Genomic DNA, 115026 nt, shown 5'->3' with positions numbered 1-115026 from the left:
TCGTTCGCGAACTGGGCGGCCAGCGTCTTGTTCGGTTGCAGGATCAGCATCGGCCGCTGGATCTTCTCGGCCAGCCACGCGATCGTCGCCGTCTTACCGGTACCGGTGGCACCGAGCAGCACGACGTCCTGCTCGCCGGCGTTGATCCGCCGCTCGAGCTCCGCGATCGCGGCCGGCTGGTCGCCGGCCGGTTCGAAGTCGGACACGACCTTAAGAGGCGCGACCATACGCTGGAGATCGGTGACCTGTCTCATGCCACCCACCGTACGACCCCCCGCCGACAATTTTCTTTCCCCGCCCCTCCGCCCCGGTCCGGCACTTTCCGAACCTCACCCAGCGCAGCCGTCCGATCACGCCGATTTGGCCCTCGGAGCTGGATTCAGAAGCTGCGCACCAGCGTCCCGTTCATGGTCAGGACCTCCTGCTTGTGCTTGGCCCAGACCTCCCGCTGCAGCGCCGAGTCGGTCGCCGTGGTCTGCCCGTTGTGGTCCTCGAAAGCCTGAATGAAGCCCGAGAACACCACCGGCGGCTTACCCTTCACCGGCACCACCGCGGAGTAGTTGGTCGCGTAGCACAGCTTCAGCGCCTTGTTCGTGCACTTGCGATAGCTGCCCTTGCCGATCACCACGTGCTCGAGGTTGTTCGACTCGACGTCGACCAGGTGGTCAGCGAACGCCTTGGCACCCATCAGCTGCGTCTGCCGGACCCAGAACCAGCCGTCGATCGCGCCGGGCCGTCCGGGCTCGGGTAGCAGGTAGTTGAACCCGGAGCGCTTCTTGTCCGGATCCTTGATCCACCCCTTCGCCGGCGTGAACCACACCCCACCACCGACCTCCACGCCCACGTCGTACGGGCCCTTGGTGATCACGGGCTCAGTGGGCTCCGGCGTCGGCGGTGTGTACAGCGTGCCGACCGGCTCAGGCGTCAGCGAGTCACTGGCGACCGGCGGATTCACCGGGTCCTTCTTGTCCCCGCCGCCGGTCACCAGGATGACCAGGCCCGCGGCGATCAGTACGACGGCCAGCACCGCGCCCGCCATCACGATCCAGAGCGTCTTCTTGGACTTCCTCGGCGGCTGGTACCCCGGCCCGGGCCCCCACCCGCTCGGCGCCGGCGGACCGGGAAGCGGCGCGGGCGGACCGCCCTGGTACTGCGGTGCGCCCTGGTACTGCGGTGCGCTCGGGTACTGCGGTCCTGCCTGGTACTGGGGACCGGGCTGTCCGTACTGCTGACTCATGTGGTCTCTCGCGGTGTGTGAACGGGCGGGGTAGGTGCACTTCTCAGATGCTGGCGACGACCGAGGCCTTCATCTTCGCCGCGTCGGCCTCGGCCTTCGGTGCATAGTCGACCCGGGTCCGGAAGTCGATCGCGGTGGTGACCCCGTCCTTGCGGCGGTACGCCTCGACGAACCCCTGGACCTTCACGCCCTTGGAGACCGAGGTGTAGTTGATCGCGATGCACTCCACCAAGACGTCGCCCGGGCAGACGAGGTTCCGCGGGTTGCCCATCTGGCTGACCTCGTTCTGGGTCTCACCTTCGACGATCGACAGCATGTAGTTCTTCGCCGAAACGTTCTGCTTCTGCCGGACCCAGAAGAACGCGCGCGGCTCACCGTTCGGGGCATAGGTCACCAACTGCTTGCCCTGGGTCTCGCGGACGAGCACGCTCCAGCCGGCAACCGGTACGACGGAGACGCCGAAGGCGACCGGTAAAGCGTTGGCCGGTGGCGTGTACGCCGAGGCCGGCGGCGTCGTGACGGCGCCCGACGAGGACGGTCCCGGTTTGGGCCCCGCCGAGTCGTCGCCCCCGGTCAGCACGATCAGGCCCACCGCGACCAGCGCCACGACGGCGATCCCCGCGACGACCGGAATCAGCCACGGCGGAACCTGCGGCCCCTTCTTGACCGGCTCCGGTCGCCGCAACGAAGGCGGCCCGACCTTGTCCCCCCACGCCGAACTGGTCTCCCGAGCAGGCCCCCCCGATACACCCGCAGTCCCGGCACCCGGCCCGCCGCTACCCGCCGCACCCGGTGCACCCGCACCCGCCGTACCCGGTACGCCGGCACTCCCCGCACCCGGTACGCCAGTACTCCCCGTGCCCGCTGCGTCAGGCCGGCGGCCCCAGCCGGAGTTCTCGCGGGGTGGGACCTCGAGGGACCACGGCGAGGGGGGCAGCTCCGGTTCGGGAGCCGCGCCCTCGCCCTCCTCGGGCTCGACCTTGCGGACCCACGGGTTGTCCGGGCCCTTGTCGCGCTTTCCGTTCACTGGCTCTTGAGCACCGACTGCAGCATCGCGGTCGAGTCCGGCTGGATGGTGTCCTTCTTGTCCTTGCGCCCGTACACCTTGACGATCGTGATCACGCCGTCGTTGCGTTCGATCACTCCGACGTAGCCGATCACCGGGACGCTGCCGTTCTGGCTGCTCGACATCGCCTCGTAGCTCTGCGTGGTGAGCAGTTTGACGTCGGTCTTGTCGTCCGGGCCGGGCTTGAGCTCCTTGGGCGCGTTCGGCTTGAAGGTGCTCGACGTGACGGCCTTCTTCTCCGCTTCCATCAACTGCGGCAGCAGCGTCGCGGTGTTGTCGTTCGGGCCGGCCTTGAACGCCTCGACCATGAAGTACGCCTCGCTCTGCTTGAGCAGGTAGACGCCCTTGTAGCCGGTCAGGGTCTTGCGGATGTAGCCGGTCTGCGGCTTGACGAAGACGCCCTCGCCGACCTCGATGCCCTCGTCCACGTTCGTGGTCGGCTTGTCGGTCGGCTGACTGGTCGGCGTCGGGTCCGGCTGGACCTTGTTGTCGTCACCGCCGCCCAGCACCAGCGCCAGGACGACACCGATCACCGCTACCGCGGCCAGCCCACCACCGGCGAGTAGCAGGATCTTCTTGCTGCCCTGACCGCCACGGCGCGGACCGTACGGTTGACCGGGCCCAGGACCCCACTGCTGCTGCGCCGGGTACTGCTGCGGGTAGCCCTGCTGAGGCGGGTACCCCGGCTGCTGCCCCGGATAAGCCTGCTGCCCGGGGTACTGCTGCGGCGGTGGCCCCTGCTGGTACGGCGGCTGCTGCGGAGGCTGCCCCTGATACGGCGGCTGCTGCGGCGGCCGCCCTTGGTACGGCGGTTGCCCCTGCGGAGGCGGACCCTGGTACGGCGGCTGGCCGTACCCGGGCGGCGGCTGCTGCCCATAGCCCGGCTGCCCCTGCGGGGGCTGGCCCTGCGGGGGCTGGCCCTGCGGCTGGCCGTAGCCGGGCTGTCCTCCGTACGGCGGCTGCCCGGGCTGACCTGGCTGACCGTACGGCGGTTGCTGGTTGCTCATGCCTGCGTCTCCCCAGTCGATCCTTCGTAGCCTGCTGCCGGTCCACTCCCTTGCACAGCCACTCCCCGCTCCGACTTCGGCACCGAACGGACCGAGTTGCCACAGGCCGAGCAGAAGTCGGAGTGCGGAAGCAACGGCATCTCGCAGCGCGAGCAGAACGCCAGCTCACCGGAGGCATGGTTGGAGCCACCACGAGCAGCAGACTCCAGTGCCGCTTCCAGCAGACCCTTGTGCAGCACAGTGCGGACCAGGATGATCAGCGCGCCGAGCAGCAACAGACCCCAGACCACACCGAGGATCGCGCCCACAGTGGAGCCGTGTCCGCCGACGAAGCCGAGCAGGTAGACGCCACCCTGGAACAGGGCGTTCACCACCATCGCCTGGACCAGACCGGCCACCCAGCGCGGAGTGAAGCCGTCGTACTTCTCACCGAGACCGGAGAACTCCGCGGCCGCGAGACCGGTCGCCGAACCGTAGATCAGCGGCTTCACGAAGCCCTGCAGTACGACGATGGAGATCCACGTGCCCGCGCTGCTGCCCGGACCGGCGAAGCCGCCGCTGATCCAGCTCCAGTGCAGGACGAGGGTCTCGAAGCAGGCGTAGCCGACACCGGCCACCACTCCGAAGGTGAAGCCGTCCATCAGGTCGTCGTACCGGGGCCGGGAGGCCAGGTAGAGCGGGCCGATCTGGCGGATCAGTTCGGACACGACCGGCACCAGCAGCACCAGGATGAGCAGGTCGCGGCCGGTCGGTCCGCCGCTGTTCGAGCCGATCGTGTTCGCCGACAGGCCGACCTTGTCGGACCACAACCAGGTGAAGACCGCCGCCAGTACGCCGGTCAGCAGGAACGCCGCGGCGACCACCGGAACCGGCTCGTCCTCCCAGAGGTTCACGTCGTACAGGTAGAGGATGTACACGATCGGGATGGCGAAGGCGGCAACCATGATCGCCACCGGCAGAGCACCCAGCGCGGCCAGTACGACGGTCAGCAGTAGCGCTACGCCGAGCGCGACCTTGTACGTGTACGGCTGCCGGCCGGCACCTTGCGGCATGATCGTCGAAACCAGCTTGAACGACGCGACCGGCTCGTCCGGCCTGGCGGCGTACGCCTTCGTGCGCCCGGCGTCCTGGGACTGCAGATCGTTGCCACAGTGATGGCAGAAATGCGAGACCTCGGGAACGGCAGAGCTACAGCGCGGACACTCCACGCCATCCTCCCAACCTTGGACTTGCGGACCGACGCGCGGGCGCGCCGAGGGATGGTCAGGCCGACCGGCAGACGCCGGGCGAACCAGCAGAGATTCTCGTACAGGTCGGCCGGGATTCATCATTTCCCGCGCAAGGGTCACCCTTTCGTGTCCGTACCGTGGCCTCCATCGCCCGCTCCGGTACGCCGGGAAAGCTCCGTCCAGACCTCGTCGACCCGGCGCTCGAGGTCCGCCAGGCTGCCCGAGTTGTCGACCACGACATCGGCCGCCGCGAGCCTGTCCTCCCGGCGGGCCTGGCTGGCGATTCGCTGCCCGGCCTCCTCGGCGCTCATGCCCCGCAGCTCGGTCAGCCGCTTCAGCTGCAGCTCGGGCGGGACGTCGACCACCAGCACGAGGTCGAACCTGTCCGCCTGTCCGGTCTCGACCAGCAACGGGATGTCGTGGACCACGACCGCTTCGGCCGGGGCCGCCGCCTCGATCTCCGCGGCCCGCGCCCGGACTCGCGGATGGATGATCGCCTCCAGCTTCCGCCGGGCCTCGGCATCGCCGAACACCAGCCGGCCAACGGCCGGCCGGTCCAGCTCGCCTTCCGGCGTCAGCACGTCGCCGAACGTCTCGACCACCGCGGCCAGCCCGTCGGTCCCTCTGGCGACGACTTCCCTCGCCAGCACGTCGGAGTCGATCACCACCGCGCCGCGCTCTGCGAGCAGCCGCGACACGGCACTCTTGCCCGCTCCGATACCCCCGGTCAGCCCGACTCTCAGCACCCCCGAACCCTAGCGAAGGTCAGGCAGCGTCCATCGTCAGGCCGGGCCGCTCGTCGTCCCAGGCCGCCGCGGTGATCCGCCAGCCTTCCGGCGTACGGATGAACTGCATCGTCTTCATACCGCGCCCGGTGAAAGGAGTGCCGTCCTGCACACCCTCCTTCGCGTAACTGCCGAACCAGTGGGCGATGTCGCCGAACGTCTCCACCCGCCCAGCAACGGCCCACTCCTTGAAGTCGACCAGTTTGCCGCTCGTCAGCAGAGCCGCACGAGGAGCGATGAACTCGTCGACGCTGTAGACAGCGGGATCCAAGCCGCACGTCCGGGCAATCACCGCAGTCGGTACGAAGAGCGCCCGGAGCGCGTCCAGTCGCTCGGCACAGCCGGGGCCGGAGGTGAAGGCGGCGAAGAACGTCCGTACGACGTCCTCGATCGCCTCGGTGTCGGTACGAGTGCCGGTGATGTCGGATCCTCTCAAGACCGGTCCGCGATCTGCTGACGCAACGTCTTCAACGTCGCGACGTAGATCTCGGAGAACGTCGGGAACGGCTGGATCGTGTCGGCCACGACGTCCACCGGTACGTGAGCGCGGATGGCGAGAGTGGCCTGCTGCAACCACTCGCCCGCCTCCGGCCCGAGCGCGTACGCGCCTGTCAGCCGTTCACCATCGCTCAACAGCGTCAGGAAGCCGTTGGACTCGGCATAGGCGCGCGTGTAGGTAGCAGTCTTCGCAACGTCCTTCAGTGCCGTCGTAGCACTGAAGGCTCCCTCGGTCTCCCCCACCGACGCCGCCTGCGGGTCGGTGTAGACGACGTTCGGCACAGCCTCGTAGTTGGCCTTCCGCAGGTCACCGGCGATGTTGGCTGCCGCCACGTCACCCTGGTACTTCCCCACGTGCGTCAGCAGCTTGATCCCGGTCACGTCGCCTACAGCCCACAGCCGCTCACTGACCCGCAGGTACTCATCGACCTGTACGCCGTGCGCGTCCACCTCGAGCCCGACGGTCTCCAGGCCGATCCCGTCCACTCGCGGCCGCCGACCAGTGGCGACCAAGAGTCGATCGCCTCGCAACTCCCGCTCATCGGCCAGCGTGACGACGTAGTCCTCACCGTCACGCCGTACCGCGGTCGCCCGGGCGCCCAGTACGAGTTCGACCCCGTCGCGCCGGAGTACCTCACCGAGCGCTTCACCCAACGCCGCGGGCTCCTTGGCGAGGATGTGCTCGCCACTGTTGATCAACGCGACCTCGCCGCCGAGCCGGCGTACGGCTTGGGCCATCTCCACGCCGACCGGTCCACCACCGAGCACGATGAGGCGACGCGGGACAGCCTTCATCGCGGTGGCCTCGCGGTTCGTCCACACCCCGTCGAGCTCGCGCAGCCCTGGGATCGGCGGGATGACCGGATCCGAACCGGTAGCCAGTACGACGTTCTCTGCCGTGTACTGCTTGCCGTCCACCTCGACGACTCCAGTGCCGGCGAGTCGGCCGCTCCCGCGCAGCAAGTCGATCCCCTTGCTTGCCAGCCACTGCTCCTGACCCTTGTCGGAGTAGTCGGAAACCATGAAGTCGCGCCAGGCCAGTGCCGCCTCGGGGTCGAGCTCTGCGGTAGAAACCGCCTCCTGCGCCTGGTGCACGGCCTCACCCGGGCGCAGGAGCGTCTTGGAGGGGATGCACGCGTAGTACGAGCATTCACCGCCGACCAGTTCGCGCTCGACCAGTGCGACCCGCAGTCCACGGTCGACCAGTTCTCCCGCGCAGTGCTCTCCTGGCGAGCCGCCGCCAATCACGATGACGTCATAGTCAGTCATTTGCCGGTCCTTCGATGTCGTCGTAGCTACGAACCGCGGCCAGTACTGCCGTCAGTCTCTTGTAGCCGCGCCACACTGACAACACCGGTACCGAACCGCCCGTACGCCGAATTGTCCCCGGCCGTGGTTAGCCTTCGGGGATGGGTATCCGCCGGTTGACTCGGGAGCAGGCGCGGCGCATCGCCGTACGGGCGCAGTTGCTGGACGCGGAGCGGCCGGACGACCTGGTCGCGACGGTCCGGCAGTTGACGCTGCTGCAGATCGATCCGACCTCGGCGATCGCCCCGAGCGCCGATCTGGTCGCCTGGAGCCGCCTCGGTTCGGCGTACCGGCCGGAGCAGTTGAAGCAGGCCGTCGAGGTCGACCGGACGTTGTTCGAGCGGAACGCGTTGATCAGGCCGATGAGTGATGCCGGGCTGTATCTCGCCGAGGTGCCCGAGTGGCCGAGGATGCTCGACTGGCTGGAGGCCAACCGGTCGTTCCAGCAAGACGTCCTGGCGCTCCTGGCCGAGCGTGGGCCACTGACGTCCCGCGACATCCCGGACACCTGTTCGGTGCCTTGGGCATCGACCGGGTGGACGAACAACCGCAACGTCACCCAGCTGCTCGAGTTCCTGGCCAGGCGTGGTCAGGTGGCGATCTCGGGACGCGTCGGGCGGGAGCGGATCTGGGACCTGGCGGAACGGGTCTACCCGGCCGACGTCGTCGTACCGACGGCAGCCGAGGCGCTGCAGATCAAGAACGAGCGTCGGCTCCGGTCGCTCGGCATCGCGCGCGCCAAGGGCACGGAGGTCCCGGTGGAGCCGGCGATCGTCGGGGACACCGGGGAGCCGGTCGAGGTCGAGGACACGCCCGGCGTCTGGCGCGTCGACCCGGCGGCACTCGCGACGGTCGACGACTTCGAAGGGCGGACGGCGCTGCTGTCGCCGTTCGACCGGTTGATCCACAATCGCGTCCGCGCGCTGGAACTGTTCGACTTCGAGTACACGCTGGAGATGTACAAGCCGGCCGCCAAGCGCAGGTGGGGCTACTTCGCGCTGCCGATCCTGCACGGCGATCGGCTGGTCGGAAAGCTCGACGCGATCGCCGACCGGAAAGCCTCCGTACTGCGGGTGCACGCGATCCACCAAGACGTCCGCTTCACCCGGGCCATCAGCAAAGCGGTCCTCGCCGAGGTGGACGACCTGGCCGGCTGGCTGGACCTCGCCAAGGTCGAACTGCCGTCCAGCTGATCTGCAACCAACGGTTGCGCTAAAGCAGCGCCATGGTCTACGTTATGTGCAACCATACGTTGCAGAGAACGGGGAGATCATGGAATTCGGAACCATCGAGCGCGAGATCCACATCGACGCCACGCCGGAGATCGTCTTCGAGGTGGTCAGCAGCCCCGAGCACCTGCAGGAGTGGTGGGCCGATGAGGCGGAGCTGAGGTCCGCGACTCCCGGGTCGGTCGGTGAGCTCGCCTGGGGCGACAAGGAGAACCCGCGGAGCCACGTCGAGACGTTCACCGTCGTCGAGGCGGACCGGCCGCGCAGGTTCGCGTTCCGCTGGGTCTACGAACAGGCCCCGACAGGCGGCACCTCGTTGCTGGTCACGTTCGACCTCCTCCCAGCCGGCACCGGCACGAAGCTCCGGATGACCGAATCCGGTTTCCGCGAGAAGGGCTGGGAGATCGCCGTACTGGAGGAGGCCTACCGCGAGCACAGCGAGGGCTGGGACATGTTCGTCCCGCGCCTGGCCGAGTACGCCGCCCGGCTGGCGGCGACGCGATGAGTACCGCGATCGACGACGACCTGTGGTCCGCGATCGGCGACCCGACCCGGCGCCGGATGCTCGACCTGCTGCTCGCGAACGGCGAAGGCACCGCCACGAGTCTCAGCGAGCACCTGCCGGTGACGCGGCAGGCGGTCGCCAAGCACCTCGGCGTACTGGATCGGGTCGGACTGGTCCACGTCACGCCGGCCGGCCGGGAGATGCGTTACCGGGTCGACGACGCCCAACTGGCTCGCGCTGTGGCACAGCTGTCCACAGTCGGGGCCGCCTGGGATGCCCGACTGCGGCGCATCAAGCGGATCGCTGAGGCGATCCAGCGCAGTCAAGAGCAATGACCACAGTCCAGAAAGAGGTACCGCAATGTCCGACATCCTGCACCGCATCGCCACCAAGACCACCTCCCCCGACGGGATCTACGAGGCGCTGACCACGATCGACGGGCTGGCCGGCTGGTGGACCACCGACACCACGGGCAAGACCGGCGTCGGCGACGTGGTCGAGTTCCGGTTCCCGCCCGGCGGCTTTTCCATGAAGGTCCTCGAACTCAGCCCGGGCGAACTCGTCCGCTGGGAAGTGGTCGAGGGACCCGAGGAATGGGTCGGCACGACGGTCAACTGGAAGCTCAAGCAGAGCGGCGACTACACGGTCGTCTGGTTCGAACACCTCGGCTGGAAGGAGCCGGTGGAGTTCATGTACCACTGCAGTACGAAGTGGGCGTCGTACCTGCTGAGCTTGAAGGCGCTCGTCGAAACCGGCACCGGCGCCCCGTCGCCGCACGATGTGATGATCAGCGACTGGCACTGAAGCTCTTGCGGGTTTCGGAAGTGGATCGTCTGGAACACGTTTTACGGTGGCGTCATGACGACCAATGAAACCCCCTGGGAACCCCCGCTCGCCGGGACCGAGGCAGAACACCTGATCGGGGCGCTGGAACGGCTGCGGACGACGTTCCGGTTCAAGGCGGACGGCCTCGACCCGGCTGGGCTGCAGACGCGGATCGGCGCCTCCACGGTGACGCTCGGCGGGCTGCTCAAGCATCTCGCGGTCCAGGAGGACTACGCATTCACCACCAAGCTCCACGGCAAGCCGCTCGGAGCGCCCTGGGACGCGAACGGGTGGGACGGCGACAACGACTGGGAGTTCACCTCCGCCGCCGACGACTCACCGGAACAGCTCTATGCGCTGTGGGACGACGCCGTCGAGCGCTCCCGGGCCGCGCTCGCGGCGGCGTTGACCGATGGCGGACTCGACCAGTCGATTCACGCGTCCTGGCCCGACGGCCGGCACGCCAACCTGCGCCGGCTCGTGTACGACATGGTCGAGGAGTACGGCCGGCACACCGGGCACGCCGATCTCCTCCGGGAGGCCGTCGACGGCCGCGTCGGTGAGGACCCGCCCGCCGGCTGGCAGCCGGAATCCGGCCACTTCAGGCTGCCGGGCTGAACGCAGTACCAGCGGCTTTCAGGCGTCCGGCTTGGTGGTGAAGTCGATGTCGGCAGTGCTGACCGTGCCCGCGGTTCGCCCGGGGGCACGGTGGTACTGCCAGTACAGGTTGGTGTGCGCGATCACCTTGTCGGGCGGCGGCGCGCCGTACTCGGTCAGGTCCTCGGTCGTGTGGGCGTCGGCGACCAGCGTCGCGTCGTACCCGCGAACCAGCGCACCGTGCAACGTCGAGCGGATGCACTCGTCGGTCTGCGCCCCGGACACGAACAGCCGCCCGATCCCGCGCTCCGCCAGCACCGCCTCGAGCTCGGTGTCCTCGAACGAGTCCGGGTAGGTCTTGTGCACCAGCGGCTCGGGCTCACGCCGTACCAACTCCGGCACGTACTCCCAGCCCTCGCTCCCCTGCGTCAGCTCCCCACCACTGTGCTGGACCCAGACGACGTCGACGCCATCCGCCCGGGCCTTGTCGACCAACTGCCGGATGTTCCCAACCACCCGGTCGCGCTCGTACGCCTCCCCCACAACCCCTTTCTGCACGTCGATCACCAGCAACGCAGCATTGGGCCGCCCCTCGAACCTACTCACAACACCCTCCCAACATTCGCCCTCCAGCCACCGTACGACTCCCCACCGACAAGTCCCACCGGAAACGCGAGACCCCCGCACCCAGAAGGGTGCGGGGGTCTCGGTTGGTGCTACGGAACTACTCAGCCCTGGCCGGTGAGCTTCTCGCGGAGGGCCTGCAGTGCCTCGTCGGAAGCGAGTGCGCCCTCGACGGGCGCGTCGTCCTTCGGGGCGGCCGCGGAGGAGTACGTCGACGCCTCGCCGGCCTCGACGTCCGCCGTCTTGGCGTCCTCGATCTGCTTCTTGTGGGCCTCCCAGCGCGCGTGGGCCTCGGCGTACTGCCGCTCCCACTCCTCACGCTGCTTGTCGAAGCCCTCGAGCCACTCGCCGGTCTCCGGGTCGAAGCCGTCCGGGTAGACGTAGTTGCCCTGGTCGTCGTACGTCGCCGCCATGCCGTACAGCGTGGGGTCGAAGTCGTCCGAGACCGGGTCGACGCCCTCGTTGGCCTGCTTCAGCGACAGCGAGATCCGGCGACGCTCGAGGTCGATGTCGATGATCTTGACCATCACGTCGTCGTTCACCTGAACGACCTGCTCCGGGATCTCGACGTGACGCTCGGCCAGCTCGGAGATGTGCACCAGACCCTCGATGCCCTCCTCCACGCGGACGAACGCACCGAACGGAACCAGCTTGGTGACCTTGCCGGGCACGATCTGGCCCATCTGGTGGGTCCGGGCGAACTGCTGCCACGGGTCTTCCTGGGTCGCCTTCAGCGACAGCGAGACGCGCTCGCGGTCCATGTCGACGTCCAGCACCTCGACGGTGACCTCCTGGCCGACCTCGACGACCTCGGTCGGGTGGTCGATGTGCTTCCAGGACAGCTCCGAGACGTGCACCAGACCGTCGACGCCGCCGAGGTCCACGAACGCACCGAAGTTGACGATCGAGGAGACGACACCCTTGCGGATCTGGCCCTTCTGCAGCTGGGTGAGGAAGTTCATCCGCACCTCGGACTGCGTCTGCTCCAGCCACGCCCGGCGCGACAGAACCACGTTGTTGCGGTTCTTGTCGAGCTCGATGATCTTGGCCTCGATCTCCTGGCCGACGTACGGCTGGAGGTCGCGGACCCGGCGCATCTCGACCAGCGAGGCAGGCAGGAAGCCACGCAGGCCGATGTCCAGGATGAGTCCACCCTTGACGACCTCGATGACGGTGCCGGTGACGACGCCGTCCTCTTCCTTGATCTTCTCGATCGTGCCCCACGCCTTCTCGTACTGAGCGCGCTTCTTGGACAGGATCAGACGGCCTTCCTTGTCCTCCTTCTGGAGAACAAGGGCCTCGACGTGGTCGCCCACGTTGACGACCTCGTTGGGGTCGACGTCGTGCTTGATCGACAGCTCACGGGAGGGGATGACGCCTTCGGTCTTGTAACCGATGTCGAGGAGAACCTCGTCCCGGTCGACCTTGACGATGGTCCCTTCAACGATGTCGCCGTCGTTGAAGTACTTGATGGTCTGATCGATCGCCGCGAGGAAGTCTTCCTCCGACCCGATGTCATTGACCGCTACCTGCGGGGTGGTGCGTACTGCGGGGTCGAGAGGTGCCTCGATGCTGGCCGTCATGTGGTGGGTTGCTCCGTGGGCTGATGGTGTCGTACGGGTGCGCTGGGACCGTTGGATCGCACCCAACCGCTGGATTGCCTGAACAGGACAGAGTCACCACCGACTGCTGCGAGCACGAGCCTGCTCCGTCCGAGGTCGCGCGGGCCCATAGCGCATCTCACAGAATACGGCTATTGACTCGGGCAGGGCAACCCGGGGCACCCGGCCGTACCGGCTGCCCGCCGAGGTCTCCCGACGTGCCACTCATCAACACCTGAACTCAATGTACGACGTCAGGCCAGCCCCGGCCGCCCGCGAGGTCGCCCGTGTCGGCGATCCGGGTGATCAGCGTGTGGGCCGCAGCGGCGACCGGGTTGGCCGCCGGCCGGCTCGCGAGATCGATCAGCGCCCACAGATCCGCCACCCGCCCCCGCTCCACCACCCGGTCGCCGAGATCGAGACCGGAAGCCTGTACGACGCCCAGCACCGCCTCGCCGAGCACCGGATCGTCGCAGAACCGCAGCAGATTCCCCAGATCCGTATACGGCGAACCAGCGTGCGCGAGCTCCCAGTCGATCAGCCCGGTGATCCGTGCCGTCGCCGGGTCCACCAGCAGGTTCTTCGGGTTGAAGTCGCTGTGCACGAGGCAGACCCGGTCGACTCCGCTGTCGGCGAGCTCGTCGGCCCGGTCGATCACGGCCTCCATCGACGCCACCTGATCCCGGGTCAATCCCAGATCCGAGACGTGCTGGTTGAACCACTGCAGGAGCCCGCCGTCACCGAAGGACTCGATCACCAACTCCCGCCCCACGAACTGCCCGAAGTTTAGGAACGGCATGCCACTGAGCCGCACCAGCAGGTCCCCGAGCTGCTCCCCCACCCGCTGCCGCTCCGCCTCTCCGGCGCTCTCCAGGTACTTCTCCAGGTTCATCCCAGGCAGCCGCTCGGTCAGTACATAAGGAGGCCCCTCGTCCGACACCTCCGGTTTCGCGTCCAGCACGCGCGGTACCGGAAGCAGCCCACGCACGAGCCGCATCAACGAGACGTCCACAGCCGCCCGAGCGGGCCGGCGCACATACAACCGCAGTACGGCGTCCTCGCCGGCGGCGCTCACGGCGTACGTCTCACCGCCGTAGCCACCGGTCAACGGAACAGCACTGGCCGCGATCGCTTCGAAACCGTCCACCCCCGCGATCCTGCCACCGATCCCCGGCGAGTTTTTCCGCTACCGAAGTAGCGATAATCCTGCTACGGTCTTTTACGACACCGGAGTAGCGGAAAGGAACGAACGATGGCGGCACGCGGCAGACCGCGCGACGGCGGGATCGACGGGCGGGTGCTGGCAGCCGCCGCGGCGGAGATGCGGCGTACCGGGTACGACGGTCTCTCGATCGACCGGGTCGCCGAGCAGGCCGGGGTCGCGAAGACGACGCTGTACCGGCGCTGGGCCACCAAGGCTGAACTGGTCGTCGCACTGATCGTCAATCTCCGTGATGACGTGCCGTTCGAGCCCACTGACGATCCGCGGCGCGACCTCACCGAGCTGGTCACCGCCATCGCTGCCGGCCTCACCGCCACCCCGACCACGCTGATCGCCGATCTCGCCGCCGCGGCAGCTCGCGAGCCCCGAGTCGGCGAAAGCGTGCGCGCACTCTGGGCCGATCGCCATCGAGCTGTGACTGCTGTAGTCGCCAGCGCTCAGGAAGCCGGGCTGGTGCTGGGCCACGTCTCCCCCGCGGTCCTGGTCGACCAACTCGTCGGCCCGCTGTATTACCGGCTGCTCGTCACGGGCGAGCCGCTCACCCCCGACTACGCGAGGACGCTCGTGAGCAGCGTCCTCGGTGAGGAACCGACATGACCAAGAAGCGCAAAGTACTGATCGGGTTCGGAACCGTAGCTGTCGTCCTGATCGCGTACTGCGTGTTCTCGATCGCCAGGCCGACCGTGCTCCGGACCGCGATCGAGCTGGATGCCACGCCGGACCAGGTCTGGAAGGTGCTGACCGACCGCACGAGCTACCCCGAGTGGAACCCGTTCATCGTCTCCTCGACCGGGGACCTGGCGGCCGGCGCCACGATCACCAACGTCCTCAAGGACGCGGCCGGCAAGGAGACGACCTTCACCCCGAAACTGCTGGCCGTCGAACCTGGCCGCGAGCTGCGCTGGATCGGCAAGGTCGGCTTCGGCGGGATCTTCGACGGCGAGCACTCGTTCCGGATCGAGGCGCTGCCCGGCGGCCGGTCACGGCTGATCCAGCAGGAGACCTTCCGCGGCGTCGCCGTACCGGTGATGTCCGGCTGGCTGGACAGCAAGATCAAGCCGCAGTTCACCGCGATGAACGAGGCACTCGCGGCCCGGATCGCCGCAACGCCCTAGGGTGAACGGCGTGGACTACGAGGTGACCGCGCCGCAGCGGATCGGGTTGAGTGAGACCGAGACGTCGCGCGCGAGCCGGACCTACTGGGACAGCGCGGCCGACGAGTATCTCGCCGAGCACGGCGAGTTCCTCGGCGACGACCGGTTCATCTGGTGTCCGGAGGGTGTCGACGAGGAGCAGGCCCAGTTGCTCGGCCCGGTCACCGGCCGCCGGATCCTCGAGGTGGGGTGCGGAGCGGCCCAGTGCTCACGCTGGCTGGCGAAGCAGCGCGCCGACGTCTACGCCTTCGACATCTCGGTCGAGCAGTTGCGGATCGCCAGGAACCTGGACCGCCGAACCGGTACCGCCGTACGGACGGTCGCCGCGGACGCAGTACGAATTCCCTTTGCCAGCAGCGTTTTCGACCTCGTCTGCTCGGCCTTCGGTGCGCTGCCGTTCGTGGCCGACGCCGAAGCCGCGTTGACCGAGATCGCCCGCGTCCTCAAGCCCGGCGGCCTGCTCGTGTACTCCGTGACGCACCCGATCCGCTGGAGCATGCCCGACGACCCGACCCCGGCCGGCCTGCGGATCACCCAGTCGTACTTCGACCGCACGCCGTACGTCGAAACCGACGCAGCCGGTACGCCGGTCTACGCCGAGCACCATCGCACCACCGGCGACTGGATCCGGGCACTGACCGGAGCCGGCCTGATCGTCGACGACCTGCTCGAACCCGAATGGCCCGCCGGCCACGACCAGGTCTGGGGCGGCTGGGGACCAGAACGCGGCCGGTTGATTCCCGGTACCGCGATCTGGTCCGCCCACAAGCCTGCCTAGACCTCTTCGGCCCTGCGAGCACCCCGCGGCCGCAGCTGCAGGTAGACGACCAGGGCGAGCAACAGCAGTCCGATGATGAGCGAGATCAGCGGGACCCAGAAGCCGATCAGATGCAACTGGGCGGCCTTCGCCTTGTAGCCGCCCTCTTTCTTCTCGTCGCCCTTGCCGCCTTCGACGTTCTTCTTCACGGTGTCGTCGTCGTAGTAGATCTTCACCTTGGTCGCAGTGACCTTGTCCTCACCGTTGTAGGCGAAGGTCGCGAGCTGCTCCTCCTGGCCCTTGATGATCGCGCCGGTGACCGGCTCGATCCACAGGGTCCGGGTGTTCTGGTACGTGCGCTGCACGACGACCGAGTCCTTGCCCGGCTCGCCCACCAGGTTGCCGGGCACCTCGAGCGGCTTCGCCTGCGGCAGGTCCTGCTTCGGCACCTGCTGCTCGAAGACGTACACGGGCAGGCCGTCCAGCTTCGTCTCGCTCTTGTACTGGATCGGGTACGCCTTGCGCGTCGTGGTGTCCCAGAACTTGTAGGTCTTCTTCTCGGTCCCGAACGGGAACTTGAGCACCAGACCCTCGTGTCCCTTGAAGAACTCGCTGTCCTCCTTGGGCTTCAGCCGGTCCTCGGTCTTGAGCGAGCTGCTGATGTACTCGCCGCTGTTGTCGGCCGGGTCGCTGGGGTTCCAGCGCACCGCTTCGCCGGTGTGGGCGTCGAGCACGACGCGTTCCTGGACGAAGCTCAGCGGCAGCTTGTCGGTCTGCGTCGCGTCGTCGGGGAAGGTGTAGTCCTTCTCGTCGTCGGTCACCACGGCGGTGTCGAAGACGACGACCTTGCGGTTCAGGGCCTTGCTGATCTTGTCGGCGGCGGCGACGTCGCCGCGAACCGTCCGCCGGGCCCACAGGTCGACACCCGGCTTCTCGGCCAGGTCCTTCACGCTGAAGATGGTCGCGCCCGGTCCGGTCGACAAGGTGTGCGCGACCTGGTCGGCCGGCGCCACCGCCAGCGTCGGATACGCGTAGAACTTGGACAAAGCAGCAACGCCGATGAAGAAGATGCCCAGTGCGATCACCAAGGCACGACTGCGATTCCCCACAACAACCCCTCCCGGTCTGTCCGCGGGACGCTACCAGCGGGTAGGCAGGTTGAACAGAGACCGGGAGCGACAAAATCCGGCAGTGGCCGAACTGTCATATAGTCCGGCCCCATGAGGGGGATCGAGAGCGTTCCGGCGCGGCTGGCAAAGGTGCTGTCCGGCGCGCCCGACATCGCCGTACTGCGGGCTGTCGTGGCCGCCGTCGCGATCGTGCAGGCGTGCGTGCTGGGGCTGCTCGCGCGCCGCGGCTCATGGATGACCGACGACATCGAGTTCCTCATCCAGGGCGACCGCGGGTTCGCGCCGGGCGAACTGCTCACGCCGGTGAACGACCACATCGCACCCGGACTTCGCTTCGTCTATGCCTTCTTCGCCACCGTCGCTCCACTGAACTGGGACGTCACGATCGCGTGGCGCGTGGTCATGCAGGCGATCGCCATCGCATTGATGGGCCTGCTGTTGCTTCGCCTGATCGGCCCGAGCCGCTGGGTGCTGACCGGCACGCTGCTCTACGCGCTGACTCCGTTGAGCATGCCTTCCTTCATGTCGCTGTCGAGCGCGGTGAACAATCTGCCCGCGCACGTCTTCGGCCTGCTGCTCCTGCACGCGACCCTCGACTGGTACGCCGGCAACCGGCGGCGAGCCGTTGCCTCCGGCCCCCTTTCGCTGCTGATCTCGCTGGCCTGCTGGGAGAAGTCGGGCCTGATCGTCTTCACCGCGGTGGCGGTCGCCCTCTACCTGCGGGACCGCCCGATCCGGCAATGGGTCCGCCAGAGCCTGCCGTTCGCCGCCGCCCTGGTCGCGCCGATAGTTGCCTTCGGCATCCTTTACGTCAGCCACGGCCGACCGTCGGCAGGCCGCCTCCCCGGCTTCGGCCGGCTGCTGGAACTCGGTGCCCACTCGTTCGCAGTACCGCTGGCCGCGCTCGTCGGCGGGCCGTGGGAGTGGAACGCGCTCGCGCCACCGTTCGGTACCGCTGCGGAACCCGTGGCCGCCGTTGTCCTGGGTGGCATCGTGGCAGCCTTCTTGCTGATGGTGGCCTGGCGGCAGGACCGGCGGGCTCTGCTGGTGTGGGCGTCGGTCCTGATCTATGTGCTGGTGACTCTCTTCCTCGTCTCCTACGGCAGGTTCGTGGCCTTCGGCGACACCTTCACCATCCACTACCACTACTGGTCGGACCTCTCGATCCCGCTGACCTTGGCGGTGGTGCTGACCGCGCGAGCTGTCCACCCCCGGCCGATCGCGGTCCGGATCGCGCCGGCCGTCGCCCTTGCCTGCTTGCTGGCCTGGACCGCCGGCATCGTCGTCTCGGACGCGCGGTTCGCCACGATCTGGGCCGACAACCCGTCGCGCCCGTACTTCGACCACGTGACCGCCGATCTGGAGCAGGCCGGGCCGGCGATCAATCTCTGGGACACCCCGATGCCACCGACGATCGTCACGATCCTGTCCGGTGAGCGCCGGCTGTCTTCCGTACTGCGAATGACCGGCGTCCCCTTCCGTCTGCAAGGCCCCGGCAGCGACCCTTATCTCGTCGACGAAACCGGTCGGCTCAAGCCTTCCCACCTGGCCGTCTGGTCCCGGGTCGACTTCCCTGCGCCGAAGCAGAAGACGATCTGCGGCACGCTGCCACTGCCTCGCAACCGCCCGGTCACCCGGCCGCTGCGGCCGACTCAGCAGGAGTTGATCGAGGCGGAGTGGTTCGTGAAGGTCGGCTACTTCGCCGACCGGGAGTCACGATTGCGAATCGAACTGGTCGACGCCGCCGGCCGGACAGTAGCTTTGCCTGAACCGGCCGACGCCTGGCCGGCCGGTGCCGCAGCGATGTACTTCGGCCCGTCACCGCGGATCCGCGCGACCGCGATCCGGGTACGGTCGACGGATCCGCAGGCGAACGTCTGCGTCACCAGTCTCGAGATCGGACTTCCGGTGGTGACAGGATGAGGCGGACCAGGTTCGCGGCCCTCGACGGCCTGCGCGCGATCGGCGCGCTGGCGGTCGTCAGCACCCATGTCGGATTCCGGAGCGGCGACGCGCTGGCCGGCCCGTTCGCGGGCATCCTGGCCCGGATGGACATCGGGGTCGCGATCTTCTTCGCGATCTCCGGCTTCCTGCTCTACCGCCCGCACGTGGTGGCCTGGTTCGAGGAGACCGAGCCGCCGCTGACACTGCCGTACCTGCGCAACCGTGCGCTGCGAATCCTGCCCGTGCTCTGGGTTGCCGTGATCCTGGCCGCCGTGCTGGTTCCGAACGCGGGGCCGGTGTCGTGGACGGCGTACCTCCAGCATGCGACCTTGATCCAGATCTACAGCAACGTCCCTTCGGTGGAAGGGCTGACGCAGTTCTGGAGCCTGGCGACAGAGGTCGCCTTCTACCTGGTACTGCCGTTCCTCGCGCGATTCCTGACCGGTTACGAGCGGCCGACCCGACGGGCGGTGCGCTGGCGCCTCGCAGTACTGGCTTGTCTCACTGTGCTCGGTCCGAGCTGGATGGCTGCTGTCACGGCTTCCGGTCATTCGCGCGCTGGTCTCTGGTTGCCCGGGTACGTCGGCTGGTTCGCCGTCGGGATGGGGCTCGCTTTGTGGCAGGTGGCGCGAAGCAGCGGGCGCTTGGGGACTTCCGCACTCGACACGCTCGCCAAACTGCCGGCCACCGTCTGGGGCATCGGGATCGCCCTGCTGCTGATCGCGACCAGTCCGCTCGCCGGCCCGTACAACCTGAACCCGCCGTCACCCGGGCAGGCGTTCGTCAAGAACTTGCTCTACACCGCGATCGCCGCGTGCGTGATCCTGCCCGCGATCACGCCGACCCGCCGCATCGCCGCGGTCCTCGGTGGCAAGGCCGGCCACGTCGCCGGTGACATCTCGTACGGCGTCTTCGCCTACCACCTCGTCGTTCTGAACGTCATTGCCCAGCTAGCTGGATTCCCCTTGTTCTCGGGGCATTTCGCGCTGCTGTTCGTCAGCACCGTGATCAGCTCGGGGCTGTTGGCGGCCGCCAGCTACTACCTGATGGAGCGGCCGATCATGCGCCGCGGACGGCGCGACCGGAACTACGACGTGTCGCCGGTCGGCCTGGACAACAGAGCCAGCGCACAGCCGAACAGCACCGATGCCTGGACGACTCCTGAGGTCAGGCCCGCTGCGGCGTCCGGCCAAGGCTGAACGGCCGCAATCACTCCACCGGCGAAGACGACAGCTGCCGCCGTACCGATCAGCACCGGCTTGCGCCCACGCAGGTACCAGGCCAGTACTGCGGCGACCGCGGTGGCGGCCAAGCCGATCCAACCAGCCATGAAGGTGCCGGCCGCGATCGCCAGTGCCATCGCAAGCCAAGGACTTAGCCGGCGGCCTTCCTTCAGCCGGTGAGCCGACTGCCTGGATCTGCGCCGGGCGAAGATCGCCAGCGCCGCGACCGACAGCAAGCTGACCAGTCCGACCAGTAGACCGGCGCGGTAGCTCCGATCAGGCAGGAACCGCGCCGTGACGACCTGCTCGGGCCCCGCCGGCAGCAACCATCCTTGTTGCCAGCCACCGATGCGGATCGGCACCAGCTTGCGCCCGGAGCGGTCGTACGCCGCCCAACCGTCGCTGTAGTTCTGCGCCACCGTCAGCACCGAAGGCTCGTCGGCCGACGGTACTTCGAGGGTCAGCTCCGCCGGATTCGGTCGCCAGATGTCGACCTGTTTGGTCGGAGTGACCGCCGCATTGGCCGATCCGGGTTTGGTGAGCTTCACCTGGATCGGCACGAAGTCCTTGCTGGCCAGGACATCCAGCGTTGCGCGACCGGCCGGCAACCGCAGTGCGGGTCGGCCGATGCCCTTGTCGCAGGTCGTGAACGTGACCCTTCGCCGCTGCAGGACGTCGGCCACGGTCGTGGCCAGCTTCGTGGTGTGGGGTACGCCGTTCACCTCGACCGACGGACCGAAGCCGCACAGCGAACCGGTCCGGCCGTTCAGGTTCGGCCCTCTGCGGAGGTTGTCCGCGCCGAGCACCCGGACCTCCGAGACCCCGACCGGCAGCGCCTGGGCGAACCCGGTCGCCGAGTCGAGCGTGAACACGTCCTTCTTGGCCGTGAAGGTGAGCTCCACCGACCTGAGCTTTCGCTGCTGGTCCGGGAAGGTCAGATAGCCTTCCGCCGACACCGGCAGCGTGATCGCCGGTCCGCCGTCCAGGCGGGCCGACACCTCGGCCGGTCTGGACGCGGCCAGGAACGGATCCGCGAGGAACTGCAGGCCCTGGAGTTTCCTTGCCGCCGGCAACTTCAAGGTCAAGGTCGGCCGCAGGTCGCCCGGCGCCGCCACCCAGCCGGTGCCCAGATCCCGGTCGACCGCTGCCCCGGGTCTTCCCTCCGGCGCAGTCACCGCTCGCGACGAAGCAGTCGCGCCGATCGCTCCCGGAACAGCCAGCAGTCGCTCCAAGAAGGCTCCGTCCCGCGGCAACGCGGTCCCGATCAGCTGGTACGACGCGGCCGCGGGCAACTCGATGCTGCGGAACAACCCCGTCGGCTCCTCGGAATCCTTCGCGAAACTCGTGCCGCACAACGGACGGCCGCCCGCATGCAGGCATCCACTACGACCAAGTTGCTGGTTCCGCAGCACGATCGCCTCGGGTTGCCGATCCAGCCCACCCGGTACGACGAGCCTGCTGCGCGGCGCGAGGCCGGGCAGGGAGACCTCTGAGATGGCGACACCGTTGGGGTTCTTGCCATCCGTCACGCCGACCGTGATCCGCAGTCGCTGAGTCGGTCCCGGTGGCGTCGGAATGCTCTGCGGATTGTTGGTTGCGCCGACCACGGCCGTCAGCGAGCCGCTGTCGGTGTCCACCTGCACAGTCCGCACCGGGTCGGTCGTCGGCGCCGCGAGCGAGAACTGAACCTTGAGATTCTGCACCGAGCGCGGTGAGACGAAGTCCAGCTCGAGCCACTCGCCGCCGCTGTGACCGAACCGGCCCGAGATCCAGCGCGTCGACGGATCGCCGTCCACCGCTGCGAACGGGCCGTTGCCGGGTCCGGTCCGGATCGTCGCGCCGGCATCGGAGGCCGACGACGAAGCCCGTACGTCGACGACGCCGTCCGCCCACGCGCGCGTAGTACTGGGTGCTGTGGGGTCGATGACGTAGCCGAGGGTGCGACGATTCAGGCGACCGGGATCGTTGGCCGCCAGGACCGGTGAGACGTTCTCGGCCGGCCGGCCGATGTCGACCTCACGGCGTTGCATACCGTCGGTCTGGACCAGCGGGAGCTTGCGAGGCAATGCCTTGGCGTCATTGCTGGTGACAGCCTCGTGCTCACCGCCGAGCGCGGTCAGGACGGACGGGACGTCTTCAGAGGCACCGCGGACCTCCACCAGCTGTGACTGCGGCACCAGTCGCGCGGGGGCCGTGTCACCGACGTCGTAGATCTCCAAACTGGGATACGGCAGCCGGGACTTCTCGTCGACCGTCAGGTCGGGCCGCTCCCGCGCGCTGCCGACTACCGGGCCGAAGGTGGCGACGCGGCCGAGACCGGCTTCGGCCAGGCTTTCGTGGACTGCGATCAGCGAACTGACCTGCGCGTCGTACCGAAGGTCGTTGCGGACCAGCACGTAGCGCACGCCTGCCTTGGTAAGGGTCTGCCGGATCGTGCCGTCGCCGACACCGGACCCGAGTCGGCGCTCGACTTCGTCCAGCCAGCGCGTAGTACCGGCGGAGCCGAGGGGCATCGCGTCTCGCACCACCATCGGACGCTTGAGCAAGGCCTGGAACGGTTCGTCCTCGGTGGAACCCCAGGTGAAGTCCGCGAACGAAGCAGCCGGTACTACGAGCACGCTGCCGCTCGTCTGCTGGCTGTCCAGCCAAGCGGCGGCATCCCGCCAGTGCTGCGGGATCGCCTGGTACGCCTCGTGCGTCGGCAGTTGGGCGAAGATCGCTGGGCTGCCGACTGCCAGCGCGAGGCACGCGGCCAGGACCGGTACGAGGCGACGATGCAGTCCGCGCGCCCTGCTCCAGGAAGCGAGCCGGGTCATCGCGTGGGCCGCGGCCAGCGTCACCGGCAGCCGGGCTACCAGCTCGAACTTGTGCGTGTTGCGTGCGGCCGCCAGTGGACCGTCCAGCAGACCCTGAAGCTGCGGCGACAGCGGTGAGCTGTCGTGGCCGAACGTCATCAGGAGCAGGCCGACGACCAAGGACAGCTGCAGGAAGCCTCGGTGCTTCAGTGAGCTCATCGCGAGGCCGGCCAAGCCCAGCAGGGCGATGGCGACGGTGGTGACGATCAGCGCCGGCTGAGTGACGTACAGCCAGCCCGCGGGCCAGCTCGGTCCGTTGCCGGTCATGAGGAAGTTGAGCCACTGCGACGTACCGCGGAAGGACTCGAAGACGCTCGCCGTCTTGGTGGTGACAGCGGCGTTCTCGATCCAGTCGAGGAACGGCGGGCTGTAACGACCGAGCAGCATCAGCGGCACCAGCCACCAGAACGCGACGGCCACCACACATCCCAGCCAGCCCACGGCGACCTTCAGCGTGGCCCGGTCCCAGCGGCGGGTGACCAGCCAGATCGCCGGCAGTACGAGCGTGGCTCCGGTCGCCACAGCGTTCACCCCGCCGACGAGACCGAAGGCGAGCGCCGACCAGCCGACCCGCCACCAGCCCGACCGCGCCCGCGGCGTCACCAGCGGCAGGAGGACCCACGGAGCCATCGCGATCGGCCAGACCTCGATGGACCGGATCGCCACCTCACCGAGCATCCGCGGACTCAAGGCGTACAGCAGCGCGGCGGCGAACCGCGCCCACGGAGCACCGCAGTCCAGAGCACCTGACAGCTTCCAGACGCCCAGGAAGGCAGCGCAGAGGACCAGAGACCACCACAGCCGCTGGATGACCCAGTCCGGTACCGATGCCGTGTCCAGCAGCCAATGGAACGGACCCATCGGCAGCAGATAGCCGTACGCCTGGTTCTGCAGCTGCCCGAAGGCGCCCTGCGGGTCCCACAGATGCAGGGCTCGCAACAGGAAGCCGCCTGGGTTGGCCGTGAGGTCCAGCTTGGTGTCGGGCACGATCTTGCCGGGTGCCTGGTGGAAGCACAGGGCAACGAGGACCAGGCAGCCGAGGACGAGCCGTGCTCGCCAGACCACCTGTTGCGTACTCCGCGCCTTCAGGCCCTTCATCGACGCCGGAGCACCAGGACGAGGTTCCAGGTGGCGACCTCGCGCAACCCGGGCACAGCCAGTACGCCGTACGCCCAGCGCGGGTGGTAGCGCGGGAAGGCCGCCACGAGCTCGGCCTCGACGCACTGGCGGGCCCAGCGCAGGCCGCCGGCGATGGTGATCGGGAAGAGCGATTCGCCGTACCGGTTCTTCGGTGCGCGGCCGTGGCGGCGTTGGTAGCGCCGGGCCGCGCGGTGGCCGCCGAACAGGTGCCAGGGCGCGGTCTCGTGGCCGCCGTGCACGCCCCACCAGCCCGTGTACGAGAGGACGACCGTGCCGCCGGGTCTGGTGACGCGGACGAGTTCGTCGGCCATTCGCCAGGGATCGGCTACGTGCTCCAGCACGTTCGAGGAGAAACAGATGTCGACCTGGCCGTCGCCGACCGGTAACGCCGTCCCACTGGCGACGACAGTGCCGGCGGCCGGCTCCTCCAGGTCGCTCAGCTCGTCGAGGTCGGAGTCGACCAGGTAGTAGGTCGCACCGGCCCGGTGGAAGGCGTCCGCGAAATAGCCGAGGCCGCCGCCGACGTCGAGAACGGTCGCGCCGCGCGGATCGGCGTACGTGCCGACCAGGGCGACCGAGTCCTCGGCAAGCGTTCTGTAGAAGCGATCCGGGTCCGACTGCTCACTGCGGAACGCCCGGAACAGCCGTACCGCGCGACCGAGATCCGCGGTCCAGGCCGCGGTCGCCGGTGGGCTGGAAATCGCTTCGGACACAGGCGGGACGATAACGGATCTCACGAAGGCTGGCGGACATCGTTACTCCTTGGTAACCTCGCGGCCCATTACCTGCGGGGGCGGGCTAGCAGAGGGTGGGGCTTGGCAGTGCGCGCGCAGACCGTGCTTTTGGTGAACTGGCGGGACACGACGAATCCGGAAGGGGGTGGATCCGAGCGGTACGTGGAAGAAGTCGCGAGAGGCCTTGCGCGACTGGGCTGGTCCGTCACCGTGCTGTGTGCGGCCTACCCGGGCAGTCCCCGGGAAGCCCGCCGGGACGACGTGCGGTACCTGTACCGCGGCAGCAAGGTGACCGTGTATCTGCGCGGGCTGCTGCACACGTTGCTGAGCCGCCCGGACCGGGTGGTGGATGTGCAGAACGGTCTCCCATTCTTTACCCGCCTCGTACGTCGGGCGGGCGTCGTCGTACTCGTCCACCACGTCCACCAGGAGCAGTGGCCGGTCGTCTACCCGGGCTGGCAGGGCCGGTTCGGCTGGTGGCTCGAGTCGCGCGTCGCGCCGCGGCTGTACCGGGATTGCCGCTATGTCACGGTTTCCTCCGCGTCCCGCGATGAACTGCGCGACCTCGGCGTGGACGCGGATCGCATCTCGGTCGTGCACAACGGCACCGATCCCGCCCCGGCTCGCCAACGCCCGCAAGCCGCAGTACCGACTGTGGTGTGCGTCGGCCGGGTGGTGCCGCACAAGCAGGTGGAACACGCAGTCGACGCCATCGCGGAAGCACGGTCGACACTGCCCGACGCCCGACTCGTCGTGGTCGGCTCCGGGTGGTGGGAGGAGTCGCTGCGCGCGTACGTCGCTTCGCGTGGACTCGAGGACGCGGTGGAGTTCCGCGGCCACGTCAGCGAGGCGGACAAGCACGCGGCGTACGACGAAGCGTGGGTGCTCGCCCTGCCGAGTCTCAAGGAGGGCTGGGGTCTGGTGGTCGGCGAGGCAGCCGGCCACGGCGTACCGGCTGTTGCCTATCGGAGTGCTGGCGGTCCGACCGAGTCCGTGCACGACGGACAGTCGGGGGTCCTCGTCGACACTGCCGAAGAATTCACTGCCACGATCATCGCGCTGTTGCAGGACCAGGCCGCCCGGACCAAGTTGTCCGACGGAGCCATTGCGACGGCGGACCGGTTCACCTGGCCGGCGACCGTTGCTGCGTGGGACCGCGTGCTCACCGGGTCCCCGGCACAGCAGGACCGGCCAGCATCAGTGCTGGCCGGTCCGTGAAAGTGCTGTTCTTACTTGTCCCCGTAGTTGACGAGCGGCACGTCCGCCTGTCCGTTGGTCTGGCCCGGCGGCACCGTCGGGTCGTCCTTGACCGACTGCACGACCCCCACGACAGCGGTTGTGGCGACGGCCATCCCGGCGAGCACGGCAATCGCCGCGCCGATCAGTGTTCCCATGAAGCGAGTCCCCTCCTAGACAAGTAAACCGGATGGTAACAACCGGCCAGTAACCGCGCTAGAGCCTGGAACGAGCTCGTCTGCGGCGGGGAACAACCGTTATCAGCGCAGTGATCAGCACGCCTGCCGCGGCGGTCCAAGCAGCCAGTACGGCGGCCACGAACCAAGGCTGCACGTGCTGCGGCGACGGCTCACCGTTGAGCCGGTAGACCGCGACGGTCGGGCCTGCGAACACCTCCGTGAGCTGCGGCAGCATGCCGCGCGGCGACGGACCACCCGCTTCGATGTCGACCACGATCCAGCCGACTCCCTGCTGAAGAAGGACCGTCGTCGGGTCGGTGCCGTTGCGCACCGCGGCCCGCAGCGCATCCGCAACGACAGCCGACCGCGGATCCTCCCCCGCCAGCCGGCGACCACCCACGATCAACTCGTCCGGAACTACGGCCTGCCGGGTGAAGTACCGCTCCATTGGGTCGAGCACCGGCCGCCGCCCGTTCCACGTCGGTGCGCGGTAGGCCTCGAACGGCCAGGGGATGAAGTCACCGCGGTGTGGATCGTCGGCAAGCACCTGCCGGGCTCGCGCCCAGTCAGCCGGGTACTGCGAGACCTTCAGCCCGCCTCCGAAAGCGAGCCCCGGCAAGGCCGCGATCGGCACCAGTACTGCGGTCATCGCCACCAACTGCTTGAGCGGCACCGCCTGCAGCAATGCAGCTACGGCGGCACCGAACCCGATCGACTCCAGTAGCACCAGCGGCGGCAGATAGCGCTGCCCGTCCCGCAGCAACCCGGCGCCTGGAACATGCGCAACTACTTGAGCGAAGCCGTGAGGCGCCACCACTCCTGCCATGCCCACGACGACAGCGATGACGGCTGCGACCACCAGGGCCATCGCAATCCGATTTTGTCGCCACCAGATCGCGACGCCGATGCAGGACGCCAGCAGGATCACGAAGCCGAGCACCAGCGGCAGTAGCGCGCCGCGACTGGAAGGAACGACATTGGCGTTCCAGACCCCACCCAAGGTGAGCAGTGTGGGCAGGACTCCCCCGTAGCCCTCGTCTCGCGCGGCGAAGGCCACTACCGAAGCTGGGTCGGTCGTGGCTGCCGTAGTACGGGCTAGGCCGGCTATCAGCCAGGGTGCGTTAAGCAAGGCGGCACCGAGGAGCGGCCACCGGCGTCTTGCGTCGGTGCCCGGCCACAGGAGTACTGCGGTGGCCAGGAGCAGGCCGATCACTCCGCCGGAGGCTGTGAGCGCACAGGCTGCTGCGGCCAGCAAGAACCCGGCCCAGCCTTCGCCCCGGCGTACGCGAAGGGCGGCGCGGAGCAGCCACGGCAGGGCGGCGTACCCGAGCATCAGGGCCCAGGCACCCAGCCGGAGACGCTCGGCGACGTACGGGTTCCAGACGTAGAGGGTGACCGCGGCCGCGCCGGCCAGCGGGCCGCCGAGGCGGAGTTCACGCCACAGCGCGGTCATGCCGAGGCCGGCCAGCAGCGGCACCAGGACCAGCACGGCCTTGTTCAGGAACTGACCGCCGCCGACCTCGTCCAGCAAGGCGACGATCAGGTCCGACGGCACGGCGCGCGGCAAGGCAGTTGTGACTCCGAACAGGTCACGCCGTAGCGTGAGGTCCGGCACGAACACCATGTCGTACCCCACGACGAACCCGGGAGCGAGCAGAGGAGCGGTGATCAGGACAGTGAGCACGACCGGCCAGCCCCACGGCAACCACCGGGTGGTCCGCCCCGCCACGATCGCCTCCTCGCAGTACTGTTCCCGCGCAACCTACCTGGAAGCTGCATGACTTCAGACACGACGCCAGAGCAGCAGCCCCCGACTGCCGCGCCCCAGCTAGGCTTCCTCCGCAGTGCGACCGTCGTAGCGGTCGGCATGGCCATCATGAACGTCGCGGCCTACGGTTTCACCTTGATTGCGGTGCACCGGCTCGTGCCGGAGCAGTTCGGCGCCGTCACGGCGCTGCTCGGCCTGCTGCTGATCGGCAACGTCGCCTCGCTCGGACTGCAGGCTTCCGGTGCCCGCCGGATCGCGACGCACACCGGCCCAGGTGAAGCAGCCCTGGCCGACTCGATGCTGCGAGCCGGGCGACGGGCGGCGGCCGGTCTGACGGTGTTCGCGCTGGTGCTCACCCCGCTGTTCGTGTTCCTGCTGCACATCGATTCGATCGTTGCTGCGCTGCTTGTCGGGCCGACGCTCGGCTGCTTGACCTTGATGGGGTCGCAGCTCGGCGTACTGCAAGGTGGTCAGCACTGGACCGAGCTGGCTGCTGTCTACACGTCGGTCGGCGTCGGACGACTGGTCTTCGGCGGCGGGGCGCTCCTGATCCACCCCACGCTGACCTCGGCGATGCTCGGCATGGCGATCGGCGCCGCGGTTCCGCCGCTGCTGGGCGCCTTCCTGCTGCGCGGATCCACCGGCGGCAGCCCGGAGCAGGTGAAGGAAGTACTCCGGGAGACGATCCACGGTACGCACACCCTGCTTGCGTTCTTCGTCATCGCCAACGCCGACGTCCTGCTCGCCCGCGGTCTGCTCGACAAGCAGAGCAGCGGGTACTACGCGGCCGGCGTGATCGTGGCGAAGGCGTGCCTCTTCCTGCCGCAGTTCGTCATCGTGATCGTGTTCCCGTCGCTGGCCAGCGCTCCGGGCGACACACAGCGCCTGCGCAGGGCGATCAAGGCCGTCGCCGCACTCGGCGTCTGCTGCGTGCTGGGCACTCTGGTCGTGCCGGACATCGTGGTCGCGGTTGTCGGCGGCAAGGAGAAGTACGCCGCACTCGGTCCGTTCGCCTGGCTGTTCGCCCTGGCCGGCTCCTCGTACGCCGTACTGCAGTTGGTCGTCTACGCCGCGATCGCGCAGCAGGAGAAGCGCGCTGCCCTGCTGATCTGGATCGGGTTGATCGGCCTGGCTCTGGCTGCGGCAATCATCCTCGGCGGGGACGTCGCCACCGGCATCAACGGCGTCAAGGTCCTGGTCGCGATGACCGCCACCTGCGCGCTGGCCCTGTCGGCCGCCCTGGCCTCCGGATTGCACCGGCAGGCGGCCGACAACGCCTGAGCGTCACCAAAGACTGGACTTTGCGAACTTCCGCGCGAAGGTGTTCGCCAGCACCAGCAGCACCAGACCGACCACCGACCGGAACAACCCGATCGCGGTGGCGTAGCTGAACTGCGGCACCTGGGAGGCGAAGCCGAGCTTGTAGACGTAGGTGTCGATCACCTCGGACGCTTCCAGGTTCAGGCTGTTCTGCATCAACAGCACCTTCTCGAACCCGACCGACAGGATCGAGCCGATGTTGAGGATCAGCAGGATCACCGCGACCGGCCGGATCGCCGGCAGGTCCACGTGCCAGATCCGCCGCAGCCGGGAAGCGCCGTCGACGATCGCCGCCTCGTGCAGCTCCGGCGACACGCTGGTCAGTGCGGCCAGGTAGATAATCGCGGAGAACCCCATCGTCTGCCAGGCACCCGACCACACGTACAGGTGGCGAAACGAGCCCGGATTGCTGAGCAGGTCGACCGGCCCGAGACCGAACAGGCCGAGCAACTGGTTCGCCACCCCGGTGTTGGGATCGACGAGGACGACGATCAGGCCGACCACGACCACCGTCGAGATGAAGTGCGGCGCGTAGGTGATCAGCTGGACCGAGCGGCTGTACCAGCGGCGCCGCACCATGTTCAGCCCGAGTGCCAGGATGATCGGCAGCGGGAAGGTGGCGACGAGTTCGTAGACGTGCAGGACGACGGTGTTCCGGATCAGCCGCCAGAACTGGTACGACTCGACGAAGCGCTCGAAGTGCTTCAGGCCGACCCAGCGGCTGCCGAGGATCCCGTCCACGACGTTGTAGTCCTTGAACGCGATCACCACGCCGTACATCGGCCAGTAGGCGAAGATCGCCAGCCAGACCAGGGGGATCGCGAGCATCGCGTAGAGCTGCCAGTGCCGGCGCATCCGCGCGCCGAGGCCGAGCCCCTGCTGCTTGGCGTCTGCCTTGCGCGCGGGGTTCGCGGACCGGCGTACCAGAGTCTCAGTTGTCATGGCCTCAGCCCTTCAACGAGCCGATCATGGCCCCCTTGACGAAGTGCTTCTGCACGAAGGGGTAGATCAGCAGCGGCGGAATGGTGGCGATCACGATCAGCGAGAACTTGAGCTGTTCCTGGAGCTCCTTCAGCCGGATCAGCTCGCTGGTGTCGCGGATCTGGGACGGGTCCACGTTGTGCTGGATGAGGATCTGACGCAGAACGAGCTGCAGCGGGAAGAGGTGCTCGTTGGTCAGGTAGATCAGCGCGCTGAACCAGGAGTTCCATTGCGCGACGGCGTAGAAGAGCATGTTCACGGCAACGATCGGCTTGCTCAGCGGCAGCACCACCCGCCAGAAGAAGCCGAAGTCGCTGCAGCCGTCGACCCGCGCTGCTTCCAGCAACTCTTCGGGGATGGTCACCTGGAAGTAGGTCCGGGTGATGATCACGTTCCAGACCGCGAGCGCGGCCGGCAGGATGATCGCCCACCGCGTGTTCAGCAGGCCGACGCGATCCACCACCAGGTACGTCGGAATCAGGCCGCCGCTGAACATCATCGTGAACACGAACAGCGCCATGATCAGCCCCTTGCCCGGCAACCCCTGACGGGACAACGGATAGGCGGCGAACAAGGTCAGCACGGTCGCCAGCAGCGCGCCGCCGATCGCGTAGATCAGCGAGTTGCTGAAACCGCTGACAATCGAGCCGTAGTCGAAGACGGCCTTGAACGCGTCCAGGCTGAACCCGACCGGCCACAGCCAGACCTTGCCGGAGGCAACATTCTTCGGATCGCTCAGGGAAGCACTGAACACGTAGACCAGCGGATACAGCACCGCCAGCGTGAACAGGCCGAGCGCGGCGTAGTTGCAGATCATCACGATCCGGTCCGCGCGGGTCTCCCGCACCGGAGCCGGCGCCTGCATGGTCGTGGTCATCGCACTCACCCCTGAAAGGCTTCGTAGGCGGCCTGCTGGATCTCCAGGTAGGGCTTCAGGCCGATCTTGGCGATCCGGCCGAGGTAGTCACGCCAGTGCCCGTCGTCGGCCGGGTCGAGCTTGCCGGTGACGAACTTGGCCATCGACAGATTCACCTCGCCCTTCAGGTTGAGCCCGATCTCGGCGTCCTGCGCGGCCTGGTCCGCCTCCAGCGTCACCGGCGGGAACTCCAGGTCCACCGGCTGCTTGTAGGGGAAGTAGTCGTCCCGGGTCTGCTCGTACAGCGGCGACTCGAAGGTGGGCTTGCGCGGGTTCACCCGTTCGGCCAGCCGGAAGTCGCCGGAGCGGTACATCACGCCGTACTGGTCCCAGGTCTTTCCCTTGGTGGTGTCGGAGGCCCAGGTCTCGCCGAGGCTGTAGATCGCCTGCTTGCCGTTGATGCCCTTGTCGCCCTTGGCCGCCCACTTGAAGTCGGGTCCGCCGTACGAGCGCAGGATCGCTTCGAGGTCGTACTGCACGTCGGCCCAGCGGACGAGCAGGTCGGGCCGCTTGCACTTGCGGGTGATGACGAGGGTGGAGACTTCGAGACCGACCTTGAGGTAGTTCCACGCGGCGTACCGGACGTTGTTCGGGCCCTGCAAAGGCGGGATCGACGTGTACTGGCGCCAGCGGGCCTTGGTGTCTGCCTCGTCGATCTCGAGGAACGAGCCCCAGTAGTAGCCACGGGCGCCACCGATGATCGGGCGATCGGGGTTGTTGCCGTAGCGGTTCATCTGGTCCTGGTCGGCGGTGAACGCGTCCTTGTTCAGCAGGCCGTCGGCGTACAGGCCGCGCAGGTACTTGAGCCCTTCGCGCCACTCGTCCTTGACGTAGTTCGCCTCGACCTTGCCGTCGTTGAGCACCAGCCAGGGGTCGCCCGGGTTGTAGAGGAACGCGTTCATGAAGTAGGTGTCGAGCGGCGCGTCCTTGTAGCCCGCGAACGGGATCGTCCGGCCCTTGCCGCCGAGGTCCGCCTGCTTGAAAGCCTTCAGTACTTCGCGAAACTCCTCGGTGGTCGACGGGACGTCGAGGCCGACCTTGCGCAGCCATTCGGTGTTCAGGTACGACCGGCCGTTGGAAGCGCGGCAGTGGTAGCAGTCGTTGATGTCGGGAAAGCTGTAGATCCCCTTGTCCGGCGAACGCATCAACCGGCGCGCGTCCGGGTAGTCCTTCTCCACCTGCTGCAGGTTCGGGGCGTACTTGTCGAGGTACGGCGTCAGGTCGACGAACAGGTTCTGCGCGCCGTACAGGTAGAGCTGCGAACGGGTGAAAGTCACGCCCAGAAAGGCATCCGGGATGTCACCGGCCGCCATCATCGCGTTCACCTTGGTCATCGTGTCGTCGCCGCCGGCCACCTGACGCCACTCGATCTGGATGCCGGTCTGCTGCTGCATCCACTGGGTGAAGGCGTTCCGGTTCCAGTCGCCGACCGTGAGGCTCTGCGGTACGACGATGGTGAACTTCACCGGCTCGTTGACGATCGGCCGCAATTCGCGGGCCACCGGGCCGACGTAGCCGGGCGGGTAGTTCACGCCGCTCTTCTTCGGTCCCAGTACGGCCGGCGGTGCCGCGAGGCTGTCCGCGTCGGCGCCGGCCGCTGTATCTGCCGATCCGCAGCCGGTGAGCAGTCCTCCGCTACCCGCCGCCGCGCTGACCCCCAGTGCTCCGGCGACGAAGGACCGCCGCCTCATCCCACCCGTTGTCGTTTCTGGTTGCATGCTGCCTCCAGCTCGGGTCGTCTCGATGCCATATCCGATAGGATCCAGGATCTTGCCCGGGAGAATGGCACAGATTCCGGCGGCACGGAAGGCTTCGGTGGTCGCCGACCGGATTCGGCCGGTCACTGTCGGCATCTTTCGGGGAACCGCTTGCCGCTTGAGCTGGACCGGTTCAGTTTCTTGCAGTCGGCGCGTTCATGGCGTCCGGGCCGCGCGGTCGGCGTACCGGTCGCGGGCGCGAGGTGTTGGCTAGGCTGCGCGGATGACGACGCCGAAGTTCATCCTGGAGTTGCGGGAGAAGATCGGGCACGATCCCCTCTGGTTGCCCGGGATCACCGCGGTGGTGCTCGACGAGGACGAGCGGGTGTTGCTGGTACGCCGGGCCGACGACGGCCGGTGGACGCTGATCGCCGGGGTGCTGGAGCCCGGGGAGGACCCGGGGCCGGCCATTCTGCGGGAGATCGAGGAGGAGACCGGGGTCGAGGCCGAGATCGAGCGGCTGGTGAGTATCGAGGCGATGCCACCCTCGGCGTACCCGAACGGCGATCAGGTCCAGTTCCTCGACCTCTGCTTCCGCTGCCGCCCCCTCAGCGGCGAGGCCCGCGTGAACGACGACGAGTCCCTCGAAGTCGGCTGGTTCGCTCTCGACGCGATGCCGCAACTCCCCCACCGCGAACAACGCTGCCTGGCAAACGCTCTGAGCCCCGACCCCCTACCGAAGTACACCGGCCGCCCCGCCGGCTAACTCCAACGGCGCGAGACTTAGGCGCGGCGGCTCGAGCCGAGCCATCCTCGGTGGGTGCGGATGCGTCCGTCCGGCAGAGTCGCCTCGACCCGCCAGCCGCCGCCGGGCACCGGGCCGGCGACCAACTGACCACCCAGTTCCTGCACGCGTTCCCGCAAGCCGATCAGTCCGTGCCCCGTGCCGGACAACCGTGGATGCTCGCGGATCGCGTGATCGTTCTCGACCCTGACGGTCAGGCTCCGACCGGCCCCGTTGACCAGAACCCGTACGGCGGCACCCGGCGCGTATCGCAGCGCGTTGGTCAGGCTCTCCTGAACAACCCGAAACGCGATGTGCGCGGTCGGAGCCGCCAGCCCTTCGCGGTCCCCCTCGAAGCGGCAGGACACGTCCAGTCCGCCCCGCGCGGCCCGGCTCACCACTTCGTCGATCAGTGACAGGTCCGGGCCGCTGACCTCGGTTCCGCCGAGCAGCTCGACGAGGCGCTGCAGGTCGTCGTGACCCTGCCGCGCCGACTCCGCGATCCCGGAGAAGACCTGTTCGGCCTGGGCCGGGTCGCGCTCGACCAGTCGCTGCCCGGCGGCCGCCTGGATGACCATCACGCTGATCGCGTGCCCGACGATGTCGTGCAGCTCCGCGGCGATCCGCGCCCGCTCATGACGTACGGCGAGCTCGGCGAACAGCTCCCGTTCCTCCTCCAGTTCGAGGCTGCGCCGGGCCAGCTCGTCCGCCGCCTCCCGCCGCAGCCGGAGCACCGTGCCGGCCAGGAAGCTGGGGACGGTGAACATGATCAACGGCACCTCGTTGCGCTCACCGAGGATCACCCACACGACCGACAGGTACGCCGCCAGGCCGGCCGTCACTCCCCAGGCCGCCCGCCGCCCCGACCAGCCCAGCGCGACCACCAGCGAGAGGAGCGCCATGATCGCGAAGGCGGTGTCAGGAAACCAGCCGTAGCTGCCGAGCAGCGTTGCCAGCAGCAGCAGCGCGCCGCCCACCACAGCGACGATGCGGGGATGGGTCCGCCACCACACCAGCGTTAGCCCGCTCCCCAGCAGGAGCACGGTGAAGAGGTTGCCCCCGACGCTGGTGGGCCAGCCGTGGAACACCGTCGGGCCGGCGATCAGCGCGACCACCATTCCGGCGATCCCCACCTGTTCGAGCCTGTGCACGACCGGCTCCCTCGACTCAGCCGACGACCGGAAGCTGGGCGATGGCGCCGGCCCTGCCCTTGACGACCTTCACCTCGACCGAACCACCGAGCAATTTGGCTCGCTCCTTGGCCCGGGCGACGGCGGCCTTCAGTTCGGAGCTCTCACCGACCTGCCCGTTCACCCGGATCTCGAGCGCGTCGGCCTCGAACCGCACGCTGACCTCGATCGGGGCGTCAGCCTGATCCGCGAGCGCGGCGGTCAGGTGCTCGACGATGCGGTACGCCGACAACTCCACCGTCGCAGGCAACGCCCGGGGATCGCCTGTCACGACCAGCTTCGAGTGGGCCGTTCGCAGCCGGGCGAGCAAGGTGTCGAGATGCGCGACGGTCGGTGTCGGTGCAAGGGCCACGTCGTCGCCGCGCAGCAGGCCGACGATCTCCCGCATGTCGTCCAAGGTCTGCCGACTGCCGGATTCGATGGATTCCAGCAACGCCTTCGCCTGGGCCGGCGCAAGACCGTTCGCCGACTCGGCCGCCGTAGTGAGCCCGGCGAGCCGTTCCTGCAGCAGACCGTCGAGCTGCTGGGACAGCCGGGCCCGGCTGTCCGCCACCTCGATCGCTGCCCGCTCGTCACGCAAGTCCCGCAACTCCGCCTCCCGGACCACCAGTTCCTGGTTCAACGCGGACCGGTGGCGGGCAGCCAGTCCGACGCCGAAGACGATCAGGACGATCGGTAGGGCTAGCAGGATGGCGTCCGGGCCAGTGGTCGCATCGACCACCAGGACGAGGCCAGTGAGGACGATGCTGAGCCCGCAGACGATCCAGGCCGTCGCCCGGTCCGCGGCGAGTGCACCGAGGAACGCCAGTACGAAGGCCAACGGGAGCCCGGCGCCACAGCGGGTCACCCAGCCGAACAGGACGACGTGGAGCGCCATCGCCGCCACCGAGATGCCGGCGACGGCGACGAGCCCGCGTCGCCACCAGAGCACCGGAACCGTCGTACCGGCGTACACCGGGATCATCCAGAGCGAGTGCGAACTCAGGGCGTGAACCATCGACCCCTCCGCGAGGGCTGCACGCACCTGGTCGTCGGACATCCGCAGGTTGAACCACATCAAGAGGACGCCGAGCGCGGTGAGACCTCCGGCCAGGACCCAGTCGCGGGCCTTCACACCGCGGAAGATCTCACTCATCGCCGGCTCCTGACCCGCAGCAATCCGCTCAGGCGGCCAGTCGCTCGTCGACCGGCGCGTTGCCCACGGAGTGCCTACTGACCCGATTCTGCACGAGAACGCCGATGCCGTAGAAGAGCGCGACTCCGGGCAGCGCCACCGGCAGGGCACTCACGACGGTGTCGATCGACGCATCCCTGGCGAGCATGGCCAGATTCAGGACGACGATGCCGGCGAGACCGAACACCTGGTTGCGCCGGGCACCGGCGAACCGGCCCACGGCGTACGCCAAGGCGAACCCCAGCGGGATGAGGACGCCGCAGCGGGTGATCCATCCGAACGCGAGTACGTGGGCCGCGGTCAGCACGGTGGTGATCGCGACGACCGCGAGGATGTTGCGCCGCCGCCACAGGATCGGCAGGGTGACGAGCAGGAAGGCGGGCACCATCGCCCACGAGGTGGTCGACAGCGGGTGTGGCAGGTCCTCGCCCGAGGCCGTGACGTTCTCGACCATCAGCAACACGCCGGCCGCCGACGTCAGCGCCGCCAGCACGTAGTCGAGTGGCCGGATCCCCTGGAAGATTTCGTTCATCGGACTGTCCTTTCGGTTCGGGTCCCCCTGACCCTGATGCCGTGACAGTAGGTCCGCGGCCTGGTCGCCCACGTCTGGCGCGAGGACGATTGTCCGGCCCGCGCGTCGTCCGCAGGGATGACGCGCTCGCCACAAGGATGAGGGCACAATCGCCGTGTGCCCGACACGATCCGCGTCCTCGTCGCCGACGACCAGACCCTGGTCCGTACCGGCTTCCGGGTGATCCTGGAGGCCGAGGGCGACATCGAGGTCGTCGCCGAGGCCGACACGGGGACCGCAGCGATCCGGCAGGCTCAGCTGGTCAAGCCCGACGTGATCCTGATGGACATCCGGATGCCCGAGCTCGACGGGCTGTCCGCCACCGAGCAGATCCGGCGGCAGCCGAACCCGCCGACGATCATCGTGCTCACCACGTTCGATCAGAACGAGTACGTGTACCGCGCGCTCCGCGCCGGGGCGGCCGGTTTCCTGCTCAAGGACTCCCCGTCCAGCCGGTTGATCGCGGCTGTTCGGGCAGCGGCCACCGGGGACTCGCTGATCGAGCCCGCGATCACCCGGCGACTGGTCGAGCGCTTCGCCGAGCCCGTGCAGCCCCGGGGACTGCCGTCCGAGCTCGCAACGCTGACCGAACGCGAACTCGACGTCCTTCGGTTGCTGGCGCGCGGACTGTCCAACGCCGAGATCGCCGCGGAACTGGTGGTCGCCGACACGACGGTGAAAACGCACGTCGCCCGGGTGCTCACCAAGCTCAACGTCCGCGACCGCGTCCAGGCGGTGGTAGTCGCCTACGAGACCGGCTTCGCCAACCGCGGCTGAACGACCCGGCGGCGCAGGGAGTGCTGGAAATCTCGCGACCAACGTTCGCGGGTGATGGGTTCGCGGTTGATCACCTCGCGAGGCGGCGGCGTACGTCGGGTGAGCGGGCTTGCTCGACCAGGCGGACGGCCTCGGCGGCTGCCCGGGCCTTTACCGCTTGGTGTCGTAGCGGGTGACCACCGTGAGTTTGCCGTCGGGTGAGGGGGCCAGGATGACGGATTCACCTGGGTCGCAGTTTTTGCCTGAGGGCTCTCGGAGGGTCAGGTCGCGGATCTCGTAGGACTGCACGATCCGGCCGGCCACTGCGACGTCGAGGCGCAAGGTGGCCGGGAGGTCTGAGTGTGAGGCCATCGACAAGCGCTCGCCCAGGCGGGACAGCGCGAAAAAGTCATGGCATTGGTCGTTCCTGCAGGTTCTGAGCATGGCGGTTCTCGGCTGCAGGCTGGTCACGTCCACCTGCACCGGCGGTGGCGACGGCTTGCAAGCCATGACATTGTCCCGGCAGCCCGACAGCGAAATCACGCAAACCGCGATCAGCGCCGCCGCCCAACGTCCCGCCATGGTTCCCCATCCGCCGTCTGTATCCCGAAGGACGCGTGAACCGCCGCTTCCGTTGCAGGCAACAGCAAACGGGCAGGTGGAGAAATGCCCCCGGCAGCGGGCCGGGGGCATCCCGTCAGTGGGCGGCTTCGTGCCAGGTGCGGCCGACGCCCACCGAGACGTCGAGCGGGACGGCCATCTCGACGGCGCTGCCCATGTCACGGCGTACCAGCTGCTCCAGGGCTTCGCGCTCGCCCGGGGCGATCTCGAAGACCAGTTCGTCGTGGACCTGGAGGAGCATCCGCGACCGCAGGCCTTCCGAGCGCAACGAGGCGTCCACCTTGAGCATCGCCATCTTGATCACGTCAGCGGCCGAGCCTTGGATCGGCGCGTTCAGCGCCATCCGCTCGGCCATCTCGCGACGCTGCCGGTTGTCGCTGGTCAGGTCGGGCAGGTAGCGGCGGCGGCCGAGGATCGTCTCGGTGTAGCCGCTCTTGCCGGCCTCGAGCACGATGCTGCGCAGGTAGTCGCGGACCCCGCCGAAGCGCTCGAAGTACTCGTCCATCAAGCCCTTCGCCTCGTCCACGCCGATCTTGAGCTGCTGACTCAACCCGTACGCCGACAGGCCGTACGCCAGGCCGTAGTTCATCGCCTTGATCTTCGCGCGCATCTCCTGCGTCACCGCGGACGGCTCGACCGAGAAGACCCGCGCGGCCGTCACCGAGTGGAAGTCCTCGCCGGAGTTGAAGGCATCGATCAGCCCCTGGTCCTCCGACACGTGCGCCATGATCCGCATCTCGATCTGGCTGTAGTCGGCCGACATCAGCGCCTCGAAGCCGTCGCCGACCACGAACGCCTCGCGGATCCGGCGGCCCTCCTCGGTCCGGATCGGGATGTTCTGCAGGTTCGGGTCGGTCGAGCTGAGCCGCCCGGTCGCCGCGATCGTCTGGTTGAACGTGGTGTGGATCCGGGCGTCGGTCGCGCTGATCGTCTTGAGCAGGCCCTCGACGGTCTGCCGCAGCCGGGTCGCGTCGCGATGCGCCAGCAGGTAGGCGAGGAAGGGGTGCTCGGTCTTCTCGAACAACGCCTGCAGCGAATCCGCGTCCGTGGTGTAGCCGGTCTTGGTCCGCTTCGTCTTCGGCATCTGCAGCTCGTCGAACAGCACCACCTGCAGCTGCTTCGGCGATCCGAGGTTGATCTCCTTGCCGATCACCTCGTACGCCGAGGTGGCGGCATCCCGGACGCCGGTGGCGAAGCGCTCCTCGAGCTTTTCCAGGTACGGCCGGTCGACCGCGATACCGACCCGCTCGACGTCGGCGATGACGTCGATCAGCGGCAGCTCGACGTCCGCGAGCAGCGCCGTACCGGCTTGTTTCTCCAGCTCCGCGTCGAGGGTGTCGGCCAGGTCGGCGATCGCGCGGGCGCGCAACATCGTCGCGTCGGCGGCCGGGCCGCCCTCGATGTCGTCGAAGCTGAGCTGCCCGTTGTCGGCCTCTTCGGTGCGCAGCTCACGCTTCAGGTAGCGCACGGTCAGGTCGGCCAGGTCGTACGACCGCTGATCGGGGCGGACCAGATACGCGCTCAGCTGTGTGTCCGACGTGAGCCCTGCCAGCTTCCAGCCGCGCTCGAGGAAGCCCAGTAGCGGACCCTTCGCGTCATGCAAAGCCTTCGGCTGCTTCGGGTCCGCGAGCCAGGCCTGCCAGGCGGAGTCGTCCTCCGGGGTCAGCGTGCTCGGGTCGAACCAGGCTGCCGCGCCGGTCGAGGTCGCCAGCGCCAGCCCCGTGATCTCGCCGGTCCCACGACCCCAGCTGCCCTGTACTGCGACGCCCGTGCGCGCGCCGGTGGAGACATGCTCCTTGATCCAGCCGGCCACCTCGCCCGGCTTGAGCTGGGTGCCCTGGAGGTCGAAGCCCTCCTCGATGGTCTCCTCGACCTGCTCGTGCTCGGCGACGAGGCGCTCACGCAGTACGCGGAACTCCAGGCTGTCGAACAGCGTGTGCACCTTGTCGCGGTCCCACGGGTGCCGGACCAGGTCGTCGACCGACACGTCCAGGGTCAGGTCGCGGACCAGCTCGTTGATCTGCCGGTTGCGGATCACGTCGGCCAGGTGCTCGCGCAGCGACTCACCGGCCTTGCCCTTGATCTCGTTCACCCGGTCGATCAGGTCGTTCAGCGAACCGAACTGGTTCAGCCATTTGGCCGCGGTCTTGTCGCCGACCCCCGGCACACCCGGCAGGTTGTCGCTCTTCTCCCCCACCAGCGCGGCCAGATCGGGATACAGCCGCGGCGGGATCCCGTACTTCGCCTCGACCGCCGCCGGGTCCATCCGGGCGATCTCGGAGACGCCGCGCTTGGGATACAGCACGGTGATGTTGTCGTTGATCAGCTGGAACGAGTCGCGGTCGCCGCTGCTGATCAGCACCTCGAAACCCTGCTCGTCGGCCTGGGTGGCCAGCGTGGCGATGACGTCGTCGGCCTCCCAGCCGTCGATCTCGGTCATCGGGATGCGGAGTGCCTCCAGCACCTCCTTGACCAGCGAGACCTGCCCCTTGAACTCGTCCGGCGACTTCGACCGGCCGGCCTTGTACTCCGTGTACTGCTCGGAGCGGAAGGTCTTGCGGGACACGTCGAAGGCCACGCAGATGTGGGTCGGCTGCTCGTCGCGAAGCATGTTGATCAGCATCGAGGTGAACCCGTACACCGCGTTGGTGTGCTGGCCGGTGGTGGTGGAGAAGTTCTCCACCGGCAGCGCGAAGAACGCCCGGTAGGCCAGCGAGTGCCCGTCCAGCAGCAGGATCCGCGGGCGGGTGGTGGACTCGGCCACCGCCGTACCCGGATCCTTGGTCATCGTCGAGGAGTCAGTTTCAGGAGCCACGTAGAGACTCTAGTGGGTACCGCCGACAGTTCCCGCACTCGCTCGCCAGGGCTCACGTAGTCTTCGAATCGACACATCGCGAGAGCCTGAGGAGACCCGCCGTGACCGACGAGAACGCTGCCGCCGAGCTACCCGCGGGGATGCTGACCGAGGGCACACTGCTCGACCTGATGGGCATCGTGATCACCGAGGCGAGTCCGGAACGGATCGTCGCGACGATGCCGGTCAAGGGCAACGTCCAGCCGTACGGCCTGCTGCACGGCGGCGCCTCCTGCGTGCTGGCCGAGAGCCTCGGGTCGATCGGCTCGGCACTGCACGCGGCCGCTTTCGACAAGGTCGCCGTCGGGGTCGACATCAACGCCACCCATCACCGGGCCGTCCGCGACGGCGTCGTCACCGGGGTGGCCACGCCGATCTACCTCGGCCGCACGACCACGACGTACGAGATCGTCATCACCGACGAGCGGGACAAGCGGGTCTGCACCGCCCGGATCACGTGCCAGCTGATTCAGGCTCCGCCGGCATCCTGAGCTCAGTCGCCGCGTACGCCGGGTCGTCGGTCAGCGGCGACCTGGTGGCCTGGGCGCGCCGGGCGATCACCGAGCGGCGCGACGACAGCAGGGCCAGCAGATTCGGGGCGTGCTCGGCAGCGAGCCGCCGCCGTACGGTGTGGGTGCTGGCGAACCGCAGTACGCCCGCCTGGCCCAGCCCGAGCCGGGCGAGGAACCTGTTCGCCTCGCGGGCGACGGCGGGGGCGACGACGGCCAGGTGCGGGCAGTTCTCGTGCTCGGCCCAGCCAGCCGCCTCGGCGATCAGCGCCTTGCCCAGGCCGTGCCGGCGGGCGTGGTCGCTGACGTGCAAGTACTCGACGGTCACCGTGACTTCTTCGTGCAGCGGGCTGATCGGCGTCTGCCGCAAGTACGCCATCCCGCCCAGTTGACCGTCGATCTCCCCCACGACGAGCCGTCCGAACGCGTCACCCTGCTGCCGGGCGATCGAAGCCCGGGCCGACTCGGCGGTCGGCGCTGCCAGCAACCGGGACTGATGTCCGGTCCCGGCGGCCATCTCCCGCCACAGCGTCACCAAGGCGTCCGCGTCGTCCGGGCGAGCGTCGCGCACCTCGATGAGTGGTGCCACGTCGGCCTCCTGGTCTGGTCCACCCCCGAGGTGAACAGGACGGGCAGATACGCTCATCCCCGCGCAACAGTAGGGCTTCCGGGGTCACTTGCAAAGCTGTGACTCGCGCACCTTACCGCCCCCACACCGGCAGTCACAGCCGGCGATCGGAGACCAGGTTTGTTCATCGGAATCGGGACAGTCGTGAACGTCGCGACGGTCCTCACCGGCTCCGTGCTCGGGGTACTCATCGGGCATCGGCTCAGTCAGCGCACCAGGGATCTGGTCACCGACGCGCTCGGCCTGGTCACCTTGCTGATCGCGATCACGTCCGCACTCACGGTCGGCGACAAAGCGCTGAGCGACGCGGTCGGCGACAGCGCGCCCGTGCTGATCGTCCTCGGCGCCATGCTGATCGGCGGGATCACCGGTTCGCTGCTCCGGATCGAGCAGCGACTGGAAGGCGTCGGCGCCTGGATGCAAAACCGCTTCAGCCGCGGCGACGGCGAGAGCACCTTCGTCGAAGGCTTCGTCACCGCCTCGATGGTCTTCTGCGTCGGTCCGCTGACCTTCCTCGGCGCCCTCTCCGACGGCCTCGGCCGCGGCGCCGACCAACTCTTCCTCAAGTCCGTCCTGGACGGCTTCGCCTCCATCGCCTTCGCCGCCTCCCTCGGCTGGGGCGTGGCAGCTTCCGCCATCGTCGTCCTGATCGTCCAGGGCTCGATGACGGCGGTCGGTGCCGTCCTGGGCGACGTACTCCCAGACGCCCACGTAACCGCCCTAGGCGCCACCGGCGGCGTACTCCTGATCGGCGTAGCCCTCCGCCTGCTGAAGCTGAAGCAAATCGCAGTCGCCGACCTCCTACCGGCCCTCAGCGTCGCACCGCTGCTCGTCCAACTCCTCGTGATCATCCGCCGCTGAAGCGCCGCCACGCAATGCCAAGAGCCCCGGTCCGCAAGCTCGGCGGATCGGGGCTCTTGGCAACCAACGGGTCAGTCTTCGCCGAGGTAGGCCTTGCGGACCTCGTCGTTGCTGAGGAGTTCGCGGCCGGTGCCGGACAGAACGATCTTGCCGACCTCGAGGACGTAGCCGTAGTCGGCCCGCTTGAGCGCCGCCTGGGCGTTCTGCTCGACCAGCAGGATCGTCGTACCCTGCTTCTGCAGTTCGGTGACGGTCGACATGATGCGCTTCATCATGATCGGCGACAGACCCATCGACGGCTCGTCCAGCATCAGCAGCTTGGGCTTGCTCATCATCGCGCGGCCCATCGCGAGCATCTGCTGCTCACCACCGGAGAACGTCCCGGCCGGCTGCTTGCGCCGCTCCCCCAGGATCGGGAAGAGGTCGTACGCCGCGTCCAGATCGGCCCGCACCGCCGCGTGGTCGTTGCGGGTGAACGCACCGAGCCGCAGGTTCTCCTCGACGGACAGCCGGGGGAAGATCCGCCGGCCCTCCGGTGAGTGCGCCAGCCCCATCGTGACGATGTCGTGGGCCGGCACCTGGTCGATCCGCTGACCCTGGAAGAGGATCTCGCCGTACGTCGGTCGCAGCAGCCCCGAGATCGTCCGGAGCGTCGTCGTCTTGCCGGCACCGTTGGTACCGATCAGCGAGACGACCTGACCCTGTTCGACGGAGAAGCTGATCCGCTTGACCGCGACGATCTTGCCGTAGGCAACTTCCAGGTCCCTGATCTCGAGCAGCGCGGTCATGCCTTGCCCTCCTCGTCGGCGACGGTGGTGTCCTGGACGCGCGCCTCGGTCACGTCCACGTCCTCGTCGTCGTCCTCACCGGTACCGATGTAGGCCTCGATCACCCGCGGATCCGACTGCACCTCACCCGGCGTGCCCTCGATCAGCGCCTCGCCGCGGACCAGGCAGAGCACCCGGTCGCAGAGGTTGAAGATGAACCGCATGTCGTGCTCGATCACGACCACCGACAGGCCCGAGTCGCGGATCTTGAAGATCAGGTCGCTGGCCTGCTTGGTCTCCTGCGGGTTCATCCCGGCCGTCGGCTCGTCCAGCAGGATGAGCTTGGGATCGGTGGCCAGCGCCCGGGCGATCTCGAGCCGGCGCTGGTCGCCGTACGGCATGTTGCGGGCCAGGTGCTCGGCCGACCGGCCGAGCCCGACGAATTCGAGCAGCTCCTGGGCGCGGGCCCGGGTGGCCGCCTCCTCGCGACGGAACTTCGGCCCGCGCAGGATCGAGGTGATCGCGCCCGAGCTGGTCCGGCAGTAACGCCCGACCATCACGTTCTCCAGCGCGGTCATGTTCGCGAACAACCGGATGTTCTGGAAGGTCCGCGCCATCCCGGCCCGGACGACCGCCCGCGGCTTGGGCGCCAGCGGCGCACCGGCGAACCGGACCTGGCCGCTGGTCGGCTTGTACAGACCGGTCAGGCAGTTGAAGAACGTGGTCTTACCGGCCCCGTTCGGGCCGATCAGACCGACGATCTCGCCCTCGCGGACGGTCAGGTTCACGTCGCTGACCGCCAGCAGACCACCGAACCGCATGGTCACCCCGGAGGCCTCCAGCACCGGCTGCCCGATCGCGCGCGCCGGGTTCGCCGCCGCTTCCGTGATCGTCATCTCGCCTCCTCGACCAGTTCGCTCTCGATGGCCACCGCGAGCTCCTCGTCCTCTTCGTGGAACTCCAGCTGCCTGCGTCTACTCGCGACCAGTCCCTCGGGACGGAACCGCATCATCAGCACCAGCAGCAGACCGAACATCAACAGCCGGTACTCCGAGAAGAACCGCAGCTTCTCCGGCAGCAGCTTCAGGATCGTTGCTCCGAGCAACACACCGGCGATGGTGCCCATACCGCCGAGCACGATCGCGGCGAGCAGGAACGCCGACTCCAGGAAGATGTACTGATCAGGGCTGACGGCAACATCCTGGTGGGCCTTGATGGTGCCGGCCAGACCGGCCAGGAAGGCGCCGATCGCGAAGGCGAGGATCTTCAGCCCGAAGACGTTGACCCCCATCGCCTCGGCGGCCTTCTCGTCCTCGCGGATCGCCACCCAGCCGCGGCCGATCCGGCTGTCGTTCAGCCGGGAGAAGACCAGGATGACGAAGCCGATCAGGAGCAGCAGCAGGAAGTAGTAGTTCGAGAAGCGGCCCAGCTCGATCCCGGCGATCGTGTGCGGGTCGCCGAAGTTGAAGCCGCCGATCTGCAGCTCCGGGATGCCGGGGATGCCGTTCGGGCCGTTGGTCAGCAGCGGGCCGTTGGTGCCGTCCAGGTTGAACATCGTCAGCCGGAAGATCTCACCGAAGCCGAGCGTCACGATCGCCAGGTAGTCACCGGAGACCCGCAGCGTCGGCGAACCGATGATGAGGCCGAGGGTGGCCGCCGTACAGGCACCGAGCAGGACGACGATCGGGAACGGCGGGTGCCAGTTGATCGTAGCGAACGCCGACTCCGACAGCATCGCGGCGACGTACGCGCCGGAGCCGAGGAAGGCGATGTACCCGAGGTCGAGCAGACCGGCCAGGCCGACCACGATGTTCAGGCCCATCGCGGTGGCCGCGAAGATCAGCACCTGGGTCGCGATCGACATGTTCGCGTCCGACCCGTTCTGGGTGAACGGGAAGAAGAACGCGACCACGAACGCGGCCAGCGTGAGCACCTTCTTGTGCCGCTGCGCGACGTGACCGAACCAGCTCAGCGTCCCGGTCCGGAACATCACCGTGACCACCGTCGCGAAGAAGACCAGGCAGACGATGAACGACCAGGCGTCGGTCAGACCGAGCGCGTACGCCGCGCCGAACAGGATCGCCGCCATCGTCACCGCGATCGCCAGGATCTCGGCCCAGCCGGCCACCCTGGCCTTGCTCAGGTCGTTCAGCTGGCGCAGCGGCAGCAGCCGCGAGCTGACCAGCAGCAGGATCGCGCCGGCCAGGCTGATGTAGGCACCCGGGTCGACGTTGATCAGGCCGTCGGACTCGGTACCGATCGCCACCAGGATCAGCACCATGTAGAGCGTCAGCCCGGCCCCGAACGCCCGCAGCCCGAGCGCCGCGTCGAGCCACGGGCCGATCTTGGAAGTCAGCGGGCCCTTGACCGCGAGCAGCAGGACCAGCGAGAGCACGGCCCCGATGATCGTCAGCCGCTGCAGGCCGCCGGGGTTGCCGATGATCGACAGGTCCCCGAGGATCTTCCGGTCGTAGCTCCAGGACAGGAACGAGCCGGCGATCAGCAGGACGACGCCGGCGATCCCGAGCGGCCAGGCCACCCGGTTCTCCGCCGGCTGCGCCACGACGCTGTCGGCCGGCTGGGTCTTTACCTCACTCATGCGCGGTCCACCACCCTTGCTCCGAGCAGACCCTGCGGCCTGAAGACCAGCACCAGGATCAGGATGACGAAGGCCCAGACGTCCTTCCAGGAGCCACCGCCGAACTGTCCCGGAATGTACTGCGTGGCCATCGACTCGACGACCCCGAGCACCAGGCCGCCGACGACCGCACCCTGGATGTTGCCGATACCACCGAGAACCGCGGCGGTGAACGCCTTCAGACCGGCCAGGAAGCCCATCCGGAACTCGATGTTGTTGTTCTGGAAGCCCTGCGAGATCCCGGCCACCGCGGCCAGTACCGCGCCGAGCGCGAACGCGACCACGATGATGCGGTCGACGTTGATCCCCATCAGCCGGGCGGTGTCCGGGTCCTGCGAGACCGCGAGCATGCCGCGGCCGAGCCGGGTCCGGTTGATGAAGTACCAGAGCACCATGGTGCAGATGGCCAGGGCGACGAGCGTGAAGATCGCCGACCGCTGGATCGTCACGCCGCCGACCTGCAGCGCGCTGCCGGTCACCACGTCGATCTGCGGGAACGGGATCCGCTGCTTGGCGGTCGGCCACTCGACCTTGCCGATGATCTCCTTGAAGATCAGCCAGGCGATCTCCAGCAGTACGCCGGTGGCCGCGGCCACCACGGCAACCGGCTGGAGCTGGGCCTGGGCCCGCTCCCTGCCGGTGATCCCGACCGCGAACAACCAGCCGGCCGCAGTACCGACGACCAGTCCGCCGACGATCGCCGCCAGCGTGATCACGATCGACAGGTCACGCTCGAGCAGCCGCAGTACGGCCCAGACCGCGAGCGCGAAGACAGTTGCCGCCAGCAACGGAGCGCGGTCGCGCCACTTGGTGATCGGGTGATCGAGCGGGACCTTGGTGATCCGCGCGCCGATCAGGTACGCCACCAGCAGCACGATCCCGGCCATCGCTGCGACCGTCCAGCCCGGGCGTTCGTAGAACAGCCGGATGAACTCCTGCAGGAACACCGAGATACCGATCGCGGTGATCAGTGGTGCCAGTCGCGGCGCGTTCCGCAGGGGACGGTACGCGACACGTTCCATCAGCACCGCCGTCCCGACCGACGCGCACATGGCGCCGACGATCATGAACGGCAGGATCCACACGCCGGTGTGGCCGTTGAAGAACAGAAGATAAGTGGTCAGTGCGCCGAACGCACCGATCATGAACACCTCGCCGTGGGCGAAGTTGATGAGCTGCACGATGCCGTAGACGACGGTGTAACCGACCGCGATCAGGGCGTACAGCGATCCCAACGTCAGCCCGTTCACGAGCTGCTGGAAGAACTGGTCCACGTCGACCTCCCAACTGCCTCAGTTCTGACATGGCTGGGGGGTGGGACGTGGTCCCACCCCCCAGGTCATGAGGTCGACTACTTGGACTCGAATTCCTTGGTCTCGACCGTGGCCCACTTACCGCTGGCCACCTTGTAAACGGTCAGGACCTTGGAGGTGGTGTCGCCGTACTGGTCGAACGCGACCTTGCCGGTGACGCCGTCGAACGAGACCTTGCTCATGGCATCGACCGTCGCCTGCCGCGCGGACTCGACGTCCTTGGCGTCCTTCAGCGAGACCTTCAGCGCGTTGATGATCGCGTTGGCCGCGTCGTAGGAGTAGCCGCCGTACGCGCCGTACGCGTCCTTGAAGCCGGCCGCGTTGTAGTCGGCAACGAACTTCGCCGCCGAGGGGAGCTTGTCGGTCGGCGCACCGACCGAGGTCGCCAGGTCACCCTCGCTGGTCTTGCCGCCCAGCTGGATGAACTTGGGGTCGAAGATGCCGTCGCCACCCATCAGCGGGATGTTCAGGCCGGCGGCCTTCATCTGCTGCGAGAGCGGACCCGCCTGCGGGAACTCACCACCGTAGTACAGCGCCTGCGGCGCGTTCGGCTTGACCGCCGAGATGACGGCCTGGAAGTTCGAGTCGTCCGGGTTGATGGTCTCGGCCGCGACGACCTGACCGCCCAGCTTCTTGAACTCGTCGGTGAAGGTGCCGACCAGACCCTGGCCGTACGCCTTCTTGTCGTGGATCGTGGCGACCTTGGTGATCTTGGCCGTCTCGTACAGGTACCGGGCCGCGAACGGGCCCTGGACCGCGTCCGTGGTGCAGGTACGGAAGTAGGTCGGGTACGGCCGCTTGGGGGCCGTCTGCCAGTTGGCGCCCTGGGTCAGGCCGGGGCCGGTGTTGGCCGGCGAGACCTGGACGATGTTCTTCGGCGCGAGCACCGGCTGGACCTGCTGGCTGACGCTGGTGTTCAGGGTGCCGACGACGCCGATCACGTCGGGGTCGGAGGCCAGCGACGTGGCGGCGTTCTTGCCCGGCTCGGGCTTGGCCTCGTCGTCCTTGGCGGCGACCTCGAACTTCCAGCCCGGTACCGCGTTGGAGTCGTTGGCCTGCTTGACGGCCAGCTCCACCGAGTGCTGGATGCCCAGACCCAGCGCGGACAGGTCACCCGACAAAGGTGCGATCACACCGATCTTGGCGGTCTTGGTCGAATCCGAGCCTCCGCCGTTGTCGTTGTTGCTGCGTGAACCGCAAGCAGTCAGAGCCAACGACGCAACGATCAGCGACGCGCCGACCCGTACTACGGAACGCTGCTGCACTGTTCCTCCCATGTCTGGATGGTCCGGTGGATGTCCGAACCCCCGCGTTTGCCGCGAGCACCCGCAGGCTAGACCTCCGGTGGCTGTTCAAGCGAACGTCACGGAGCGTGTGTTGTGAGGTCGTTACCCTGGTAAGCATCGTCTTGCCAGGTTGCGGCTGTGTACGGTGCTGACGGTGATCGGGCGCGACCCAGGCGCCACTGTGCGCCACCGAAGCCGCCTCCCGTTGCGGGACCCGGCCGCGGTGCTGTCACCCTCCGTCGGCAAACCTTTCCCAGCGTGCCGGACCTACGCCGTACCGGCTTCGTCGACGACCAGTTCGGCGACCTGACGCATCGAGACGCGCTTGTCCATCGCGGTCTTCTGGATCCAGCGGAACGAGTCCGGCTCGGACAGGCCGAACTTGGTCTGCAGGATCGACTTCGCCCGGTCCACCAGCTTGCGCGTCTCCAGCCGCTCGGCCAGGTCGGCCACCTCGCGCTCGAGTTCCGCGAGTTCGACGTACCGGGAGGCGGCGATCTCGATCGCGGGCAGCAGGTCCGCCTTGGAGAACGGCTTCACCAGGTACGCCATCGCGCCGGCGTCGCGGGCCCGCTCGACCAGCTCACGCTGCGAGAACGCGGTCAGCATCAGCACCGGGGCGATCCGCTCCCCCGCGATCTTCTCGGCCGCGCTCAACCCGTCCAGCTTGGGCATCTTCACGTCCAGAATCACCAGATCGGGCCGATGCTCGATCGCCAGCCGGATGGCCTCCTCGCCGTCGCCCGCCTGCCCGACGACGTCGTACCCCTCCTCGGCCAGCATCTCGGCCAGATCCATCCGGATCAACGCCTCATCCTCAGCGATCACCACACGCTTAGCAGTCACACCCCCCACCCTAGCGATCCCCTCTCACTTCTTCGGACCGACGAACCGATCCAGCATCTCGACCCCTTCCTTCCGGCTGACAGCAATCGCATTCCGCCGCGGCCGCCGCCAGCAGATCCCGAGCAGGTCGAGCGCGTCCGTGAGGATGCCGAGGATGTCTTCGGACTCGTTGGAGAACATGTACCGGACGTAGTCGTACCGCCGGATCTCGCCACCGACGATCGGGCGGGTCGCCCAGTTGACGAACCGGCATCCGTCGGAGTGGAACAGTCCGCGCACCAGCTGTTCGGGGTACCTGGCAACGATGTCCCGCTGCCAGCCCACCAACTCGATCTTCCGCAGATGCTTGCGTCCCGGTCCGTGCTGCGGGAACAGACACGGCCAATGCTTCCAGCGCACCTCGATGCGGGTCGCTGTCGACCCGCCTCGCAGGCACGGACTGGCTGTTGGCTTCACCAGCCGCATCGTCGCGGCAACTTCCTGGCTCAGCTCCGGGTACTTCTCGTCGTTCGCGATCTGCAACGTGTACACCCCACGCTTGGCCGCAACGATGTGCCCGTCCCCGAGATACCACCCCAGCAACAACGCGTACGCCGCCTCGTCGAGCTCAGCGCCATCGCACCGCGGACAAGGCGTCGGCTGAAACCCCTGCCCCCGAGGCTGCCCCAACCTCTGATACTGCCGACGCCACCGTCTGATCGTCTTGATCGCCACACCGTGGATCTCGGCGTTGACCCGATCACTGACCCCGTTATCAGACATCCGCAACGCGGAGTCAACCGTGTCCTGCGATCTGAAGTGAGGCATGTCTCATGCTCCACGAGAGCACGGACAGTTTGTGCCGGGTGTGGGATTCGAACCCACACGCCCTTGCGAGCAATGGATTTTGAGTCCATCGTGTCTGCCATTCCACCAACCCGGCGAGGTTGCAGAGAGAACTCTAACGTCTCCGTGGTCAAGTTCCCTCATCTCCCCCCTTGTCGGAGCGTGTCGCACCACCCTCAACCCTCGGAGTGGCCGACGAATCAGACTTCGGAGACATTGGGAGTACGCCGGATGCCTGCGCGATAGCCAGGGCGGCCAACGTCATGCCATCGTCGATACCGCCGGTGGCGATCTCCGCCCAAAGCGCTCCAGCCGCCAGCCAGCGCGAGTCACCCACCTCGAGCACATCTGCGGGCAGCCCGTCGATGTCCTCGATTTCAGCGAAGACGACAACGACCTTCTCGGCCAGGAGTCCGGAGTCAGGCGAGAAGTCGCCAAGAACCCGGAGAGCCGAGGCCGTGAGCCCGAGTTCCTCGCGCAGTTCGGCTCGGGCCGTCTCGAGTGGATCTATGTCGTGAGGGAAGCCACGCGGTAGACCCCATTGCCAGGCACCCAACGGATATCGATACGTTCGAACCAGACCGATCGACCCTTCATGAAGCGGCAGAAGCACCACCCCGGGGCCGGCCGCGGGGCTTGCGATCCGAAGATGACGGCCGTCCGATCCATCGGCGAAGGTGACCTCGTCGTCGAAAACAGTCACGAAAGTGTTCCGATAGGCAACGATCGCCGCACGCCGCTCGATCGGAGGATGCAGTTCGCCTGCCGGAATCTGATTCATCCGGGAATCCTAGACGCCGGTGGCGCTACCGAATGCGTGAGAGATCCGGCGAACCCTTCGCCGCTGATCCAAACCGCTCTTGGCATGTCGAACAGCAGTCGGAGTAGCAATGCTCAGAACTGCTCCGAGTCCCCCCAGCCAGGAGGCTGAGGACTCCCAGCGAACGGTCGCACCCCAGAGAGGCAGTCCGACAGTAGCCTCGATTGCCATCTGCCGGAATTCGCTGAGATTGCCGGTGCCGCCGCCACGCCCAAGAGCTCTCCAGACTTCGGCGAGGTGCTCATTCAGCATCTCGTTGGCGGTATCTGCTCCAGAGGCACGCTCGATCCGCTCGATCCGCTGCCAAAACGACGAAGTGAGGCCACTCGGTGATTGCGCGGCCCGAAGGACGAACAACTCAGGCAGACCGGCCGAGAGGTCATGGCGTAATTGCCGTACGCCGCTCAGCTCGGCTTGGTTCAAGGAATTGTCAACCTCGGCACTCGTCAGTAGCTCAAACCCTGCCTGAGTCTCGTTCCGCCAGGCGATCGGCCGCACCTGCTCACCATGAGCAAGACCGAAGCCTGCAATCGCCAACTCCTGAGCGATTGCCCGTCCGGCCAGTGGCCGATCGCCGTGGACCATGCCCGTCGTGAACTGCGCGCGCATCGTCCCGCCGATCGATCTTGCAACGACCTTGTTATAGAGCGTGTCCAAGAACTCACGGAGTAACTCAAGGTGCTCTCGACTGCCCAGGATCTGCTCTGCAGACCTCTGCTCTGTGTCGCCGGGCCATGCTGTGTCTCGGTGGATCCTGCTGCGTTGATCGAAGGCGCCTACGCGGCTGGGGCCGAGAGCAGTGAAGCCGTCCAGAAGCTCTGTCCAGATGCTCTGCACGGGGTCTGGACAGCCCGATACGAAGTGAGTCATCGGCGACGCCTCGTCGATCAGTTCTGCGAGGACGACGTCCAACGGTTTGCCGACGGTAGATGAGTTTCCACTGGCTCGAGGTGTGCCAGACAACTCACGGCGAACCACCGTCAGGAGATCGGCTCGCTCGTCGTCCATCCAGTCACTCGACAGCAAGGTCTCGACGGTGAGTGGTCTGCCTCCAGAGATCGAGCTGTCGACACCGTACCGATGTGGCTGTTCGAACTCCGGGAACAGGGAACTCACGAATGGCCGCTCCTCGGCACCGATGCGACCGAGCATCTGATCGATCGCCGCATCGAAGGTGTCGGCCTTGTACAAGTGCACACGAAATGGTTTGTCTTTGACCCCTGCCGATTCACGAGCACGCAGTACGTCGCCTGCAGCGCGAAGGAATCCATAGGAGTCGAATGCATACGCCTGCGGGACGACCACGGTACGGCCGAGTGCAAGCGCAAGGACGACTTCCATAAGAATCTGCAGATCTTGAGTCTCGCGTCGTTCATGGCTTCGCCACGGCGAACGAACCGAGTCCAGGCTTTCCAGGTATTGCAGTCGAGCCAATGGCATACCCACCCCCGGCCGCTATCGTCACCTGGCATCTTGGCGTGGTCAATACGTCGTAGGAGGCGTAGGCCGTCGAAGGGAAGAGGCGACCGGTCAGATGACCGGCCGCCTCTACCACAGCTATCTATTTCTTGCTTTTCTTCTAGTTTGTTCTGTTTTGTTTTGCGCCTGCCTCTGCCTTGTTGGTCAGTCGCGGTAGGCGGGGGCTGCGCCGGAGATGGCGTCGCCCATGCGGTGGACTCGGAGGGCGTTGGTGGAGCCGGGGATGCTGGGCGGGGAGCCGGCGACGATGACGACCAGGTCGCCCTTTTGGAGTTTGCCGAGTTCGAGGAGGCGCTGGTCGACCTGGCGGACCATGTCGTCGGTGTGCTGGACGGTCGGGACGATGTGGGTCTCGATGCCCCACACGACCGACAGCCAGGAGCTGACCGACGGGACCGGGGTGAAGGCCAGGACGGGGATCTCGGTGCGGTAGCGGGCCAGCCGGAGTGCGGTGTCGCCGCTTTGGGTGAAGGCGACCAGGAACTTCGCCTCCAGCGCCTCGGCGACGTCAGCGGCCGCCTTGGCGATCACGCCGCCCTTGGTCTTGGGCTCCCACTCGATCTCCTTGACCCGGCTGAGGCCGTGGTCCTCGGTGGACTCCACGATCCGGGCCATCGTCTTGACGGTCTCGATCGGGAACCGGCCGACGCTGGTCTCGCCGGACAGCATCACCGCGTCCGCGCCGTCCAGTACGGCGTTCGCGACGTCGGAGGCCTCGGCGCGGGTCGGCCGCGGCGCGGAGATCATCGACTCCAGCATCTGGGTGGCGACGATCACCGGCTTGGCGTTGATCCGGGCCTGGTCGATGATCAGCTTCTGGACCAGCGGCACCTCTTCCAGCGGGAGTTCCACGCCGAGGTCACCGCGGGCGACCATGAAGCCGTCGAAGGCGTCGATGATCTCGTCCAGGTTGGCGACGGCCTGCGGCTTCTCGATCTTGGCGATCACCGGGACCCGGTGACCTTCCTCGTCCATGATCTTGTGCACCAGCTGGATGTCGGCCGCGTCGCGGACGAAGGACAGCGCGATCATGTCGGCCGGCAGGTGGAGGGCCCAGCGCAGGTCCTCGATGTCCTTCTCCGACAGGGCCGGGACACTGACCGCGACGCCGGGCAGGTTGATGCCCTTGTGGTTCGACACCGGCCCGCCGACGGTGACCCGGCAGACCACGTCGGTCGCGGTCACCTCCTCGGCGACCAGGGCGATCCGGCCGTCGTCGATCAGCAGCTGGTCGCCGGGGTGCACGTCGCCGGGCAGCCCGTCGTACGTCGTACCGCAGATGGTCACGTCGCCGGGGACTTCCCGGGTGGTGATGGTGAAGCGCTCGCCGTAGGTCAGGGTGACCTTCCCTTCGGCGAACTCGGCCAGCCGGATCTTCGGTCCCTGCAGGTCGACCAGGATGCCGACGTTCTGGCCGGTCTCGGCCGCTGCGGTGCGGATCCGTTGGTAGATGCGCTCATGCTCGGCATGGGCGCCGTGGCTCAGGTTCAGCCGGGCGACGTCCATACCTGCTTGGACGAGTTCAAGGACACGCTCGGGGGCGGCAGTAGCCGGGCCAAGCGTACAAACGATCTTTGCGCGACGCACGTCACAAAACCCTACTCCTACAAGACCACTGGCCCGCTGGTCCACCCCCGTTACTGGACGGTCAACGTGCCGTGTCAGGCGGCAACGGGCGATAGGTCCCGACCGTGATCTCGCCGGTCAGCTCGACCGTGACGGTCTGCAGGCCGGTCGGCTGGCCCTTGACGTAGGTGATCAGCGTGACCTCCCCCGGCCGCCTCAGCGTGTACCCCAGCGCGAACGCGTACGCCGCCCCGCCCGTGGTCCCATTCGTGTACGTCGTGACCGCCCGCCCCTCGAGCACCTTGGTGTCCGGGCCGACCTGGCGATGCAGGTGCCCCGACAGCAGCAGGCTGGCGCAGCCGCGCGTCGCTGTGTCCTGGTACGACGCGGGGTCGTGCACCACCATCGTCGAGATCGGCTTGTCCTCGGGCTGGCCGCAGGCCACGTCGGCGAGCCTGACCGACTGCTCGGCGGTCGTCTCGTCGCCCGGGGTGTCCGCACTGCCGAGGCCGGTCCTGGTCGGGTCGCTGTCGCCGAGGAAGCGGATCCCTTCGACCTCCTCCGGCTTGCTGTCCAGCACAGTGAACTTGTGCTTGCGCATCTCCGACTCGATGTAGCCGCCCGCATCGTGGTTGCCGGCGACCGCGACCACCTTGTAGTCCTTGAAGTGCTGGGCCAGCGAGTTGATCGAGAACCCCTCCCAGGTCTGGCCCGAAGACGAGTCGTCCCCCGCGTCGATCAGCACCTTGGCGCCGGCGACCTTGCCGATTTCCGCCGCGATCGGATCCATCCCGATGTTGTCGTGCCGGTCCGACACGAGCAGCGCGATCGTCTCGCCCTCGGCGGCCTGGTGGATCCGGCCGCCGACCCTGGCCACCCGGTCGAGCACCTGGCCGTAGAACTGGGTGGAACGCTCGTACGTCTGGACCGCCGTCCGGATCACCCCGACGCCGCCTGTGGTGGAGAACCCGGCCGCGACCTCGACGTCCTTGAGCCGTTCGTCGAAGGACACCTCCGGCAGCAATGAGGCGAGGGGTTTCCAGCTGGTCGGCTCGATCTCGGGGGCCCGCATCCGGCCCGGGCCGAAGATCGACGCGATGGTGACGAGCATCGCGACCAGTACGACGACCGCGCGGTGCCGTACGCGGCGTTCAGAGCTGTGCAGAGCGACGAACAGTTCGCGGCGACGGCGAGGGCCGATCATGGCCCACGCGGTGGCGACGACAACCGCGACGAGCAGCCCCGAGCCCGCGCCTGCGACGGCATCGTCGACGGCCATGTCGTAGACGACCCGCCGGATCCTCGCGATCTCACCGTCCGGCTGGCTGGCGATCAGGGCGTCGCGGTTGAGCAGGTCGGTGAGGTTGTCGGCGTCGGTCTCCTGGACGTCCAGGTTGATCCCGAGCTTGCCGGGCAGGTCGGTCTTCAACCTGAGCCGCGGCAGCACCGCGCCCAGGTCGAGCGTGGCATGGCCGTCGAACGTCGGTGAGACCTCGGCAGCGTGCGCACCGATGGTGACGCGCTCGGAGTCGTTGACGAACGCCAGCAGGCCGACAGCCACGGAAACGACGGCCCAGAGCACGACCAGCCCCGCCCACGGCGCCGCTCTGCGGAGCCGGGACCTCGTCAGCAGGGGTCCGGACACGGTCTACAACCTATTGCGACGGATCAAGTCGATGCAGCTTGGCGCGCGGTGCATCTCGTACTACGGGATGCACCGCGCGCCGCCGACTCAGACCACCAACGGCCGGGCGGTCGGTGGGATGGGCGTCGGAAGCGTGGACGAACCGGTGAGGTGCTTGTCCACGCCGTTGGCACACGAACGGCCTTCGGCGATGGCCCAGACGATCAGGGACTGGCCGCGACCCGCGTCGCCGCAGGCGAAGACGCCCTCGACCGAGGTCTGGTAGTCCTTGTCCCGCTTGACGTTGCCGCGTTCGTCCAGCTCGACGCCGAGCTGGTCGAGGAAGCCCTCGCGCTCCGGGCCGAGGAAGCCCATCGCCAGCAGTACGAGCTGCGCCGGGATCGTCTTCTCCGAACCGGGCACCGGCGTGAACCTGCCGTCGACCAGCTCGACCTCGACCAGGTCCAGACCAGAAACGTTGCCGTCGGCATCGGCCACGAAGTTGTTCGTGGAGACCGCGTAGACGCGCTCGCCGCCTTCTTCGTGCGCCGAGGCGACCCGGTAGATCATCGGGTATGTCGGCCAGGGCTGCCCGGCCGGCCGCTCGTCCGAGGGGCGAGGCATGATCTCCAGCTGGGTGACCGACCGCGCGCCTTGGCGATGCGCCGTACCGAGGCAGTCCGCGCCGGTGTCGCCGCCGCCGATGATCACCACGTCCTTGCCAGCGGCAACGATCTGGTTCTCGACGGTCTCCCCCAGCGCGACCTTGTTCGCCTGCGGCAGGTACTCCATCGCCTGATGGATGCCGCCGAACTCGCGGCCCGGCACCGGCAGGTCGCGGGCCGCGGTCGCACCGGTGGCGATCACGACCGCGTCGTACCGCTGCTTCAGCTGGGTGCCGGTGACGTCCACGCCGACGTTGACGCCGGCCCGGAAGACAGTGCCCTCTTCCTTCATCTGCTGGATCCGGCGCTCGACCTGCACCTTCTCCATCTTGAACTCGGGAATGCCGAACCGCAGCAGGCCACCCGGCGCCGAGGCGCGCTCGTACACGGCCACGGTGTGCCCGGCGCGGGTCAGCTGCTGCGCAACCGCGAGGCCGGCCGGGCCGGACCCGACGACCGCGATCGTCTTGCCGGTCAGCCACTCGGGCGGCTGTGGCTTGACGTCGCCGGACTCCCAGGCCTTGTCGATGATGGCGACCTCGACGTTCTTGATCGTCACCGGCTCCTGGTTGATCCCCAGCACACAAGCCGGCTCACAAGGCGCCGGGCACAACCGCCCGGTGAACTCTGGGAAGTTGTTCGTCGCGTGCAGCCGCTCGATCGCGCCGGTCCAGTCGTCGCGCCAGACCAGGTCGTTCCACTCCGGGATCAGGTTGCCCAACGGGCAGCCGGAGTGGCAGAACGGGATACCGCAGTCCATGCAGCGGCCGGCCTGCTTGGTGATGATCGGCAGCAGCGCCTTGCCGGCGCCACCGGGGTAGACCTCTTTCCAGTCCTGGACGCGCTCGGCGACCGGCCGGCGTTCCGCGACCTCGCGCGGGGTGGTCAGAAATCCCTTCGGGTCAGCCATCAGATGGCCTCCATCATCGCTCGCGTGGTGGCGTCCTCGTCCAGCCCGTCCCGCTCGGCAGCCGCCTTGGCTGCGAGCACCCGGGCGTAGTCGCGGGGCATCACCGTGGTGAATCTGGCAGCGGCGGCGGTCCAGTCGCCGAGCAGCTTGGCCGCCCGTTCCGAACCGGTCTCCTCGTGATGACGCCGTACCAGGTCCTGCAACAGGGCGGACTCCTCAGCGGTGACCGGGAGCAGGTCGACCAGCTCCGGGTTCACCAGCGCGGGGTCCAGGTCGAGCACGTGGGCAACGCCGCCCGACATGCCCGCTGCGAAGTTCCGGCCGACCGCGCCGATCACCACGACGCGACCACCCGTCATGTACTCGCAGGCGTGGTCGCCGACCGATTCGACGACCGCGGTGGCACCGGAGTTCCGGACACAGAACCGTTGCCCTGCGCCACCATTGATGAACAGCTCGCCGGACGTCGCGCCGTACGCGATCACGTTGCCGGCGATGATCTGGTCGGCCGCGTCGAACCGCGCGTTCCGGTCCGGCCGGATCACCACCCGGCCGCCCGACAGACCCTTGCCGACGTAGTCGTTGGCGTCGCCCTCGAGGCGCAGCGTGACACCGCGCGGTACGAAGGCGGCGAACGAGTTGCCCGCCGAGCCGGTGAAGGTGAGGTCGATCGTGCCGTCCGGCAGCCCGGCGGCCCGGTACTTCTTGGTGATCTCGTGGCCGAGCATCGTGCCGACGGTCCGGTTCACGTTCCGGATCGGCAGCTGCGCCCGCACCGGCTCGCCGTTGTCGATCGCCGGCGCGCAGATCCGGATCAGCTCGTTGTCGAGGGCCTTGTCGAGCCCGTGGTCCTGCAGCACGGTCTGGTGCCGCGAGGCACCGTCCGGCAGCGAGGGCATGTGCAGGATCGGCGACAGGTCGAGCCCATCGGCCTTCCAGTGGTCGACCGCGCGCTGGATGTCCAGTACGTCGGCCTGCCCGATCGCCTCGTCCAGGGATCGGAACCCCAGCGACGCAAGGTATTCCCGGACCTCCTCGGCGATGAACTCGAAGAAGTTCACGACGAACTCGGGCTTGCCCGCGAACCGCTCACGCAGTACCGGGTTCTGCGTCGCGACGCCGACCGGGCAGGTGTCCAGGTGGCACACGCGCATCATGATGCAGCCCGAGACGACCAGCGGAGCCGTGGCGAAGCCGTACTCCTCGGCACCGAGCAGTGCCGCGATGACGACGTCGCGACCTGTCTTGAGCTGTCCGTCGGTCTGTACGACGATGCGGTCGCGCAACCCGTTGAGCAGCAGGGTCTGCTGCGTCTCGGCGAGTCCGAGCTCCCATGGACCACCCGCGTGCTTCAGCGAAGTCAGCGGAGCAGCACCGGTACCACCGTCGTGCCCCGAGATCAGTACGACGTCCGCGTGCGCCTTGCTCACGCCGGCCGCGATCGTGCCGACCCCGACCTCGGAGACCAGCTTCACGTGGATCCGCGCCGACGGGTTCGCGTTCTTCAGGTCGTGGATCAGCTGGGCGAGATCCTCGATCGAGTAGATGTCGTGGTGCGGCGGCGGCGAGATCAGCCCGACACCGGGCGTGGAGTGCCGCGTGCTGGCGACCCACGGGTACACCTTGTGACCGGGCAGCTGCCCACCCTCGCCCGGCTTCGCGCCCTGCGCCATCTTGATCTGGATGTCGTCGGAGTTCGTCAGGTACTCCGCGGTGACGCCGAAGCGGCCGGACGCGACCTGCTTGATCGAGCTCCGCCGCGCCGGGTCGTGCAGCCGGTCGGAGTCCTCGCCGCCCTCACCGGTGTTCGACTTGCCGCCGAGCTGGTTCATCGCGATCGCCAGCGTGGTGTGCGCCTCGGCGCTGATCGAGCCGTAGCTCATCGCACCGGTGCTGAACCGCTTGACGATCGCCGACACCGGCTCGACCTCGTCGATCGGGATCGGCTGCCGGTCCGACCTGAAGCCGAAGAGTCCGCGCAACGTCATCAGCCGCTCGGACTGCTCGTCCACCCGCGCCGTGTACTGCTTGAAGATGTCGTAGCGCCCGCTGCGGGTCGAGTGCTGCAACCGGAACACGGTCTCGGGGTCGAACAGGTGCGGCTCGCCCTCACGCCGCCACTGGTACTCGCCGCCGATCTCCAGGTTGCGGTGCGCGGTGACGATCCCGTCCGCCGGGTACGCGCGCAGGTGCCGCTCGTGCACCTCGCGGGCGATGACGTCCAGCCCGATGCCGCCGAGCTTGGACGCCGTACCGGTGAAGTAGGCGTCGACGAGGTCCGGGGCCAGCCCGTTCGCCTCGAAGATCTGCGCGCCCGTGTACGACGCGACGGTGGAGACGCCCATCTTCGACATCACCTTGAGGACGCCCTTGCCGAGCGACTTCACCAGGTTGCGGACCGCCTGCTCGGGCTCGATGCCCGGCAGGTAGGTGCCGCGCCGGCACAGGTCCTCGACCGACTCCAGCGCGAGGTACGGGTTGATGGCAGCGGCGCCGTAGCCCATCAGCAGCGCCACGTGGTGTACCTCGCGGACGTCACCGGCCTCGACGACCAGGCCGACCTGGGTGCGGGTCTTCTCCCTCACCAGGTGGTGATGAACCGCGGAGGTCAGCAGCAGCGACGGAATCGGCGCGTGCTCGGCGTTCGAGTGCCGGTCGGACAGCACCAGGATCCGAGCGCCGCCCTCGATCGCGGCGTCCGCCTCGGCGCAGATCTCGTCCAGCCGGGTCTTCAGGGCCGCGCCGCCACCCTCGACCTCGTAGACCCCGCGCAGCACGGTGGTCGCGAGGCCGGGCAGGTCGCCGTCCAGGTTGATGTGCCGCAGCTTGGCCAGCTCGTCGTTGGTGATCACCGGGAACGGCAGCACCACCTGACGGCAGGACGCCGGGGTCGGGTCGAGCAGGTTCGCTTCCGGCCCGAGCGACGAGGACAGCGAGGTGACGAGCTCCTCGCGGATCGCGTCCAGCGGCGGGTTGGTGACCTGAGCGAAAAGCTGTGCGAAGTAGTCGAACAGCAGTCGCGGCCGGTCACTCAGTACGGCGATCGGCGTGTCCGTCCCCATCGAGCCGATCGGCTCCGCGCCGGTCTTGGCCATCGGGGTGAGCAGGACGCGCAGCTCTTCCTCGGTGTACCCGAACACCTGCTGGCGCCGGGTGACCGAAGCGTGGCTGTGGACGACGTGCTCGCGCTCGTGCAGGTCCTCGAACCGGATCAGGCCGGCGTGCAGCCATTCGTCGTACGGGTGTTCGTCGGCGAGCGCGGACTTCACCTCGTTGTCGGTGATGATCCGGTGCGCGTCCACGTCGACCAGGAAGATCTTGCCCGGCTCGAGCCGGCCCTTCTGGACCACGGTCGCCGGGTCGATGTCGAGCACACCGGCCTCGGAGGCGAGTACGACGAGGCCGTCGTCGGTCACCCAGTACCGCGAGGGGCGCAGGCCGTTGCGGTCGAGGACCGCGCCGACCTTGGTGCCGTCGGAGAACACCACCGAGGCCGGACCGTCCCAGGGCTCCATCAACGTGGAGTGGAACTCGTAGAACGCGCGCCGCTTCGGATCCATCGTGGTGGCGTTCTCCCACGCCTCCGGGATCATCATCAGCATCGCGTGCGGCAGCGAACGGCCGCCGAGATGCAGCAGCTCCAGCACCTCGTCGAACGACGCGGAGTCCGAGGCGTCCGGCGTACAGATCGGGAAGACCTGCTCGAGATCGCCGGGGATCAGGTCGCTGGACAGCAGCGCCTCGCGGGCCCGCATCCAGTTCCGGTTGCCCTGCACGGTGTTGATCTCGCCGTTGTGGGCGATGTACCGGTACGGGTGGGCCAGCGGCCAGGACGGGAACGTGTTGGTGGAGAACCGGCTGTGCACGACACCGATCGCCGAGGCGAGGTCTGGGTCGGTCAGCTCGGGGAAGAACTTGTCCAGCTGATCGGTCGTCAGCATCCCCTTGTAGGTGATGGTGCGGCTCGACAGGCTCGGGAAGTACGTCGCCGTCTCGCGCTCGGCGCGCTTGCGGAGCCGGAACGCCATCCGCTCCAGCGCCAGACCGAGCACCCGGCCGGCCGTCGCGGTGACGAACAGCTGACGGAAGACCGGCATCACCGAACGGGCGGTGGCGCCGAGCAGGTCCGGGCTCGTCGGGACGTCGCGCCAGCCGAGAACGGTCAGGTTCTCCTCGGCGGCGAGCTCCTCGATCCGCGCGATCGCCTTGGCGGCGTCGTCGGCCTCCTGCGGGAGGAAGGCGATACCGGTCGCGTAGCTGTGCGGAACCGGCAGCTCGAAGTCGCACACCTTGCGGTAGTACGCGTCCGGCACCTGCAGCAGGATTCCGGCGCCGTCGCCGGAATCGGGTTCGGCGCCGGAGGCACCGCGATGTTCCAGGTTGCGCAGGGCGGTCAGGGCCTTCGCCACGATGTCGTGGCTCGGTTCACCGGTCAGGGTCGCGACGAAGGCGACACCACACGCGTCGTGCTCGTGGCGTCCGTCGTACAGACCCTCGCTCGGGCGATTCGAAAAGGGGGCGCGACCATACATTCAGGGGCTCCCGTCGTCCTACGGTCAACAACTGGCCGCGGGACAACATTGGCCCAAGCCGGGAGTCCCGAGACTACCTCATGACGACCGACAGGTGGACAGACATTCCACCGCCACGACGCCTTCAGCTTTCACAGTCACGCCACGTAAGCAAGCGCTCACTCGGCCGTGCATCCATGGTGACAGCAACCGCTTCCCCCGCACCAGGCACCGCCCCGGAAATTCACCAGCTTCTCAGCTGATCCCCTCGGCCTGGCAACCGCCCTACGACGCTTCGCTCGGGCCGACTGATGCCACTGCGCTCCGCAAGGTCAGCGGTATTCGGGGCGGTCTGTTCGGGTGTCGAGTTCGGCGCGTTGGCGGAGCGTGGCGAGGGTGGTGGCGAGTTGGTCGAGGGAACGGGTTGGGAGGACCGAGCCGATCCAGGTGGTGAGCTCGGACTCGAAGGTAGGAGTGGCCTCGGTGAGTACGCGTCGGCCGCCGTCGGTCAGCGTGAGGAGGGACGAGCGGCGGTCGTCGGGGTTCGCAGTACGGCGTACGCGGTCGGCCGCCTCGAGCCGGTCGACCGCCTTGCTGGTTGCCCCGACGGTGATGGCCATCTCCTGCGCGAGGTCGTAGACCCGGCAGCTCCCCTGCGCGGCGATGTACCGGAGGAACTCGAACTGGCCGAGCGGCAGGTCATGGTCTGCGCGCAGCCGGGTGTCGATCGCGTTGTACACCCGCGTCTCGAGCCGGACCAGGTCCGTGAACAGCGCCGCAAGATCCGTCACCAGAAAATCCACCTTCCCGGGAATTAGCTTCCTATGAATGTAGTTGAGAGGAAGTGGGTTCCTCGGAATCCATTCTCGCAGACAGTTCCCCCTGGAGGTTGGTATGAGTCACGAACAACGCGAAGCGATCATGGCCGCGATGCACGGCGCACCCCCGGCAGAGGACCGTACGGTCGCCGGCCAGCGGGCGTCTTTCGATCAGCTGTTCAAAGGCCGCCCGCTCGGCGACGGCGTCACATCGAGCCCCACCACGCTGGGCGGGGTGAACGCGATCGACATCAGGGTCGACGGTGCGGAGGGCGACGGCGTGATCCTCTACATCCACGGCGGTGGCTATGTGGTGGGCTCGGCGGAGACCGGCACCTCGCTGGCGGCGGCGCTCGCGCGGCGCGTCGGCACCGCGGCGATATCGGTCGACTACCGGCTGGCCCCCGAGAACCCGTTCCCAGCGGCCGTCGACGACGCGTACGCCGCTTATCGGGCTCTGCTCGACGGCGGCAAGCGCGCGAGCGACATCGTCCTCGCCGGCGACTCGGCCGGTGGTGGACTCGTGCTTGCGGTGCTGCTCTCGGCCCGCCGTGATGGGCTGCCACTTCCGTCCGGCGCGGTGCTTTTCTCGCCGTGGGCCGACCTGACGCTGGCCGGCGCGAGCATGGACAGCCGAGCCCACCTCGACCCGATCTTCGACCGTGAGCAGGTGCAGTGGTACGCCGATCAGTACCTGGCCGGCCAGAACCCGCTCGACGAACTGGTCAGTCCGGTCTTCGCGAACCTGACCGGTCTGCCGCCGCTCCTGATCCAGGTCGGGTCGTACGAGGTGCTGCTGGACGATTCCGTCCGGCTCGCAGCGCGGGCGGCGGAGAGCGAGGTCGATGTCAGCCTGGAGATCGTCGCGGGCGTGCAGCACGTCTTCCAGTACCTGGCCGGCCAACTCGACGAGGCGGACGAGGCTCTCGACCGCGCCGGCCAGTTCCTGACCAGGCAACTCGCCGCCGACCACCCCGCCTACGAGACTTCACGCCAGGCTTCGTAGCAGGCCGGGGTCAGCCGATGCCGGGGCCTACCAGGGTGCCTACGGCGTAGGTGAGGGCTGCGGCGGCGCCGCCGAGGAGGAGTTGGCGGAGGCCGGAGTACCACCAGGAGCGGGTGGTGACGCGGCTGACGACGGCACCGCAGATGAACAGGGCGGTGAGCGACAGGATTAGCGACGGGATCACGTCGCCCGCGCCGAGCAGGTACGGCAGGAGCGGGATGAGGGCGCCGACGGCGAAGCAGACGAACGATGACGACGCGGCCACGACCGGGGACGGAAGGTCGTTGGGGTCGAGGCCGAGTTCCTCGCGGACGTGTTCTTCGAGCGCCTGGTCCGGGTTGGCGTGGAACTGTTTGGCGACCTGGTCGGCCAGCTCTGGGTCGAGACCCTTCTGCTGGTACGTCGCCGACAGTTCGCGCTCCTCGTCGCCGGGGTGGCGCTGGATCTCGCGGCGCTCGACCTCGATCTCGGCGCGGGCGAGTTCACGCTGGGAGGCGACCGAGGTGTACTCCCCCGCCGCCATCGAGAACGCGCCCGCCGCGAGCCCGGCCAGGCCGGCCAGGATGATGAACTTCGAACCCGACTCGGTACCGCCGTCCATCCCGGCGATCAGCGCGAAGTTCGACACCAGCCCGTCCATCGCCCCGAACACCGCCGGCCGCAACCACCCACCGGTCACATCCCGATGCGTGTGGTCCCCGGAATGTTCCGCAGAAACCTGAGCGTCGGTCACGATCCCCCGTCAACCTTCGACGACCCCTCCTCCGGGGACGAGGACGAGGAGGAAGACGAGGGCGCAGGTGTAGCTTCGGTCGGCGGCTCGGAAGTCACCTTCGCGTCGACCTTCGCCTTGTCGTCCTCGTCCGAAGATTCAGCAGAACCAGCTGGGACGTCGTCATCGGAGATCTCGGACTCGCCCACGATGACGACGTCCTCGTCACCCGGGACGGGCTCGGAGCCGTCCGGGGCGGGAACCGGGGTGGCGACGTCTTCCTGGCCGGGGTTGGTGCGGGTGGTGATGATCAGGTAGGCGACCGCCAGGACGAACAGGATGAGGGCTGTCCACACATTCAGGCGGAGGCCGGCGAAGTGGTTGACGGTGTCGATGCGGAGGTTTTCGATCCAGGCGCGACCCGCGGTGTAGCCGGCGACGTACAGGGCGAAGGCGCGGCCGTGGCCGAGTTTGTAGCGCTTGTCGACGAGGATCACCAGTGCGACGACGCCGAGGTTCCAGATCGCTTCGTACAGGAAGGTCGGGTGGAAGGTGGCGAAGTCGACGTATCCTTCCGGCCGGTGCGCGACGTCGATCTTGAGACCCCACCAGTGCGTCGTCGGCTTGCCGAAGAGCTCCTGGTTGAAGTAGTTGCCGAACCGGCCGACCACCTGGGCGAGCGCGACCCCCGGCGCCATCACGTCCGCGACGGCCAGGAACGGCACCTTGTGCCGGCGGCAGGCGATCCACGCACCGAGTGCGCCGAAGGCGACGGCGCCCCAGATGCCGAGCCCGCCGTGCCAGATCTTCAGCGCGTCGATCGGGTGCTTGCCCTCGCCGAAGTACAGCTCGTTGTCGGTGATCACGTGGTAGATCCGCGCCCCGACCAGCCCGAACGGCACCGCCCACATGATGATGTCGGCGAGCACCTCGGGCGAGCCGCCCCGGGCCACCCAGCGCTTCCGGCCGAGCCAGTAACCGGCGAAGATGCCGATCAGGATGCAGATCGCGTACGCGCGCAACGGCAACGGACCGAGGTGCCAGACACCCTGGCTGGGACTGGGGATGAATGCCGGCACGACCACGGCGGGAAGCTGACTAGACATGGCAAAGATGCACGCTACTCGACCGCCCTCACCGCGACCACCGACGGCCGGTCACGATGAAGACTCGACTGCGGCCTTGATGCCGTCCGGCGTCATCTTGCCGGGGTCCACCTGCTTGCCATTGACGAACGCCGTCGGCGTACCAGTGACCTTGCGGTCGGTCGAGGCGTTCGAGATCGAGTCGAGCCAGCCGGCGTAGCTGTTGCCGTTCACCGCGGCCTGGTACTTCGCGTCGTTGATCCCCAGTTGCGTGCCGAGCTGCATCAACTGGTCGGTGGTCCAGGCCTTGGAGAAGTCGCCGTAGACCGCGTCGACGAAGCTGAGCGCCTTGCCGTTCGCGGCCGAGGCGGCGAAGGCGTTGGCCAGTCGCGGCGAGTCCTCCGGGCTGACGAACGCCAGCGGCCAGTACGTGATGGTCGCCGTCCCGTCCTCGACCAGCTTGTCCAGCGTCGCACCGGTCGCGGTCTCGAACTCCTCGCAGTGCGGGCAGCGGAAGTCGAGGTACAGGTCGATGTTCGACTTGGCGCCGGTCTTGCCGATGGTGATGCCCTTGCCGTCGGTACCGGGACCGGTGATCACGGCGGGCTCGGGCCGGCCGTTCGCCGTCACCTCGACTTTGGAGTGCTTGCGCCAGTAGTCGACACCGACCGCGGCGACGATGGCGAGCACCAGGACGACGACCACGACGATGCCGGGCGAGATCCGCCGGCGCCTCTCCTGCAACAACGGGTTACTCACGGCGCGACGACTCCTGTAGACGGTTCGAGTGCGAACTTGCTCTGCGGCGTGAACCACAGCCACCCCGCGAGCGCCAGCAGTCCGACGTCCCGCAGGATCTCCTGCAGGTACTTCGTCTGGCCGGGTGCGACCTGACCGCCGCCGCCGAAGCAGCCGCAGTCGATCGCGAGGCCGCGAGCCCAGGCCGACGACACCGCGGCGATGAAGACCACCATGAAGACACCGGCGGCGAACGCGGCCCAGCGGACCCCGAAACCGACGATCAGCAACAGTCCGATCGCGATCTCCAGGAACGGGAGGATCAGCCCGACCGGAGCGTCCAGCGAGGCCGGCAGCAACTCGTAGGCGCGAACGGCCTGGGTCGCCGTCTCCGGATCGGGCACCTTGAGTGCGCCGGCCACCACCATCACGCCGCCCAGGACCAGCCGGGCGACCAGGGACAGCCAAACCTTCACTGGTTGTCCGCGACGAGCTTGCCGAAGTCGTGCGACAGGTCACCGATCGACGCGTTGGACAACCACAGCACGTTGGCCTTGTCGTCCGCGCCGAAGCCGATCACCTGCGCGCCGTGGCCGACCTCGTACCCACCCGAGGGAAGCTTCTGCATCCCTTCGACCGGTACGCCGACCGCTTTCGCGATGTCCTTGATCTGCGGCAGCGTCCCGGTCAGCCCGGTGAACGACGGGTCGAAGCGGTCCAGGTACTTGCGGATCACCGGCCCGGTGTCACGCGCCGGATCGGTGGTGATGAACAGCAACTGGACCTGCTTGCGGGTCGGCTCATCGAGCTTGGTCAGCGCGGACGCCACGTCGGCCATCACGGTCGGGCAGACGTCCGGGCAGTTCGTGTAGCCGAAGAACACCAGCGTGACCGGCTTCTTCGTCGAGGTGACCAGGTTGAACTCGTTGCCGTCGGTGTCGGTCAGCGACTTGGCCGGCAACGCGTACGGCCGGTCCAAGGTTGCCCCACGCAACCCGTTCGGATCACCGGCCGGCGTACGGATGATCGCTCCGCCGGGGTTGTCCGCCGTCTGTTTCTGACCGCCACTGCAGCCCACCAGGGCAAGCAGAGCCACCGCGGCGAAGAAAAGGGCCGCGTTCCGGTTTCGACTCACGCTCGCTCTAACGGTTGGCGAAGGTGCGGGGTTCCCGGCGGACGCCTTCGGCCAGGCTTTCGGTCAGTTCCCGTACGCCGGCCGCGCCGCCCGCGTCGAGCGCCTTCACGAAGGCGGAGCCGACGATCACCGCATCGGCGTACGCCGCGACGCCCGCCGCCTGGTCGCCGTTGGACACCCCGAGACCGACCCCGACCGGGATCCCGGTCGCTGCCTTGGTCCGGGCGACCAGCGGTGCGGCGAGGTCGGACGCCTGGTCCCGCGCGCCGGTGACACCCATCACAGCCGTGGCGTAGACGAAGCCGCGGCAGTTCGCCGTGGTCAGGGCGATCCGGTCGTCGGTCGAGGACGGCGAGACCAGGAACACCTTGTCCAGTTCGTTCTTGTCGGCCGCCGCGATCCATTCGGCGCCCTCCTCGGGGATCAGGTCGGGCGTGATCAGGCCCGCTCCCCCGGCGGCCGCGAGATCGGCCGCAAACCGGTCCACGCCGTACCGCTCGATCGGGTTCCAGTACGTCATCACGAGCACCGGCACCTCGGAGTACGAGGCGACCTGCTCGACCGTGCTGAGTACGTCGCGCGTCCGCAGTCCTTGAGCGAGCGCGATCTCGGCGGCGCGCTGGATCGTCACGCCGTCCATCACCGGGTCGCTGTAGGGCAGGCCGATCTCGATCACGTCGGCGCCGCCGTCGACCAGCGCCTTGATCGCGTCGACCCCGCCGGCGATGGTCGGGTAGCCGGCCGGCAGGTACGCGACCAGCCCGGCCCGGCCTTCGTCGTTGGCCTTCCGGATCGCCGCCCCTGCGTTGCCGATGGCAACCAACTCGCTCATTTGCTGCCCTCTGCGTCGATCAGGCCGAACCAGGTGCCGGCGGTGTCCATGTCCTTGTCGCCGCGGCCGGACAGGCAGACCAGCAGGGTTGCCTCCGGGCCGAGCTCCTTGGCGATCTCCAGCGTGCCGGCGATCGCGTGCGCCGACTCGATCGCCGGGATGATCCCTTCGGTCCGGGCCAGCAACCGGAACGCCTCCATCGCGTCCGCGTCCGACACCGGCCGGTACGCCGCGCGCCCGGTCTCCGCGAGCCACGAGTGCTCCGGTCCGACCCCCGGGTAGTCCAGGCCCGCCGAGATCGAGTGCGACTCGATCGTCTGTCCGTCCTCGTCCTGCAACAGGTAGGACCGGGCGCCGTGCAGTACGCCGATCTGGCCGGCCGTGATCGTCGCAGCGTGCCGGCCCGTCTCGTAGCCGTCACCGCCGGCCTCGATACCGAACAGCTTCACGTCGACATCGGGGACGAACGCTGCGAACAGGCCGATCGCGTTCGAACCGCCGCCGACACAGGCGATCGCCGCGTCGGGCAGGCGGCCGAGGAGCTCCAGCGACTGGGCGCGCGCCTCGTCGCCGATGCCGCGGACGAAGTCGCGGACCATCGCCGGGAACGGGTGGCCGCCGGCCGCCGTACCGAGCAGGTAGTGGGTGTTGTCGACGCTGGCGACCCAGTCGCGCAGGGCCTCGTTGATGGCGTCCTTCAGCGTCCGGCTGCCGGTCTTGACCGGGATGACCTCGGCGCCGAGCAGCTTCATCCGAGCGACGTTGAGGGCCTGCCGCTCGGTGTCGACCTCGCCCATGTAGACGACGCACTCGAGATCCAGGTACGCGCAGGCCGTGGCCGTCGCGACGCCGTGCTGGCCGGCGCCGGTCTCGGCGATCACGCGGGTCTTGCCCATCCGCTTGGTGAGCAGGGCCTGGCCGAGCACGTTGCGGATCTTGTGTGCGCCGGTGTGGTTCAGGTCCTCGCGCTTGAGCAGGATCCGGGCCCCGGCCACCTCGGACAGCCGGGTCGCGTCGTAGAGCAGGCTCGGCGTACCGGCGTACTCGCGGAGCATCTGCTCGAAGGTGTCGGTGAAGGCCTTGTCCGCCATCGCCTCCTGCCAGGCCTTCGTGAGCTCGTCCAGCGGCGCGATCAGCGCCTCCGGCATGAACCTGCCGCCGAAGCGGCCGAAGTGCCCGAGTTGGTCAGGAAGCACAGCAGTCATGGTCAATCGCCTTCCAGTGCACGGTTTCCGCCACCGGAGCGGAGGAAACCACGTCTCAAAGCTCCCTCGCTTTCCTTCCCTTTCTCATCGAACCAAGGAAGGGAAGGAAAGCGGAGGAGACGTCTAGTGACGCTGCTGGATGGCGGGGTGCGATCCCGCAGCGACGAGATCGGCGACCGAGGCGCGCGGATCGCGGCCGGTCACCAGGGTTTCACCGACGAGGACGACATCGGCCCCGGCGCGCGCGAACTCGATTACATCATGCGGCCCGCGGACACCGGACTCCGCCACCCGGACCAGGTTGGTCGGGATCGACGGCGCGACCCGGGCGAAGGTGTCCCGGTCGACCTCGAGCGTCTTCAGGTTGCGGTTGTTGACGCCGATCAGCTGAGCTCCCGCGTCCACCGAACGCAGGGTCTCCTCGGTGTCGTGCACCTCGACCAACGGGGTCAGGCCGATCGACGTGGCCCGCTCGATCAGCGAGACCAGGGCCTCCTGCTCCAGCGCCGCGGCGATCAGCAGCACCATGTCGGCGCCGGCCGCGCGCGCCTCCCAGAGCTGATAGGAGGAGACGATGAAGTCCTTGCGCAGTACCGGTACGTCGACCCGGCCGCGAACCGCGCGGAGGTCTTCGAGGCTGCCGCCGAACCGGCGCTGCTCGGTCAGCACGCTGATCGCGGCGGCACCGCCCTCGGCGTACTCGTAGGCCAGCGCGGCCGGATCGGCGATGTCGGCCAGCGCGCCCTTGGACGGGCTGGACCGCTTCACCTCCGCGATGATCGCGATCCCGTCGCCACGGAACACCGGCATCGGGTCCTTGGCGTCGGGTTTGCGCTGCGCTTCCAGCTTCAGGTCGTCCAGGCTGACCCGCGCCTGGCGCTCCGCGAGGTCCTCCCGGACCCCGGCGAGAATGTCGTCAAGCACAGTCATGTCGTGGTCCGTCCGTCAGTGGTGGTCGCTGGACTTGGCACCGAAGCCGAGCAGCTGCATCACCTTGCCGACCAGACCACCGGCCACGGCGATCGCGGCGGAGATCCAGAACAGCACCCAGTTCGGGCCCATCACCATCGCGATGGCACCGAGGGTGAAGCCGACGAGCACGATCACCACAGCGGTCCAGGCCGCCGGAGTACTGCCGTGCAGGCCGCCTGCGTGAGCTTCTTCGCTCTCGTAAGTCGCTGCTTGATCCGCGGTCGTATTGTCCACCATTGGCGCCACTCCTCGTTGTCGTCCCGTCCTATTGTGGCGGTACCCCGCCGAACTCAGATCGTCGGGTCCTCACCCGCGTCGATCGCCTTCCACTGATCGGCCGGTGTCGCGGCCGGATCACGCTCGTAGCGCGCGGTCGGCCGCCGCCAACTGTGTGCCGTCAGTACTGCGATCACGCCGGCCGCGAACAGCACCACACCGCCCGCGAGGGCGAGCCAAGGAGCCGGTCCGGTGCTCAGTACGACGTGGTCGGTCACCGCCTGGCTGAGCTCGGGCCGCAGCCTGCTCAACTCGCCTGCGTTGGGCCGCACCTGCAGGGCAACGCCGATCGCCGCGGCGCCCATGAAGACCAGCAGGCCAGAGATCACCCGGCGCAACGCCGTACCGGCGAGCTTCGTGATGATCACGGCCACCACAGCCGCAAGGGCCAGCGTCACCGGGGCGTGCGAAACCGTGTAGCCGCTGAAGTTCACCTTCGGGCGGCCACTGCCGGGGTCGGCCTTCGACCAGGTGAGGTAGCCCGAGAGTGCCAGCAATACAAGGGCTACCAGGGTCAGCAGGTCGACCAGTCGTTGTGGACGCATCAGATCTCGGCGAACGTTCCGGCGACGGCGATGGCGTTCAGTACCGCGGCTGCCTTGGTTCGGCACTCGGCGTCTTCCGAGGCCGGGTCGGAGTCGGCCACGATGCCCGCTCCGGCCTGGACGTAGGCGGTGGTGCCGCGAAGCACCGCCGTACGGATGGCGATCGCGGTATCGGCGTCACCGGCGAAGTCGAGGTAACCGACGACCCCGCCGTACACACCGCGCCGGGTGACTTCGAGCTTGTCGATGATCTCCATCGCGCGCGGCTTCGGCGCACCCGACAGCGTGCCGGCCGGGAAGGCGGCGGTGAGTGCGTCGAACGCGGTCTTCCCCGCGGCCAGCCGGCCCGTCACGGTCGACTCCAGGTGCATCACGTGGCTATAGCGACGGACGTCCATGAAGTCGATCACCTCGACGCTGCCCGGGACACAGACCTTGCCGACGTCGTTGCGGCCGAGGTCGACCAGCATCAGATGCTCGGCGCGCTCCTTGGCGTCCGCCTTGAGCTCTTCCTCGAGCGCGTGGTCCTCCTCCGGCGTCGCGCCGCGCGGCCGGGTGCCGGCGATCGGGTGCAGGATCACCTTGTTGTCGGTGACCTTCACCAGCGCCTCCGGGCTGGAGCCGACGATGTCGAAGCCGTCCAGGCGGACCAGGTACATGTACGGGCTCGGGTTGGACCTGCGCAGCACCCGGTAGATGTCGAGCGCGCTCGCCTTGGTCTGCAGTTCGAACCGCTGCGAGACGACGATCTGGAACGCCTCGCCTGCCCGGATCTCCTCCTTGGCGGTCTCGACGGCCTCCCTGTACTCCGCGCTCGACCGCTGCCGATGCGGATCCGGTTGCGCCTGCCGATCGGCCTGTACGACGTACGACGGGGTCGGCCGGGCGAGGTCGCGCTCCATCGCGTCGAGGCGGCGGACGGCATCGGCGTACGACTCGTCGACGCGCTCGTCGGAGTCGTCCCAGTTGACCGCGTTCGCGATCAGCCAGATCTCGCCGGTCTCGTGGTCGAGCGCGGCCAGGTCGGTCGCGAACAGGAACGTCAGCTCGGGCAGGCCGAGGTCGTCGGTCGTTGTGTCGGGCAACCGCTCGAGCCGGCGGACCGCGTCGTACCCGAGGAAGCCGACCATGCCGCCGGTCAACGGAGGCAGGCCGGGCAGCCGGGGCGTGTGCAGGATCTCCAGGGTCTCGCGGAGCGCCTTGAGCGGGTCACCGGTCTGCGGCAGGCCGACCGGCGGGTTGCCGGTCCAAACGGCCTCGCCGTCGCGCTCGGTCAGGGTCGCGGCCGACCGGACACCGATGAACGAGTACCGCGACCAGACGCCGCCGTTCTCCGCGGACTCCAGCAGGAAGGTGCCCTCGCGCTCGGCGGCGAGCTTGCCGTAGACACCGATCGGCGTCTCGGCATCGGCCAGCAGGCGCCGGGTCACCGGGATCACCCGGCGATCCTTCGCGTACTCCCGGAAGGTCTCCAGCTCGGGGGTGCTGACGCTCATGCGGTGACCTCGATCTCGCCGTGTTCGAAGCAGCTGCGGGTGCCGGTGTGACAGGCCGGGCCGTCGGAGTCGACCAGGACCAGCAGGGTGTCGGCGTCGCAGTCGACCAGGATCTGCTTGACCTGCTGACGGTGGCCGCTCGTCTCGCCCTTCACCCAGTACTCCTGGCGGCTGCGCGACCAGAACGTGCTCCAGCCGGTCTTCGCAGTACGGCGGACCGCTTCGGCGTCCATCCAGCCGACCATCAGCACCTCGCGGGTGTCGTGCTGCTGCACCACGGCGGGGATGAGTCCGGCCGAGTCGAACCGCAGATCCTCGATGCTCACCAAGCTGTCCTTTCGGTCTTCGACCGCGCTGTCCTTCCGCCCTTATTCTCGCCGATCCCGCCGACACTCCTGACCACGCGGGGGTGGTCCGGACGGACGGGGTCCTGACAGGATGGCCGGATGACGACGAGTGTTGCCCGGGTACAGGGTCTGTTGCAGGACAATCCGCTGATCGACGGGCACAACGATCTGCCGATCGCGTTCTACGAACTGTGCGAGTACGACCTGGACGCGCACGACCTGAGCGTCGGCGTACCGGCGTTGAACACCGATCTCCCCCGGCTGCGGGTCGGCCAGGTCGGCGCGCAGTTCTGGTCGTTGTGGGTGCCCGACGACGAGCACGCCGTCAAGCGGACGCTGGAGCAGATCGACTTCGTCCAGAAGATGGTCGCCCGGTTCCCCGACGCGCTCGCGCTGACCGATACCGCGGACGAGGTCGAGGCTGCGTTCAAGGACCGCAAGGTCGCCTCCCTGATGGGGATGGAGGGCGGCCACTCGATCGACAACTCACTGCCCGTACTGCGGGTGATGCGCGCGCTGGGCGTCCGGTACATGACGCTCACCCACAACAACAACGTGCCGTGGGCCGACTCGGCCACGGACGAACCGGTGCTGGGCGGTCTGAACGACTTCGGCGAGGACGTCGTCCGCGAGATGAACCGGATCGGAATGCTCGTCGACCTCTCGCACGTCTCGGCGGACACCATGCGCGACGCGCTCCGGGTCACCAGCGCGCCGGTGATCTTCAGCCACTCGTCGGCCCGCGCGGTCTGCGACGTACCGCGGAACGTGCCCGACGACGTGCTGCAGACCCTGGCGGCGAACGACGGCGTCTGCATGGTCACCTTCGTCCCGTACTTCGTCTCCCAGCCCTTCGTCGACTGGGTCGCCGAGGCTCGCGAGGCCACCGGTGGTCTGGACCTCGACCCGCTCCGCCCGGCCGACCAGCGCAAACTGGCCGAGGCGTACGACAAGCCGAAGCCGCAGGCCACCCTGGAGGACGTGGTGGCGCACGTCGAACACGTCCGGGAGGTGGCCGGCGTGGACCACATCGGTCTCGGCGGCGACTACGACGGCTGCCCCGAGTTCCCGACCGGCCTGCCCGACGTCGCGTCGTACCCGTCCCTGTTCTACGCCCTTGCCGACCGTGGCTGGAGCGACGAGGACTTGGTGAAACTTGCCGGCGGCAACATCCTGCGCGTCCTGCGGGACGCCGACGAGGCCGCCGGGTAGTCAGCTGTCGCGGACCTGGTCGCGGGTTTCGGGGAGGGCCTCGAAGCCCGCGGCGCGGTAGGTGGCCACGGCGCCGACGTTGAAGCTCGGGGTGCAGACGACCGCGCTCGAGGAGCCGAGCTCGCGGAGCATGGCGGCTGCGGCGAGGGTGATCGCCTGGCCGTACCCGTTGCCGCGGTGGTCCCGGTCAACGCCCATCGGCTCCAGCAACCCGGGCCGGCCCGGACCGGCCGACCAGACGGTGACCGCGGCGACCGGCTCGCCGTGGGCATCCCTGCCGACGAGGCAGCGCGCATCGGCGTACGGCGCACCGGCCGCCATCGCGTGCCAGCGCTCGTCGGTGAACGTCGACCCGTCGAACGAGGCGCGCTGCACCGCCGTACGGACCGGCGCGTTCTCCGGCCCGATCACCTCGATCGCCAGACCGCACTCCTCGACCGGCGCCGCGAGATCGCGCCGCAGCGGTGTCCACGGTTCGTCGGCGATCCACCCGTCCTTCGCCAGCAGGTCCTTCACCCGGGCGCCGGTCGGCGACTCGACGTACACCCGCCCCTCGATCAGTACGCCGCGGTCCGGGTCGACCAGGTCCTCGACGAGTTGCTGAGCCAGTTCGTCGTCCTCCAGCGCGTCGGGCGCGATCGCCAGGCGGAGCAGATCAGGCTCGTCCAGCAACCCGATCGCGACCATGCCCCCGTCCCGCTGCCAGACCCGCGTCGCCGCCGCGGTCCGCTCCGCACCGAACCGCCAGAACCAGCCGAGATCCCCCGGATGCAACTGCACCTCCGACGCCCCTGCCTGCCACTCCGCCAGCGTCGCCGCAACTCCCGCCAGCCCATCCACCGACGGCGTCCCCAACCAAATCGTCATACCCCCCATCCCACACCACCCCCACCTCCCCCCGCACCCGGGTTTCGCGGCGGGGATGTTTGGGGGTTGGGGGAAGGGGCACGGGGCTGACTCAGTGAAAACGAGGCTAGGAGTTGTTGTGCTTACCCTGACTGAGAACGCCACTCTGGTGATCAAGAGCATCACGGGGGTGGAAGGTGCTCCGGAAGGTGCCGGGGTCCGGATCTCGCAGGAGAATCCGGCCGAGCCCTCGCTGGCTGTGACCACCACCGACGCGCCGCAGCCTGGGGACCAGGTGGTCGAGAACAGCGGAGCACGGGTGTTCCTGGAAGAGAACGCCGCCGGGGCGCTGGACGACAAGATCCTCGACGCGGCGGTGGACGACAAGGGCGGGGTCGAGTTCCTGCTGGTACCCCAGCCCTCCTGAGCGAATCAACACACGGCCCCGCTCCGCGCAGTACTGCGCGGGGCGGGGTCCTGCTTGTTCAGGTGGCTGAGTGCTTGTTCAGCTGGATGAGCGTTGGGCGATCCAGCTGTCGTGGAGGTGGCTGTAGACGCCGCCGGCGGTGACGAGGTCGGCGTGCGGGCCTCGCTCCACCACCCGGCCGTCGTCGAAGACGAGGATCTCGTCCGCGGCCTCGGCGGTCGACAGCCGGTGCGCGATGATCACCGAGGTCCGGCCGGCCATCAGTCGTTCGAGTGCGGCGTTCACCCGTACTTCGGTCCCCGGGTCCACCGCCGAGGTCGCTTCGTCGAGCACCAGCAGGTCCGGATCAGCGATGTTCGCCCGCACGAGCGCGACCAGTTGCCGCTCCCCCGCCGACAACGACTCACCGCGCTGGCCCACGGGCGAATCCAGTCCGTCGGGAAGCGACTCGAGCCAGTCCGTCAGCCCGAGCGACTCGAAGGCCGCGAGCAGTTGGGCGTCCGTCACCTCGGGCCGCCCGAACCGGACGTTGTCGGCCAGCGACGAGTCGAAGAGATACCCGTCCTGCGGCACCATCACGACTCGCTCACGCAAGGACGAGAACGCGATCTCCCGCGCATCAACGCCATCGAGCAGTACGGCGCCCGAGGTCGGATCCATCAACCGCGTGAGCAACTTGGCGAACGTGGTCTTGCCCGAACCCGTCTCCCCAACGACAGCCACCCGCCGATGCGGTTCGAGCCGCACCGAGACATCCCGCAGTACCAGTTCCCCTTCTGGATAAGCGAAATCGACACTGTCGAACTCGATCATGATCGGTCCACGCTGCTGCGTGACGCCGTCCGCGCCCGGGTCGACGACATCCGCAGGCGTGGCGATGACACCGAGCACGCGGCGCCAGCCGGCGAAGGCGCTCTGCGCGTCGGTCAGCACCTGCGTCGCGATCTGGACCGGGTCGGAGAACAGCGCGACCAGGAACATGAAGGCCAGGATCTCGCCGAGCGTCGCATGTCCGCCGACGCCGAGCAGCACACCGGCCGTCAACACACCCGCGTTCGCGAGCCCGGCCGCGAGACCACCGATGGAGAAGGTGATCCCGGTGATCGCCTGCGCCCGCGTCGAGGTCCTCCGGAACTCCTCGATGGACGCGTCGATGCGCTGCTGTGTCCGCCGCTCGATCGCGTACGCGCGCACCACCTGCGCACCGACGACCGGCTCGGCGATCGCGGAGAGCATCTCGCCGACCTTCGCCCGGACCACGCCGTACGCCGCGGACATCCGGGCCTGCAGGAACCGCAACGACGCGAACAGCGGGATGAAGCAGACCAGTACGACGAGCGCCAGCTGCCACGAGTAGACGAACATCACGACCGTTGCCAGCAGCATCTGCCCGAGGCTGACCAAGAAGATGAACCCACCGAACTGCAGGAACTGCGACACGGTGTCCACGTCGGACGTCACCCTGCTGACCAGCGCGCCCCGGCGCTCGGTGCTCTGGGTCAGCACCGGCAGGTCGTGCACGTGCCGGAACGCCTTGATCCGCATCGTCGCGAGCCCGCGCTCGGAGTTCGTCGCGAGCCGCACGGTGGTGAAGTACGACGCGACCGCCGTGATCAGCACGCCGCCGAAGCAAACCAGGCACATCCACGCCACGAACGACATGTCCGGACCGCCCGGCCCCGACAACCCCTTGTCGATCGTCTGCTGGACAGCGATCGGTACGACGATCCGCCCGGCGGTCATCGTCAGCGCGAGCAACCCGGTGATCCACCAGCCGCGCGCGAGTTCGGGCGACACCCGCAGTCCCTGGCGCAGCGTCTCCAGCCCGCCGGCCTCGTCGCCATGGTCGAGCCGGGTGGCCTCTGCGGCGCTCACGCGGATGCTCCTTCCGAGTCCAGATCGTTCAGTTCGGCGGCCAGTTCGGCCTCTTCCTCACGGCGCGCCGCATCCTTCTCGTACGCGTCCACCAGCTCCCGGTACGCCGCCGACCGCTCCTGCAACTCCAGGTGCGACCCGTGGTCGGCGATCCGGCCCTCGTCGAGGAACAACACCTCGTCGGCCAGCGAGATCGTCGCCTTGCGATAAGCGATCACCAGCACGGTCGTCGCCGCCTCCGACCCCTGTACTGCGGTCCGCAGCCCGGCCAGGATCCGTGCCTCCACCTGTGGGTCGACCGCCGAGGTCGCGTCGTCGAGGATCAGCAGCCGCGGTCGGCGTACCAGCGCACGGGCCAACGCGATCCGCTGCCGCTGGCCGCCGGACAACGTCGTACCGCGCTCGCCCACCTTCGTGTCGAGCCCGTGCGGCAGCGACTTCACGAACCCGTCGCCCTGGGCGATCCGCAGTGCGTCCCAGACCTCTTCGTCGGCGTAGTCGCCGCCGAGCGTGATGTTGCCGCGGATCGTGTCGTCGAAGAGGAACGCGGTCTGTGCGACCAGCGCGACCGATCCGGCCAGCTCGCCGCGGGCCAGCGTCCGCAGGTCGACGCCGTCGACCTCGATCGAGCCTTCTTCGGGATCGACCAGCCTGGTCAGCAACGTCGTCATCGTCGATTTGCCGGAGCCGGTCGGCCCCACGACCGCAACCGTCCGGCCGGGCTCGACGGTGAACTCGACACCGGCCAGCACATCGCGATCCGGCAGGTATCCGAAGCGAACCGCCGACACGTCCAGCCGGGCGGCCGCCGACGAGGTCAGCTTCGCCTCGCCGTACTCCATCCCGCCCTCGGCAGTCAGCACCCGCTGCACCCGGTCCCAGCCGACCACGGACCGCGGCAGCTCACCGAGCACCCAGCCCAGCGCCCGGATCGGGAACCCGATCAGCGTGAACAAGAACGCCACCTGGACCACGTCACCCGCATCGGCCGCGCCTGATCGCACCCGGCCGACTCCGACCAGCAGCACGAGCAGTACGCCGATGCGCGGCAGCCCCTCGATCACCGGGTCGAACGCGCCGCGCGCTCGGTTCACCGCGATGTTGGCATCCTGCAGGGCGAAGGTCGGCGTCTTGAACCGCTCGGTCTCGGCCGCCTCCCGGCCCAGAGTCTTCACCACGAGAGCACCGTCGAACGATTCGTGCGCCACCTCGGAGACGGCCGCGCGAAGCTCCTGTGCGCGGGTGGCGAGCGGCTGCAGCGTGCGCTGGAAGATCACGTTCGCCACAAAGACCATCGGGAACACCAAGCAGCCGACCAACGCGAGCCACGGGTCGGCGGCGAACATGGCGACCGTGGCGAAGGCGAGCATCGCGATCACGCCGACGGCCATCGGCAGCGGCGCGATCGGATACCAGGTCGACTCGACGTCGGCGTTCGCGTTGGAGAGCAGCTGGCCGGTCGGGTGCTTGTGGTGCCACTCCAGCGGCAGCTTCAGGTACTGCCGGGTGACGCGCTGCCGGTACGTCGCCTGCAGCCGGTACTGCATGACGCCGGCCCCGACCCGCCGGCCGACCACGCCGATCGCACGCAGCACCGCGATGCCGAGGAACAGCGAGACCAGCGACGCGACCGCTCCGAACGTGGTGTCACCGCGCTCCAGAGCCGGCCGGATCACGTGGTCGGTGGACCAGCCGAGCGCCCAGCCGTCGGCGACCGTCATCGCGCCGTACAGCGCGCTGGCCAGCACCGAGAAGGCGAAGACCCACGGCTCCTCCCAGATCGCGACCCGCAGGACCGCGAACCCGCGCCGGGTCACACTCCCCTTGGTGGGAACTTTCGGCAACGGCACGCGAACATCCTTACGACGGCACTGTCAGGGGCATAGCCAGCCAGAGGACTGACAACGATTGACAATACATTTTCAGCGGAAGAGATTTTCAGTCTGCCATTCGGAACCGACAACTACGATCGAGTTGTGACCGACTACAGCCGGGTAGAGCGACTTGCACTGTGTGATCTCTTCGAGGCGGTCGGCCCTGATCAGCCGACCCTGTGCGAGGGGTGGACCACGTACGACCTCGCGGTCCACCTGCACGTCCGGGAGGCCGATCCGCTGGCCGGTCCCGGGATCATGATTCCGGCGCTGTCCGACACCACCGAGCGGCGGATGGCCCGCGCGAAGGCGAAGTACTCGTTCACCGAGGTCGTCGACAAGGTCCGCACCGGGCCGCCCGCGTTCACGATCTACTCGATCCCCGGCCTGGGCCACAACCTCAACACCACCGAGTACTTCGTCCACCACGAGGACGTCCGCCGCGCCGTCCCCGACTACACCGTCCGCGACCTGCCGGCCGGTCAGCAGGAAGGTCTGTGGAAGGCCGTCCGGCTGGCCGCCAAGACCATGACCCGCAAGGCCCCGAGCGGTCTCGTACTACGGCTGCCGGACGGCACCGAGTCGGTCGCGAAGAAGCCGACCGCCGAGGGCTCGGTCACTGTCACCGGTGAACCCGCCGAGCTCGTCCTCTTCTGCTTCGGCCGCCAAGCGGTCGCCCAGGTCGAGCTCAGCGGCGACCCGGCCACCGTCGAACGCCTCAGGACCGCGTCGTTCGGCGTCTGAAGTTTTCGGCGCCTGAAGCGTTCGGCGTCAGTCCGCGTCGGTGGCCGGTTCGATGGTCGGCTGCCTCCCCGCGGCGGACTTCTTCCGGAGTCGCTGGATCAAGCTGCTGATCACCGTGGTCAGCAGCACCAGCACGATGGCCGCCACCACGCCCTGCCAAGGCTTGTCGAACAGCGCATAGCCCAGCAACCCGATCGCCATGTAGACAGCCGACCACAGCGACGACGCCGCCAGATCCACCACTGCGAACCGATGCCAGCGATACCCGGCGAGCCCGGCCGCCAGCAACACCGGCACCCGGCCGCCCGGGATCAGCCTCGACGTCAGCAAGACGGTGATCTCGTGCTCGGCGAGCCGCTCTCGCAGCGCATCGAGCGACGCGTTGTCGCGCAGCCAGCCGATCCGTTTGGCGAGCCTCTCCCCACCCGCGCGGCACCCGGCGTACACGATCAGGTCGCCGGCATAGGCGCCGCCCGCACCCGCGATCAGTACGCCGACCAGCCCGATCGGGTTGCTGTGCGAAGCCAGTACGGCGCCCGCGGAGACAGCCGCCCCGGTCGGCAGCACCGGCAGCACCGCGCCGATCAGGACCGCCCCGGCGAGCGCGGCCAGGTACAGCCAGCCGAAATCGTCACCCGTCATCGATGAACCACCTCGGTCGACTCCCCCGGCGCCAGCAACTCCACCCGCACCTCCGGATCCAGTGCCGTCATCGCTGCCTTGAACCGCGAACCCGGCGGCAGGAACAGTTCCGGCTTCAGCCAGTCGCACCCGATCGGCCAGAACGTCCCGAAATGCACCGGTACGGCGATCCGTGCACCCACCCGGCGTACCGCCTCCGCAGCCCGCACCGGGTCGAGGTGCCCGGGGCCGAGTGAGGGTCCCCAGCCGCCGACCGGGACGAGCGCCAGGTCCACCGGGCCGGCTTCGGCCGCCAGGTCGTCGTACAGGTCGGTGTCGCCCGCGAACCACACGCTCGGGCTGCCCTCGACGCGGTAGCCCAGCGCCGGTCCCTCGTGTGCCGACCAGGGCAGCCGACGGCCGTCGTGCGCAGCCGACACGGCGGTGATGTCCAGTCCACCGATCCGCACTTGGTTGCCCGCGGCAACTTCAATGCAGCGGTCAGCGATGTCTTTCCCGCAGTCCTGCTGGATCAGCTTCGCGGCACCCCGCGGTACGACCAGGGCGGCATCGGGCGAGACCAGCGGCAGCGAGGTGAGATGCAGGTGATCGGCATGCAGATGCGAGATCAGGACGGCGTCGCAGTCGCCGGCCTCCGGCAGCGGAGACGGGCCGCGGCGACGGCGGAGATGGGCGATCCGCGAGGTCAGCACCGGATCGGTGAGTAACCGGGTGCCGTTGTCCTCGATGGTGGTGGTGGCGTGCCCCCACCAGGTGATCCGCACGCTCAGGCCTCCACGGTCGCATCGGTCGGCGCCAGTTCCTCGGTGGCCTCGAAGCGGCGATGGCCGAGTTGTTCGAGCCAGCCGATCAGCAGGTGGTGCACGGCGTCCGAGCCGACCGGTGCCTCGTCGACGACGAACCGGCGCGGGTGGACCAGCATCGCCTCGGTCTGCCAGCCGCCGATTCCGCCGTGGCAGCCGACCAGTTCCTCGAAGGCCGCCACCTCCTGGGTGTACTCGTCGACGCGGCTGATCACCACGATGTCGCCGTTGTGCGGCATCTCGGCCTGCCGCAGCATCGAGGCGGCCGCATGGTCGCCGTACGCCGTGAGCGGGTCGATCCCCTCGATCCGTCCGGACCGGAGCACGTGCACCCCGGCCCGCCCGACCGCCACCGGCCCTTCGGCCAGCGAGTCGACCACGACGAACCCGATCCCCGGATGCGTCGCGAGTCCCGGGATGAGCCTGGGGTGCAGCAGTTCGATCTCCTCCAACGGCACCCGGCCGGGTGTGGTCGCCAGATAGATCAGCGCGAGGTTGCCGGAGGCTGTGACCACCATCTGCTCATCGGCGGCGACCGGGGGCTCGCAGTCCTTCGGGCCGAGCTCGACCTCACCGCGCGACGCCTTGCCGTGCAGGGCCTTGCGGGTGACGCTGCCTGCCACGCTGCGCCGCAGACTCAGCTCGGTCAGGAAGGCGTTGACCGGTCCCCAGCCCTCGGATCGGCCGGTCGCGGCGACCGGTTCCTTGGTGGTGTCGACGAGATCGTCGACGACCTGGGTCAACGTCCGTCCGTACCGCTGGAGGAAGGTCGATCCCTGGCTCTGGCCGTGGTCGGACAGGATGACGATCTCGTACGAGTGCGGCAGCGTGTCGATGATCCGCTTCAGCGCCCCGAGCACCCGGTCGAGCCCTTCGAGAGTCTGCAGGGACTCCGGCCGGGTCGGGCCGGCGTGGTGGGCGACCTCGTCGTAGTCGACGAAGTCGCAGTAGATCACCGGCGTGCCCTTGACCAGTTCGTCGGTGATGAGCGAGACGTTCAGGTCGCGCAGCAGCACGTTCGAAATGGCTCGCAGAAAGATGTACGAGCCGCCGCGGGTGACCCGCGGGACCAGGTTCCGGCGGCGCTGCCGGCGCGCCTGGTGGAGCTCCTTGATCATCTCGCCCACGCACAGCACCAGGCCGCGGGCGGCACCTTGGGGGCTGGAGAAGAAGCGGACGTAGCCACGACTGCGGCCGTTCGGCAGCGCGGCCCGGCTGAACACCAGCACCGAGCGCTCGGCATCGCCCGACCAGTTGTTGCTGATACTCGCCCCGCCGTCGGCGAGCAGGCCGCGGCCGGTCGACATCCGGGCCTCGATCTCGGCGGCGTCGCGGGCCCGGTTGGTCACCATCACCCGGCTGGTTTCCTTCTCGTACCAGCGGAACGCCGGGATCTGCCCCGACCCACCGTGCAGGATCCCCGCCTGGCTGGCCGGAGTGGTCGCCGGTACGCCGGTATGCCAGCCGATCATCGAATGGCTGCCCTCGCGGATCCAGCCACCCAGGTGCGGCAGGTTGCCCGACATCACCATCCAGTTGAGCAGCGGCGCGGACAACCCGTCGAGCTGGATGATCAGCATCCCGGTCTTCGGCGCGGGCTGCAGCCGGCGGGCCCGGCGACGGACGACCCGCATCACCTCGGACACGTAGGCGTCGTCACTGCCGGCGTACGCGAGCCAGCCGACGAACGCGCTGACCGAGGACATCACGATCGACACCAGCACCGGCGCCTCGACGCCGCCGTGCAGCTGCACCCCCGGATCGATCGTGACGCCGAGGTAGACCACCCAGAACTGCGAAAGCAGACCTCCGATCAGGACGCCGACCGAGCCGATCAGGATCGCGACACCGGCCAGGATCCAGCGCATCACCAGCCCGATCACCGCCAGCAGCACCACCAGCCGCAGGATCGGGAGCCGCCCGTTGCTGCTGATCTGCGGCAGTGTCCAGAACGTGATCACCAACGAGATCAGCGAGGCGAGCGCTCCGTAGAACATCGCTTGCAACCCGCGAGTGGTGCGGCGCAGATCGAGCCAGCCCGGCGACCGGCGGCGCGGCCGGTCACCGGGGAGCTGTTCTGGTGGTTTTGCCATCAGGCGGTCCGGACTCCCCGTGAGCAGTGTGGTTCCGGACCGAGCCTACTGGGGCGATGCTCATTGCAGCTCGAGGTAGTCCACTTCGGCGTACAGGTTGCCCTTGGTCAAACGGACGGTGTTCCAGCCTTCGTTCAGCGTGATCTGTACTGCGGTCTGCTGCCAGTTGTCCCAGCCGGTGACCGGATAGTTGACCTCTCCCTGACTGTTGCCGTTGACAACCACGCCGTGGCTGGAGGTAGATCCCATCCCGTTCGCATACCCGACCCAGAGCGTGTAGCCGCCCGCGGTCGGAGCCAGGAAGGAGACCTCGACCCATGAATCCGCGTAGTCGATGTAGGCCGCGACGGCTCCCTCGGACGCACCCGCCGCTCCGGTACGGACCACGCAGTGGTTCAGCGTGCCGCGCTCGGCCTCGGTCCGGACCCGGCTGCCCCGGACCACCGGGTAGTCGTTCGCCCAGCCGACGTCTGCGACGTACAGGTGCCGGGAGCCGTTCGCCCAGCCGTGGACGAACACCTTGCCGTCGTTGTTGAAGTCGGCGCCACCTGGACCGCAGATGTGGTTGTCGAAGGTCGCCGTGGTCATCAGCGGGCGATACGCGGTCGTCCACGGCCCGCTGAGGCTGGGCGAGGTCGCGTACGACGTGAGGTAGTTGCAGTCGTTGTAGCCGCCCCCCGAGAAGAACAGCACGTACTGGCTACTGCGCTGGACCAGGTCGGGCGCCTCGATCACCCCACTCGACGTGAGCATCGCGGTGTTGCCGCCGACCAGGGTCGTGCCGTTGTTCGCAGTACGGGTCAGCCACAGCGTTGACGGCTTGCCGATCGCGTTGCCGTCGTTCTTCCAAACCAGGTAGCGGGTGCCGTCGTTCGCAACGAAGGTGTTCGGGTCGATCGCGCCGCCGAGGTCGAGTGGGCAGATCAGCGGCTGGGTGCCGACCGGCGTGAACGGGCCGAGCGCGGAACTCGCGGTGGCGACGCCGATGCACTGGAGGCCGGACGACTTGTGCCAGGCCGTGTAGGTGAGGGTGAAGGTGCCGTCGGGGTTCGGGTAGACGTCGGGCGCCCAGGTGCGGTCGGGCTGCGCCCAGGACGCGGAGGGGCCGGCCGGCATCGCGTCGCCGCGGATCGTCCACGGTCCGTCGGCTGCCGGCGCCGTGGCAACCGGCACGTTCCCGCGACCGCTGTTGGTCGAGTACGCGTACCAGGTGCCGTCCTTCTGGAACACGTCCGGATCCGGGAAGTCCTCCGCGATCACGTCGGCCGGGAACACCGCCGCGGTCGTCTTCTGCACGTCCCGTACTGCGGCTTGGGCGGGCGTGAGCACGCTCAGTAGCGTCATCGCCGCGGTGACGGCGGCGAGCAATCGTCTGGTCATCGAAGCACTCCTCAGGTGGGGCGGAACCTGTGCCACCAACTTTTCCATCGATTCACCTGGAATGCGAGACTTTCGAATTCGGTCAAATGCTGGACCGCCGCGCTCTGGCGGTGGAGACTCCGTGCGTAGTTGGTTTCCGCCTGAAGCCTAGGAGTTCGTCGTGAAGTTCTTACCAAGAGTGTCGTCACGTGGGCTGGTCGCAGTCGCCGCCGCCGTCGCGGCCACCGCCGGGTTGGTCACGCAGTCCGTGGGAGCGCCTGCCCCGGCCGCCGTACAGGCCACGCCGTTGCAGCAGCAACTCGACAAGTTGCTGCAGGATCCGCGGTACGACGGGTCGCAGGTCGGTCTCGTCGTCCGGGACGCGACCACCGGGGAGACGTTGTACGACCACGACGGCGGCACCCGGCTGCTGCCCGCCTCGAACACCAAGCTGTTCACCTCCACCGCCGCGATGCACACGCTCGGCGCCGACTACCGCTTCCACACCGACGCCCTCGCCACAGCCCCGGTCACGGCCGGGAAGCTGCGCGGCGATCTCTACCTGAAGGGCTTCGGCGATCCGACCGCGCTGGAGTCGGACTACGTCGGACTCGCCCAGCAGCTCGCCAAGGCCGGGATCCGGCGGATCGACGGTGACCTGATCGCCGACGACACGTACTTCGACAAGGTCCGCCTCGGTGACAGCTGGGCCTGGGACGACGAGCCGTTCTACTACAGCGCCCAGATCTCCGCGCTCACGCTCGCTCCGAACACCGACTACGACTCCGGTACGGCGATCGTCGAGAGCCGGCCCGGTGCAACGGTCGGGTCGCCGGTGAACCTCACCCTCGTACCGGCCAACGACGTGATCAAGCTGGTCAACACAGCGACGACCGGCGCGGCCGGCTCCGCCAATACCCTGAACATCGAGCGCGACCACGGCACCAACATCGTCCGGGTCACCGGCTCTGTCCCGGCCGGCGCCGCCGTCGGCCAGGAATGGGTCACCGTCTGGGAGCCGGAGCTGTACGCCGCGGACGTGTTCCGCCGGGCGCTGACCGCCCAGGGCATCCGCGTCGACGGCCACATCCGTCCGTCGGCCACTCCGGCCACCGCTCGCCGGCTGGCACGCGACGAGTCGATGACGGTCGGCGAACTGATGACGCCGTTCCTCAAGCTCTCCAACAACATGCACGCGGAGACCTTGGTGAAGGCGATGGGCGCGGTGGCCGCCGCGAGCGGGACCTGGTCGGCCGGCCTCGACGTCGTCACCAACTACGCGCAGAGCGTCGGTGTCGACACCAGCAAGATCAGGCTGTCCGACGGCTCCGGACTGTCCCGCAAGGTGAACGTGACCGCCAAGAGCGTCACCGACATCCTGCTCGCCGCCCAGCACGAGCCCTGGTTCCAGCAGTGGTACGACGCCCTGCCGATCGCCGGCAACCCGAACCGCTTCGTCGGCGGCACCCTGCGCAGCCGGATGGCCAACACCCCCGCCGCGAACAACCTGCACGGCAAGACCGGATCCCTCACCGGCGTCACCGCCCTCTCGGGCTACGTGACCACCAAGGACGGCCGCAAGCTGGTGTTCTCGATGATCAGCAACAACTACCTGAGCAGCCCGCGCTCGGTCGAAGACGCCGTCGGCGTCCTCCTCGCCTCGTGGACCGACCAGGCGACGGTCACCGCCATCAAACCCAACCTCTCCCGAACCGCCGCCGACAACTGCGGCGAATGGGTCAAGGCCTGCTAATCCGTTGGACAGCGCGGCGGTCCTTCCCCACGCTGGGGCAATGACCGCCGCGCTCCCGCCGGGCCAATTCACCGTGCGCCCGATCCAGCTGACCGACGTCGAAGCGATCACTGCCCAGATGGGTGCGTATACCTCGAAGCTGCTGGGTTTTCCCAAGCACAGCTTGGAGGACGTGACCGGGTTCCTGAGCGATCCCGCGCACGAGCTGGAACGGGACAGCTGGGCGGTCTTCGACGGGACCGAACTGGTCGGGACCGGCACTGCCAGCCGGTTCGGAGGCCGGATCGACCTCGATGTCACCGCCGACAACCCGGCGGTCGCGGGGTGGCTACTGGACACCGCGACCGAGCGGGCCCACGAGCAGGCCGAGGCCATCGGCCGTAGCGAGGTCATCGTGGGCGTGGCCGTCCTGCGTGACGACAAGGTGCTCGCGGGCTTGGCCGCCGAGCGAGGGTTCGAACTCGGCACCACCATTCAGCGGATGGAGATCAGGCCGCAGGGTCCGGTCGAGGCGCCGCCGGTCCCGCCGGGGATCGCGGTCCGGCGCGGGGCGCTCGACGACGCGACCCGGCGAGCGGCCCACCAGGTCCTGGCCGAAGCCTTCGCCGACCAACCCACCTCCGTACCCCGCCCGTACGACGAGTGGGTGGCGTCCCGGGAGGCACGACCCACCTTCGATTGGTCGCAGGTGACCGTGCTCGAACTCGACGGCCGGCCGATCGCGATGCGCGAGTGCAACGACAACTTCGTCTCGTCCGAGAACTGCGGGTACGTCGGCCGGCTGGCCGTCCTCGCCGAGGCACGCGGCCGCGGTCTCGCCACCTTCTTGCTCAAGGACGCCTTCGCCGTCGACCAAGCCGCGGGCCGAGCCGGCACGATCCTGCACGTGGACAGCTCCAACCCCACCCCCGCACTTCACCTCTATCTCGGCGTCGGCATGCGCCCGAAGGTGATCACCGACGTCTGGCGCCGCACGCTGACACCCCGGTAGTTGTCGGCCCCGTCTGGAAGCATGGCTGCCATGCGCCACGTGACGGACGACGAACGCCGCGCCCGCCTCGCCGTCAGACATGCGCTGGCGCCACCGTTCCGCGTCAAGACTCCGGAAGCGGCAACCGAGGCGATGACCGCGCTCCACGCGACGGAAGCTGCCTCGGTCTACTTGTCGTGCGGGGCCCGCGTCGACGGCTTCGAGCTCGCGGACCTGGACCGCGCGCTGTACGAAGACCGCAGCCTGGTGAAGCAACTGGCGATGCGGCGCACGCTGTTCGTGTTCCCCCGCGACCTGCTCCCGCATGTGTGGAGCAGCGCCTCCGCCCGGGTCGCCACTGCCGAACGTGCGCGGATCGCCAAAGGTGTCGTCAAAGTCGGCCTCACCACAAACGGCGAACAATGGCTCAAGGAGGCCCGGACCCAGCTTCTCGCCTTACTGGCCGCCACTCCTGATGGCTGCACGACCGCCGACGTTCGGGCCGCGGTCCCGATGATCGATGTGAAGGTGGAGCTCTCGGCAGGGCAGACGTTCACGGCGTCCGGAGTCCTGACGTTGCTGAGCCTGTCCGGCGAGATCGTCCGCGGCGTGAACACCGGCCGCTGGTTCACCTCGCGCCACCGGTGGACGCTGATGGACCGCTGGCTCGGAGCGACGCCCCCGCCACCGCCGTCCGCGACCGACGGCTATCGAGAACTGGTACGCCGGTGGCTCCACTCGTTCGGTCCCGGGACCGAGGACGATCTCGTCTGGTGGCTCGGCGCCACCAAGTCCGCAGTACGAACTGCGCTTCAGGCGCTCGATGCTGTCGAGGTCTCACTGGACGGTGGTGCGACCGGCTGGCTTCTGGCTGATGATCTCGACGAGGTTCGCGATCCGGGTCCGTGGGTGGCGTTGCTGCCGGTGCTGGATCCGACCGTGATGGGCTGGAAAGGGCGCGACTTCTACCTCGGGCCGCATCGCGAGCAGATCTTCGAGATCCGTGGCAACGCCGGTACGACGGCGTGGGTCGACGGCCGGGTGGTCGGGTGCTGGGTGCAGGACGGCGACGGCGTCGTCCGGGTGGCCTTGCTGGAGAAGGTGTCGGCTCGGGCTCGTCGGGCGCTCGACGCCGAGGCGGTCCGGCTGACGCAGTGGCTTGCCGGCCAACGGATCGGTACGCCGTACTCGACGCCGGCCATGAAGGCCGCGCTCGCGGAGTAGACAGACTTCCTCGCCGGGGTGGTCGCGGTCCGCCCCGGCGAGGTCGTCAGTTCAGGACCGACCGGTTCCCAGTCGCGCCGGCCAGCACCTTCCTGTTCCCGAGTTGCCAGCGCAGATCCAGCGGGATCCGCACGTCCTTTCCACCAGGTTTCGGACACTGCTGGCCGTCGGGTTGATCCGGCGCCACCGAGTACCGGTAGGCAGCGATCCGGACCGTCTTGGTGTCCTGCGAGAGGATCCGCACCATCGTGTGCGGGATGCAGGTCGCCTCGGTGTCGCGGGCGACCTCGACGACCACGCTGTCGGTGCTGTCCGGGTCGGCGACGACGCTGACGATCGGGATCTCCCCGGCCAGCACCATCACCGTCGTACCGAACTTGTACCGCGCCGGCGGCGGTCCGTCGTCGAGCGCACCGAGGACGGGCGCACTCACCGGCGGGGTCGCGGGGTCTTCCTCGGCGCGCGGCTGGTCGAGCGTTGCCACGGCAACTCCGCCGGCGACCAGCGCGACCGCCGCCACCGCTGCCAGGCTCCGGCGACGCCGCTGCCGGACGACAGCGCGCTCCACCTGCGCGAACGAAGGCGCGTGTTCGGGAGTCCGCTCGTCGACGTACTCGGTCAGTAGCTCGTCCAGCTCAGGCATGATGCGGCACCTCCTCCTGTACGGCGAGTAGTGGGGCCAGCGCCTGCCTGGCCCGGGCCAACCGGGACTTCACCGTCCCGGGCGGCAGCCCGAGCTCGTCGGCGACCTGTTCGATCGGTAGATCCATCACGTGATGCAGCACCACCACAGCTCGTTGGGCGGGGGTGATCCTGGCCAGCGCGGCGGATACGTCCAGCGCGTCGCCGTCCGGCTCACGGACCTCGCTGGTCCTTCCCAGCAACTTCGCGGCCGCACGGGCCGCCACCTGCTGACGCCGCAGCCTGCTCACCAGGGTCCGTACCGCGACCGCTCGCACCCACGCCTCCGGGTCGTCATAGCGGCGGATCCGGTCCCACCGGCCCAGGAGCTTCACGTACGCATCCTGCGCGACCTCTTCGGCATCGGCCCGCGATCCCCCGATGGACACCAGTACGCCGATCAGCCGCGGCCAGGTGCGCGCATACAGCGCCGCCACTTCCGCCGCCGGATCGCCGTCGATGTGCCTCACACCCCTAACACGCGCTGCTCCCCTGTCCGGTTCCATCCTTTTTCACACCAATTTCCGGCACAAGGGTTCAGGTGAGTGCGCCGTGCAGCTGGGCGTACCGGCCGGAGCGGGCGAGCAGTTCCTCGTGCGTGCCGCGTTCGACGATCCGGCCGTGGTCGAGGACGAGGATCTGGTCGGCATTGCGGACGGTGGACAGCCGGTGCGCGATGGCGACCGTCGTCCGGCCCTTGGCCAGTTCGTCGATCGCGGCCTGGACCGCCCGTTCGGTCTCGTTGTCGAGCGCGCTGGTGGCCTCGTCGAGGATCAGGATCGGCGGGTTCCGCAGCAGCATCCGGGCGATCGCGAGCCGCTGCCGCTCACCGCCGGAGAACCGGTAGCCGCGGGCGCCGACGACCGTGTCGTACCCCTCGGGCAGTCCGGCGATCAGGTCGTGGATCCGGGCTGCCCTTGCCGCCGCGATCACCTCGGCATCGGTCGCCTCCGGTGCCGCGAAGCGGAGATTCTCCCGGACCGACTCGTGGAACAGGTAGGTCTCCTGCGACACCAGGCCGACGGCGTCCGAGATCGCAGCGAACTTCAGGTCGCGCAGGTCCACTCCGTCGATCATCACCTTGCCGCGCTGCGGGTCGTACAGCCGGGCGAGCAGATAGGCCAGCGTCGTCTTGCCCGAGCCGGTCTCGCCGACCAGCGCGGTCGTCGTCCCGGGCTCGACGACGAAGTCGACCCCCGCCAGCGTCCACGGCGCCTCGTCGGAGTACCGGAAGGAGGCATCTGCTACCCGTACTTCGCCGCGCGGGTGCGGCAGCTCCCGGGCGTCGGCCTTCTCTTCGACGTCGACGGGCAGATCCAGGACGTCGAAGATCCGGCCGAACAGAGCCATCGAGGTGGAGGCGGCGGTTCCGATCCCCTGCAGGGCCGTTGCGGGCGCGACCAGCCGGTTCAGCATCGTGGTGAAGGCGACGACGGTCCCGATCGAGAACTGCGCGGAGCCGTGCGCGAGGGTGAGTCCGGAGACGAGATAGACGATCGCGGGGATCATCGTCAGGCTGGCCCGCCGGCTCGAATTCACCCACTTGCCGTTCATCGCCGCGTCGAGTTCGATCCGGGACAAAGCGCGTGACTCGGTCGCGAACCGGCTGGACAGTTCGCGCTGACGGCCGAGTGTCTTGGCGAGCAGAACCCCTGCCACCGAAAGGGATTCCTCGACCAGCGCGGTGATCCCGGCGAGCTGCTGCTGACGGCCGCGAGCGATCTGGCGCTGCTGCCGCCCGAGCCGGAACGAGAAGGCGAGGAACAGCGGTACGACGATCAGGCAGACGGCCGCGAGCTTCCAGTTCATGAACAGTGCGGCGACCGCCACGGTGAGCGCGGCGATCCCGTTCTGGACGACCGAGCTGGCGGTGTTGATCACGACGTTGTCCACCCCGCCGATGTCGTTGGCGATCCTCGACTGAAGTTCGCCGGCCCGGGTGCGGGTGAAGAAGCCGAGCGACATCCGCTGCAGGTGGTCGTACACGCCGACGCGGAGATCGTGCATCACGCCCTGGCCGATCACGTTCGAGAGCCGCGTCGAGGCGACACCGAGGACGGCGGCGAGCGCGGCCGCGACGATCATGCCGCCGGCGTACAGGACGACCAGGGTCGCACTGCGCTGCGGGAGCGCGCGGTCGACGATCTCGCGGACCATGAACGGCGACGCGACCCCGGCGGCACCCTGGGCGACCGAGATGAGGAGCAGGACGGCGATCGACCAGCGGTACGGACGGAAGAGGCGTGCCACCCGGCGTACGGGGGCTTTGTCGATGGTGATGTCGGTGCTGATCGTCGCCGTCACAGGTCGTCGTCCTCTGCCAGTCGTTCGAGCAGGCCGGCCGCGACGACGAGGAAGTCGCGCTCCGTTTCCGTCAGCTGCTGCAGCGCCCCGGCCAGCCAGCGCTCCCGCGGCCGGAGCTCGGCGGCGAGTACGTCGAGGCCGGCCGGGAGGATCTCGAGCAGGGACTGGCGGCCGTCGTCGGGTGCTGGACGGCGGCGGATCCAGCCCTGGTCCTCCAGCGCGGCGAACACCCTCGACAGCGACTGCGGCTGACTCTTGAGCCGGTCGGCGAGCTCGCTCGGCGTCAACGGACCGGATCTGGACAGATGCCGCAGCACGGCCGTCTGAACGAGCGTGATTGCGCCGGTCCGCTCCGCCCTCGCCCGACTCGCCAGCAGACTGACCCCGGTGAGGATCCTCCTGGCCGCTTCGTCATTACTACGCATCTGCTAACCATAACCGACCTTCTGCGCCTCTGAGATGGATTTTTATTACGTAGTTGCGTAGTAGTGATGCGGCAGCCGATCTGAGAGATTACTCTCGAAACATGTCTCTCAGGAATCCGTACGGCGATTTCGAGGTCACCGATCCGCAGGCGATGCGGGCGCTGGCGCATCCGGTCCGGCTGGCCGCGCTCAGCTATCTGCAGAAGAACGGCCCAGCCACCGCAACCCAGCTGTCCGAGCACGTCGGCGCCTCCCCGTCGGTGACCAGCTGGCACCTGCGGCACCTGGCGACCTTCGGCCTCGTCACGGACGGGCCGCCACCGGACGGCGCCGCCGACAAGCGCCGGCGATGGTGGAAGGCGGTCGCCCGAGGCTTCCGCTTCGAGATGCCGTCAACGCCGGAGGGCGCCGAGGCCGGTCGCCTGCTCCGCGCCGAGATGATGAGCCAGGCCGTCGACTATGTCCAGCAATGGCTGTCGGACGTGGAGCCCGACCTGGATCCTGAGCTGAGCCGGCAGGCCTGGTCTGCGAACACGCTGCTGCAGGTCACTCTCGAGGAAGCCGAGGCACTCGACGAAGCGATCGAGAATCTCCTCGCTCCTTACGTCCGGCGCGGGTCCGAAGGCGCACCGGCGGACGCCCGCCGGATCCGGATGATCCGGATGTCCTTGCCCGAAGCAACAAGCTGATCTCCGCGTCGCCCCCGCCGCCTGCTGCCCTTTCCTGCCGCTCGAGTAAGGATCCGCCGTGAGGACTCTGCCTGCGACCAGCCTGTGGCGTGATCGTCAGTTCCGGACCTTCTGGTCCGCTCAGGGCGTCTCGGAGTTCGGCGACCGGATCAGCGAGCTCGCACTGCCGTTGATCGCCGTCACCTTGCTGAACGCCTCCCCCAGCCAGGTCGGCTTCCTGACCGCGGCGGTCTGGCTGCCCAATCTCGCGTCGTTGTTCATCGGCGCCTGGGTCGATCAGCGACGGGACAAGCGGCCGTTGATGATCGCCGCCGACCTGAGTCGTACGGTCCTCCTGTCGTCGCTGCCGGCGGCGTACTGGCTGGACCTGTTGACGCTAGGACAGCTCTACGCGGTTGCGATCCTCGCCGGCATCGCGCACGTCGTGTTCAATACGGCGTACTCGTCGTTCTTCGTCCGCCTGGTGTCGCGGGACCATTTCCTGGAGGCGAACAGCAAGCTTTCATCGACGCGCTCGATCTCGTTCATGGGTGGTCCTGCGCTCGGCGGACTGCTGGTGCAGTGGCTGACCGCGCCGGTCGCGATCCTCGCCGATGCGTTGTCGTTCGTCTTCTCGGCTATCCAGGTGAGCCGCCTCTCCACCGAACCAGGACCGGCCGACGGCGCCGGGGAATCCTTACTCGGTAGGGCGCGGGCGGGCATGCGCTACCTGTTCCGCCACCCGTACCTGCGCTACACCCTCGCCTGCTCGACGACGATCAACTTCTTCAATCTGATCGGTGCTGCGTTGATCGTCCTGTTCGCCAGCCGGACCCTGGGCCTGTCCGCCGGGACGATCGGTCTCGCCTTCGGAATCGGTGCCTCCGGTGGTCTGCTCGGCGCGCTCGCGGCGACTCCGCTGACCCGGCTGATCGGCGTCGGTCCGCTGATCGCCATCGGCGCCTTCGTCTTCCCCGCCTCGATCGCGATCGCCGCGCTCGCCTCGGGACCGCTGTGGATCCGGGCCACCGCCTTGGGTGCCGCCGACTTCGTCGGGATGTTCGCGGTGATGTGCTACGACATCCCGCAGAACTCCTTGCAGGCCTCGGTGACGCATGAACAGATGCGCAGCCGGGTCTCCGGCGCCTACAGCAGCATCAACTACGGAGTCCGCCCGCTCGGCGCGATCGTGGGTGGCTTCCTCGGCACGTGGCTCGGCGTACGGGAGACCCTGCTGATCTCCTCGGCAGGCGGCTTGCTCGCAGTCCTGTGGCTGCTTCGCTCCCCCATCATCCGGACGAGGTCGCTGGAGGGGCTCGAACCGCCTGCCTTGCGTACGTAGTACTCAGTCGTCGAGGACGTCCTCGAGGGTGGGCTCCAGCTTGGCGACCGTACGGCGGAGCGGAACCTCCTTGATGAACAGGACCGCGAGCAAGCTGACGAGTCCGCAGGCAGCAGCGATGAGGAAGATCCGGCCGGTCGCGTCGCCGTACGAGTGACGGACCAGCTCGGCGAGCTGCGGAGGCAGGTGACCGACGTCGAGCAGGCTCGTCCCGCCGCCGCCTTCCTGCAGCTTGCGCACCGCTTCGGGGCCGCCCGGTCCGGCCAGTAGGCCCTGGATCAGCAAGTCCTTGACCCGCGCCGCGAGCACCGCGCCGAGGACCGAGACACCGACGGCTCCGCCGAGACTCCGGAAGAACGAAACGGTCGCGCTCGACGCGCCGATCTCCGTCACGTCGACGGTGTTCTGTACGGCGAGGACGAGGTTCTGCATCATCATCCCCATACCGATGCCCATCGAGAGCATGCCGAGGCCGACGTACCAGTACGGGCTGGTGTGGTCGATCGTGCCCAGGATCGCGAGGCCGATGACGAGCAGGATGCCGCCGGCGATCAGGTACCGCTTCCACTTCCCGAACCGGGTGATCAACTGGCCGGAGCCGACCGAACCGATGAACGAGCCGAGCATCATGGGGATCGTCAGCAGACCGGCCTCGGTCGGACTGTAACCGCGGGCGATCTGGAAGTACTGGCCGAGGAACAGCGCGCTGCCGAACATCGCGACGCCGACCGCCAGGCTGGCCACGATCGCCAGGGCGGTGGTCCGCTGCCGCACAACCTTCAACGGGACCAGCGGCTCTGCCGCCTTGGTCTCCACGAGTACGGCGAGCAGGCCGAACAACAGGGTGCCGCCGACGAACACCGCCGACTGCCACGAGACCCAGTCGAAGTCCTGGCCGGCGAAGGTCACCCAGATCAGCGGCAGGCTCGCTGCGGCGCTGATCAGGATCGCGCCGAGGTAGTCCATCTTCACGCGCCGCTTGAGCAGCGGGAGGTGGAGGTACTTCTGCAGCATCACGAGGCTGATCACGGCGAGCGGGACGCAGACGTAGAAGCACCAGCGCCAGCCGAGCCACGAGGTGTCGACGATGACACCACCGATCAGCGGTCCACTGACGGTCGCTACTGCCATGACGGCACCCATGTAGCCGGAGTACCGGCCGCGGTCGCGGGGCGGGATCGCCGCGCCGATGATCGCCTGGGCCAACGCCATCAGGCCGCCCATTGCGAGTCCTTGCAGTACGCGGGCGCCGATCAGGAACGGCACGTTGTGCGCCATCCCGGCCAGCGCCGAGCCGATCACGAACAGGATGATCGCGAGCTGCACCAGCAGCTTCTTGCTCATCAGGTCGGACAGCTTGCCCCAGATCGGCGTCGACACCGTGGTCGCCAGCAGACTCGCCGTCAACACCCACGTGTACTGCGTCTGTGATCCCTCGAGGTCGGCGATGATCGTCGGCAGGGCATTGCTGACGATCGTCGAGCTGAGCATCGCCGTGAACAGCGCGGCCAGCAGGCCGATCAGGATCTCGAGGATCTCGCGGTGGGTGAGCTCCGGCGCGGCAGCAGGCGCTTGGTACCGGTTCTCGGTGACAGTCATCAGTCTCCAGTCGATGTGTTGACACGCCGTACGGACTCGGCGGCCTCGGTGACGGCACCGGCGACGCGACGCAGAGCCTCCGCGGCGTCAGCCATCCGCTCGTCATCCCAGTCCGCCAGCGCGGCGCGAAGATGTTTGGTGTAGTTCGCGTACAAGGCCTCCAGCCGTCGCTGGCCCGCGTCGCTGAGCGCGACCAGCGAGACCCGCGCATCCGCTGGATCCGGCCGACGGCTCACCAGGCCGTCGCTCTCCAGCGCGGTGAGCTGCCGGCTGACCACCGAGGCGTCGACACCGAGCTTCGTCGCGATCTCACCAGTGCGCTGCTCGCCACCCTTGGCCAGCACCTTCAGCACGCTCGCATCCGCCCGCCGCAACCCGGAGTCGGGCCACAGGTGCCGGTGCTCGATACATCGCACGGCCCGGATCAGCGAACTGACCCCTTCGAGAACTTCCTGGGCCGGCGTGTCCCGCTCCACCTCCGGGACAGAGGTCTGCTGGGCTAGTTGCATAACCCAACTATATACACATATAGTTGATTTCTGCAACCATATGCGCCGAGTGCACGCCGCTGATCACAGAACGTGGCGGCGGGGAGCTAGCTGAGATCGGAATTCAAGCGGGCGAGAAGGTTGGCCAGGGTCGCGAGGTCGGGGGTGTCCCAGCGGGCGAGGATGGCGCGGAATTCGGTCTGGCGCTGGATTCGCATGGCGTTGAAGCCGGCGGCGCCGGTGCTGGTCAGGCGCAGCAGGCGGGCGCGGCCGTCGTCGGGGTCTTCGATTCGCTCGATCAGGCCGAGGGTTTCGAGTTGGGTGAGACCGCGGGAGACGGTGGACTTGTCGAGGCCGAGGGCCTGGGCGACGTCGGAGGCGCGGACACCAGGGCCGCCGCTCGCCGTACCGAGTTCGATCTGGGAGATCAGGGCGTAGCCGGCCGCGTCCATCTCGGGGTGGACGCGGCGCGCCAGCAGCATCTGGGAGGAGCGGGCGCGGCGGAACAGGGTCGAGAGTTCGTGCTCGACAGCAGCCAGTAGTTCGGTGGGGCGTTCGGCCACGACGTCGCTCACCGGACCACGATGCCGGCGTCGCGCAACGCCTTCTTGACGTCGGCGATCCGGAGGTCGCCGAAGTGGAAGACGCTGGCGGCCAGTACGGCGTCCGCGCCGGCTTCGACCGCGGGTGGGAAGTGTTCGGGCCGGCCCGCTCCCCCGCTGGCGATCAGGGGGATGTCGACGACGGCGCGGACGGCGCGGATCAGTTCGAGGTCGAAGCCCTGTTTGGTGCCGTCGGCATCCATCGAGTTGAGCAGGATCTCCCCCGCGCCGAGTTCCCAGGCCTTGCGGGCCCACTCGATCGCGTCCAGGCCGGCCGACTTACGGCCGCCGTGGGTGGTCACCTCGAAGCCACTCGGCTGATCAGCGGCACGCCGTACGTCGAGGGACAGCACGAGCACCTGGTTGCCGAACCGGTGCGCGATCTCGGAGATCACGGCCGGCCGCGCGATCGCGCCGGTGTTGATGCCGACCTTGTCCGCGCCGGCCCGCAACAGCCGGTCGACGTCCGCGGCTTCCCGGACCCCGCCGCCGACCGTGAGCGGGATGAACACCTGTTCGGCGGTCCGTCCGACCACCTCGTACGTCGTCTCGCGGGAGCCGGACGAGGCGGTGATGTCGAGGAAGGTCAGCTCGTCGGCCCCCTCGGCGTCGTACAGCTTGGCCAGCTCGACCGGGTCACCGGCATCGCGCAGATCGGCGAAGTTGACGCCCTTGACCACCCGTCCGGCGTCGACGTCCAGACAGGGAATGACTCGCACAGCAAGACTCACGCCCAAAGGGTACCGAGCAACCACACCCATCCGGCGCAGACCGGTCCCGGCATCCGTAGTACGGACGTTTGCAGGATTGTGGAAATGGGTGGTTTGCCGTCGGGAGTGAGCCCTCGCACGGTCAGCATGAGGGGATCCTGTCTTCTGCCTTCCAGGAGTAATGCGTTATGTCGAGACGACTCGGCCGGATGGCCGTGGGGTCTGTTGCCCTTGCGGTGCTGACCACTTCTCTGTTCATCGGACAGGCCGCCGATGCGGCCGAGTCCACCGGTGGGATCAACGGGACGCCTGGTGCGCCCGGGCTCGGTGACGAGGTCTATCCCGGCCTCGGCAACGGGGGTTACCAGGTGGACCGCTACGAGCTGGACCTGAAGTACGACGCGACCACCAAGCTGGTCGACGGGCATGTGAGGATCTTCGCGGTCGCGACCAAGAACCTCTCCCGGTTCGACCTCGACTCCGCCGGGCTGCAGATCGGTGAGGTCCGGGTCGACGGCAGCACCGAGAGCGCGGTCCAGGACGGCGAAGAGCTCGTCATCACACCCGAGTGGGCGATCCCGTCGGGGCGCGGGTTCGTCGTCGACATCACCTACCAGGCGGATCCGTTGAAGATCAAGCCTCCGGCGGGTGGTTGGGTGGCGACGCCGGACGGGTTCGCGACCGCTCCGCAGCCGGGCGGTGCGCACACGATCTTCCCGAGCAACGACCACCCGTCCGACAAGGCGCAGTACGTGATCCGGGTGACCGCGCCGAAGGGGACGATCGGAGTTGCCTCAGGCAACCACATCGGTGACCAGGGGAACGCGGACGGCAGTACGACGTCGACGTACGCGACCGTGAATCCGATGGCGACCGAGTTGGTGCAGGCCTCCGTCGGCGACTACACGATCGTGGACCGCGGCACTGTCGACGGCGCCCGTCTGCGGGACGTGGTACCGACGGCCCGGCTGGCGAAGGTGGACCCTGCGCTCAAGCTGACCAGCGCGCAGCTCCAGTGGGTGAAGCAATACCTCGGGACGTTCCCGCTCGAGGCGTACGGCATCCTCCCGGCCAACAGCGACGCGCCGGACGCGTTCGACTTCACCGGGCTCGAGACGCAGACGTTGACGCTCTACAAGCCGAACTACCTCGCTCAGACCGAGGACAAGATCGGCTCGCACATGATGCACGAGCTGGTGCACAACTGGTTCGGCAACAGCGTCACTCCCGCGTCCTGGAGCGATCTGTGGATCAACGAGGGCCACGCCGACTACTACGCACTGAACTACCGGTACGAGCGCGGCTGGCCGGACAACCGCGGCTACAAGACGATGGTCGACAAGATGAAATACACCTACAGCCAAGGTGACCTCTGGCGGGCGTCCTCCGGTCCGGTCGCGAAGCCGAACGCCAAGAACCTCTTCGACAACCAGCGCTACACCGGCGGTGTCCTCGTGCTGTACGCGCTGAGAGAGAAGGTAGGGGCCGAGACGTTCGCCCGGATCGAGCATGCCGTGCTTGCCGACCACCGCAACGGCAACATCTCCACCGAGGGCTACATCGACCTGGCGACCACTGTGTCCGGTGATCCGTCGGTCAGGCCGTTCTTGCAGGACTGGCTGTACGGCGAGAAGACGCCGCCCATGCCCAACCACCCGGACTGGACCGTCGTTCCTCCCACCACCAAGACCCTGGCCGCCACCGACCTCCAGTCGGACCGCCGCGGCGACTGACCGCAAGGAGCCCCCTTCAGATGAAGGGGGCTCCGGCGGTTACTTCCAGGCGCGAGGTTTGGACGACGCAGGTTTGACCGGGGTGGTGGACTCCCAGACGCGGCGCCAGCGGGCGGCGTCCGGGCCGGACTGTGACGGCGAGGTGCCCGAGGCGACCCGGCGACGGGCCTCCCACCAGGTCGTGGCCTCTTCGTCGAGCAGGGCCGAGACGGCGGCGGAGATCCGTGGCGCGAAGTCGCGGGGACTCTCCCCCTCAGCCGGGTACAGCGGGTCGCCGTACCGTACTGCGACCGTCGGCCGGCCGGGCACGGGCCAGCCGCGGCCGCGTGGCATCGCGGCGAAGGAGCCCTTGATGCCGACCGGGATCACCGGTACGCCGTGCTCGACGGCGATGTAGGCCGCGCCCATCCGGAAGCGTTCCATCCACCCGTCGGGCGAGCGGGTGCCCTCGGGGAAGACGACGACGTTCCAGCCGTCCTCGAGCAGGTCGCCCGGGGTCTGGCTGAGCTTGCCGCCACGACGCTCGATCGGGAACGTGTTGAACATGATCGCCGAGGCGGTCGCCCGCCACCACGTGTCGAAGAAGTAGTCGGCAGCAGCGGCGACCGCGGTCTTGCGGCGCATCGCGTCCGGCAGCGTGCAGAGCACCAGCGGGGTGTCCAGGTGCGACGAGTGGTTCGCCACGATGACGGCCGGGCCGTGCAGCTTGGTCAGCGAGTCGAGCCCGCTCACCTCCGGGTTGACCTCGAACCGCATGACCGCGTTGAGGCCACCCTTCAGGAGCACCTCACGGACCGCGATCGCGGCCGGCGTACGGGCCCAGCGGGTCGGGAAGACCGAGGTCTCCTTGGGGATCACGTACGGCTCGGCCGAGCGCGGGACCTGCGGCCGCCGGCCCCAGCGCCAGCCGCGCGCCACCACCCGGACGTCCCGGGCGGTGTCGCGGCCGAACTTCACCAGGTTCGCGCCCATCAGCGAACGTCCGCGAGCAGGTGCGGCGGGTTGTGCAGGTAGGTGATCGACGGCGACCGGCCGACCGAGTGGCTCACCATCTCCAGCGCGTCCTGCAGCGTCGAGGCGGACCGGAAGCCCATCCGCTCGACCGTCTTGCGGTTCGCGCCGACCCAGACGATGTCGCCGCAGTGGTCCAGCGCGTGGCTGATCCAGTACCACATGTAGAACGGGTGCACGCCGTGGTACGCGTTCGAGGTGCGGTACAGGTGGATGTACCACGGGTCCTCGGCGTACTGCTTCTCGAACTTCGCCTCGATGGTGGCCGGGTCGGTCGACTCCGACAGCACCTCCTCGAAGAAGTCCACGTACGACGGGTGGTGCAACTGGCTGAACTCGTAGTCCACCGGGTGGTACAGGATCACCGCGCCGTCCTTGCGGACGACCGGGTTGCCCCGGTAGGAGTTGAAGTAGTAGCCGAGTCCCATACAGGCGGCCAGGATCGGGTTCATCACCGAGTTCACGTTGTACGGGCCGACGAACGGCACGCCCATGATCGCGACGTCGGACTGCCCCTGCACCTCGACCAGGTGCTGGCGGTGCACCATCTCCAGGGTCTTGTCGTGCACCGGCTCGATCTTGCCGGCGTTGATACCCGTCAGGCCGTAGTGCGACTTGGTCTCGGTGAAGATCTTGTGCCGCAACTTCGCCGGCGCGATGTCCAGCGCGCGCTTGGTGGCCAGGAACGAGGCCTGGTCCTTGATCGACCACTCCCACTCGCGCTTCTGCAGGAACTGCAGCGGGCCGCCGAAGATGTCGTTGTTCAGCGAGGTCTCGATCTGGAACACCTTGACGTGCTGGGTCAGTACCTCGCCCATCCGCCAGGCCGACTCGTGCATCTTGGAGGCCTTGTGGTCCATGAAGGACCGCGAGTGGATCATCGTGTGGCTGTTGTGGTGGTGCTTCAGCGACTTGTACGACGCCAGGCCGATCGACGTCGACTTGTGGCCGCCGTCCATCGCCACCAGGTTCACGTTCACGTAGACGAGCAGGTCGGACTCGGCCGCCCGCTTGGAGATCTCGACGTCCTCGCCGTGCCGGGTCTGCCCCAGGTGGCTCAGGTTGTCGCGGTCCTCGGCGTCGAAGTTGTACAGCTTGCCGTCGGGGTAGAACGACCGGAACACCCGCTCGCCGACGATGTCGCGCAGCTCGTTCGGGGTGAGCCGGCGGTGCAGCGCGTTCGCCGAGATCAGCTCGACGTCGTCGACACCGGCGTCGGCGGCCATCGTCAGCACCGCCTCGATGATGCGCTGCCGGATGTCCGGCTTCTGCATCGGTGGCAGCGGGATCGAGATGTCGTCGAACGCGATCGTCAGCCGCATCCCGGCGTACAGCAGCTCCGGCAGCGGCTCGGACTCGAGCGGGTTCAGCAGCGCGTTCTGGATCGCCTCTTCGACGTCGCGCACCGCCGGCAGCGACTCCGGCGGGTAGATCACCCGGGTGCCCAGCGGGAAGCGCTCCAGTTTGAAGCCTTCACCGTTGTGCACGAGCAGCGGCGGCGTCCGGTCGTCCACCTCAAGCACAAACCCTGGCCGAGACATGTCAGAACCTCTCTCGTCGTACGTTCAGCGGCCCATCAAGCGGCGCCCTCATGAGGCCCTCACATCGAATGCGACCTTGACGGTTCCCAACCGGCCGGCGGACTGCGCGTGGTCCAGCGCCTCACGCCACCGGTACAGCGGATAACGTGCCCCGACGATCCCGTCCAGCGGGGCCTTCGCGGCGATCTCCAGCGCGGTCTCGAAGGCGGGCCGGTCGTTCGGCTCTCCCCGCGAGGACGCGTACGTGCCGGTCAGCTCCAGCTCGCGGAACCACACCGGCGACAGGTCGGCACCGGTGGACGGCATGCCCGCGAGCACGACCCGGCCACCGGCCTTGGTCACCCGCAGCACGGTGTCGATCGATTCCTTGCTGCCGACGGCGTCGACGGCGACATCGACCCCGCCGAGCAGGAACTCCTTGGCGCTCATCTCCGGCTTGAGCCGGAACGCGCCGGTGGCCCGGCGGACGCCGCGGAAGACCTCGTCGGGCGCGACCACGTCGCTGGCGCCGAACGCCCGGGCCAGCTCGCGCTGCCTGGCGTGCTTGGCGACGACGGTGATCCGGCCTGCCTGGGTCAGCTCACGCAAGGCCAGCGTCGCGAACAGCCCGACCGCGCCGGCACCGCTGACCAGGACCGACTGTCCCGGCTCGATCTTGGCCCGCATCGCCGTGTGCACAGCGCCCGCGAGCGGCTCGGTCAGAACGGCTCGCTCGTCCGAAAGACCGTCCGGTACGGCGTACAGCTGGCTTCGGTGGGCGACCATCACGTTGCCCCATCCGCCCCCGGTGTCGGAGCAGAAGCCGGTCTGCAGGCCGGGCGCGAGGTGGCCGACCGTGATCCGGTCGCACAGGTTGGTGTGGCCGGAGGCGCAGCCGTCACAGGGCTCGACGCCGCGAGCCGCGCAGGTGAGCACCGAATCCATCACGACCCGGGTGCCCTTCGGCAGGTCCTCGCAGTCGTCGAGCAACTCACCGACGATCTCGTGGCCGGGGACGAACGGCAGCGACACCAGCGCGGAGAAGTACAGCTTGGTGTGGCCGGTGACCATGCCGAGGTCGGAGCCGCAGATGCCGGACAGGATCGGCCGGATCCGCGCCCAGCCCTCCTTGTCGGCCTTCGGCTCGTTGATCGTGACGAGGCGGAGCGGGGCCGCCGGGCCGGTCAGCAGCGAGGGGATGCGGCTCCCCATCGCCTTCGCCGCCAGGAACTTGGCAGGCGACCGGTACATCTCCAGTGCGAGCATCATCGGGCGTTCACCCCGGGAATCTCCAGACGCGATGAGGTGGCGGGCGTCTTCCAGTCGACGATCTGCCAGCGCGCGGCCCGGGCGGCCCGGAACAGCGAGACGTCCGGCGAGACCGCGACCGGGTTGCCGACCGTGGTCAGCATCGGCAGATCCGAGTGGCTGTCGGCGTACGCGTAGGACTTCGACAGGTCGATGTTCGTCCCGCGGGCGCGGTGCTTGATCCAGGCGGCTCGGGACTCACCGACCAGTGGCGGGCCGGTGAGGAAGCCGGTGCAGCGGCCGCGGTCGTCGACGGCCAGTTCGGCGGCGACGATCTCGTCGAACAGCGGCTCGAGCGGCCTGGTCAGCGGCCGGACCGCGCCGGTGATCAGGATCGTCCGGTGCCCGGCCGCCTTGTGCTCGCGAATCCGCCGGACGGCCGCGCCGCTGAGGCGTTCCAGCACGTGCTCGGCCAGCACCTCGTCGACGATCCGGTTCAGCTCTTCCAGGTCGGCGCCCTCGTAGCGGCGGTAGATCGTGCGCAGGAAGGTGCCGCGGTCCTTGCGTTCGGCGGAGATCAGCTTCGGCAGCTTGCGCAGCATCGCGCCGATCTCACCGACCCGCTGGTGGCTGTCCAGCTCGGGCAGCCGCATCCACAGGTAGGTCTCGATCACGTTCGAGGACAGCAGCGTGCCGTCCATGTCGAACGCGGCGATGATCTCGGCGTCGTCGGAAGGCGTGACCTTCTTCAGCACACCGGCGGACTCGGCCAGCGCCTTGTTCCGCTTCTTCCGTACGACGTCCAGCCTGCGCAGCGAATCCGTCACGCTCGGGCAGTGCACCTCTTGGAGGTAGTGCTGCCAGTCGACGATCGAGGTGTCGCACCAGAACTTCTCCCGGTCGTCGCCTTCGAGCGCGTTGTGCAGCGCGAGCACGTTGTCGTCGATGAACTGCAGCTCTGCCTGCGCGTACTCGGCGTACAGGTCCATGTAGCGGCGCAGGAAGTCGAGTCGCCGCTTCTGCACGTCGAGCTCACGCGCGTACTTGCGGGTGCGCTCGCTGCGTGGCACGTGGGTGATGATCTGGTCGGCGATCTTGTGCGCCTTCTCGCCGTACCGCAGCATGCTCTCGACCGAGTCGCCGCCCGGGAACTTCCACACCGGCAGCCGGACCGCGCCGCGCTCGCCCAGATCGAAGGGGTGCTTGGAGAAGTACGCCCGGACGCCGGCGTACAGCTGCTCGAAGGTCAGCGGGTTCCGGGCGCCGGAGCTGACGTGGTAGTACTCCGGCTTGTTCAGCTCGGGCTCGGTCGCCATCACCGCGCAGATCGCGCCGACCACGTGGTCGACCGGGATGATCTCGACGACGGAATCGGGGCTGGCCGGGAACTCCGGCAGCTCGCCGCGGCCGTAGGCCAGGATCAGCGGCTCGGCCATCTTGAAGCCCTCGATCCAGCCCGGGTGCGGGCTCTGCACCGCGGACTCGATGATCGCCGGCCGGACGATCGAGGTCGGCAGCTTGGCGGCGAACTCCTCCACCACCCGCTCGCCGAGTGCCTTGGTGAACGTGTAGCAGTCGGTCCAGCCGAGGCTGCGGGCCCGCTCGGTCCCGGTCTCGACCAGCTTCTTCGCGACCCATTCGGTCCGGCGGCGCTCGGTGTCGGCCGCCGCGGTCAGGTGACCGGCCCGGCGGTGCAGCTTCTCCGACTCCTTACGGAACTTGGTCAGCATCGCCGCGCTGCGCGACGCCTCCTCGATCCGGGCCTTCATGGCCATTCCGGCTTCGGCCTCGGTACGCCAGTCGACGTTGTGATCGACCGGCGCCTCCGGGATCGCGCCCCGGCGGCGTCCCGCGGTGTAGGCGGTCGAGATGTGCACGTAGTGCACCGGACGCTCGGTCTCGACGATGCGCTCGAGCAGGCTCTTGGTGCCGAGCACGTTGGTGGTGAACGCCTCGTGGATCGGCGGGTCGAAGCTGACGTCACCGGCACAGTGCACGACGATGTCGAGATCCCGCGGCAACGCCGGTACGTCGGACAGGTCGCCCTCGACCACCTCGACGCGGGCGGCGGTGAGCGCATCCGCGTCGGCGTACGGGGTGCCTTCGCCGTAGAACGGCTTGAAGATGTCCTTCTTCAGCATCTGCGCCATCCGCGCGGTGCCGGTGAGCGACCCCTTCGGGCGGATGATCGCGACCACGGTGGTGTCCGGCAGTTCGCCGATCATCCGGTGCAGCAGGGCCTCACCGACGAAGCCGGTGACGCCGGTGACCAGGACCTTCTTGCCTGCCAGCTTGTCGGCAAGACTCACTTGTCGCCTCCACGGGTGAGTTCGAGCGCCTCGGTCAGGGTGAACGCGCCGGCGTACAGGGCCTTGCCGACGATCACGCCCTCGACTCCTTGCGGGACCAGCGTGCTGAGCGCGGCCAGGTCGGCCAGGCTGGAGACGCCACCGGAGGCGACGATCGGCTTCTCGGTGCGCTCGCACAGGTCGCGGTACAGGTCCAGGTTGGGCCCCTGGAGCATGCCGTCCTTGGTCACGTCGGTGACGACGTACCGCTCGCAGCCGGCCCGTTCGAGCCGCTCGAGCACCTCGTAGAGGTCGCCGCCCTCCTTGGTCCAACCGCGCGCAGCCAGGGTGCGGCCGCGCACGTCGAGCCCGATCGCGACCCGGTCGCCGTACTGCTGCACGATCCGGTCGCACCACTCGGGGTTCTCCAGGGCGGCGGTGCCGATGTTGACCCGCCGGGCGCCGGTGGCCAGCGCGGCCTCAAGGGACTCGTCGTCGCGGATGCCTCCGGACAACTCGACCTGTACGTCGAGCTTGCCGGTCACCTCGGCGAGCAGTTCCCGGTTGCTGCCGCGGCCGAAGGCGGCGTCCAGGTCGACCAGATGGATCCAGTCGGCACCGGCGTCCTGCCAGGCCATCGCGGCGGCCAGCGGGTCGCCGTACGAGGTCTCGCTCCCGGCCTCGCCCTGCACCAGCCGGACAGCCTGCCCGTCCGCCACATCGACGGCAGGGAGCAGCACCAAAGTCTCTGACATGGCCCACACCCTAGATGGGGCTGATGAGGGTTTCGTAACCAGATGGCTCGCTGAGTCGTTGAGATCCGATCTGTCGCAGCAATACCAGTCAGGCCACTGGTCTACGGTCGACGGAGGACCAGGAGCGCCGCCGGGATGGGTGGCAACTCGCGGTCGGGATCGGCCGCTGCGGCCTCTTCGAAGGCGGTGAAGCCGGACTCGAGCTCGTCGGTGGGGAGATGCTCGAAGGTGGAGTAGGCGCGGTGTTTCACCCGTTCGTACGACGCTCGCAAGGTGCCCGGGGTCTCCGCCTGGATCCACTGCGGTTCGGCTGCGGGGACCAGCCCGGCCTCGGCCGCCAGAGTCCGGACTTCCTCGAACGGGAGGTACATCTCGGCGTCGACCGTTCGCGCGGACGGGAAGTAGCGGTACCAGTGCAGCTCCGGCATCCGGTCGCTGAACTGGCTCCGGAGCAACACCACGCCGCCGGGCCGGAGGACTCGCACGAGCTCTCGCAGGCCGCGTGCCTTGTCGGGGAAGTGGTGGAACGACAGGAACATCAACGCAGCATCGCACGATGCATCCGGAAGTGGGATCGCCTCGGCTGAGCCGTCGAGGTAGGTCACGTTCGGGTGCGACGCGGTGGTGGTGGCGATCTCGCGCATCCGGGCCGACGGCTCCACGCCGTACACAGGGCCGCCGAAGGTGTCCGCCAGGGCCGGTGTGAATCGGCCGATCCCGCTGCCTAGGTCCAGCACGGTCAGCGGTCGCTTGGCCGGCACCTCTGCGGCGAACGTCTGCATCCAGACCGTCAGGCTGCTCGGCTCCAACGCCCGCCCAGCGGCGTACACGCGGTGCAGCCGGTCGTCGTAGTCCACCATCCCCAGACGATAGATCGTCAGCGGTTGGCGGTGATCGGTGGGCGGTAGCCGGTGCCGGCCTGGATGGTTGCGGCTTCGGTCGCCCAGCGTTCCGCGTCGTCGGGGCGGCCGGCTTGGCGGCTGGTCTCGGCGAGGAGCAGGAGGGCTCGGCATTCGACGATTCGCTGGCGTAGTTGCGCGGCGAGCTCCCGGGCTTGCTGTCCCAGCTCGAACGCTTCGGCCAACTCCTTCCGGCCCAGCGCCACCGACGCGAGCCCCAGGAGCGCCTCGGCCTCTCGGGCCCGATGACCGAGCCGTACTGCGATGTCGCGCGCCTCGGCGTGATGCCGCGCGGCTTCGTCCCACCGACCCTGACGGCCGTAGATGACGCCGAGCACGTTGAGTGCCGACGCCTCGTGGAACTCCAGCCCGTCGCGATGACTGATCGCCAACCCCGCCTCCGCGTGCGCCATGGCCTCGTCGTACCGGCCCAGATCGGCGTACAGCAAGGCGGTCTCGTACTGACCCGGCGCCGACGGCCGCTCCTCCATCGAAAGCGCTGTGGTCATGTCGGCCTCCGCGCGATCCGACTCCCCCAGCAGCCGGTACGCCGCGCCGCGGTTGAGCCGGCCGATCACCCCGGCGTAGCCGTCCGGAGCGATCTCGAGCGCCTCCGAGGCCGCCGCCACCGCCGCATCGAGGTCACCGAGGTTGTGCGAGACGTTGCTCAGGCTGTGCAAGGCCGGCCACAGACTGCCGATCCGGCCGAGCGAGCGGAAGGCGCGGATCCCCCGCATCAGGAACTCGGCGGCCTGCACCGATTCGCCGTGGTCGTCGTAGGCCATCCCGAGGTTGCAAAGCAGCGCTGCCTCGCCCAGACCGAAGCCCGCCTCGGCATACGCCTCACAGGCAGCGGCCGATTCGGTGATCGCGACCTCCACCTCGCCGACGGTGAAGGCCAGCCCACCGAGGCTGTGCCGCATCGCACCTTCACCGTCACGATCGCCGGCCGCTAGAGCGGCACGCAGTCCGGCCGTCGCAGCCTGCCGCCAGGGGCCGACCCGATCGTTGATGGAGAAGTAGTGCCGCAGTACGTCGGCCAACCGCCAGGCGACGCCGTACGGGCCGGAGTCGGCGGCCTTGGAGATGGAGGCGACCAGGTTCTGCTCTTCGGCCTCGAGCCAGGCGCCCGCCTGGGCCGCGTCGGTGAACGGGTTCTCCTCGAAGATCCGCTCGGTGAGCCGCACGAGAGGGCTGTACTCGAATTCGGTGGCCGCATCGGTCGTGCGCAGGTACCACTCGATCAGCCGCTGCCAGGCCGCGTCGGTGCCGGGCTCGACCTCCGCGCGGCCGGCGGCGTACAGGCGGATCAGGTCGTGCATGCGATAGCGGCTGCGCTCGCGCTGGAGAAGGTTGACCGAGGCAAGCATTTCCAGAAGAGGCCCGACTTCACGCGGCGAGCCGTCGAACAGTGCCGCAGCGCCCGGCACGCTCAGGTCGCCGCCGGGAACGACGCCCAGCAAGGCGAAAAGCCGTCTTGCCTCAGGCGCCAAAGCCTCATAGGACAAGGCGAATGCGGCCGCGACCGCGGTGTCCGGCTCGTCGCCGATCGCCAACCCTGCCAGCCGATCACCCGCCCGGAGCTCTTCGACGTAGCCCGCGATCGACTGGTCCGGGCGACCGGACAGCAGACCTGCGGCGATGCGCAGGGCGAGCGGAAGTCGATCACAGACCTCCGCCAGTTCCGCGGCCGCCGACGGCTCGGCCGCGACTCGTTCGGCACCGAGCATGCCGGCCAGCAGGTCGATCGCCTCGGCCGGATCGAGCATCGTCAACCGCGTACCCCGCGCGCCGACCGAGACCGACAGCCCGGCCAACTCGTTGCGACTCGTCACCAGTACTGCGTTTCCCGCAGTCCCCGGCAGCAGCGGCTTCACCTGTCGCGCGTCACGCGCATCGTCCAGCAGCAGCAGGACTCTGCGGTCGGCCAGCGTGGATCGGAGCAGCGCGGCGCGACGATCGAGGTCGGCCGGCAGTTCGTACGGGTCGACGCCGGCCAAGCTGAGCAGTTCACCGAGAACCTCCAGTGGCTCCCTCGGCGAGTTGCCCGCACCGGCCAGCCGGACATGCCACTGCCCGTCCGGGAAGTGGGCCCGTAGGCGATGACCGATGTGGACCGCGAGTGCCGACTTCCCGACCCCGGGCGCGCCGGAGATGGTCACGACCGGCATCGCCGAGGCCTCCGACAACCGCTCGGTGAGCTCGGTGATCACCTCCGAGCGACCGACGAAGTCGCTCAGGTCCATCGGCAACTGGGCATGCCTCGCCCAGGCGTCGACCGGCTCCTCGATCGGCTTCGTCGCCTGGGTGGGCACCTCGCCGGTCAGGATCGCCTGGTGGAGCTGACGAACCTCGGTACCGGGATCGACTCCGAGCTCCTCGGCAAGCAGGGCCGCCAACCGCCGGTACGCCGCGAGCGCGTCCGCTTGCCGACCGCCGCGGTACAGGGCGAGCATCAACTGCGACCAGAAGCGTTCCCGCAGGGGGTGTTCCCTGGTGAGTCCGGTCAGGTCCGCGACGACCGCCGAGTGGTCGCCGATCGTCAGGCGCGCGTCGATCAGTCGCTCGATCGCCTGCAGGCGTTCCTCGATCAGCCACGGCCTGCCTTCGAGCGACTCCGTGCCGAGGCCTGTCAGCGGCACGTCCTGCCACAGGTCGAGTGCCTCGCCGAGAAGGGCCACGCGTTGCAGCGGATCGTCGGTTGCTCCGGCCCGGTCCACCAGGGCGCGGAACTTCGCGAGGTCCAGCTGATCCGGTTCGAGCTCGATCAGGTAGCCGCCGGGCACTGTACGGATCAGCTCGCCGACCGGGCCGAGGGCCGCCCGCAGCCGGGAGAGAGCGGTGTGCAGCGCACGTTCGGGGCCGGCCGGTGGCTCACCGGCCCAGATGGCCTGGATCAGCTGCCCGGGCGGCACCACGCGGTTGGCGTTGATCAGCAGTTCGGTGAGCAGCGCGCGGAGCCGCTTGGCCGGCAACGCCAGCACCGAACCGTCGTGACGCACCTCGGTCGGCCCGAGGACCCGAAATCGCAGGCCTTCCATATCTGTCGCCCCACCCGCCTCTCACTCGTCACAGCGGGCCAACCGTACTCGGGAGCGCAACGATGACCGTCCGGGCGGTGCGGAGCTGAGACGGGTCAGGCGAAGAAGACGTCGTACGCGAGCCGGAGGATCAAGGCGGCCACGACGACCAGGAAGACGATCCGGACGAAGCGGCTGCCCTTGGCCACGGCGGTCCGGGCGCCGAGCAGGCCGCCGAGCAGATTGGCCAGGCCCATGATCAGGCCGAGTCGCCACAGCGGCGCGCCGTGCAGGGCGAACACGACGATGGCGCCGAGGTTGGTCGCCACGTTCGCGATCTTCGCCTTGGCGCTGGCGCGGAGGAAGTTGTATCCCATCAGCCCGACCAGCGCGAAGATCAGGAACGAGCCGGTGCCCGGCCCGACCGCGCCGTCGTAGAAGCCGATCAGGGCGCCGACCAGACCGGCCGCGACGTAATGGCTGTGTCCGTCGAACCGCAGGATGGTCGCCGAGCCGAGGTCGGGTTTCAGCCAGGTGTAGATCGCCACCCCGATCAGCAGCACCAGCACGATCGGCTTGAACCACGCCATCGGGATCCGCGTCGCGACCAGCGCTCCCCCGGCCGCGGCCAGCCCGGCCAGTCCCGCCAGCGGCAGCACGGTACGCCGGTCCGGCTTCACCTTGATGCCGTAGGTGATCGCGCTCGTCGTCGTACCGAACAGCGACGAGATCTTGTTGGTGGACAGGATCTGCGCGGGCGAGGCGTTCGGCAGGCCGAGCAGCATCGCGGGCAACTGGATCAGCCCACCACCGCCGACCACCGCATCGATCCAGCCGGCCGAGAAGGCCGCGACCACCAGGAAGACGACGGTCCAGAGCGAGACATCAGGCACGGTACGACCACACGGATCGGGCGGAACTGGGCATGGCCCCCATGCTCAGGTAAACCCATGCTCCAGCTCAACCCTTACATCACCGATCGGTCGGTCAGGGCCTCGGCGTACAGCCGCCGGCGGTGCTGGTGATGCATTCGCTGAAGAACGGCGCGGTGATGATGGCGTCCAGCGAGCCGTAGGTCTTGATGTACCGGCCGGTGCACTTCGGGGTCATCTGGTACTGGTAGATGGCGTAGCGGTGATACTCCGCCTTGGCCTCCACGTAGCCGTACCGCTTGCCCGGCACGTTCATCGGGTCCGTCACCGTGGTGCCCCGGGCGATCGACGTGGTGACGTCGCGGCCGATCTTCGCCTCGACCTTCGCGATTCCCCAACCCACACTGCCACCGGCCGACGCCGACCAGGTCGTCGACTTGGTGGAAGTGGTCGACAGGGTGAAGGTCAGTGACGCCGTACTGCTGCTCGCGTTGTACTTCCCGGCGCGCGTCGCGATCGGCACGTACCAGGTACTGCCGAGCGGCTCGACGACGTCGTAGTTGAAGACGTCGCACCCCGCCATCGCCGGTCCCGAGCTCGCCACGAACGCCGTCAGGCTTCCCGCCAGGACGGTGAACACCATGGCCGCCGCGCGGCTCTTCGATCCGATCCTCATTGCGCATCCTTTCCCCAGTAGCAGTGTGGGACCACTGCCCTGCGAAAGATGCTGTCAGCAACGATCAGTACCCGACAGGTACAACCCGTACAGTCCGGCCGTACAAAGATTTGTACGGGTAGCTGCCGGGTCAGGAAACTGGAGAGGGGCCGCAGGCTCGTTGCCTGCGGCCCCTCTCGCCAGGGTCAGCCTCGTACTGCGGAGACCAAGTGGTCGACGACCTCGGCGAGGGGGACGTCGACCCGGGTGTTGGAGCGGCGGTCCTTCACCTCGACGACACCGTCGGTCAAGCCCTTGCCGACGACCGCGATGGTCGGCACACCGAGCAGCTCGGCGTCCTTGAACTTCACGCCGGCGGTGACCTTCTCGCGGTCGTCGTACAACACGGTCAGGCCGCGCGCCTCGAGCTCGGCCGCGATCTTGGCCGCGGCCTCGAACGGAGCGGAGTCCTTGCCGGTGGCGACCAGGTGGATGTCGGCCGGCGCGATCTCACGCGGCCAGATCAGCCCGAGTTCGTCGTGGTTCCCCTCGGCGATCGCGGCCACCGCGCGAGTCACGCCGACACCGTACGAGCCCATCGTGACGGTGACCAGCTTGCCGTTCTGGTCGAGCACCTTCAGGTCCAGCGCCTCGGCGTACTTCTTGCCGAGCTGGAAGATGTGCCCCATCTCGATCCCCCGGGCCGACGACAGCGGACCGGATCCGTCCGGCGCCTCGTCCCCGTCACGCACCTCGGCGGCCTGAATCGTGCCGTCGGCGGTGAAGTCGCGGCCGTACACCAGGTTGAGGACGTGGAAGCCGGTCTTGTCCGCACCGGTCACCCAGGCCGAACCCTCGGCGATCCGGGGATCGAGCAGGTACCGGATCTTCGAGGTGTTCTCCGCGCCGAGCACGCCCGGCCCGATGTAGCCCTTGGCGAGCTCGGGGTGCTTGGCGAAGTCGGCTTCCTCGAAGGCCACCACCTCGGCCGGCTCCACCTGCGCGCCGAGCCGCTTCTCGTCGATCGCGCGGTCGCCGGGCACGCCGATCGCCAGCGGCTCGCGGCTGCCGTCGGGGTTCACCAGCATCACCAGCACGTTCTTCAAGGTGTCCGCGGCGGTCCACTCGCGACCGTCGGTGCGGGGGTGCTTGGCGTTGAGCGCGTCCACCAGGGTGTCGATGGTCGGGGTGTCCGGGGTGTCGACGACCTCGGCCGCGGGCACGCCGGACGCGTCGACCGGCGCGGCCTGCGACACGACGACGGCCTCGACGTTGGCGGCGTAACCACCGGGCGAGCGGACGAAGGTGTCCTCACCGTTCTCCGCGATCGCCAGGAACTCCTCCGACGCCGACCCGCCCATCGCGCCGGACATCGCCTTGACGATCACGTAGTCGAACCCGAGCCGGTCGAAGATCGCGATGTAGGCCTTGCGATGCAGCTCGTACGACGCCTGCAGGCCGTCCTGATCGATGTCGAACGAGTACGAGTCCTTCATCACGAACTCGCGCCCGCGCAGCACACCCGCACGCGGGCGGGCCTCGTCGCGGTACTTGTTCTGGATCTGGTAGATCGACAGCGGGAGGTCCTTGTACGACGAGTAGAGGTCCTTCACCACCAGGGTGAACATCTCCTCGTGGGTCGGCCCGAGCAGCATGTCGGCGCCCTTGCGGTCCTTGAGCCGGAACAGGTTCGGCCCGTACTCCGTCCAGCGGCCGGTCGCCTCGTAGGGCTCGCGGGGCAGCAGCGCCGGGAAGACCAGTTCCTGCGCGCCGATCTTGTTCATCTCGTCGCGGACGATGTTCTCGACGTTGCGCAGCACGCGCAGGCCGAGCGGCAGCCAGGTGTAGATCCCGGGCGCGGCCCGGCGGATGTAGCCGGCCCGGACGAGCAGCCGGTGGCTCGGGACCTCCGCGTCCGCCGGGTCCTCGCGAAGGGTGCGGAGGAACAGCGACGACATGCGCAGAATCACGGGAGTCTCCAAGCAGGTGCAGAAAATGGAATACAACTACTGACGGCAAAGAGGATATCCGCCCGCGGCCGGTCCTCTCACCAGTTTTCCACAGGCACCGCCGGCGGCTCCGTCTCAGCGGCCTTCGCGCGACGCCTTCAGAGCGGCCCGGATCAACGGCAGCTGCAACGGCAGCCGGCCGAACCCGATCGCCCGCGCCCGCGGCGTACCCACCTTGTTCAGATCCACCGCCATCTGCACATTCGCTGGAAAAACAGCCACCAGCAACGCGGCACTGAGCAACCCGGCCGTCCGCCGAGTGCGCGGGTGCACGAGCCCGGCGGCACAGGCCAACTCGGCCACCCCGGAGGCGTAAACCAGTTCCCTCTTCCGCGGCAACCCGCGCGGCACGATCCGCTCGAACGGCTCCGGCCGAACGAAGTGCATCACGCCCGACACCCCGAACAACACAGCCAACCCGGTCGTACTCCTGCTGCGACGCCTCATGCGAGCACCCTAGCCGACCGGGTTACTCGCAGGTAGGGTCCGGTACGGCGAGGCGGCGGCCTGGGCGGCGTACAGGAAGGCGCCCTTGTTCTTGGGCCAGAAGGTGGAGTCCAAGCAGGAGTACGCCGGGAAGAAGCCGCCGCAGGAGCCCGAGTCGGGGCCGACCTCGAAGGTGTACGACGGGACGCCGCGGGTGCCGTAGAGCCAGTCGTCGGTGGCACCCGGCGCGAAGTACCCGACGCCGCCGTCGCCGGTGCTCACCGGGTAGCCGTTGAACCCGCTCAGCTTCTTGCCCAAGGCAACCAAGGCGGTCTTGTCCGGCGCGTCGGTGTTGGTGTACCCGTACGGCGCGAGGATGTCGTTCCCGAAGCTGTGCAGGGTCAGGAACACCCCGGTCGTCCCGGCCGCGGCCGGCTGATCGACGTCGCCCTTGGTGTCGCGGAAGATCTTGTCCAGCAACCCCTGGATCGCGATCGTCTCGGGCTCGGACACCGCCTTCGTGCCCGGGTACGTCTCTTCGCACGGCCGGCCCTCGTGGACGTCCCATTGGAAGCTGGAGTTGCGGTTCAGGTCCACCCCGGCATCGCCGGCTGGGCAGTCACCCGTCGTACTGTCCACGTTCTTTCGCTGCAGCACCGGTTGCGACGGCGACGAGGCGACCACGTCGACGCCGTCCGGGTTCGCCATCGGGATCACCCAGAGCTCCCGCGAGTCGACCAGCGACGTGATCGCCGGGTCCTTGCCGTACGACGTCACGAGCAGGTCGATCCAGCGATACGCGAGTTCGCCGGTCGCC

At 68.3% G+C, this 115026-nt stretch carries 104 protein-coding genes and 1 tRNA gene (2 of these 105 cut by a window edge); 26 read left to right on the top strand and 79 right to left on the bottom strand.

The features are described 5' to 3' along the window. From uvrB to DIZ26_RS13365, 8 genes are all read right to left on the bottom strand, one after another. On the bottom strand, positions 1-254 hold the 5' portion of the coding sequence (gene uvrB / locus DIZ26_RS13405) for an excinuclease ABC subunit UvrB (protein ID WP_112240936.1). Its footprint begins 1852 nt before the window's first position; only the first 254 of its 2106 coding nucleotides appear in the window; its start codon is at positions 252-254; the stop codon falls past the left edge of the window. A 125-nt stretch (positions 255-379) separates the two neighbouring features. Next, positions 380-1237: a hypothetical protein gene (locus DIZ26_RS13400; RefSeq protein WP_198676065.1), complete on the bottom strand. Its 858-nt coding sequence runs from the start codon at positions 1235-1237 to the stop codon at positions 380-382. Positions 1238-1280: 43 nt separating this feature from the next. Further along, entirely contained in the window at positions 1281-2264 is a 984-nt protein-coding gene (locus DIZ26_RS13395; protein WP_157979698.1) for a hypothetical protein, read from the bottom strand. Continuing rightward, positions 2261-3310: a hypothetical protein gene (locus tag DIZ26_RS13385; protein WP_112240930.1), complete on the bottom strand. Its 1050-nt coding sequence runs from the start codon at positions 3308-3310 to the stop codon at positions 2261-2263. The genes DIZ26_RS13395 and DIZ26_RS13385 overlap by 4 nt, the downstream gene beginning before the upstream one ends. After that, the gene (locus DIZ26_RS13380) at positions 3307-4518 is read right to left on the bottom strand and encodes a PrsW family glutamic-type intramembrane protease (RefSeq protein WP_112240928.1); all 1212 of its coding nucleotides are present in this window, start codon (positions 4516-4518) and stop codon (positions 3307-3309) included. Before DIZ26_RS13380 ends, DIZ26_RS13385 begins: the two co-directional genes overlap by 4 nt. 137 nt (positions 4519-4655) lie before the next feature. After that, positions 4656-5285 carry a dephospho-CoA kinase gene (gene coaE, locus DIZ26_RS13375; protein WP_112240927.1) on the bottom strand — a complete coding sequence of 210 codons (630 nt, stop codon included), beginning with the start codon at positions 5283-5285 and terminating at the stop codon, positions 4656-4658. A gap of 19 nt (positions 5286-5304) precedes the next feature. Next, positions 5305-5760 (bottom strand): Cif family virulence factor, encoded by a 456-nt coding sequence (locus tag DIZ26_RS13370; protein WP_112240925.1) that lies wholly within the window; start codon positions 5758-5760, stop codon positions 5305-5307. Then, the gene (locus DIZ26_RS13365) at positions 5757-7091 is read right to left on the bottom strand and encodes a dihydrolipoyl dehydrogenase family protein (protein WP_112240923.1); all 1335 of its coding nucleotides are present in this window, start codon (positions 7089-7091) and stop codon (positions 5757-5759) included. The genes DIZ26_RS13370 and DIZ26_RS13365 overlap by 4 nt, the downstream gene beginning before the upstream one ends. 140 nt (positions 7092-7231) lie before the next feature. On the opposite strand from DIZ26_RS13365, the gene DIZ26_RS13360 reads away from it, so the two are divergent. The 5 genes from DIZ26_RS13360 (at position 7232) to DIZ26_RS13340 (ending at position 10307) form a co-directional block, all read left to right on the top strand. Then, positions 7232-8323 carry a DNA glycosylase AlkZ-like family protein gene (locus DIZ26_RS13360; RefSeq protein ID WP_112240921.1) on the top strand — a complete coding sequence of 364 codons (1092 nt, stop codon included), beginning with the start codon at positions 7232-7234 and terminating at the stop codon, positions 8321-8323. A 79-nt stretch (positions 8324-8402) separates the two neighbouring features. Beyond that, positions 8403-8864, top strand: coding sequence for an SRPBCC domain-containing protein (locus DIZ26_RS13355; RefSeq protein WP_112240919.1), 462 nt, complete (start codon positions 8403-8405; stop codon positions 8862-8864). Further along, positions 8861-9199, top strand: a complete 339-nt coding sequence (locus tag DIZ26_RS13350; RefSeq protein WP_112240917.1) for an ArsR/SmtB family transcription factor — start codon at positions 8861-8863, stop codon at positions 9197-9199. The genes DIZ26_RS13355 and DIZ26_RS13350 overlap by 4 nt, the downstream gene beginning before the upstream one ends. A gap of 25 nt (positions 9200-9224) precedes the next feature. Beyond that, positions 9225-9668 (top strand): SRPBCC family protein, encoded by a 444-nt coding sequence (locus tag DIZ26_RS13345; protein ID WP_112240915.1) that lies wholly within the window; start codon positions 9225-9227, stop codon positions 9666-9668. Between the two features lie 54 nt (positions 9669-9722). Next, the gene (locus DIZ26_RS13340) at positions 9723-10307 is read left to right on the top strand and encodes a mycothiol transferase (protein WP_112240913.1); all 585 of its coding nucleotides are present in this window, start codon (positions 9723-9725) and stop codon (positions 10305-10307) included. Positions 10308-10325: 18 nt separating this feature from the next. Here DIZ26_RS13340 and DIZ26_RS13335 read toward each other — a convergent pair whose 3' ends face one another. The 3 genes from DIZ26_RS13335 to DIZ26_RS13325 form a co-directional block, all read right to left on the bottom strand. Further along, positions 10326-10892, bottom strand: coding sequence for a cysteine hydrolase family protein (locus DIZ26_RS13335; RefSeq protein ID WP_112240911.1), 567 nt, complete (start codon positions 10890-10892; stop codon positions 10326-10328). A gap of 122 nt (positions 10893-11014) precedes the next feature. Then, positions 11015-12493 carry a 30S ribosomal protein S1 gene (rpsA, locus tag DIZ26_RS13330; protein ID WP_112240909.1) on the bottom strand — a complete coding sequence of 493 codons (1479 nt, stop codon included), beginning with the start codon at positions 12491-12493 and terminating at the stop codon, positions 11015-11017. A gap of 259 nt (positions 12494-12752) precedes the next feature. Continuing rightward, positions 12753-13658 (bottom strand): phosphotransferase, encoded by a 906-nt coding sequence (locus tag DIZ26_RS13325; protein ID WP_112240907.1) that lies wholly within the window; start codon positions 13656-13658, stop codon positions 12753-12755. Between the two features lie 105 nt (positions 13659-13763). Between DIZ26_RS13325 and DIZ26_RS13320 the strand changes: the two genes are divergently transcribed. The 3 genes from DIZ26_RS13320 to DIZ26_RS13310 are packed head-to-tail and all read left to right on the top strand — an operon-like array spanning position 13764 to position 15665. Further along, positions 13764-14330, top strand: coding sequence for a TetR/AcrR family transcriptional regulator (locus DIZ26_RS13320; RefSeq protein WP_112240905.1), 567 nt, complete (start codon positions 13764-13766; stop codon positions 14328-14330). Then, positions 14327-14848: an SRPBCC family protein gene (locus DIZ26_RS13315; RefSeq protein WP_112240903.1), complete on the top strand. Its 522-nt coding sequence runs from the start codon at positions 14327-14329 to the stop codon at positions 14846-14848. Before DIZ26_RS13320 ends, DIZ26_RS13315 begins: the two co-directional genes overlap by 4 nt. Before the next feature lie 10 nt (positions 14849-14858). Continuing rightward, a complete protein-coding gene (locus tag DIZ26_RS13310) occupies positions 14859-15665 on the top strand; it encodes a class I SAM-dependent methyltransferase (protein WP_232828311.1) in 807 nt (268 codons plus the stop codon). On the opposite strand, the gene DIZ26_RS13305 is transcribed toward DIZ26_RS13310, so the two are convergent. Continuing rightward, on the bottom strand, positions 15662-16753 hold the full coding sequence (locus DIZ26_RS13305; RefSeq protein ID WP_112240901.1) for a DUF3068 domain-containing protein: 1092 nt from the start codon (positions 16751-16753) through the stop codon (positions 15662-15664). The two genes, DIZ26_RS13310 and DIZ26_RS13305, sit on opposite strands and share 4 nt — an antisense overlap. 111 nt (positions 16754-16864) lie before the next feature. Between DIZ26_RS13305 and DIZ26_RS13300 the strand changes: the two genes are divergently transcribed. Beyond that, positions 16865-18697, top strand: coding sequence for a hypothetical protein (locus DIZ26_RS13300; RefSeq protein WP_112240899.1), 1833 nt, complete (start codon positions 16865-16867; stop codon positions 18695-18697). Beyond that, the gene (locus tag DIZ26_RS13295) at positions 18694-19917 is read left to right on the top strand and encodes an acyltransferase family protein (RefSeq protein WP_112240897.1); all 1224 of its coding nucleotides are present in this window, start codon (positions 18694-18696) and stop codon (positions 19915-19917) included. Before DIZ26_RS13300 ends, DIZ26_RS13295 begins: the two co-directional genes overlap by 4 nt. Here the strand turns inward: DIZ26_RS13295 and DIZ26_RS13290 are convergent. Both DIZ26_RS13290 and DIZ26_RS13285 read right to left on the bottom strand, forming a co-directional pair. Beyond that, positions 19806-23894 carry an alpha-(1->3)-arabinofuranosyltransferase gene (locus tag DIZ26_RS13290; protein ID WP_112240895.1) on the bottom strand — a complete coding sequence of 1363 codons (4089 nt, stop codon included), beginning with the start codon at positions 23892-23894 and terminating at the stop codon, positions 19806-19808. The two genes, DIZ26_RS13295 and DIZ26_RS13290, sit on opposite strands and share 112 nt — an antisense overlap. Next, positions 23891-24649, bottom strand: a complete 759-nt coding sequence (locus tag DIZ26_RS13285) for a class I SAM-dependent methyltransferase (protein WP_112240893.1) — start codon at positions 24647-24649, stop codon at positions 23891-23893. The genes DIZ26_RS13290 and DIZ26_RS13285 overlap by 4 nt, the downstream gene beginning before the upstream one ends. A gap of 132 nt (positions 24650-24781) precedes the next feature. Between DIZ26_RS13285 and DIZ26_RS13280 the strand changes: the two genes are divergently transcribed. Then, complete coding sequence (locus DIZ26_RS13280; RefSeq protein ID WP_232828310.1) at positions 24782-25888, top strand: glycosyltransferase family 4 protein; 1107 nt, start codon at positions 24782-24784, stop codon at positions 25886-25888. An 11-nt stretch (positions 25889-25899) separates the two neighbouring features. On the opposite strand, the gene DIZ26_RS13275 is transcribed toward DIZ26_RS13280, so the two are convergent. After that, on the bottom strand, positions 25900-26064 hold the full coding sequence (locus tag DIZ26_RS13275) for a DUF2613 family protein (RefSeq protein WP_112240891.1): 165 nt from the start codon (positions 26062-26064) through the stop codon (positions 25900-25902). A gap of 58 nt (positions 26065-26122) precedes the next feature. After that, on the bottom strand, positions 26123-27814 hold the full coding sequence (locus DIZ26_RS13270; protein ID WP_232828309.1) for a hypothetical protein: 1692 nt from the start codon (positions 27812-27814) through the stop codon (positions 26123-26125). 48 nt (positions 27815-27862) lie between these two features. Between DIZ26_RS13270 and DIZ26_RS13265 the strand changes: the two genes are divergently transcribed. Continuing rightward, positions 27863-29134, top strand: a complete 1272-nt coding sequence (locus DIZ26_RS13265) for an MATE family efflux transporter (protein WP_112240887.1) — start codon at positions 27863-27865, stop codon at positions 29132-29134. 3 nt (positions 29135-29137) lie between these two features. Here the strand turns inward: DIZ26_RS13265 and DIZ26_RS13260 are convergent, their stop codons facing one another. Genes DIZ26_RS13260 through DIZ26_RS13250 form a run of 3 tightly spaced genes read right to left on the bottom strand, consistent with a single transcriptional unit; the run spans position 29138 to position 32761 of the window. Continuing rightward, positions 29138-30115, bottom strand: coding sequence for an ABC transporter permease (locus DIZ26_RS13260; protein WP_112240885.1), 978 nt, complete (start codon positions 30113-30115; stop codon positions 29138-29140). A gap of 4 nt (positions 30116-30119) precedes the next feature. Next, the gene (locus tag DIZ26_RS13255) at positions 30120-31031 is read right to left on the bottom strand and encodes a carbohydrate ABC transporter permease (protein ID WP_198676064.1); all 912 of its coding nucleotides are present in this window, start codon (positions 31029-31031) and stop codon (positions 30120-30122) included. 5 nt (positions 31032-31036) lie between these two features. Continuing rightward, the gene (locus DIZ26_RS13250; RefSeq protein WP_157979697.1) at positions 31037-32761 is read right to left on the bottom strand and encodes an extracellular solute-binding protein; all 1725 of its coding nucleotides are present in this window, start codon (positions 32759-32761) and stop codon (positions 31037-31039) included. A gap of 289 nt (positions 32762-33050) precedes the next feature. Between DIZ26_RS13250 and DIZ26_RS13245 the strand changes: the two genes are divergently transcribed. Then, the gene (locus DIZ26_RS13245) at positions 33051-33533 is read left to right on the top strand and encodes an NUDIX hydrolase (protein WP_112240881.1); all 483 of its coding nucleotides are present in this window, start codon (positions 33051-33053) and stop codon (positions 33531-33533) included. Between the two features lie 17 nt (positions 33534-33550). On the opposite strand, the gene DIZ26_RS13240 is transcribed toward DIZ26_RS13245, so the two are convergent. Genes DIZ26_RS13240 through DIZ26_RS13230 form a run of 3 tightly spaced genes read right to left on the bottom strand, consistent with a single transcriptional unit; the run spans position 33551 to position 36447 of the window. Further along, positions 33551-34702, bottom strand: a complete 1152-nt coding sequence (locus DIZ26_RS13240) for a sensor histidine kinase (RefSeq protein WP_112240879.1) — start codon at positions 34700-34702, stop codon at positions 33551-33553. Positions 34703-34718: 16 nt separating this feature from the next. Beyond that, positions 34719-35876, bottom strand: a complete 1158-nt coding sequence (locus DIZ26_RS13235) for a sensor histidine kinase (protein WP_112240877.1) — start codon at positions 35874-35876, stop codon at positions 34719-34721. A gap of 28 nt (positions 35877-35904) precedes the next feature. Then, positions 35905-36447, bottom strand: a complete 543-nt coding sequence (locus tag DIZ26_RS13230) for a hypothetical protein (RefSeq protein ID WP_112240875.1) — start codon at positions 36445-36447, stop codon at positions 35905-35907. A 156-nt stretch (positions 36448-36603) separates the two neighbouring features. On the opposite strand from DIZ26_RS13230, the gene DIZ26_RS13225 reads away from it, so the two are divergent. Then, on the top strand, positions 36604-37263 hold the full coding sequence (locus tag DIZ26_RS13225) for a response regulator (protein WP_112240873.1): 660 nt from the start codon (positions 36604-36606) through the stop codon (positions 37261-37263). Positions 37264-37413: 150 nt separating this feature from the next. Here the strand turns inward: DIZ26_RS13225 and DIZ26_RS13220 are convergent, their stop codons facing one another. Continuing rightward, a complete protein-coding gene (locus DIZ26_RS13220; protein WP_112240871.1) occupies positions 37414-37824 on the bottom strand; it encodes a hypothetical protein in 411 nt (136 codons plus the stop codon). A 115-nt stretch (positions 37825-37939) separates the two neighbouring features. Continuing rightward, a complete protein-coding gene (gene polA, locus DIZ26_RS13215; protein ID WP_112240869.1) occupies positions 37940-40651 on the bottom strand; it encodes a DNA polymerase I in 2712 nt (903 codons plus the stop codon). Between the two features lie 128 nt (positions 40652-40779). On the opposite strand from polA, the gene DIZ26_RS13210 reads away from it, so the two are divergent. Continuing rightward, complete coding sequence (locus tag DIZ26_RS13210) at positions 40780-41208, top strand: hotdog fold thioesterase (protein WP_232828308.1); 429 nt, start codon at positions 40780-40782, stop codon at positions 41206-41208. On the opposite strand, the gene DIZ26_RS13205 is transcribed toward DIZ26_RS13210, so the two are convergent. Beyond that, a complete protein-coding gene (locus tag DIZ26_RS13205) occupies positions 41171-41815 on the bottom strand; it encodes a GNAT family N-acetyltransferase (RefSeq protein ID WP_112240867.1) in 645 nt (214 codons plus the stop codon). The genes DIZ26_RS13210 and DIZ26_RS13205 overlap by 38 nt on opposite strands. A gap of 159 nt (positions 41816-41974) precedes the next feature. Between DIZ26_RS13205 and DIZ26_RS13200 the strand changes: the two genes are divergently transcribed. Then, positions 41975-42715 (top strand): DUF554 domain-containing protein, encoded by a 741-nt coding sequence (locus DIZ26_RS13200; protein ID WP_112240865.1) that lies wholly within the window; start codon positions 41975-41977, stop codon positions 42713-42715. Positions 42716-42786: 71 nt separating this feature from the next. On the opposite strand, the gene DIZ26_RS13195 is transcribed toward DIZ26_RS13200, so the two are convergent. The 15 genes from DIZ26_RS13195 to DIZ26_RS13120 all read right to left on the bottom strand — a co-directional run bounded on the left by DIZ26_RS13195 (position 42787) and on the right by DIZ26_RS13120 (position 62756). Continuing rightward, the gene (locus DIZ26_RS13195; protein ID WP_112240863.1) at positions 42787-43503 is read right to left on the bottom strand and encodes an ABC transporter ATP-binding protein; all 717 of its coding nucleotides are present in this window, start codon (positions 43501-43503) and stop codon (positions 42787-42789) included. Further along, positions 43500-44378, bottom strand: coding sequence for an ABC transporter ATP-binding protein (locus tag DIZ26_RS13190; protein WP_112240861.1), 879 nt, complete (start codon positions 44376-44378; stop codon positions 43500-43502). Before DIZ26_RS13190 ends, DIZ26_RS13195 begins: the two co-directional genes overlap by 4 nt. Next, positions 44375-46081: a branched-chain amino acid ABC transporter permease gene (locus tag DIZ26_RS13185; protein ID WP_112240859.1), complete on the bottom strand. Its 1707-nt coding sequence runs from the start codon at positions 46079-46081 to the stop codon at positions 44375-44377. Before DIZ26_RS13185 ends, DIZ26_RS13190 begins: the two co-directional genes overlap by 4 nt. Then, positions 46078-47394 (bottom strand): branched-chain amino acid ABC transporter permease, encoded by a 1317-nt coding sequence (locus DIZ26_RS13180; RefSeq protein ID WP_232828307.1) that lies wholly within the window; start codon positions 47392-47394, stop codon positions 46078-46080. Before DIZ26_RS13180 ends, DIZ26_RS13185 begins: the two co-directional genes overlap by 4 nt. Positions 47395-47471: 77 nt before the next feature. Further along, on the bottom strand, positions 47472-48710 hold the full coding sequence (locus DIZ26_RS13170) for a branched-chain amino acid ABC transporter substrate-binding protein (protein ID WP_232828306.1): 1239 nt from the start codon (positions 48708-48710) through the stop codon (positions 47472-47474). Between the two features lie 276 nt (positions 48711-48986). Continuing rightward, positions 48987-49574 (bottom strand): ANTAR domain-containing response regulator, encoded by a 588-nt coding sequence (locus DIZ26_RS13165; RefSeq protein ID WP_112240851.1) that lies wholly within the window; start codon positions 49572-49574, stop codon positions 48987-48989. Between the two features lie 15 nt (positions 49575-49589). After that, positions 49590-50234, bottom strand: coding sequence for a transcriptional regulator (locus DIZ26_RS13160; protein ID WP_232828305.1), 645 nt, complete (start codon positions 50232-50234; stop codon positions 49590-49592). A 170-nt stretch (positions 50235-50404) separates the two neighbouring features. Beyond that, a tRNA-Leu gene (locus DIZ26_RS13155) sits at positions 50405-50487 on the bottom strand. Between the two features lie 33 nt (positions 50488-50520). Beyond that, positions 50521-51171 carry an NUDIX domain-containing protein gene (locus DIZ26_RS13150; RefSeq protein WP_112240847.1) on the bottom strand — a complete coding sequence of 217 codons (651 nt, stop codon included), beginning with the start codon at positions 51169-51171 and terminating at the stop codon, positions 50521-50523. 9 nt (positions 51172-51180) lie between these two features. Beyond that, positions 51181-52656, bottom strand: a complete 1476-nt coding sequence (locus tag DIZ26_RS13145) for a hypothetical protein (protein WP_157979696.1) — start codon at positions 52654-52656, stop codon at positions 51181-51183. Between the two features lie 177 nt (positions 52657-52833). After that, positions 52834-54276, bottom strand: coding sequence for a pyruvate kinase (pyk, locus tag DIZ26_RS13140; protein WP_112240843.1), 1443 nt, complete (start codon positions 54274-54276; stop codon positions 52834-52836). A 61-nt stretch (positions 54277-54337) separates the two neighbouring features. After that, the gene (locus DIZ26_RS13135) at positions 54338-55900 is read right to left on the bottom strand and encodes a metallophosphoesterase family protein (protein ID WP_232828304.1); all 1563 of its coding nucleotides are present in this window, start codon (positions 55898-55900) and stop codon (positions 54338-54340) included. 87 nt (positions 55901-55987) lie between these two features. Next, the gene (locus DIZ26_RS13130) at positions 55988-57454 is read right to left on the bottom strand and encodes a glutamate synthase subunit beta (RefSeq protein ID WP_112240841.1); all 1467 of its coding nucleotides are present in this window, start codon (positions 57452-57454) and stop codon (positions 55988-55990) included. After that, positions 57454-61986, bottom strand: a complete 4533-nt coding sequence (gltB, locus tag DIZ26_RS13125) for a glutamate synthase large subunit (protein ID WP_198676063.1) — start codon at positions 61984-61986, stop codon at positions 57454-57456. The genes DIZ26_RS13130 and gltB overlap by 1 nt, the downstream gene beginning before the upstream one ends. Before the next feature lie 311 nt (positions 61987-62297). Continuing rightward, the gene (locus tag DIZ26_RS13120; protein ID WP_112240839.1) at positions 62298-62756 is read right to left on the bottom strand and encodes a MarR family winged helix-turn-helix transcriptional regulator; all 459 of its coding nucleotides are present in this window, start codon (positions 62754-62756) and stop codon (positions 62298-62300) included. Positions 62757-62859: 103 nt separating this feature from the next. On the opposite strand from DIZ26_RS13120, the gene DIZ26_RS13115 reads away from it, so the two are divergent. Then, positions 62860-63789 carry an alpha/beta hydrolase gene (locus DIZ26_RS13115; RefSeq protein ID WP_112240837.1) on the top strand — a complete coding sequence of 310 codons (930 nt, stop codon included), beginning with the start codon at positions 62860-62862 and terminating at the stop codon, positions 63787-63789. Positions 63790-63799: 10 nt separating this feature from the next. Here the strand turns inward: DIZ26_RS13115 and DIZ26_RS13110 are convergent, their stop codons facing one another. The 12 genes from DIZ26_RS13110 to hisI all read right to left on the bottom strand — a co-directional run bounded on the left by DIZ26_RS13110 (position 63800) and on the right by hisI (position 73111). Beyond that, a complete protein-coding gene (locus DIZ26_RS13110; protein WP_232828303.1) occupies positions 63800-64522 on the bottom strand; it encodes a VIT1/CCC1 transporter family protein in 723 nt (240 codons plus the stop codon). Beyond that, on the bottom strand, positions 64519-65607 hold the full coding sequence (lgt, locus tag DIZ26_RS13105) for a prolipoprotein diacylglyceryl transferase (RefSeq protein ID WP_112240835.1): 1089 nt from the start codon (positions 65605-65607) through the stop codon (positions 64519-64521). Before lgt ends, DIZ26_RS13110 begins: the two co-directional genes overlap by 4 nt. 51 nt (positions 65608-65658) lie before the next feature. Then, positions 65659-66345: a DsbA family protein gene (locus tag DIZ26_RS13100; protein ID WP_232828302.1), complete on the bottom strand. Its 687-nt coding sequence runs from the start codon at positions 66343-66345 to the stop codon at positions 65659-65661. After that, a complete protein-coding gene (locus DIZ26_RS13095; protein WP_232828301.1) occupies positions 66342-66800 on the bottom strand; it encodes a MauE/DoxX family redox-associated membrane protein in 459 nt (152 codons plus the stop codon). The genes DIZ26_RS13100 and DIZ26_RS13095 overlap by 4 nt, the downstream gene beginning before the upstream one ends. Further along, positions 66797-67459 carry an SCO family protein gene (locus DIZ26_RS13090; RefSeq protein WP_112240831.1) on the bottom strand — a complete coding sequence of 221 codons (663 nt, stop codon included), beginning with the start codon at positions 67457-67459 and terminating at the stop codon, positions 66797-66799. The genes DIZ26_RS13095 and DIZ26_RS13090 overlap by 4 nt, the downstream gene beginning before the upstream one ends. Before the next feature lie 7 nt (positions 67460-67466). Next, positions 67467-68291 (bottom strand): tryptophan synthase subunit alpha, encoded by an 825-nt coding sequence (gene trpA / locus DIZ26_RS13085; protein WP_112240829.1) that lies wholly within the window; start codon positions 68289-68291, stop codon positions 67467-67469. Further along, the gene (gene trpB, locus DIZ26_RS13080; protein WP_112240826.1) at positions 68288-69496 is read right to left on the bottom strand and encodes a tryptophan synthase subunit beta; all 1209 of its coding nucleotides are present in this window, start codon (positions 69494-69496) and stop codon (positions 68288-68290) included. Before trpB ends, trpA begins: the two co-directional genes overlap by 4 nt. Positions 69497-69619: 123 nt before the next feature. After that, positions 69620-70426, bottom strand: a complete 807-nt coding sequence (gene trpC / locus DIZ26_RS13075; RefSeq protein WP_112240824.1) for an indole-3-glycerol phosphate synthase TrpC — start codon at positions 70424-70426, stop codon at positions 69620-69622. Positions 70427-70441: 15 nt separating this feature from the next. Then, positions 70442-70705: an HGxxPAAW family protein gene (locus DIZ26_RS13070; RefSeq protein WP_232828300.1), complete on the bottom strand. Its 264-nt coding sequence runs from the start codon at positions 70703-70705 to the stop codon at positions 70442-70444. A gap of 53 nt (positions 70706-70758) precedes the next feature. After that, a complete protein-coding gene (locus DIZ26_RS13065; RefSeq protein ID WP_112240822.1) occupies positions 70759-71289 on the bottom strand; it encodes a Trp biosynthesis-associated membrane protein in 531 nt (176 codons plus the stop codon). Continuing rightward, entirely contained in the window at positions 71289-72785 is a 1497-nt protein-coding gene (locus DIZ26_RS13060; protein WP_112240820.1) for an anthranilate synthase component I, read from the bottom strand. The genes DIZ26_RS13065 and DIZ26_RS13060 overlap by 1 nt, the downstream gene beginning before the upstream one ends. After that, the gene (hisI, locus tag DIZ26_RS13055) at positions 72782-73111 is read right to left on the bottom strand and encodes a phosphoribosyl-AMP cyclohydrolase (RefSeq protein ID WP_112240818.1); all 330 of its coding nucleotides are present in this window, start codon (positions 73109-73111) and stop codon (positions 72782-72784) included. Before hisI ends, DIZ26_RS13060 begins: the two co-directional genes overlap by 4 nt. Before the next feature lie 120 nt (positions 73112-73231). Here hisI and DIZ26_RS13050 point away from each other — a divergent pair, with 120 nt between their 5' ends. Next, positions 73232-74344, top strand: coding sequence for a dipeptidase (locus DIZ26_RS13050; RefSeq protein ID WP_112240816.1), 1113 nt, complete (start codon positions 73232-73234; stop codon positions 74342-74344). On the opposite strand, the gene DIZ26_RS13045 is transcribed toward DIZ26_RS13050, so the two are convergent. After that, positions 74345-75211, bottom strand: coding sequence for a GNAT family N-acetyltransferase (locus DIZ26_RS13045; RefSeq protein WP_112240814.1), 867 nt, complete (start codon positions 75209-75211; stop codon positions 74345-74347). Between the two features lie 118 nt (positions 75212-75329). Here DIZ26_RS13045 and DIZ26_RS13040 point away from each other — a divergent pair, with 118 nt between their 5' ends. Then, on the top strand, positions 75330-75617 hold the full coding sequence (locus tag DIZ26_RS13040; RefSeq protein ID WP_112240812.1) for a Fe-S cluster assembly protein HesB: 288 nt from the start codon (positions 75330-75332) through the stop codon (positions 75615-75617). Between the two features lie 78 nt (positions 75618-75695). On the opposite strand, the gene DIZ26_RS13035 is transcribed toward DIZ26_RS13040, so the two are convergent. Next, positions 75696-77492 carry an ABC transporter ATP-binding protein gene (locus DIZ26_RS13035; RefSeq protein WP_112240810.1) on the bottom strand — a complete coding sequence of 599 codons (1797 nt, stop codon included), beginning with the start codon at positions 77490-77492 and terminating at the stop codon, positions 75696-75698. Continuing rightward, complete coding sequence (locus tag DIZ26_RS13030) at positions 77489-79342, bottom strand: ABC transporter ATP-binding protein (protein ID WP_112240808.1); 1854 nt, start codon at positions 79340-79342, stop codon at positions 77489-77491. The genes DIZ26_RS13035 and DIZ26_RS13030 overlap by 4 nt, the downstream gene beginning before the upstream one ends. Positions 79343-79468: 126 nt before the next feature. Here DIZ26_RS13030 and DIZ26_RS13025 point away from each other — a divergent pair, with 126 nt between their 5' ends. Then, positions 79469-80110: a TIGR03085 family metal-binding protein gene (locus tag DIZ26_RS13025; RefSeq protein ID WP_112240806.1), complete on the top strand. Its 642-nt coding sequence runs from the start codon at positions 79469-79471 to the stop codon at positions 80108-80110. A 27-nt stretch (positions 80111-80137) separates the two neighbouring features. Here the strand turns inward: DIZ26_RS13025 and DIZ26_RS13020 are convergent, their stop codons facing one another. Genes DIZ26_RS13020 through DIZ26_RS13005 form a run of 4 tightly spaced genes read right to left on the bottom strand, consistent with a single transcriptional unit; the run spans position 80138 to position 85028 of the window. Beyond that, positions 80138-80752 (bottom strand): DedA family protein, encoded by a 615-nt coding sequence (locus DIZ26_RS13020; protein WP_112240804.1) that lies wholly within the window; start codon positions 80750-80752, stop codon positions 80138-80140. After that, positions 80749-81516: an MBL fold metallo-hydrolase gene (locus DIZ26_RS13015; RefSeq protein WP_198676062.1), complete on the bottom strand. Its 768-nt coding sequence runs from the start codon at positions 81514-81516 to the stop codon at positions 80749-80751. Before DIZ26_RS13015 ends, DIZ26_RS13020 begins: the two co-directional genes overlap by 4 nt. A 2-nt stretch (positions 81517-81518) precedes the next feature. Beyond that, on the bottom strand, positions 81519-83648 hold the full coding sequence (locus tag DIZ26_RS13010) for an alkaline phosphatase family protein (protein ID WP_112240800.1): 2130 nt from the start codon (positions 83646-83648) through the stop codon (positions 81519-81521). Positions 83649-83708: 60 nt separating this feature from the next. Then, complete coding sequence (locus DIZ26_RS13005; RefSeq protein WP_112240798.1) at positions 83709-85028, bottom strand: family 43 glycosylhydrolase; 1320 nt, start codon at positions 85026-85028, stop codon at positions 83709-83711. Positions 85029-85188: 160 nt separating this feature from the next. Between DIZ26_RS13005 and dacB the strand changes: the two genes are divergently transcribed. The 3 genes from dacB to DIZ26_RS12990 are packed head-to-tail and all read left to right on the top strand — an operon-like array spanning position 85189 to position 88954. Then, a complete protein-coding gene (gene dacB, locus DIZ26_RS13000; RefSeq protein ID WP_112240796.1) occupies positions 85189-86760 on the top strand; it encodes a D-alanyl-D-alanine carboxypeptidase/D-alanyl-D-alanine endopeptidase in 1572 nt (523 codons plus the stop codon). Between the two features lie 40 nt (positions 86761-86800). Continuing rightward, a complete protein-coding gene (locus DIZ26_RS12995; RefSeq protein WP_112240794.1) occupies positions 86801-87751 on the top strand; it encodes a GNAT family N-acetyltransferase in 951 nt (316 codons plus the stop codon). Positions 87752-87781: 30 nt separating this feature from the next. Further along, on the top strand, positions 87782-88954 hold the full coding sequence (locus DIZ26_RS12990; RefSeq protein ID WP_112240792.1) for a winged helix DNA-binding domain-containing protein: 1173 nt from the start codon (positions 87782-87784) through the stop codon (positions 88952-88954). 46 nt (positions 88955-89000) lie between these two features. Here the strand turns inward: DIZ26_RS12990 and DIZ26_RS12985 are convergent, their stop codons facing one another. The 4 genes from DIZ26_RS12985 to DIZ26_RS12970 all read right to left on the bottom strand — a co-directional run bounded on the left by DIZ26_RS12985 (position 89001) and on the right by DIZ26_RS12970 (position 92364). Continuing rightward, positions 89001-89597: a hypothetical protein gene (locus DIZ26_RS12985; protein ID WP_112240790.1), complete on the bottom strand. Its 597-nt coding sequence runs from the start codon at positions 89595-89597 to the stop codon at positions 89001-89003. Next, the gene (locus DIZ26_RS12980) at positions 89590-90105 is read right to left on the bottom strand and encodes a SigE family RNA polymerase sigma factor (protein WP_157979695.1); all 516 of its coding nucleotides are present in this window, start codon (positions 90103-90105) and stop codon (positions 89590-89592) included. Before DIZ26_RS12980 ends, DIZ26_RS12985 begins: the two co-directional genes overlap by 8 nt. Before the next feature lie 67 nt (positions 90106-90172). Next, complete coding sequence (locus tag DIZ26_RS12975) at positions 90173-91939, bottom strand: ABC transporter ATP-binding protein (RefSeq protein ID WP_112240780.1); 1767 nt, start codon at positions 91937-91939, stop codon at positions 90173-90175. Beyond that, positions 91936-92364: a MarR family transcriptional regulator gene (locus tag DIZ26_RS12970; protein ID WP_112240778.1), complete on the bottom strand. Its 429-nt coding sequence runs from the start codon at positions 92362-92364 to the stop codon at positions 91936-91938. The genes DIZ26_RS12975 and DIZ26_RS12970 overlap by 4 nt, the downstream gene beginning before the upstream one ends. A gap of 101 nt (positions 92365-92465) precedes the next feature. On the opposite strand from DIZ26_RS12970, the gene DIZ26_RS12965 reads away from it, so the two are divergent. Both DIZ26_RS12965 and DIZ26_RS12960 read left to right on the top strand, forming a co-directional pair. Next, positions 92466-93053: an ArsR family transcriptional regulator gene (locus tag DIZ26_RS12965; RefSeq protein WP_112240776.1), complete on the top strand. Its 588-nt coding sequence runs from the start codon at positions 92466-92468 to the stop codon at positions 93051-93053. 58 nt (positions 93054-93111) lie between these two features. Continuing rightward, entirely contained in the window at positions 93112-94374 is a 1263-nt protein-coding gene (locus DIZ26_RS12960) for an MFS transporter (protein ID WP_112240774.1), read from the top strand. A 3-nt stretch (positions 94375-94377) separates the two neighbouring features. Here the strand turns inward: DIZ26_RS12960 and DIZ26_RS12955 are convergent, their stop codons facing one another. The 4 genes from DIZ26_RS12955 to hisF form a co-directional block, all read right to left on the bottom strand. Continuing rightward, positions 94378-95973, bottom strand: coding sequence for an MDR family MFS transporter (locus tag DIZ26_RS12955; protein WP_112240771.1), 1596 nt, complete (start codon positions 95971-95973; stop codon positions 94378-94380). After that, a complete protein-coding gene (locus DIZ26_RS12950; protein ID WP_112240769.1) occupies positions 95973-96482 on the bottom strand; it encodes a MarR family winged helix-turn-helix transcriptional regulator in 510 nt (169 codons plus the stop codon). The genes DIZ26_RS12955 and DIZ26_RS12950 overlap by 1 nt, the downstream gene beginning before the upstream one ends. 86 nt (positions 96483-96568) lie before the next feature. After that, positions 96569-97036 (bottom strand): MarR family winged helix-turn-helix transcriptional regulator, encoded by a 468-nt coding sequence (locus DIZ26_RS12945; protein WP_112240767.1) that lies wholly within the window; start codon positions 97034-97036, stop codon positions 96569-96571. Then, complete coding sequence (gene hisF, locus DIZ26_RS12940) at positions 97033-97794, bottom strand: imidazole glycerol phosphate synthase subunit HisF (protein ID WP_112241144.1); 762 nt, start codon at positions 97792-97794, stop codon at positions 97033-97035. Before hisF ends, DIZ26_RS12945 begins: the two co-directional genes overlap by 4 nt. 167 nt (positions 97795-97961) lie before the next feature. Here hisF and DIZ26_RS12935 point away from each other — a divergent pair, with 167 nt between their 5' ends. After that, complete coding sequence (locus tag DIZ26_RS12935; protein ID WP_198676061.1) at positions 97962-99506, top strand: M1 family metallopeptidase; 1545 nt, start codon at positions 97962-97964, stop codon at positions 99504-99506. 39 nt (positions 99507-99545) lie between these two features. Here the strand turns inward: DIZ26_RS12935 and DIZ26_RS12930 are convergent, their stop codons facing one another. The 12 genes from DIZ26_RS12930 to DIZ26_RS12875 all read right to left on the bottom strand — a co-directional run. After that, a complete protein-coding gene (locus tag DIZ26_RS12930) occupies positions 99546-100478 on the bottom strand; it encodes a lysophospholipid acyltransferase family protein (protein WP_112240763.1) in 933 nt (310 codons plus the stop codon). Continuing rightward, positions 100478-102058 carry a lactate racemase domain-containing protein gene (locus DIZ26_RS12925; RefSeq protein ID WP_112240761.1) on the bottom strand — a complete coding sequence of 527 codons (1581 nt, stop codon included), beginning with the start codon at positions 102056-102058 and terminating at the stop codon, positions 100478-100480. The genes DIZ26_RS12930 and DIZ26_RS12925 overlap by 1 nt, the downstream gene beginning before the upstream one ends. A 48-nt stretch (positions 102059-102106) precedes the next feature. After that, positions 102107-103306 (bottom strand): zinc-dependent alcohol dehydrogenase, encoded by a 1200-nt coding sequence (locus DIZ26_RS12920; protein ID WP_112240759.1) that lies wholly within the window; start codon positions 103304-103306, stop codon positions 102107-102109. After that, entirely contained in the window at positions 103303-105594 is a 2292-nt protein-coding gene (locus DIZ26_RS12915; protein ID WP_112240757.1) for an HAD-IB family hydrolase, read from the bottom strand. The genes DIZ26_RS12920 and DIZ26_RS12915 overlap by 4 nt, the downstream gene beginning before the upstream one ends. Next, the gene (gene priA / locus DIZ26_RS12910) at positions 105591-106328 is read right to left on the bottom strand and encodes a bifunctional 1-(5-phosphoribosyl)-5-((5-phosphoribosylamino)methylideneamino)imidazole-4-carboxamide isomerase/phosphoribosylanthranilate isomerase PriA (protein ID WP_112240755.1); all 738 of its coding nucleotides are present in this window, start codon (positions 106326-106328) and stop codon (positions 105591-105593) included. Before priA ends, DIZ26_RS12915 begins: the two co-directional genes overlap by 4 nt. Positions 106329-106429: 101 nt before the next feature. Further along, positions 106430-107188 carry a class I SAM-dependent methyltransferase gene (locus DIZ26_RS12905; protein ID WP_112240753.1) on the bottom strand — a complete coding sequence of 253 codons (759 nt, stop codon included), beginning with the start codon at positions 107186-107188 and terminating at the stop codon, positions 106430-106432. A 17-nt stretch (positions 107189-107205) separates the two neighbouring features. After that, positions 107206-110268 (bottom strand): AfsR/SARP family transcriptional regulator, encoded by a 3063-nt coding sequence (locus DIZ26_RS12900; protein ID WP_112240751.1) that lies wholly within the window; start codon positions 110266-110268, stop codon positions 107206-107208. Positions 110269-110363: 95 nt separating this feature from the next. Then, entirely contained in the window at positions 110364-111140 is a 777-nt protein-coding gene (locus tag DIZ26_RS12895; protein WP_112240749.1) for a sulfite exporter TauE/SafE family protein, read from the bottom strand. Between the two features lie 94 nt (positions 111141-111234). Continuing rightward, positions 111235-111795: a hypothetical protein gene (locus DIZ26_RS12890; RefSeq protein WP_112240747.1), complete on the bottom strand. Its 561-nt coding sequence runs from the start codon at positions 111793-111795 to the stop codon at positions 111235-111237. A 185-nt stretch (positions 111796-111980) separates the two neighbouring features. Next, positions 111981-113744, bottom strand: a complete 1764-nt coding sequence (locus DIZ26_RS12885) for a proline--tRNA ligase (RefSeq protein ID WP_198676060.1) — start codon at positions 113742-113744, stop codon at positions 111981-111983. A gap of 114 nt (positions 113745-113858) precedes the next feature. Continuing rightward, positions 113859-114230, bottom strand: coding sequence for a DoxX family protein (locus tag DIZ26_RS12880; RefSeq protein WP_112240743.1), 372 nt, complete (start codon positions 114228-114230; stop codon positions 113859-113861). Positions 114231-114239: 9 nt separating this feature from the next. Continuing rightward, positions 114240-115026: the 3' portion of a M14 family zinc carboxypeptidase gene (locus DIZ26_RS12875; protein ID WP_112240741.1), read on the bottom strand. The gene runs 575 nt beyond the window's last position; the window shows 787 of its 1362 coding nt (coding positions 576-1362); its start codon lies beyond the right edge, outside the window; its stop codon occupies positions 114240-114242.

Source organism: Kribbella monticola, assembly GCF_003261635.1.
Taxonomy (GTDB): Bacteria; Actinomycetota; Actinomycetes; order Propionibacteriales; family Kribbellaceae; genus Kribbella; species Kribbella monticola.
Note: the sequence above shows the minus strand (reverse complement) of the source record. Positions and strands in the feature narration are given on the sequence as shown.

Bases quoted from the DNA above. Each gene is read 5' to 3' on its own strand.
- DIZ26_RS13400 (WP_198676065.1), bottom strand. From the start codon at position 1,237: ATGAGTCAGCAGTACGGACAGCCCGGTCCCCAGTACCAGGCAGGACCG.
- DIZ26_RS13385 (WP_112240930.1), bottom strand. From the start codon at position 3,310: ATGAGCAACCAGCAACCGCCGTACGGTCAGCCAGGTCAGCCCGGGCAG.
- DIZ26_RS13365 (WP_112240923.1), bottom strand. From the start codon at position 7,091: ATGACTGACTATGACGTCATCGTGATTGGCGGCGGCTCGCCAGGAGAG.
- DIZ26_RS13360 (WP_112240921.1), top strand. From the start codon at position 7,232: ATGGGTATCCGCCGGTTGACTCGGGAGCAGGCGCGGCGCATCGCCGTA.
- DIZ26_RS13355 (WP_112240919.1), top strand. From the start codon at position 8,403: ATGGAATTCGGAACCATCGAGCGCGAGATCCACATCGACGCCACGCCG.
- DIZ26_RS13350 (WP_112240917.1), top strand. From the start codon at position 8,861: ATGAGTACCGCGATCGACGACGACCTGTGGTCCGCGATCGGCGACCCG.
- DIZ26_RS13345 (WP_112240915.1), top strand. From the start codon at position 9,225: ATGTCCGACATCCTGCACCGCATCGCCACCAAGACCACCTCCCCCGAC.
- DIZ26_RS13340 (WP_112240913.1), top strand. From the start codon at position 9,723: ATGACGACCAATGAAACCCCCTGGGAACCCCCGCTCGCCGGGACCGAG.
- rpsA (WP_112240909.1), bottom strand. From the start codon at position 12,493: ATGACGGCCAGCATCGAGGCACCTCTCGACCCCGCAGTACGCACCACC.
- DIZ26_RS13320 (WP_112240905.1), top strand. From the start codon at position 13,764: ATGGCGGCACGCGGCAGACCGCGCGACGGCGGGATCGACGGGCGGGTG.
- DIZ26_RS13315 (WP_112240903.1), top strand. From the start codon at position 14,327: ATGACCAAGAAGCGCAAAGTACTGATCGGGTTCGGAACCGTAGCTGTC.
- DIZ26_RS13300 (WP_112240899.1), top strand. From the start codon at position 16,865: ATGAGGGGGATCGAGAGCGTTCCGGCGCGGCTGGCAAAGGTGCTGTCC.
- DIZ26_RS13295 (WP_112240897.1), top strand. From the start codon at position 18,694: ATGAGGCGGACCAGGTTCGCGGCCCTCGACGGCCTGCGCGCGATCGGC.
- DIZ26_RS13290 (WP_112240895.1), bottom strand. From the start codon at position 23,894: ATGAAGGGCCTGAAGGCGCGGAGTACGCAACAGGTGGTCTGGCGAGCA.
- DIZ26_RS13275 (WP_112240891.1), bottom strand. From the start codon at position 26,064: ATGGGAACACTGATCGGCGCGGCGATTGCCGTGCTCGCCGGGATGGCC.
- DIZ26_RS13265 (WP_112240887.1), top strand. From the start codon at position 27,863: ATGACTTCAGACACGACGCCAGAGCAGCAGCCCCCGACTGCCGCGCCC.
- DIZ26_RS13260 (WP_112240885.1), bottom strand. From the start codon at position 30,115: ATGACAACTGAGACTCTGGTACGCCGGTCCGCGAACCCCGCGCGCAAG.
- DIZ26_RS13255 (WP_198676064.1), bottom strand. From the start codon at position 31,031: ATGACCACGACCATGCAGGCGCCGGCTCCGGTGCGGGAGACCCGCGCG.
- DIZ26_RS13250 (WP_157979697.1), bottom strand. From the start codon at position 32,761: ATGAGGCGGCGGTCCTTCGTCGCCGGAGCACTGGGGGTCAGCGCGGCG.
- DIZ26_RS13245 (WP_112240881.1), top strand. From the start codon at position 33,051: ATGACGACGCCGAAGTTCATCCTGGAGTTGCGGGAGAAGATCGGGCAC.
- DIZ26_RS13235 (WP_112240877.1), bottom strand. From the start codon at position 35,876: ATGAGTGAGATCTTCCGCGGTGTGAAGGCCCGCGACTGGGTCCTGGCC.
- DIZ26_RS13230 (WP_112240875.1), bottom strand. From the start codon at position 36,447: ATGAACGAAATCTTCCAGGGGATCCGGCCACTCGACTACGTGCTGGCG.
- DIZ26_RS13220 (WP_112240871.1), bottom strand. From the start codon at position 37,824: ATGGCGGGACGTTGGGCGGCGGCGCTGATCGCGGTTTGCGTGATTTCG.
- polA (WP_112240869.1), bottom strand. From the start codon at position 40,651: ATGACCAAGGATCCGGGTACGGCGGTGGCCGAGTCCACCACCCGCCCG.
- DIZ26_RS13195 (WP_112240863.1), bottom strand. From the start codon at position 43,503: ATGACCGCGCTGCTCGAGATCAGGGACCTGGAAGTTGCCTACGGCAAG.
- DIZ26_RS13190 (WP_112240861.1), bottom strand. From the start codon at position 44,378: ATGACGATCACGGAAGCGGCGGCGAACCCGGCGCGCGCGATCGGGCAG.
- DIZ26_RS13185 (WP_112240859.1), bottom strand. From the start codon at position 46,081: ATGAGTGAGGTAAAGACCCAGCCGGCCGACAGCGTCGTGGCGCAGCCG.
- DIZ26_RS13170 (WP_232828306.1), bottom strand. From the start codon at position 48,710: ATGGGAGGAACAGTGCAGCAGCGTTCCGTAGTACGGGTCGGCGCGTCG.
- DIZ26_RS13150 (WP_112240847.1), bottom strand. From the start codon at position 51,171: ATGAATCAGATTCCGGCAGGCGAACTGCATCCTCCGATCGAGCGGCGT.
- DIZ26_RS13130 (WP_112240841.1), bottom strand. From the start codon at position 57,454: ATGGCTGACCCGAAGGGATTTCTGACCACCCCGCGCGAGGTCGCGGAA.
- gltB (WP_198676063.1), bottom strand. From the start codon at position 61,986: ATGTATGGTCGCGCCCCCTTTTCGAATCGCCCGAGCGAGGGTCTGTAC.
- DIZ26_RS13115 (WP_112240837.1), top strand. From the start codon at position 62,860: ATGAGTCACGAACAACGCGAAGCGATCATGGCCGCGATGCACGGCGCA.
- lgt (WP_112240835.1), bottom strand. From the start codon at position 65,607: ATGTCTAGTCAGCTTCCCGCCGTGGTCGTGCCGGCATTCATCCCCAGT.
- trpA (WP_112240829.1), bottom strand. From the start codon at position 68,291: ATGAGCGAGTTGGTTGCCATCGGCAACGCAGGGGCGGCGATCCGGAAG.
- trpB (WP_112240826.1), bottom strand. From the start codon at position 69,496: ATGACTGCTGTGCTTCCTGACCAACTCGGGCACTTCGGCCGCTTCGGC.
- trpC (WP_112240824.1), bottom strand. From the start codon at position 70,426: ATGACTGTGCTTGACGACATTCTCGCCGGGGTCCGGGAGGACCTCGCG.
- DIZ26_RS13070 (WP_232828300.1), bottom strand. From the start codon at position 70,705: ATGGTGGACAATACGACCGCGGATCAAGCAGCGACTTACGAGAGCGAA.
- DIZ26_RS13065 (WP_112240822.1), bottom strand. From the start codon at position 71,289: ATGCGTCCACAACGACTGGTCGACCTGCTGACCCTGGTAGCCCTTGTA.
- DIZ26_RS13060 (WP_112240820.1), bottom strand. From the start codon at position 72,785: ATGAGCGTCAGCACCCCCGAGCTGGAGACCTTCCGGGAGTACGCGAAG.
- DIZ26_RS13050 (WP_112240816.1), top strand. From the start codon at position 73,232: ATGACGACGAGTGTTGCCCGGGTACAGGGTCTGTTGCAGGACAATCCG.
- DIZ26_RS13045 (WP_112240814.1), bottom strand. From the start codon at position 75,211: ATGACGATTTGGTTGGGGACGCCGTCGGTGGATGGGCTGGCGGGAGTT.
- DIZ26_RS13020 (WP_112240804.1), bottom strand. From the start codon at position 80,752: ATGACGGGTGACGATTTCGGCTGGCTGTACCTGGCCGCGCTCGCCGGG.
- DIZ26_RS13010 (WP_112240800.1), bottom strand. From the start codon at position 83,648: ATGGCAAAACCACCAGAACAGCTCCCCGGTGACCGGCCGCGCCGCCGG.
- DIZ26_RS13005 (WP_112240798.1), bottom strand. From the start codon at position 85,028: ATGACCAGACGATTGCTCGCCGCCGTCACCGCGGCGATGACGCTACTG.
- DIZ26_RS12995 (WP_112240794.1), top strand. From the start codon at position 86,801: ATGACCGCCGCGCTCCCGCCGGGCCAATTCACCGTGCGCCCGATCCAG.
- DIZ26_RS12990 (WP_112240792.1), top strand. From the start codon at position 87,782: ATGCGCCACGTGACGGACGACGAACGCCGCGCCCGCCTCGCCGTCAGA.
- DIZ26_RS12985 (WP_112240790.1), bottom strand. From the start codon at position 89,597: ATGCCTGAGCTGGACGAGCTACTGACCGAGTACGTCGACGAGCGGACT.
- DIZ26_RS12970 (WP_112240778.1), bottom strand. From the start codon at position 92,364: ATGCGTAGTAATGACGAAGCGGCCAGGAGGATCCTCACCGGGGTCAGT.
- DIZ26_RS12965 (WP_112240776.1), top strand. From the start codon at position 92,466: ATGTCTCTCAGGAATCCGTACGGCGATTTCGAGGTCACCGATCCGCAG.
- DIZ26_RS12955 (WP_112240771.1), bottom strand. From the start codon at position 95,973: ATGACTGTCACCGAGAACCGGTACCAAGCGCCTGCTGCCGCGCCGGAG.
- DIZ26_RS12950 (WP_112240769.1), bottom strand. From the start codon at position 96,482: ATGCAACTAGCCCAGCAGACCTCTGTCCCGGAGGTGGAGCGGGACACG.
- DIZ26_RS12935 (WP_198676061.1), top strand. From the start codon at position 97,962: ATGTCGAGACGACTCGGCCGGATGGCCGTGGGGTCTGTTGCCCTTGCG.
- DIZ26_RS12930 (WP_112240763.1), bottom strand. From the start codon at position 100,478: ATGGGCGCGAACCTGGTGAAGTTCGGCCGCGACACCGCCCGGGACGTC.
- DIZ26_RS12925 (WP_112240761.1), bottom strand. From the start codon at position 102,058: ATGTCTCGGCCAGGGTTTGTGCTTGAGGTGGACGACCGGACGCCGCCG.
- DIZ26_RS12920 (WP_112240759.1), bottom strand. From the start codon at position 103,306: ATGATGCTCGCACTGGAGATGTACCGGTCGCCTGCCAAGTTCCTGGCG.
- priA (WP_112240755.1), bottom strand. From the start codon at position 106,328: ATGTCAGAGACTTTGGTGCTGCTCCCTGCCGTCGATGTGGCGGACGGG.
- DIZ26_RS12905 (WP_112240753.1), bottom strand. From the start codon at position 107,188: ATGGTGGACTACGACGACCGGCTGCACCGCGTGTACGCCGCTGGGCGG.
- DIZ26_RS12900 (WP_112240751.1), bottom strand. From the start codon at position 110,268: ATGGAAGGCCTGCGATTTCGGGTCCTCGGGCCGACCGAGGTGCGTCAC.
- DIZ26_RS12890 (WP_112240747.1), bottom strand. From the start codon at position 111,795: ATGAGGATCGGATCGAAGAGCCGCGCGGCGGCCATGGTGTTCACCGTC.
- DIZ26_RS12880 (WP_112240743.1), bottom strand. From the start codon at position 114,230: ATGAGGCGTCGCAGCAGGAGTACGACCGGGTTGGCTGTGTTGTTCGGG.